The 96,739-nt window shown below is 72.3% G+C and carries 69 protein-coding genes; 45 read left to right on the top strand and 24 right to left on the bottom strand.

What is annotated here, in order from left to right; translation table 11 throughout:
* The coding region (locus ABT340_RS38125; RefSeq protein ID WP_352015789.1) for a beta-ketoacyl synthase N-terminal-like domain-containing protein at positions 1 to 189 on the bottom strand (189 nt) is incomplete at its 3' end.
* Between the two features lie 36 nt (positions 190 to 225).
* On the bottom strand, positions 226 to 7,968 hold the full coding sequence (locus ABT340_RS38120) for a type I polyketide synthase (RefSeq protein ID WP_352015788.1): 7,743 nt from the start codon (positions 7,966 to 7,968) through the stop codon (positions 226 to 228).
* Positions 7,969 to 8,446: 478 nt separating this feature from the next.
* Here ABT340_RS38120 and ABT340_RS38115 point away from each other — a divergent pair, with 478 nt between their 5' ends.
* Entirely contained in the window at positions 8,447 to 9,865 is a 1,419-nt protein-coding gene (locus ABT340_RS38115; protein ID WP_352015787.1) for an acyl-CoA carboxylase subunit beta, read from the top strand.
* Positions 9,866 to 9,875: 10 nt separating this feature from the next.
* Here ABT340_RS38115 and ABT340_RS38110 read toward each other — a convergent pair whose 3' ends face one another.
* The 3 genes from ABT340_RS38110 to ABT340_RS38100 all read right to left on the bottom strand — a co-directional run bounded on the left by ABT340_RS38110 (position 9,876) and on the right by ABT340_RS38100 (position 12,170).
* Entirely contained in the window at positions 9,876 to 10,490 is a 615-nt protein-coding gene (locus ABT340_RS38110) for an FMN reductase (protein WP_352015786.1), read from the bottom strand.
* 31 nt (positions 10,491 to 10,521) lie between these two features.
* A complete protein-coding gene (locus ABT340_RS38105) occupies positions 10,522 to 11,619 on the bottom strand; it encodes an LLM class flavin-dependent oxidoreductase (protein WP_352015785.1) in 1,098 nt (365 codons plus the stop codon).
* A gap of 77 nt (positions 11,620 to 11,696) precedes the next feature.
* Positions 11,697 to 12,170, bottom strand: coding sequence for a hypothetical protein (locus ABT340_RS38100; protein ID WP_352015784.1), 474 nt, complete (start codon positions 12,168 to 12,170; stop codon positions 11,697 to 11,699).
* Positions 12,171 to 12,445: 275 nt separating this feature from the next.
* On the opposite strand from ABT340_RS38100, the gene ABT340_RS38095 reads away from it, so the two are divergent.
* The 3 genes from ABT340_RS38095 to cydB all read left to right on the top strand — a co-directional run bounded on the left by ABT340_RS38095 (position 12,446) and on the right by cydB (position 15,777).
* Positions 12,446 to 13,294 (top strand): universal stress protein, encoded by an 849-nt coding sequence (locus ABT340_RS38095; protein WP_352015783.1) that lies wholly within the window; start codon positions 12,446 to 12,448, stop codon positions 13,292 to 13,294.
* A 100-nt stretch (positions 13,295 to 13,394) separates the two neighbouring features.
* Positions 13,395 to 14,780 (top strand): cytochrome ubiquinol oxidase subunit I, encoded by a 1,386-nt coding sequence (locus ABT340_RS38090; RefSeq protein ID WP_352015782.1) that lies wholly within the window; start codon positions 13,395 to 13,397, stop codon positions 14,778 to 14,780.
* A gap of 13 nt (positions 14,781 to 14,793) precedes the next feature.
* On the top strand, positions 14,794 to 15,777 hold the full coding sequence (cydB, locus tag ABT340_RS38085) for a cytochrome d ubiquinol oxidase subunit II (protein WP_352015781.1): 984 nt from the start codon (positions 14,794 to 14,796) through the stop codon (positions 15,775 to 15,777).
* Between the two features lie 24 nt (positions 15,778 to 15,801).
* Here cydB and ABT340_RS38080 read toward each other — a convergent pair whose 3' ends face one another.
* Complete coding sequence (locus ABT340_RS38080; protein ID WP_352015780.1) at positions 15,802 to 16,443, bottom strand: response regulator; 642 nt, start codon at positions 16,441 to 16,443, stop codon at positions 15,802 to 15,804.
* 180 nt (positions 16,444 to 16,623) lie between these two features.
* Complete coding sequence (locus ABT340_RS38075) at positions 16,624 to 17,106, bottom strand: MarR family transcriptional regulator (protein ID WP_352015779.1); 483 nt, start codon at positions 17,104 to 17,106, stop codon at positions 16,624 to 16,626.
* 70 nt (positions 17,107 to 17,176) lie between these two features.
* Here ABT340_RS38075 and ABT340_RS38070 point away from each other — a divergent pair, with 70 nt between their 5' ends.
* Positions 17,177 to 17,476: an HGxxPAAW family protein gene (locus ABT340_RS38070; protein WP_352015778.1), complete on the top strand. Its 300-nt coding sequence runs from the start codon at positions 17,177 to 17,179 to the stop codon at positions 17,474 to 17,476.
* 13 nt (positions 17,477 to 17,489) lie between these two features.
* Here ABT340_RS38070 and ABT340_RS38065 read toward each other — a convergent pair whose 3' ends face one another.
* The gene (locus tag ABT340_RS38065) at positions 17,490 to 18,485 is read right to left on the bottom strand and encodes a siderophore-interacting protein (protein WP_352015777.1); all 996 of its coding nucleotides are present in this window, start codon (positions 18,483 to 18,485) and stop codon (positions 17,490 to 17,492) included.
* Positions 18,486 to 18,637: 152 nt separating this feature from the next.
* On the opposite strand from ABT340_RS38065, the gene ABT340_RS38060 reads away from it, so the two are divergent.
* Positions 18,638 to 19,036, top strand: a complete 399-nt coding sequence (locus tag ABT340_RS38060) for an SRPBCC family protein (protein ID WP_352015776.1) — start codon at positions 18,638 to 18,640, stop codon at positions 19,034 to 19,036.
* Positions 19,037 to 19,285: 249 nt separating this feature from the next.
* On the opposite strand, the gene ABT340_RS38055 is transcribed toward ABT340_RS38060, so the two are convergent.
* Together ABT340_RS38055 and ABT340_RS38050 are read right to left on the bottom strand one after the other, a co-directional pair.
* Positions 19,286 to 19,567 (bottom strand): alpha-amylase inhibitor, encoded by a 282-nt coding sequence (locus tag ABT340_RS38055; RefSeq protein ID WP_352015775.1) that lies wholly within the window; start codon positions 19,565 to 19,567, stop codon positions 19,286 to 19,288.
* A gap of 282 nt (positions 19,568 to 19,849) precedes the next feature.
* Positions 19,850 to 20,512 carry a GOLPH3/VPS74 family protein gene (locus tag ABT340_RS38050; protein WP_352015774.1) on the bottom strand — a complete coding sequence of 221 codons (663 nt, stop codon included), beginning with the start codon at positions 20,510 to 20,512 and terminating at the stop codon, positions 19,850 to 19,852.
* Positions 20,513 to 20,624: 112 nt separating this feature from the next.
* Here ABT340_RS38050 and ABT340_RS38045 point away from each other — a divergent pair, with 112 nt between their 5' ends.
* From ABT340_RS38045 to ABT340_RS38015, 7 genes are all read left to right on the top strand, one after another.
* Positions 20,625 to 21,353 (top strand): GNAT family N-acetyltransferase, encoded by a 729-nt coding sequence (locus ABT340_RS38045; RefSeq protein WP_352015773.1) that lies wholly within the window; start codon positions 20,625 to 20,627, stop codon positions 21,351 to 21,353.
* Between the two features lie 487 nt (positions 21,354 to 21,840).
* On the top strand, positions 21,841 to 22,035 hold the full coding sequence (locus ABT340_RS38040; RefSeq protein WP_352015772.1) for a hypothetical protein: 195 nt from the start codon (positions 21,841 to 21,843) through the stop codon (positions 22,033 to 22,035).
* A 202-nt stretch (positions 22,036 to 22,237) separates the two neighbouring features.
* A complete protein-coding gene (locus ABT340_RS38035; protein ID WP_352015771.1) occupies positions 22,238 to 23,104 on the top strand; it encodes a DUF4132 domain-containing protein in 867 nt (288 codons plus the stop codon).
* Between the two features lie 8 nt (positions 23,105 to 23,112).
* Positions 23,113 to 28,053 (top strand): DNA-binding protein, encoded by a 4,941-nt coding sequence (locus ABT340_RS38030; protein ID WP_352015770.1) that lies wholly within the window; start codon positions 23,113 to 23,115, stop codon positions 28,051 to 28,053.
* A 163-nt stretch (positions 28,054 to 28,216) separates the two neighbouring features.
* Entirely contained in the window at positions 28,217 to 29,434 is a 1,218-nt protein-coding gene (locus ABT340_RS38025; protein WP_352015769.1) for an ATP-binding protein, read from the top strand.
* Entirely contained in the window at positions 29,431 to 33,207 is a 3,777-nt protein-coding gene (locus ABT340_RS38020; RefSeq protein WP_352015768.1) for a vWA domain-containing protein, read from the top strand. The genes ABT340_RS38025 and ABT340_RS38020 overlap by 4 nt, the downstream gene beginning before the upstream one ends.
* Positions 33,204 to 35,072, top strand: coding sequence for a hypothetical protein (locus ABT340_RS38015; RefSeq protein ID WP_352015767.1), 1,869 nt, complete (start codon positions 33,204 to 33,206; stop codon positions 35,070 to 35,072). The genes ABT340_RS38020 and ABT340_RS38015 overlap by 4 nt, the downstream gene beginning before the upstream one ends.
* A gap of 8 nt (positions 35,073 to 35,080) precedes the next feature.
* Here ABT340_RS38015 and ABT340_RS38010 read toward each other — a convergent pair whose 3' ends face one another.
* The 5 genes from ABT340_RS38010 to ABT340_RS37990 all read right to left on the bottom strand — a co-directional run bounded on the left by ABT340_RS38010 (position 35,081) and on the right by ABT340_RS37990 (position 45,138).
* Entirely contained in the window at positions 35,081 to 36,100 is a 1,020-nt protein-coding gene (locus ABT340_RS38010; RefSeq protein WP_352015766.1) for a hypothetical protein, read from the bottom strand.
* Positions 36,097 to 40,821: a hypothetical protein gene (locus ABT340_RS38005; protein WP_352015765.1), complete on the bottom strand. Its 4,725-nt coding sequence runs from the start codon at positions 40,819 to 40,821 to the stop codon at positions 36,097 to 36,099. The genes ABT340_RS38010 and ABT340_RS38005 overlap by 4 nt, the downstream gene beginning before the upstream one ends.
* Entirely contained in the window at positions 40,818 to 42,926 is a 2,109-nt protein-coding gene (locus ABT340_RS38000; RefSeq protein WP_352015764.1) for a CHAT domain-containing protein, read from the bottom strand. Before ABT340_RS38000 ends, ABT340_RS38005 begins: the two co-directional genes overlap by 4 nt.
* Positions 42,923 to 44,179 (bottom strand): hypothetical protein, encoded by a 1,257-nt coding sequence (locus ABT340_RS37995; RefSeq protein WP_352015763.1) that lies wholly within the window; start codon positions 44,177 to 44,179, stop codon positions 42,923 to 42,925. The genes ABT340_RS38000 and ABT340_RS37995 overlap by 4 nt, the downstream gene beginning before the upstream one ends.
* A gap of 230 nt (positions 44,180 to 44,409) precedes the next feature.
* On the bottom strand, positions 44,410 to 45,138 hold the full coding sequence (locus tag ABT340_RS37990; protein WP_352015762.1) for a lytic polysaccharide monooxygenase: 729 nt from the start codon (positions 45,136 to 45,138) through the stop codon (positions 44,410 to 44,412).
* Between the two features lie 508 nt (positions 45,139 to 45,646).
* On the opposite strand from ABT340_RS37990, the gene ABT340_RS37985 reads away from it, so the two are divergent.
* The 4 genes from ABT340_RS37985 (at position 45,647) to ABT340_RS37970 (ending at position 48,464) form a co-directional block, all read left to right on the top strand.
* On the top strand, positions 45,647 to 45,922 hold the full coding sequence (locus tag ABT340_RS37985) for an SseB family protein (RefSeq protein ID WP_352015761.1): 276 nt from the start codon (positions 45,647 to 45,649) through the stop codon (positions 45,920 to 45,922).
* A 329-nt stretch (positions 45,923 to 46,251) separates the two neighbouring features.
* Positions 46,252 to 46,704 carry a VOC family protein gene (locus ABT340_RS37980; protein WP_352015760.1) on the top strand — a complete coding sequence of 151 codons (453 nt, stop codon included), beginning with the start codon at positions 46,252 to 46,254 and terminating at the stop codon, positions 46,702 to 46,704.
* Positions 46,705 to 46,800: 96 nt separating this feature from the next.
* Positions 46,801 to 48,039 (top strand): MFS transporter, encoded by a 1,239-nt coding sequence (locus tag ABT340_RS37975; protein ID WP_352015759.1) that lies wholly within the window; start codon positions 46,801 to 46,803, stop codon positions 48,037 to 48,039.
* Between the two features lie 209 nt (positions 48,040 to 48,248).
* Complete coding sequence (locus ABT340_RS37970) at positions 48,249 to 48,464, top strand: hypothetical protein (protein WP_352015758.1); 216 nt, start codon at positions 48,249 to 48,251, stop codon at positions 48,462 to 48,464.
* 2 nt (positions 48,465 to 48,466) lie between these two features.
* Here the strand turns inward: ABT340_RS37970 and ABT340_RS37965 are convergent, their stop codons facing one another.
* The 3 genes from ABT340_RS37965 to ABT340_RS37955 form a co-directional block, all read right to left on the bottom strand.
* Positions 48,467 to 49,594, bottom strand: a complete 1,128-nt coding sequence (locus ABT340_RS37965; protein WP_352015757.1) for a right-handed parallel beta-helix repeat-containing protein — start codon at positions 49,592 to 49,594, stop codon at positions 48,467 to 48,469.
* A gap of 147 nt (positions 49,595 to 49,741) precedes the next feature.
* A complete protein-coding gene (locus ABT340_RS37960; protein ID WP_352015756.1) occupies positions 49,742 to 50,539 on the bottom strand; it encodes a GNAT family N-acetyltransferase in 798 nt (265 codons plus the stop codon).
* Positions 50,540 to 50,588: 49 nt separating this feature from the next.
* Entirely contained in the window at positions 50,589 to 51,284 is a 696-nt protein-coding gene (locus ABT340_RS37955) for a FadR/GntR family transcriptional regulator (protein WP_352015755.1), read from the bottom strand.
* 199 nt (positions 51,285 to 51,483) lie between these two features.
* Here ABT340_RS37955 and leuA point away from each other — a divergent pair, with 199 nt between their 5' ends.
* Positions 51,484 to 53,226 carry a 2-isopropylmalate synthase gene (gene leuA / locus ABT340_RS37950; protein ID WP_502992589.1) on the top strand — a complete coding sequence of 581 codons (1,743 nt, stop codon included), beginning with the start codon at positions 51,484 to 51,486 and terminating at the stop codon, positions 53,224 to 53,226.
* Here the strand turns inward: leuA and ABT340_RS37945 are convergent.
* A complete protein-coding gene (locus ABT340_RS37945; protein ID WP_352015754.1) occupies positions 53,223 to 54,002 on the bottom strand; it encodes an IclR family transcriptional regulator in 780 nt (259 codons plus the stop codon). The two genes, leuA and ABT340_RS37945, sit on opposite strands and share 4 nt — an antisense overlap.
* Before the next feature lie 432 nt (positions 54,003 to 54,434).
* Between ABT340_RS37945 and ABT340_RS37940 the strand changes: the two genes are divergently transcribed.
* Complete coding sequence (locus tag ABT340_RS37940; RefSeq protein WP_352015753.1) at positions 54,435 to 56,819, top strand: M4 family metallopeptidase; 2,385 nt, start codon at positions 54,435 to 54,437, stop codon at positions 56,817 to 56,819.
* 123 nt (positions 56,820 to 56,942) lie between these two features.
* Here the strand turns inward: ABT340_RS37940 and ABT340_RS37935 are convergent, their stop codons facing one another.
* Together ABT340_RS37935 and ABT340_RS37930 are read right to left on the bottom strand one after the other, a co-directional pair.
* Positions 56,943 to 57,968: a zinc-binding alcohol dehydrogenase family protein gene (locus ABT340_RS37935; RefSeq protein ID WP_352015752.1), complete on the bottom strand. Its 1,026-nt coding sequence runs from the start codon at positions 57,966 to 57,968 to the stop codon at positions 56,943 to 56,945.
* Complete coding sequence (locus tag ABT340_RS37930; RefSeq protein WP_352015751.1) at positions 57,965 to 58,636, bottom strand: helix-turn-helix domain-containing protein; 672 nt, start codon at positions 58,634 to 58,636, stop codon at positions 57,965 to 57,967. Before ABT340_RS37930 ends, ABT340_RS37935 begins: the two co-directional genes overlap by 4 nt.
* Before the next feature lie 652 nt (positions 58,637 to 59,288).
* Between ABT340_RS37930 and ABT340_RS37925 the strand changes: the two genes are divergently transcribed.
* The 25 genes from ABT340_RS37925 (at position 59,289) to ABT340_RS37805 (ending at position 90,961) form a co-directional block, all read left to right on the top strand.
* Positions 59,289 to 61,109, top strand: a complete 1,821-nt coding sequence (locus tag ABT340_RS37925; protein ID WP_352015750.1) for a DUF4407 domain-containing protein — start codon at positions 59,289 to 59,291, stop codon at positions 61,107 to 61,109.
* A gap of 17 nt (positions 61,110 to 61,126) precedes the next feature.
* Complete coding sequence (locus tag ABT340_RS37920) at positions 61,127 to 63,778, top strand: hypothetical protein (protein ID WP_352015749.1); 2,652 nt, start codon at positions 61,127 to 61,129, stop codon at positions 63,776 to 63,778.
* Positions 63,775 to 67,194: a hypothetical protein gene (locus ABT340_RS37915; protein ID WP_352015748.1), complete on the top strand. Its 3,420-nt coding sequence runs from the start codon at positions 63,775 to 63,777 to the stop codon at positions 67,192 to 67,194. The genes ABT340_RS37920 and ABT340_RS37915 overlap by 4 nt, the downstream gene beginning before the upstream one ends.
* A 19-nt stretch (positions 67,195 to 67,213) precedes the next feature.
* Entirely contained in the window at positions 67,214 to 68,560 is a 1,347-nt protein-coding gene (locus ABT340_RS37910; RefSeq protein WP_352015747.1) for a hypothetical protein, read from the top strand.
* Between the two features lie 52 nt (positions 68,561 to 68,612).
* Complete coding sequence (fdh, locus tag ABT340_RS37905) at positions 68,613 to 71,804, top strand: formate dehydrogenase (RefSeq protein WP_352015746.1); 3,192 nt, start codon at positions 68,613 to 68,615, stop codon at positions 71,802 to 71,804.
* Positions 71,805 to 71,986: 182 nt separating this feature from the next.
* On the top strand, positions 71,987 to 72,256 hold the full coding sequence (locus ABT340_RS37900; RefSeq protein ID WP_352015745.1) for an acyl carrier protein: 270 nt from the start codon (positions 71,987 to 71,989) through the stop codon (positions 72,254 to 72,256).
* Between the two features lie 33 nt (positions 72,257 to 72,289).
* Positions 72,290 to 73,531: a beta-ketoacyl-[acyl-carrier-protein] synthase family protein gene (locus ABT340_RS37895; protein WP_352015744.1), complete on the top strand. Its 1,242-nt coding sequence runs from the start codon at positions 72,290 to 72,292 to the stop codon at positions 73,529 to 73,531.
* Positions 73,531 to 74,673: a beta-ketoacyl synthase N-terminal-like domain-containing protein gene (locus ABT340_RS37890; RefSeq protein ID WP_352015743.1), complete on the top strand. Its 1,143-nt coding sequence runs from the start codon at positions 73,531 to 73,533 to the stop codon at positions 74,671 to 74,673. Before ABT340_RS37895 ends, ABT340_RS37890 begins: the two co-directional genes overlap by 1 nt.
* Positions 74,670 to 75,602: a beta-ketoacyl synthase N-terminal-like domain-containing protein gene (locus ABT340_RS37885; protein ID WP_352015742.1), complete on the top strand. Its 933-nt coding sequence runs from the start codon at positions 74,670 to 74,672 to the stop codon at positions 75,600 to 75,602. The genes ABT340_RS37890 and ABT340_RS37885 overlap by 4 nt, the downstream gene beginning before the upstream one ends.
* Positions 75,599 to 76,354, top strand: coding sequence for an alpha/beta fold hydrolase (locus tag ABT340_RS37880; RefSeq protein ID WP_352015741.1), 756 nt, complete (start codon positions 75,599 to 75,601; stop codon positions 76,352 to 76,354). The genes ABT340_RS37885 and ABT340_RS37880 overlap by 4 nt, the downstream gene beginning before the upstream one ends.
* Positions 76,351 to 77,256 carry a thioesterase family protein gene (locus tag ABT340_RS37875; RefSeq protein ID WP_352015740.1) on the top strand — a complete coding sequence of 302 codons (906 nt, stop codon included), beginning with the start codon at positions 76,351 to 76,353 and terminating at the stop codon, positions 77,254 to 77,256. Before ABT340_RS37880 ends, ABT340_RS37875 begins: the two co-directional genes overlap by 4 nt.
* On the top strand, positions 77,253 to 78,392 hold the full coding sequence (locus ABT340_RS37870) for a beta-ketoacyl-[acyl-carrier-protein] synthase family protein (RefSeq protein ID WP_352015739.1): 1,140 nt from the start codon (positions 77,253 to 77,255) through the stop codon (positions 78,390 to 78,392). Before ABT340_RS37875 ends, ABT340_RS37870 begins: the two co-directional genes overlap by 4 nt.
* On the top strand, positions 78,389 to 79,375 hold the full coding sequence (locus tag ABT340_RS37865) for a beta-ketoacyl synthase N-terminal-like domain-containing protein (protein ID WP_352015738.1): 987 nt from the start codon (positions 78,389 to 78,391) through the stop codon (positions 79,373 to 79,375). Before ABT340_RS37870 ends, ABT340_RS37865 begins: the two co-directional genes overlap by 4 nt.
* Complete coding sequence (locus ABT340_RS37860; protein WP_352015737.1) at positions 79,369 to 80,199, top strand: SDR family oxidoreductase; 831 nt, start codon at positions 79,369 to 79,371, stop codon at positions 80,197 to 80,199. Before ABT340_RS37865 ends, ABT340_RS37860 begins: the two co-directional genes overlap by 7 nt.
* A 9-nt stretch (positions 80,200 to 80,208) precedes the next feature.
* Entirely contained in the window at positions 80,209 to 81,273 is a 1,065-nt protein-coding gene (locus tag ABT340_RS37855) for a beta-ketoacyl synthase N-terminal-like domain-containing protein (protein ID WP_352015736.1), read from the top strand.
* A 66-nt stretch (positions 81,274 to 81,339) separates the two neighbouring features.
* Complete coding sequence (locus ABT340_RS37850) at positions 81,340 to 81,606, top strand: acyl carrier protein (protein ID WP_352015735.1); 267 nt, start codon at positions 81,340 to 81,342, stop codon at positions 81,604 to 81,606.
* Positions 81,603 to 81,959: a 3-hydroxyacyl-ACP dehydratase FabZ family protein gene (locus ABT340_RS37845; RefSeq protein WP_352015734.1), complete on the top strand. Its 357-nt coding sequence runs from the start codon at positions 81,603 to 81,605 to the stop codon at positions 81,957 to 81,959. The genes ABT340_RS37850 and ABT340_RS37845 overlap by 4 nt, the downstream gene beginning before the upstream one ends.
* Complete coding sequence (locus ABT340_RS37840; RefSeq protein WP_352015733.1) at positions 81,956 to 82,447, top strand: 3-hydroxyacyl-ACP dehydratase FabZ family protein; 492 nt, start codon at positions 81,956 to 81,958, stop codon at positions 82,445 to 82,447. Before ABT340_RS37845 ends, ABT340_RS37840 begins: the two co-directional genes overlap by 4 nt.
* Complete coding sequence (fabG, locus tag ABT340_RS37835) at positions 82,444 to 83,184, top strand: 3-oxoacyl-[acyl-carrier-protein] reductase (protein WP_352015732.1); 741 nt, start codon at positions 82,444 to 82,446, stop codon at positions 83,182 to 83,184. The genes ABT340_RS37840 and fabG overlap by 4 nt, the downstream gene beginning before the upstream one ends.
* Before the next feature lie 22 nt (positions 83,185 to 83,206).
* Complete coding sequence (locus ABT340_RS37830) at positions 83,207 to 83,854, top strand: 2-hydroxychromene-2-carboxylate isomerase (protein ID WP_352015731.1); 648 nt, start codon at positions 83,207 to 83,209, stop codon at positions 83,852 to 83,854.
* Positions 83,855 to 83,908: 54 nt separating this feature from the next.
* Entirely contained in the window at positions 83,909 to 85,633 is a 1,725-nt protein-coding gene (locus ABT340_RS37825; protein ID WP_352015730.1) for a fatty acyl-AMP ligase, read from the top strand.
* Positions 85,630 to 87,267, top strand: coding sequence for an acyl-CoA dehydrogenase family protein (locus ABT340_RS37820; protein WP_352015729.1), 1,638 nt, complete (start codon positions 85,630 to 85,632; stop codon positions 87,265 to 87,267). The genes ABT340_RS37825 and ABT340_RS37820 overlap by 4 nt, the downstream gene beginning before the upstream one ends.
* Positions 87,268 to 87,279: 12 nt before the next feature.
* Complete coding sequence (locus ABT340_RS37815) at positions 87,280 to 87,525, top strand: acyl carrier protein (RefSeq protein ID WP_352015728.1); 246 nt, start codon at positions 87,280 to 87,282, stop codon at positions 87,523 to 87,525.
* Positions 87,525 to 88,886, top strand: a complete 1,362-nt coding sequence (locus ABT340_RS37810) for a condensation domain-containing protein (RefSeq protein WP_352015727.1) — start codon at positions 87,525 to 87,527, stop codon at positions 88,884 to 88,886. The genes ABT340_RS37815 and ABT340_RS37810 overlap by 1 nt, the downstream gene beginning before the upstream one ends.
* 305 nt (positions 88,887 to 89,191) lie before the next feature.
* Entirely contained in the window at positions 89,192 to 90,961 is a 1,770-nt protein-coding gene (locus ABT340_RS37805; protein ID WP_352015726.1) for an AMP-binding protein, read from the top strand.
* A 124-nt stretch (positions 90,962 to 91,085) separates the two neighbouring features.
* Here ABT340_RS37805 and ABT340_RS37800 read toward each other — a convergent pair whose 3' ends face one another.
* From ABT340_RS37800 to ABT340_RS37790, 3 genes are all read right to left on the bottom strand, one after another.
* Positions 91,086 to 91,814 (bottom strand): ABC transporter ATP-binding protein, encoded by a 729-nt coding sequence (locus ABT340_RS37800; RefSeq protein ID WP_352015725.1) that lies wholly within the window; start codon positions 91,812 to 91,814, stop codon positions 91,086 to 91,088.
* A gap of 20 nt (positions 91,815 to 91,834) precedes the next feature.
* A complete protein-coding gene (locus ABT340_RS37795) occupies positions 91,835 to 93,625 on the bottom strand; it encodes an ABC transporter permease (RefSeq protein WP_352015790.1) in 1,791 nt (596 codons plus the stop codon).
* Positions 93,626 to 93,774: 149 nt separating this feature from the next.
* Positions 93,775 to 94,752 carry a hypothetical protein gene (locus ABT340_RS37790; protein WP_352015724.1) on the bottom strand — a complete coding sequence of 326 codons (978 nt, stop codon included), beginning with the start codon at positions 94,750 to 94,752 and terminating at the stop codon, positions 93,775 to 93,777.
* A 246-nt stretch (positions 94,753 to 94,998) separates the two neighbouring features.
* Here ABT340_RS37790 and ABT340_RS37785 point away from each other — a divergent pair.
* Positions 94,999 to 96,739 (top strand): condensation domain-containing protein (locus ABT340_RS37785; RefSeq protein ID WP_352015723.1); only part of this gene is annotated, 1,741 nt, incomplete at its 3' end.

Genomic DNA, 96,739 nt, shown 5'->3' with positions numbered 1-96,739 from the left:
GTCCCGGCCGCCTGAGACGAGGTCCCAGAGCTGTTCGGGGGTGTCGGTGCCGCCGGGCAGGCGGCAGGCCATGCCCACGATCGCGATCGGCTCCCGCTGTCCGTCCCGTACGTCGCGCAGCTCTTCACGTGTCTTGTGCAGTTCCTCGGTCACACGCCGGAGGAGATGCCGGATCTGGTCGTCACTCACAGGTCTTGCCTTCCGCACGGGCTGAACAGGGGAGCTTCAGGAGATGCCGAGCTCGTTGCTGATGAAGCTGATGAGCTCGTCGTCGGAGACGGCGGAGAGATCGCCGGAACCGGCCGTCGTTTCCTCGGGACGCGGACCCTCAAGGAGCCGCAGCAGCCTGGAGACGGCGGCCTGCCGGTCCGGCTCAGGGACCGCGCCCTCGGCCAGCAGGTCCTCCAACTCGTCGAGCTTGGCCAGCGCCACGGCCAACGGCGGCTCAGGCTCGGGGACCAGGAGGTCGTGCAGATGCTCGATGAGCGCCTCGGGGGTCGGGTGGTCGAACACCAGGCTGCTCGGCAGCGCCGTACCGGTCAGCCGGCTGAGGCGGTTGCGCAGCTCGACCGCCGACAGCGAGCTGAACCCCTGGTCGCGGAAGCCGCGATGGTCCTCGACCTCGGACGCCGACTCGTACCCCAGCACGGCGGCGACCTCGCCACGGACGAGCCTGCGAACCGTCTGCCTCCGCTCAGACTCGGGCATCGCGGCCAGTCTGACGGCCAGATCCTCCTCCGGCTCCTGGGCCACGGCGTCGGCCGCGTTCAGCGCGGCCTCGGGAAGCTCACCCAGCAGCGGGTACGGCCTGGCCGAGAGCACCGAGGCCCAGTCGGCACGGCTGACGACAAGTCTGGTCTCCCCGTGCCCGACCGCCTCCTCAAGCGCGGTGACGGCGAGGCCGGGCGCCATCGGCGGGAAGCCGTCACGCACCAGCTGCCTCTTCGCGGCGGGATCGGCGATGCCCTCGCCGTCCCAGTGCCCCCACGCGATCGACGTGGCGGGCAGGCCCGCCGCGCGGCGGTACTCGGCGAAGGCGTCCAGGAAGGCGTTGCCCGGCGCGTAGTTGCCCTGCCCCGCCGACCCGAGCGTGCCGGTGACCGAGGAGAACAGCACGAACGCCGACAGCTCCAGCTCCCGGGTCAGCTCGTGCAGGTTCAGCGCGCCCGTGACCTTCACCCGCAGCACCCGGTCCATCCGCTCGGCCGTCAGGGAGCCGACGAGTGAGTCGTCCAGCACGGCCGCGGTGTGGACGACCGCGGTCAGCGGGTGTTCCGCGGGGATCGCGGCGAGTACGGCGGCCAGCGCCTTCCGGTCGGCCACATCGCAGGCGGCCACGGTGACCTGGGCGCCGAGGGAGGTCAGCTCGGCCTCCAGCTCGGCGGCCCCGGGCGCGTCGAGCCCCCGGCGCCCGACCAGCAGCAGCCGCCGGGTGCCGTTGGCGGCCAGACGGCGCGCGACATGGCCGCCCAACGCCCCCGTGCCGCCGGTGATCAGTACGGTTCCCTCCGCCGTCCACGGCACCGGGGCACCACCCCCGGGAAGCGGCGCGGGTACCAGCCGCCGTACGAGGAGGCCGTTCGCGCGGGCCGCGAACTCCGACTCACCGTGCTGCCCGGTCAGGGCGGTGACGGCGTGCGCGGCGGCACGCGGGTCCGGCGTCACGGGCAGGTCGATCAGACCGCCCCACCGCTCGGGCTTCTCCGTGGCCACGACCGGGCCGAGGCCCCACCCGAGCGCCCCGGCCGGACGGCTGACCGGGTCCGAGGGGCCCGTCGAGACCGCCCCGGCGGTCGCCGTCCACAACCGTCCGCCGATCCCCGCCAGGTCGAGGGCCTGGATCAGCGCGACCTCGGCGGCGGCCCCGCTGGGCACCGCCGGATGTCCGGGACACGGGGAGTCGTCCAGGGAGAGCAGGGACAACACCCCGGACGGCGCGGAGGGCAGGTGCTCCAGGGCGTTGACCAGCGCCGTACCGATGCTCTCGGCGTCGGCCGTACCCGTCTGGACGACCACCGGCGCCACCCGCGTCCCACGCCCGGTGAGAGTGCGGGCGAGCACGTCGGCCCATGCCGCCCCGGCCACCCCGGCCGGTCGGACGAGCAACCAGCTCCCCTCGGTACGGCTCCGCGCCGGGGTCACCGTGTCGAGGGGACGCCACACGACGCGGTGACGCCACGAGTCGACGGTCGAACGGACACCGTCGGCGGCGTGCCAGGACGCCAGGGCGGGCAGAACCGTGCCCAGGGCGTCCCGCACCCGTTCCCCCTCGGTGCCCAGGGCGGAGACCAGGGAGTCGAGATCCCCCCTGCCGACCGTGTCCCAGAAACGGGCGTGCCGTGAGCCGTCACCTCCGGAGGAGACGCCCCGCTCCAGCCAGTGCCTACGTCGCTGGAAGGCGTAGGTGGGCAGGTCGACGGTCCTGGGCTGTCCGGTGAGGGTGGCGGTCCAGTCGACGTCCACGCCATCGACGTGCAGGCGGGCGGCCGCGGTGAGAAGGGTGGTGGATTCCGGCCGGTCACGGCGCAACGTCGTGAAGGCCGGGATGTCGGGTGTCGTCTCGGTGGCGAAGGTGGTGAGGACGGGGTCGGGGCCGAGTTCGAGGAAGAGGTCGGTGGTGGGTGCGGCGGTGGTGAGGGCGTCGTGGAAGCGGACGGGGTGGCGTAGGTGGTTGGTCCAGTAGGTGGGGTCGGTGTGGGTGAGGGGTTCGCCGGTGTGGTCGGAGATGACGGGCAGGGTCGGGGGGTTGAAGGTCAGGCCGCTGATGGCGTCGCGGAACTCGTTGAGGATGGGGTCGAGGTGGTGGGAGTGGAAGGCGTGGCTGACGGTGAGGTGCTTGGTTTTGCGGCCGAGTTCGGTGAAGTGGTCGGTGAGTTTCCGGACGGCTTCCACGTCGCCGGTGATGACGGTTGAGGTGGGGGTGTTGAGGGCGGCGATGGTGACTGCGGGGTCGAGTAGGGGGGTGATGTCTGTTTCTGGGGCGTTGATGGCGGCCATGGCGCCTGGGGGGAGGTCGTTCATGAGGCGGGCGCGAACCGCGACCAGGTGGACGGCGTCCGCCAGGCTGAGCACGCCGGCGAGGTGGGCGGCGGTGATGCCGCCGATGGAGTGGCCTGCCAGAGCGGTGGGGTGGATGTTCCAGGAGGCGAGCAGGTGGTGCAGGGCGGTGTGGAGGGTGAACAGGGCGGGTTGGGTGTAGAGGGTGTGGTTGAGCAGGTCTTCGTGGGCGGGGTCGAAGATGACGTCCTTCAACGCAACAGGGAGGTGCCGGTCGAACAGTGCGGTGACCTGGTCGAAGGCATGGGCGAAGGCGGGGTAGGTCTTATACAGGGTGTGGCCCATGCCGGTGCGTTGGCTGCCCTGGCCGGTGAACAGGAAGGTCACCCGGGGTGTGCCTTTGACGGGGTGGGAGTCGGTGAGCGCCCGTAGCTTTCCGGCCAGGTCCGCACTCGTGTCGCCGAGGACGACCGCGCGGTGTTCGAACACGCTTCGGGTGGTGACCAGCGAATGTGCCACATCCTCGGGGCGCAGCTCGGGGTGGGTTTCCAGGTGGTCGGCCAGGCGGGTGGCCTGGGCGGTCAGCGCTGCCACCGAGCGGGCTGACAGGGGGAGCGCGACGGGGGAGTTCCGCTTTTCGTCGCGGGGTTGTGGGGGTGTTTCCGGGGCCTGTTCGATGATGACGTGGGCGTTGGTGCCGCTGATCCCGAACGACGAGACACCCACGCGGCGGGGCCGTCCGTTCCGGGGCAACGGAACGTTCTCGGTCAGCAGCCGGACCCCGCCCCCGGCCCAGTCGACGTGCTCGGACGGCTGGTCGGCGTGCAGCGTCCTGGGCAGGATCCCCTCCCGCAGGGCCTGCACGACCTTGATGACACCGGAGACTCCCGCGGCGGCCTGGGTGTGGCCGATGTTGGACTTCAGCGACCCCAGCCACAGGGGCCGGTCTTCGGGCCGTTCCTTGCCGTAGACCGCGATGAGCGCCTGCGCCTCGATCGGGTCACCCAGAGTCGTGCCGGTGCCGTGGGCCTCGACGGCGTCGACGTCGGTGGGGACCAGCGCGGCGTCCCTGAGCGCCTGCCGGATCACCCGCTGCTGCGCGAGGCCGTTGGGGGCGGTGAGGCCGTTGGAGGCGCCGTCCTGGTTGATCGCGGTGCCCCGGATCACGGCCAGCACCCGGTGCCCGTTGCGCCGGGCGTCCGACAGCCGCTCGACCAGCAGGAGGCCGACGCCCTCCGCCCAGCCGGTGCCGTCCGCGGCGCCGGAGAAGGCCTTGCACCGGCCGTCAGGAGCGAGCCCGCCCTGCCGGGAGAACTCGGTGAACATTCCGGGGGCCGACATGACGGTCACCCCGCCCGCCAGCGCCAGGTCCGACTCCCCGGAACGCAGCGAACGGACCGCCAGGTGCAGCGCGACCAGCGACGACGAGCAGGCGGTGTCCACGGTCACCGCGGGCCCCTCAAGGCCCAGAACATAGGAGATCCGGCCGGAGGCGACGCTCGCGGTGGTGCCGGTCAGCGCGTACCCCTCGGCCCCCTCTCCGGTCTCGTGCAGGCGCGGGCCGTAGTCCTGTGGCGTCAGCCCGACGAACACTCCGGTGCGGCTGCCCCGCAACGTCTCGGGCACGATGCCGGCGCGTTCGAGGGCCTCCCACGCCGTCTCAAGCAGCAGCCGCTGCTGCGGGTCCATCGCGGCGGCCTCCCTGGGGCCGATGCCGAAGAACTCGGCGTCGAACCGGTCGGCGTCGTGCAGGAAACCGCCCTCCCGGGTGGTCGAGGTGCCGGGCCGTACGCCTTCGGGGTCGTGGAGCGCGTCCACGTCCCAGCCCCGGTTGGCGGGGAAGACACCGATCGCGTCGGTGCCGTCGAGCACCAGTTCCCAGAGGGCCTCGGGGGTGTCGGCGCCGCCCGGCCACCGTCCCGCCATCGAGACCAGCGCGATCGGCTCGTTCTCCTGGCCCCGCCGGTCGTCCTCGGCGGAGGGAACGTCCGCCGTACGGCCCTCGGCCGTCGCCTCCAGATGCCTGGCCAGGGCGAGCGGGGTCGGGTGGTCGTAGGTGACGGTCGTGGGGATCGTCAGGCCGGTCGCCGAGGACAGGCTGTCGCGCAGCTCGACGGCGCCGAGCGAGTCGAGCCCCAGATCCCTGAAGGTACGGCCCGCCTCGACGGCCCCCGGGTCCTCGTGGCCGAGGACTTCCGCGGTGGCCGAGACGACCAGGCCGAGCAGCTCCCGGGCCTGCCCGGACGCCCTGGCGACAGGATCCGGGACAGGTGGTCCGCCGAGCGGCGGCGGTACGGGCTCGGTGGCGGCGATCCAGTGGCGGTCACGCTGGAAGGCGTAGAGGGGCAGGGGAACGCGGCGCGCACTGGGACGCAGCGCGGCCGTCCAGTCGACGGGGGCGCCGTGCGTGTACAGGTGGGCGAGCGCCAGCAGGAACCGGTCCAGGCCGCCGTCGCCACGCCGCAGCGTCCCCGTCACCACCCCGTCGGAGGAGCCGGGCGCGGCGCTCTCCAGGATTCGCTCAATCCCGGTGGACAGGATCGGGTGCGGGCTGACCTCGACGAACACCGTGTGGCCGTCGGCCAGGGCGCCACGTACGGCCCGGTCGAACTCGACCGTCTGCCTGAGGTTGCGGTACCAGTAGTCGGCGTCGAGCGTGGCGGTGTCGAGCGGACCTCCGGTGACGCTGGAGTAGAACGCGACGCCGGTGCCGCGCGCGCCGTACCGGGGGAGGAATTCCAGCAGCCGGTCCCGCACCGCCTCGGCGTGCGCGGAGTGCGAGGCGTAGTCGATCCGCACCCGCCGTACGGGGACGTCCTCGGCCTCGTAGTGGGCGACGAGTTCGTCGAGCGCGTCGGCGTCACCGGAGACCACGGTCGTGTCGGGGCCGTTGACGGCGCCGATGTTCAGCCGTCCCTCCCAGCGGGCGAGCGTGGCGCGGACCCGCTCGACGGGCAGCGGGAGCGAGGCCATCCCGCCCCGCCCGGAGATGGCGGCGAGCGCCTGGCTGCGCAGCACCACGATCGCGGCGGCGTCGTCCAGGGACAGCGCCCCGGCCACGGCGGCGGCGGCGAGTTCCCCCTGCGAGTGGCCGATCACGGCGTCGGGGCGGACGCCGAACGACTCCCACAGCCGGGCCAGCGCGACCATGACCGCGAACAACGCGGGCTGGACGACGTCCACCCGCTCCAGGGAGGGCGCTCCCGGCTTCTGCCACAGCACGTCGGTCAGGGACCAGTCCACGTGCCGTTCGAGGGCCTCGGCGACGGTCCGCAGGTGCCCGGCGAACACCGGGGAGGACTCGGCCAGCCGCCTGCCCATGCCCGCCCACTGCCCGCCCTGGCCGGGGAAGACGAACACGGTTCCGCCGGGTTCACGGGCCGTGCCCCGCACGGAGCCCCTGACCGGCTCGCCCGCGCCGAACGCCCTGAGCCGCTCGCGCAGCTCCCCGCCCTCGGCCCCCACGAACACCGCCCGGTGGCCGAACGCCGTCCGGGTGGTGGCCAGTGAGAACGCGACGTCCGGCACGTCCCCGTCGAGCGCGGGGGAGGCGGCCAGCCTCGCGGCCTGCGCGCGCAGCGCGGCGGGCGTCCCGGCGGACAGGACCAGCGGTACGGCGACGGCCTCCGCGGCCGGTTCCGTGGTGACCTCCTCCCGGGTGCCGGAGGGCGCCTCGCCCAGGACGACGTGGCAGTTCACGCCGCCGACCCCGAAGGAGCTGACCCCGGCCACAAGCGGGGCGTCGGGGCGGGGCCAGGGCCGTGCCGTACCGGAGGCGACCCGCAGGTTCAGCGCCTCGAAGTCGATCAGCGGGCTGGGGGTCTCGAAGTTGAGGCTGGGCGGCACCTCCCGGTTGCGGATGCTCAGCACGGCCTTCAGCAGCCCGGCGATGCCCGCGGCCCCCTCCAGGTGGCCGATGTTCGTCTTGACCGAGCCGACGAGCAGCGGCTGCCCGGCGGGGCGGCCGGCGCCGAGGGCCGCCCCGAGCGCGGCGGCCTCTACGGGGTCGCCGACCCTGGTTCCGGTGCCGTGCAGCTCGACCACCTGTACGGCGGAGCCCTCGATCCCGGCCCTGCCCAGCGCCAGGCGTACGACCTCCTCCTGGGCCGTGGCGTCGGGCACGGTCAGGGCGCTGGTCGCGCCGTCGTTGTTGACCGCGCTGCCCAGGATGACGGCGTGCACCTCGTCCCCGTCCGCCAGCGCCTGGTCGAGCGGCTTGAGCACGACCAGGCCGCCGCCCTCCCCGCGCGCGTAGCCGTTGGCGCGCGCGTCGAAGGTGAAGCAGCGTCCGTCGGGGGACAGGCCGCCGAACCGGTCGGCGGTCACCGTGCTCTCCGGCACGAGGTTGAGGTTGACGCCACCCGCCAGCGCGACGGCCGACTCCCCCGAACGCAGGCTCTCACAGGCCAGGTGCACCGCGACCAGCGCCGACGACTGGGCCGTGTCGACCGTCAGGCTCGGGCCGCGCAACCCGAGGAAGTAGGACACGCGGTTGGCGAGGATTCCCCTGGTCAGCCCGGCGAGGGTGTGCCGGGTCACCGCGTTCGCACCGTTCCGGTAAACCAGCGTCGCGTAGTCGGAGGCCATCGCGCCGAGGAACACCCCCGAGGCCGTCCCCGCCAGCGTGGCGGGCGGCAGCCCGGCGTCCTCCAGCGCCTCCCAGGCCAGTTCGAGGACGAGCCGCTGCTGGGGGTCCATGGCCGTGGCCTCACGGGGGGAGACGCCGAAGAACCCGGCGTCGAACAGGTCGACGTGGTCGAGGAAGCCACCCCGCAGCCCCGCGATCCCGGGGTCGGCCCGCAGCCGGCCCTCGGACGGCTCACCGGTCGCGTCGTGTCCCGACCGCAGCAGCTCCCACAGGTCCGCCGGGTTCGGCGCGCCGGGCAGTCTGCAGGCGAGCCCGATGACCGCGATCGCCTCCCCACCGTTCCGCTCCCGCCGCGTGCTCTTCTCCGGCTTATTTCCTGCCATTGTGAAAACCCGCCTCTTGTCGTGCCTTCTTCGATCCGTTCGCGCTCCGGATATCGACTTCCGGGAGTTGTGGCGCGGGTGGTGGCCGCCCAGCGGACGTCGCAATTAAAAGGCGCGTCGGCAAGAATTCGGTGAGATCGCACAGCCGTGGGGGAAAGGATTCTCCCCGTTCGGTCTCTTCCGGCGGGCGGCGGTGTTACGTGGGCGGAACCCGGTGGGACTCAGCGACAGGCCCGGTCGGCCCGCCGTACGTCCCGGCACGGATGGTCGGTCGCGGTTATTTCCCTGTTCACGCTACGAAGGTCGCACGCATTTCCCTACAAAGTCAAGCGGGATTGAGGGTTTTTTGGGCCTCTGACCTGCCATAAGGCTTCCTTTGTCGTTACTCATTAAGAATCGTGATTGGACGTTCCCGTGATGCCGCGCCTAGCGTGCCAATAAGCATCGGCGGTTAAAAGAGAAGACACGGGAGCGCTTCATGACGGTTGTCGCGGCGGCACCGGGGGAGATCGGCCGCGATTCCAGGCACCCGGGGGACAGGCTCGCCCGGCTGCTCGACCCGGGATCGGTCACCCCGCTGCACCCGGAGGACCGCAGCGGCGTCCTCGCGGTCAAGGGGCTGGCCGGCGGGCATCCGGTGGTCGCGTTCTGCACGGACGCCACGGTCATGGGAGGGGCCCTGGGCATCGCCGGGGCACGGCACATCGTGGCGGCGGTCGACGAGGCCGTACGGCTACGCGTCCCGGTCATCGGCCTGTGGCACTGCGGGGGAGCGAGACTGGGCGACGGGGTCGAGTCGCTGCACGGCGCGGGGCTGGTCTTCGCCGCCAACACCCGCGCCTCGGGGCTGGTGCCGCAGATCTCCGTGGTCCTCGGCCCGGCGGCGGGGGCGGCGGCCTACGGGCCCGCGCTCACCGACGTGATCGTCATGTCCGAGCAGGGCCGGGTCTTCGTGACCGGCCCCGACGTGGTCCGCAGCGTGACCGGTGAGGACATCGACATGGAGCGGCTCGGCGGCGCCGACGCCCACGGCCGCCGCTCGGGGGTGGTGCACGTGGTCGCCGCAGGGGAGGAGGACGCCCTCCTGCGCGCCCGGCGGATCGCGCTCGCCCTCGGTGCCCAGGGAGACTACGACCTCGACGACCTCGACGAGGGCCGCGACCCCGCGGCGCTGCTGCCCTCCTCTCCCCGGCAGGCCTACGACGTCCGGCCGCTGGTGCGCGTCCTGCTGGACGAGGGCGAGCGGTTCGAGGAGTTCCAGCCCCGCTGGGCGCCGAACGTCGTCGTCGGGCTCGGCCGTCTCGCCGGGCGCTCCGTCGGTGTGGTGGCCAACAACCCGCTGCGCAAGGGCGGCTGCCTGGACGCCCTCTCCGCGGAGAAGGCCGCCAGGTTCGTGAGGATGTGCGACGCCCTGGGGGTTCCGCTGGTCGTGCTGGCCGACGTCCCCGGTTACCTGCCGGGCGTCGCCCAGGAGTGGGACGGGGTGGTCAGGCGCGGGGCCAAGCTTCTGCACGCCTTCGCCGAGGCCCGGGTCCCCCGGGTGACGGTCGTCCTGCGCAAGTCGTACGGCGGCGCCTACATCGCGATGAACTCCCGCGCGCTCGGCGCGACCCGGGTCTTCGCCTGGCCGGACGCCGAGGTCGCGGTCATGGGCGCGGAGGCCGCCGTCGGGGTCCTGTACCGCAGGCGGCTGGCGGCGGCGCCGCAGGAGGAACGCGCGGAGCTGCGGGCCAGGCTCGTGGAGGAGCACGAGCGGGACGCGGGCGGTGTGCGCAGGGCGATCGACCTCGGCGTGGTGGACGAGGTGATCGACCCGCGCACGACCCGCCGCCGCGTCGCCGAGGCGCTGGCCGGGGCTCCGGGGGAGCGCGGCCACCACGGCAACATCCCGCTGTGAGGGCCTCCCGTCACAGGCGCAGGGCCGCCAGCCGCTCCTCGAACGGCACCGCCTCCCCGGCGCCGGTCGTCGCCTGCCCGTGCCGCATCAGGCCCGCCAGTTCCCCGGCCGCCCTCGTGACGCGGGTGGCCAGATCCTCCCCCTGCGAGCCCGCGCTCGTGCCCCAGTCCTCCGAGGCCGCGTAGACGGCCGTCGGCGCGACGACCGCGCGGAGGTAGGCGAACATCGGGCGCAGGGCGTGCTCAAGGGCCAGGGAGTGCCGTGCCGTACCTCCGGTCGCCCCGACGAGCACCGGCTTGCCCGCGAGCGCGGTGTGGTCGATCACGTCGAAGAAGGACTTGAAGAGCCCGCTGTAGGAGGCCGTGAAGATCGGCGTCACGGCGATGACGCCGTCCGCCCCGGTCACGGCCTCGATCGCCTCGTCCAGCGCGGGGGACGGGAAGCCGGTGACCATGTTGTTGGCGATGTCCCTCGCCAGGTCGCGCAGCTCGATCACGCGCACCTCGACCTGGCGCTCCGGTTCGAGGTGCTTCCTGGTCGCCTCGGTCAGCCGGTCGGCCAGCAGGCGCGTCGAGGACGGCTTGCCGAGACCCGCCGAGACGGCGACGAGCTTCAGGGCTGTCAACGTTCTCTCCTTCTCGTGTTCCGTACGGCTTCTATCGGGCCTCGGCGGTGTCGCGCTCCCGCTCCGCGGCGACGAGGGCGGCGTGGGTCGGACCGTCGGGCACCCCCTCGGGCCGTCCGGCGGCGAACTCCCTGCGCAGCACGGGCACGACCTCCTCGCCCAGGATGTCGAGCTGCTCCAGCACGGTCTTCAGCGGCAGGCCCGCGTGGTCCATCAGGAACAGCTGGCGCTGGTAGTCGCCGAAGCTCTCCCTGAAGGTCAGGGTCCTGTCGATGACCTCCTGCGGGCTGCCGACCGTGAGCGGGGTCTGCTCGGTGAACTCCTCAAGTGAGGGGCCGTGGCCGTACACGGGCGCGTTGTCGAAGTAGGGCCGGAACTCGCGCACCGCGTCCTGGGAGTTGCGGCGCATGAACACCTGGCCGCCGAGCCCGACGATCGCCTGCTCCGGGGTGCCGTGCCCGTAGTGGGCGAAGCGCTCCCGGTACAGCTCGACCAGGCGCTGGAAGTGCTCCTTGGGCCAGAAGATGTTGTTGGCGAAGAAGCCGTCGCCGTAGTAGGCGGCCTGCTCGGCGATCTCGGGGCTGCGGATCGAGCCGTGCCAGACGAACGGCGGCACGCCGTCCAGCGGCCTGGGCGTCGCGGTGAAGGACTGCAGCGGGGTGCGGAAGCGGCCCTGCCAGTCCACGACGTCCTCGTGCCACAGCCGGTGCAGCAGCGCGTAGTTCTCGATGGCCAGCGGGATGCCCTGGCGGATGTCCTTGCCGAACCACGGGTAGACCGGGCCGGTGTTGCCCCGGCCGAGCATCAGGTCGACCCGCCCGTCCGCCAGGTGCTGCAGCGTCGCGAAGTCCTCGGCGATCTTGACCGGGTCGTTCGTGGTGATCAGCGTCGTGGCCGTGGAGAGGATGAGCCTGTCGGTCCTGGCGGCGATGTAACCGAGCAGGGTCGTCGGCGACGACGGCACGAAGGGCGGGTTGTGGTGCTCTCCGGTCGCGAAGACGTCCAGCCCGACCTCCTCGGCCTTGAGCGCGATGGCGACCGTGGCCTTGATCCGCTCGTGCTCGGTGGGCGTCCTGCCCGTGGTCGGGTCGGTCGTGACGTCCCCGACGGTGAAGATTCCGAACTGCATGATCCTCGCCGCCCTCCCTCTTGGTTGAAGTTTCAACTACGGGAACAGGGTGCGGTTCCCGGCTATTCCCGTCCCCGTCAGCGCCTTCCCCGCCGGCGGCCAGGGCGGGTGAGCCGGTCGTAGACCACGGCCGTCGTCAGCCCGTAGGCGAGATGCGGCAGGAGGTCGGAAACCCACGAGGCCGCGTCCCAGCGCCGCGGGTCGGTCACCCCGGCCGCCGCGAGAGGGATGTCGCTCGCGGCCATCGCGGCCAGTGACAACCCGAGCGCGGCCAGCGGCAGCGCCGGGCGCCGCGCGCCGGGGAGCAGGCCGTACAGCACGCCGACCCCGAGACCGGCGGTGTAGCCCAGCAGCGCCCCCAGGCCCGTACGCCTGCTGTCGCCCTCCTCGCCGTGCCCCAGGTCGATCCCGGCCCGTCCCGCCAGCTCGTCCGCGGCCTCGGCCGGGACGTCGCTCGCGGGACGGCCGCGCACGACCATGTCCAGGTAGCCGACGGTGTCCAGGGCGGTGATGCCCGCCGCGGCGGCGGTGACTCCGGCTGTGAGATTCATGCGCGTCCCCCGAATCCGTGTGCGCGGGCCCCCGGTCTCCACGGTTCGTCTCCCCGCGGAAACCCCGGCGGGCGATCCCCTGAATATGCCCAGCCGGGGCGGGCCGTACCCGCCGTGCCCGCCGTATCGGTCGTGCCCGCTGTGTCCTCTACGGGCGCCCGGATGGTTCGTCCCGCCCGGGGAAGGGACACAGGTCCCGGCCGAAGGGGACCTTCGGCCGGTGAGTCCCGGGCGGGACGGTGATCGGATGAGGACAGACGTGACAGGAGGCCGGGATGACGGCACATGTGGTGGTGGGGACCGACGGTTCACCCTCGGCGGAGGCCGCGGTCGGGTGGGCGGCAGAGGACGCGGTACGGCGCGGCGGCGCGCTGCGGATCGTCCACGTGCGCGAGGACTGGCGGCGCGGGACCCCGAGGGAGCTTGAGGAGTCCCTGACGGAGGAGGCGAGGGGAGTGCTGGAGACCGCCGCGAGCCTCGCGCGCGGGCGCGCCCCCGGCGTCGACGTCACCACCTCCCTTGAGACGGGCAGGCCCGTCGAGGTCCTGCGGCGGGAGGCGGAGGACGCCGAGCAGATCGTGATCGGCAGCCGGGGCCGGGGCGGGTTCGCCGGGCTGCTGCTCGGCTCCGTCTCACTCTCGCTGGCCGGGCACGTGGCGGTCCCCGTCGTGGTCGTCAGGGGCGAGGAGCACGGAGGGCACGGCGGAGTCGTCGTCGGGTTCGACGGCTCGCCCGAGTCCGAGGCCGCACTGGAGTACGCCTTCGGGGAGGCCGCCCGCCGCGGCGTCGGGCTGCGTGCCCTGCACGCCTGGCAGCTGCCCGTCATGGCGGTCGGCTCCGTCGCCTACACACCGCTGATCGAGGACATCTCCGGCACCGAGGAACGGCTCGCCACCGAGATCCTGGCGCCGTGGCGGGAGCGGCACCCGGAGGTCGAGGTCGAGCAGACGGTGCTGTTCGAGCACCCCGTGTTCGCCCTCGGCGAGGCCTCCAAGGCCGCCGGCCTGGTGGTCGTCGGGTCACGGGGGCTGGGCGGGTTCGGCTCGGCCGTACTGGGATCGGTCAGCCACGGGGTCCTGCACCATGCCTCCTGCCCGGTGGCCGTGGTACGGGCCAAGGCCTGAGGGGTAATGGTCAGGACATAAGTCCTTTTAAGGGAGGCCCGCGGTTCCGCGGCGGGTCTCCCGGGTTCCGGGACGGCATCTGTGAGACGGAGCACCACCCATGGACGTCTTGGACCTGTCGCGCTGGCAGTTCGGGATAACGACGGTCTACCACTTCTTCTTCGTCCCGCTGACGATCGGCCTGTCCGCCGTCGTGGCCGGTCTGCAGACGGCGTGGTACCGCACGAGGAAGCCCGCCTACCTGCGGCTGACGAAGTTCTTCGGGAAGCTCTTCCTGATCAACTTCGCGATGGGAGTGGTGACCGGCATCGTGCAGGAGTTCCAGTTCGGAATGAACTGGAGTGACTACTCCCGTTTCGTCGGTGACGTGTTCGGCGCCCCGCTGGCGATGGAGGGCCTGATCGCCTTCTTCCTCGAATCCACCTTCCTGGGCCTGTGGATCTTCGGATGGGACAGGCTGTCCCCCGGACTGCACCTGGCGACGATCTGGGCGGCGGCGATCGGCACCACCATTTCCGGATATTTCATCCTTGCTGCGAATTCGTGGATGCAGCACCCGGTCGGCTTCAGGCTCAACCCGAAGTCCGGCCGCGCCGAACTCGTCGACATCTGGGCGGTGCTCACCAACTCCACGAACCTGATCACCTTTCCGCACGTCATCTTCGGAGCGTTCGTCTCGGCCGGGATGTTCGTCGTCGGGGTGAGCGCCTGGCAGCTCCTCAAGAAGAGGCACGTGGACCTGTTCCGCCCCGCCGCCCGCCTCGGGATGGTCGTCACCCTGGCCGCGGCGCTGGGCGTCGTGATCAGCGGCCACCTGCAGGCGCAGATCATGACCAGGCAGCAGCCGATGAAGATGGCCGCGGCCGAGGCGCTGTGGGACGACGAGACCTCCGCGGGCTTCTCGATCTTCGCCGTCGGTGACGTCCGCAACGGCCGGAACCACATCAACATCCAGATCCCGTACGGCCTGAGCCTGCTGGCGACCGACACCCTGCACGGACGGGTCGAGGGCATCAACGACATCCAGGCCCGCTACCAGCTGAAGTACGGCCCCGGTGACTACCGGCCCATCATCGGCCTCACCTACTGGTCCTTCCGCCTGATGATCGGGTTCGGCGTGCTGGCCGCCCTGGTCGCGCTGGCCGGTCTGTGGCTCATCAGGGGGAACCGGCTGCCCGGGAGCCGCTGGCCGTACTGGGTCGCGGTCTGGGGTATCGGCCTGCCGCTGCTCGCCAACTCGCTGGGGTGGATCTTCACGGAGATGGGCCGCCAGCCGTGGACCGTCTTCGGGCGGATGCGCACCGCCGACTCGGTCTCACCTGGTGTCGGCGTCGCCGAGGCCGCGATCACCCTCAGCGGGTTCACCCTGCTCTACGGGGTGCTCGCGGTGATCGAGGTCGCGCTGCTGATGAAGTTCGTCCGGCGCGGCCCGGAGGACGAACCGGAACCGGAGAGCACGGGCGAGGCGCCCGTCCTGTCCTACTGACCAAGGAACGTTCATGGAGCTCACGACCGTCTGGTTCCTGCTCATCGCCCTGCTGTGGACCGGTTACTTCGTCCTGGAGGGCTTTGACTTCGGGGTCGGTGTCCTGCTGCCGGTCCTCGGCGGGGACGACGACGACCGCAGGTCGATCCTGGCCACGATCGGGCCGGTCTGGGACGGCAACGAGGTCTGGCTGATCGTCGCGGGAGGCGCGACCTTCGCCGCCTTCCCCGAGTGGTACGCCACCCTGTTCTCCGGCTTCTACCTGCCGCTCTTCCTCATCCTGGTCGCGCTGATCCTGCGTGGCGTGGCCATCGAGTACCGCGGCAAGAGCGACAGTCCGCGGAGCTGGGACCGGGCCATGTTCCTCGGCTCCCTGCTGCCGGCCTTCCTGTGGGGAGTGGCGTTCGCCAACATCGTCAGGGGCGTCCCGCTGGACGCCGACCACGAGTACACCGGTTCGCTGCTCACCCTGCTCAACCCGTACGCCCTGCTGGGCGGCCTGGCGACGCTCACCCTGTTCACCCTGCACGGCGCCGTGTTCCTGACCCTGCGCACCGGCGGCGACCTACGGGCCCGCTCGGCCGCCCTGGCCGGGAGACTGGCCGTCGGCGCGCTCCTGGTGGGCGGCGCCTTCCTGCTGGCCACCCAGCTCACCGTGGGCAAGGCCGCCACCTGGGTCACCGTCGCGGTGGCCGCCGCGGCGATCGCGGGCGCGCTCCTGGCGACGCTGCGCGGCCGGGACGGCTGGGCGTTCACGGCCAGCGCGGTGGCGATCATCGCGGTCACCGTCACGCTGTTCGGCAGCCTGTGGCCCAACGTGATGCCCGCGCTCGACCCGGCCAACAGCCTGAACGTGCGCGACGCGGCCTCGACGCCCTACACGCTGACGGTGATGACCTGGGTCGCGGTGATCTTCACCCCACTTGTCCTGTTCTACCAGGGGTGGACCTACTGGGTCTTCCGCCGCCGGGTCACCGGCGCCCGCGTGGGGGCGTGAGGCCAGGAGAGCGCAGGAGCGCTCTCACCGGTCGCGGTCCGTCTTCATCCGCGCCGCCAGCGCGGCCACCTGGGTACGGCGCTGCATGTTGAGCTTGGACAGCAGGTTGGACACGTAGTTCTTCACCGTCTTCTCGGCCAGGAACATCCGTTCGCCGATCTGCCGGTTCGTCAGGCCCTCGCCGATCAGCTCCAGGATGTGGCGCTCCTGCTCCGACAGCGCCTCGACCGGGTCCTTGCGGGTCGCCTGGTCGCGCAGCCGGGCGAGCATGCTGGCGGTGGTCTGCGGGTCGAGCAGCGACTGGCCGGAGGCCACCGTCCGCACCGCGCCGATCAGGTCGGAGCCGTGGATCTGCTTGAGCACGTATCCGGACGCCCCCGCCATCACCGCCGTGAACAGGGCGTCGTCGTCGGCGAAGGAGGTCAGCATCAGGCAGGCCACCCCCGGCGTCGCCGAGCGGACCTCCCGGCACACGTCGATGCCGCTGCCGTCGGGGAGCCGCACGTCCAGCACCGCGACGTCCGGCCGCAACGCCGGGATGCGGGCGATCGCGGACTCCGCGGTTCCTGCCTCCCCGACGACCTCGATGTCGTCCTCGGACTCCAGCAGGGCCGCGACGCCCCGCCGTACCACCTCGTGATCGTCCACGAGAAACACGCGAATCATGCTCCGAAGCTAGTCGCTTGTGGCCGTGCGGGGTAGGGACCTTGGTCCCCGATGACCTCCTCAAGGCCCTCGCGGCTCAGGCCGGGCGGGAGGTTCCCCTGGCCGGTGGTCCTCGACGACGGCCGTGACACGGGGGCCGCCGGTGCGAAGGGCATGCCGGGGCCTCTCGGGGTCACGGGCTCAGGGGGACGGCTCCCGTCCGATCTCCTCAAGGGAGGTCCGCATGAGGGCCGTCGCGCGGGTGAACCAGTCGGCCAGTACGCCGATCTCGTCGGGCGTGTAGTCGGCGAACAGGTCGGAGAGCCGCCGGTAGAAGGGCTCGTAGACGGCGGCGACACGGGCGGCGGCCGAGGTGTCGGCGACGACCAGCACCCGGCGCCGGTCGGCGGGATCGGCCTGCCTGCGGGCGTATCCGGCCTGTTCGAGGCGGTTCAGCACGCCGGTGACGGCACCGGTGGTGAGGCCGGCCCGCTCGGCCAGCTCGCCCGCGCTGATCGGCTGTCGCCCGGCCCCCATGATGTGGCCCAGGCAGGTCAGGTCCGTCGTGTTCAGCCCGAGACGCTGGGCGATGTGCTGCTGGCCGACGAGGCTGAGCGCGATGAGGCCGTCCATCCCGGCCAGGGCCCGCTCCGCCGTCGCCTCGGGCCGCGGCTTGCCCTCCACAGGCATTCTCCTTAGCATCTAAGATAATTATTACGTGAGATAAGTATTCTACGTTCGCCGAGGAGAGGCAATGAGCGGTGTGCACGGTGACGTCGATCTGGGACACACCGTCGCGGGATGGACCGGATGCCTCATCGGCCTGGCCGGCTTCTCCGCGGTGGGCCTGGCCATGTGCGCCGGATGGGCGCCCGGCCTCTGGCTCGGCGCCGGAGTGATCCTCTGTGCCGGCCTGGTCACCTGGGCGTTGCACCTGGCGGGCTGGGGCAAGCCGAGCGGCCCCCGGCCCGCCGGGCGGCGGGACTGGCGGGTGAAGGACCCCATGACCGGCCATCGCGACTGTCTCGCGTGCCGGTTGGCGGGGAGGGCCTGATCGAGACCGGCGCTCAGGCGGACTCGGCGCGGCCCGCCCGCCAGTAGCCCATGAAGGCGACCGAGCGCCGGTCGAGGCCGCGCTCGGCGACCAGGTGGCGGCGGAGCGTCCTGATCACAGCCGCCTCACCGGCCAGCCACGCGTACACCGAACCGGCCTCCCGCCCCTCCGGCGGCACCTCCCACAGGATCTCGCTGTCCACGTCGACCTCGGGAAGACCCTGCGGGGCGGCCGGTCGGCCAGGGGTGGGCAGCAGCCGGTCGGCGGCGGCCCGTACGGCGGGCACCAGCAGGTCGCCGTGCCCGGCGCCGTCGCGCGGCAGCCACGTGACGGCCACCCCCTCCGGCGCGTCGAGGTCGAGGACGTCCGCCGCGCACGGCACCTCGAGCAGGACCTCGCCGCGCCGGTCGCGGGGCAGGCGTTCGAGGATCGAGGCGACGGCGGGAACGGCGGTCTCGTCACCGGCCAGGAGTATCGGCCCGTCCCCCTCGGGCAGGCGGAACTCGATCCCCGTCGGCTCGCCCCCGTGCCGGGCGTCCGGCCCGAGCAGCACGGCCTCGTCACCGGGCCGTACGGCACGGGCCCAGCGGGCGACGGGGCCGGGGGCACAGGTCGGGGTGAGCCTCCCGGTTCCATGCGTGGCCTCGCGCGCGGCCGCGTGCGCCGTCGCGTGCGCGGCCTCGTGCATGACGATGTCGAGGTCGACCTCGCGGAGGCCGTGCCGTACGGCTCTGACGGTGTAGGTGCGGAAGGGGTTGCGCAGCCCGGCGGGCAGGGCGCGCCAGCGGGCGTACCAGTCGGAGCCGGTCGGCAGATGGGCGAAGCGGTGCTCTCCACGGGCCTTCTCGCGAGGCCCTTCGTGGGGGAGGACGAGTTTGATGCGCTGGTCGAACCCGTTGTCCGCGAACAGGTCGAGGTCGTCGCCGGTGAAGGTGACCCGCAGGAAGGAGGGGCTGAGCCGCCGCAGCCCGCTCACCTGTACGTGGAAGAAGCGGAACGGGTCGATCATCGGCTGTGCCTTCCTCTGCGTGTGCCGCCGGAGACGGTCCCGGGGCGAAACAAAGGTAAGGCTAACCTACTCTCTTTTCGGGTGCGGTTGGGCGGTTAGAACCCGACATTCGGGACACGGATCAGGTGTCGGCAGAGAGGAAGGTGAACACGATGAGTGAGCATGAGCGCTCCCGCAGGATCTCCGCCTCCGCGGAACAGGTCTTCGACCGGGCGAGCGACCTGGACAGTATCGACCGCTGGCTGCCCAGGGACCTGCACGTACGGCCGGACGACCTGCCCGCCGTCACGGTGCACGAGGACGAGACGGGGCGCGACGCCCGAGGCCTGTTCCAGGCGGAGCGTGACCAGCTCCGGATGGAGTGGGGCACCCGCGACGACGACAGCTACGCGGGCTGGCTGCAGGTGGCCGGCATCTCCCCCCAGGAGAGCGAGGTGACCGTACACCTGTCGTTCTTCGAGGAGGAGCACCCGCCACCCGGCGAGTACGTCGAGCGCGCGCTCGACGAGAGCCTGGCCAGGCTCGCCGAGCAGGTACGGCAGCCGGCCTGAGAGCGGGTCGCCGGAGGCTGTGACGCCGGGGTGACGCCGGGGTGACGCCGGGACCCGTCCCGGCGTCGCGGCCCTTCCATCCTTTGGTGAGGTGCGAAACGGCCGAACGGAAACCGGCGAGTCGCGTAGGTCGCCTTGCGGAACAGATGAATGAGGGTTCCGGGCCCACGCCAGGCCGGTCATCGCCCGGCGGCCCGGCGTCCAGCACGGCGGCAGGATGCGCGGCAGGCCCGCGCGGGGAGGCCATGGCTAGCAGGTCACGGTGCGGTCATAGGAGCCCAGGTTCCAGCGGAAGGTAAGAGCCTGGCCGTTTTTCAGGGAGTAACAGGAGTTGTCGGGGCCATTGTCGATGGTGATCCTCACCCTCATCGTTCCGCCACAGCCGTTTGCGACCCGGGCCACTTTGATGTTCTCGTGCACCTCCCGGCCGACACAGGCCGGTGCCGTACCTCCGGCGACGGCTGCGGACGCCGGAGTGATCCGCTCCCGGGCGGCGGTCGCGTTCGCCTGAACAGCGGCGACGCCGGTCACCAGCGCCGCCGTGGACAAGGCGATTCCGATCTTGCGATTAGGCCGAAACATGAGAGCCCCCCTTTTCTCGCCGGCGCGGAGAATCGCAAGGAGGTAATTCCACGGCCCGCGCTTTCCCCGTCTGGCACGTTGAACGTCCGGGGCAATTCACTCATGTTCCGCGCTGATGCGTCATTGGCTGCGGGCGCACCGGTCTATGCGTAGGGCGCACTGTCGCCTTCCGGTCTGGAAGAGAGGCTTTCTTTACGGCGGCCGACCGGCCTCGCCGCCGCCGTCACCGCCTCAACCGCCGCCTCCGCTGCGCGGGCTCGGTATGGCGCCGCCCAGCACGGTGCTGGTGTCACGCAGGTCCTCGGGGAAGGCCAGCACGGCCCCGACGCCGCGGGCGCGGTCCTTGCGTTGCTGCCAGCTCAGTCTGAGGCCGAGTTCCCCGGCGAGCCCCGCGCCGTCCACGAGGTCGCTCAGGAACAGCAGACGCTCGTCAAGCGGGGCCCGCTGGTCGTAGACGGCGCGTAATCGGGCGATGAGCGAGCCGCGGGCCGACGGATCAGGATGGTGACGTTCTCCGGCCAGGAACCTGCCGGGCCGGTGACGTAGCAGGCCCAACTCGATCAGCGCGTCGCGGTGCAGGGTGAGAGCCGCGCGGCGGCGATGGCGCAGCCACTTGTGCATCCCCGAGCCGGACTGCAGCGCGTCCAGCAGGTCGTCGGCCCAGCCGAGACCGGTGCGGCCGGTGTCCAGCAGCTCGATCGTGCCGCTGAGGCGGTAGACCTCGAAACCGAACAGTTCGGACTTGCGGACGCGTACCCGCAGCCTGCGGCGCAGCGCGAGTTCGCCGAGCTCAGCGGCGGCGCAGCCGTAGGCCACCTGCTCGGAGTCACGCACCCTGCCGGACTCCTGGTGCGCGAGGAGCAGGAACTCCCCGGGCAGGGACAAGTGCCACATGGGCTCATTATGTGCCGTGGAAGATCGCCGCGAGGCTCAGTGCGCGGGCGGGGCACGCGACGGTGAGGGCGGAGGTTGCGAACGCGCCGAGTACCAGGGCTCTCCTGGCCGGATGCCTGCCGTGTTCCGCCCACGGCGTCCTGTGACATCGAACACCGCGCGTTGCCACCGGAGGACGGCGATCAGTAGGTTCACGCCACCGGGGATTGGGCGGGAAGGGGTTGCTGAGGTGCTCACATTGGCGGCGGTCGCCGAAGACCCGCTTGTCCTGACGCGTCGCCTGAACCTGAACGACGGTTCGGAGGTCGTCTTCCGGCCCCTCGTGCACGCCGACGCGGAGCGTCTTGCAGGCCTCCTTGAGGAACTGTCCGCCGAATCGAGGCGACTGAGTCCCTTCGACGGGTACGACCTCGGGGCTGCCCGGAAGCTGTGTGACGCGATCGCGCGTTACGACAAGCTCAGGCTGGTGCTTGAGGACGTGTCGTCCGGCAGGATCGTCGGCCTCGTCGAATTCAGTCTCGATCTCCATCCGGCGGACATCGCCCGCTACCGGGAGGCCGGCATCCACCTGGAGGCGACGGACTGTCGCTTCGGCCTCAGCCTGGCCGACGACTACCAGGGGAGGGGGGTGGGGACGCGGATCTTCCCCCTCGTCGTGGATGTCGCACAGCGTTTCGGCAGGAAGAGAATCATCCTGTTCGGCGGCGTTCTCGCCGACAACCCACGTGCCATCCGTTACTACGAGAAGCACGGCTTCCGGCTGGTCGGCTCCTTCACCGGGAGGGACGGCGCGCGGTCGTTCGACATGATCCTGGACCTTCGTCCGCCGCCAGGCCGGTGACGTCTTCGCCCAAGCTTCGCCGGCGCGAGCGGTGGCTTCGCCCGAACCGGCTCGCCGTCGCCGTCGGCCGTTCGGATGTCGCTCAAGGGCGGAGTTTCACAGAGCGGTTTCGCCACCCCGCCATCGGTGACGGTCACGGGTTTTGACCGGCTCCTCACCGTCCGCCATATCGGAAAGTCAGGGCGGTGTTCATCGGGCGCCGACGATTTCCGGTCAAAGGTAATTGGGCACGCTTTCGGCCGGTGGCGACCGTATGTGAATGTGTTTCGCCTGGCGGTAGTGGCCGTGGTCGCCCGGGGCCGGCCGGATACCGGCCGTGACGGCGCCCGAGAGGTAGGGCTCCGTGTCGCTTCGGGTAAGCGCGTGAAACAAACTATGTATGACAGAAATGTCTTTTATTTACTAAGTCTCGATAAATGGTTATTTTAGGTGTTGAGCCGGTTTGTGGTGGACGGAAACAGGGAGACGGGGCGCATGGGGGAGTCCGGTGACCAGGACGATCCGGTTGGTTTCGATGTTCGGCACCTCGGGGGACGACGGCGCGGGAAACCGGGCCGTCCGGCCGGACGCCGCCTCCCGCACGCCGGTGACGGGCGGCTTCGGCAGCGGTGACCCCCTGAACCGCGACCGCCCCCGGCCCTTCGTGCCCGGGGGCCGGAGGCCGGACGCCCGGCACTCCTGACAGGGGACGGACAAGGACCCCGCGCGGCGCACGCGCGGGCACGGGCCCCGGCGCGTTCCACACCGGAAACCGGGGCGTACGGCCGACGTGGCAGACCGTCGAGTACGGGATTGTCGGTGCGGGGCATTAGCGTTCCGCGCATCACCGTCACAGGTACCGATCCCTGAGGGCGGATTCGTGTCGTGTCGAGAGGTGGGGAGCGTTGGGCTGGCTGTCGGCGGGCGACGGGTACGAGGTCGCCCTCGTGGAGGGCCGGGTGGTGGCGAGGTCCACCTCCGGAAAGGCTGCGGGAAGGCAGCTGAAGTCGCTGCCGAAGCAGGTGCGCGAGCACCCCGAGGCGGAACGGCTGCGCCGTCTCACCGAGTGGCTCGACCGGCACGCCGCCGCCTGCCTGGCACAGGCCGACACCTGGATGGTCTCCTCCCTTCCCGTCCCCACCGGACTGGTGGCCGCGGTCTGGCCCGACGAGGCCTGGCAGTCGGTGCTGCGCGACCTCGTGGTGGTCGGCGACGACCCGGAGGAGGCGGGCTTCCTGCGCGACGTCACCGCCACGGGCGAGCTGCGGGTGGTCAACCTCGACGGCGAGACCGTACGGCTGTCGCCGCTGACGGTCACCCTGCCGCACCCCGTCCTGCTGCCCGACCTCGACGAGCTGAGGGAGTTCGCCGCGGAGCTGGGCATCGTCCAGCGCGTCGAGCAGATCCACCGGGCGACCTGGTCCAGGCCCGCCGAGCCCGCCGACCGGGTCGCCGAGGTGACGGAGTTCTCCGGCGGCGGCTTCGACTCCCGGTTCGGCCTCGCGGCCAGGGCGGCCTCGCTGGGCTACCGGGTCTCCGGCGGCTACGTCACCTGCGCGGCGCGCGACGCCGGGGGCGTCACCGAGGCGTCGGTGTGGATCGGCGAACCCTACTGGGACGGCGAGACGGAGACGGGCGGCCTGACCTGGCAGGGCCACGACGGCAGGAGACTGTCGGAGCGCGAGGTCGGCCCGGTCGCCTGGTCGGAGGGGATGCGGATGGCGGCGGCCCTCTACGCGGGGCGGACGGTCGAGGAAGGAAGAGACGTGTGAACGGGGACATGCCGACTGAGGGCGCCGCGACGGCGACGGGAGACGGGGCACACGAGCTGCTCGACGCCGGAGCCGTCCTCCTCCCGGGGGCCGACGGCGGCGACGAACGGGCGGTCGCGCTCACCGCGCGCCCCTACCGGCACCCGGGGCTCGACGGCCGGGTGGTCGTCCGCCTGGTCACCGAGGACCTGGGGGTCGCGGAGGACGCCGCTGCGGGCTTCCTCGGGCTTGAGGCCGCGGGTGAGCCGGTCGTGGTCGGGGTCGGCCTGCGGCGCTCACTCGGCTTCCCCGAGTGGGTGCTGGTGCACCACCCCCGCGACGGCCACCACGCGCTCGCCGTCGTGCCCGAGCTCGAACGAACCGCCAGACAGGCAAGGACGAAGCCGAAGGCCGCCCTCGACGCCTACCTGCGTCTGGCCGCACAGCTCGCCGGATCGGTCCCGCACTTCCTGCCCACCTTCTTCGAGGAGGCGGGCCGGGCCTTCCTCGCCGCGGAGAGCGTCACCTACGCGGCGCAGATGTTCGGCCAGGCGCGCAGAGCCGAGGCCGAGCACGGCCTGCCGGTCGACGAGGAACGCCTCGACGCGGTCTTCCTGGAGTTCGCGCTCGCCGGGGCGCTGCCGGTCAAGGCGCTGTCCGGATACGCCAAGGAGCTGGCAGCCAGGGTGCCCGCCCAGGAGGCGCTGCGCAGGTTCCGCGGCCTGTGCGTGCGCCGTACGGCGGGCGGTTTGGCACCGTCGACCCAGATGGCGGGCGACCTGCGGCGCCTGGCCAAGGCGGCGGGCAGGGACGCCGAGGCCGAGGAGCAGGACTACCTCGCCGAACTGCTCGGCCTGCCCGCGACCGCCGGGGCTCCGCTCGGCTGGTGGAAGGCGCACCGCTCCGCCCTGGTCGCCCTCGGTGCTCGGGACGCCTCCGTGCGCGGGGCGCTGCTCAACCTCATGCCCCGTGGTGACGAGCGGCAGCTGCCCGCCCTCTGGCTTGAGATCCTCAAGGAGTCGGGGGCCGACGCCGGCCTCGGCGAGGGGGAGGTGACCCCGCAGGAACGGCCCAGCGACGGCGCCGCGGGCTGGCTCAGGCGCTTCCAGCGGCTCTGGAGCCCGGGCTGGCAGGCGGAGCCGCGCCTGATGGGCCTGTACGACCTGGTGGAACAGATCGCGGGACGGCTGCGCGCCGAGCTGGCCGAGACGGGCGAGAGCCTCACGATCAAACTCGACGTCGACCTGCTCGACCTGCTGCTGGCCCAGCGGGTGCCGGTCGCCGCCCCCGGAGACGACGCCGCCCTGCTGCTCGAACCGTGGGCGCGGGGCGAAGGGCAGCGCGACCTGCTCGCCCTGGCCGCGGACCCTCGCTTCACCGCGGCCTTCGACCAGGCCGCCGACCGGTTCCGCGACGACGAGGACGGCAGGCGGGCCGTGCGTGTGCTCGCGGCCTCCCCGGGCGGCAGGCCGATGCTGGCCCGCTGGATGCGGGCGGTCGCGGGCCGCTCGTTCACCATGGGCCTGCCGCAGCTGCCCGACGCCCTCAGAAGGCTCACCTGGCTGCCCGCCGAAGGCCTCGTCCTGGCCGCGGAGGAGGTCGCCGCGGTCGCGCGGGCGGACCTCGCCGCCGAACTGGCCAGGACCCTGCGCGGCGGTCTCGTCGACGAACTCGGCTGGCCCGCCTGGGAGGAGGCGATCGCCGCGCTCGTCAGCCCGAAGGACCTCGACGAGATCGAGGTCGCCGACGCCTGGCCCCACCTGGTCGTCTCCGGCCCCTCCCAGGCCAGGGTCATCGGCACCGAGGGCACCGTGCTCGTCCACGACCTGCGCAGGCCTCCCGCCGACGTCTACGGCGACCCCGGCTTCCACTACGTGGACGGCGAACTGCTGGTCTACTGGAACGCCTACGGCGCGGGCGACCAGCTACGCGGATACTGGCACTCCTCGGCCGGGTCACTGCGCACCCTCCAGGGACGGGCCGGGATATGGGCGCTGCGCAACGACCTGGTGACCCTGCCGTTGCCCGGCGGCGGCCGGACGACGGGCGCGGGCGTCATCCACCAGGGAGACACCGTCGTGCCTGCCAGGAGCAACCTGATCAGCGACGGCGCCTCCTTCTGGGTGCCCGACCAGCAGGGCGACGGCTGGCGTGAGTACGACCCGGTCAGTGGGACGTACGGCAGGCCCGGGCTTCCCGGCTTCCTCGCCGACGCCGTGCGCTCGGCCCCGCCCGGCAGTGTGTTCGACGGCGGCTGGCTGCTGCCCCTCCCCTCGGCCGAGGCGACCCCGGTCGCCGTCCCGGTCGGCGGGCTGCTCGGCTGGCGGGTGGTCCGTCTGCCCGGCGGAGGACTGCGCGGAGAGGACCTCGCGGGACGCGTCGTCACCCTGCCCGGCGACCGGGAGACCCTCTCGGGCGCCGTGACCTTCCCCGGGGACGACCGGCCGCGCGCCCTCGTCGAGAGCTACCCCAGGATCAAGCTCGTCGATCCCGAAGGGGTCGTCGTCGCGGCCGTGACCGTGGGCCGGGAGCCCGGCATGTTCGCCGAGGGCACCGCGATGCTGCCGCCGCCGCGCTACTGGCGCTGCCTGCGCCCCCGCGACCCCGAGGGCTCCCTCGCGCTGCGCCGGATCGACACCGAGACCGCGGTCGCCCTGCTGAAGGCCGCCGTCTGCGCCGAGTGCGAACGGCAGGGACAGCCGGCCCAGGCCGTGCGGGAGGAACTGCACGCGCAGGTCCGCGCACTGCTGCCCCAGGTCAGGGACGAGGCGCTGATCGCGGGAATCGCCGGGGTCGCCCGGTTCGCCGCCACCCAGCAGATCACCCTGGACGCCGTGGCGACCAGGCTCGACCGCGCACTGGCGGGCGGCCACGAGGACCGGGCACCGTCCGGCCCCCCCGACCAGGTGCTCGCCCGCGCCCTCAACGGCCTGGGAGTCTCCGGCCCCTGGTGGTACGGCAACGCCTCCCACGACTCCTTCCATCAGCTGAGGACGATCGGCGGGGTCCTGCGTTCCGCCTCGGCCGACACGGTCCCCGAGGAGGGCCCGGCCGCGGTCCAGGGCGTCGCCCTCCACTTCGACGGGCCGCGGCTGCCGGAGACCTCCCTCAGATGGGAGCCCCTGCTCGACCGCTGCGCCGCCGTCGCCTACCGCGCCGTCTCCGCCGCCTTCGAACCCGGGCACACCGAGGCGACGCACGACCTGCTCCGTGAGATCGGCGCGCTCGGCCTCGGCTCCGCCGCCGAACCCGCCGTCTGGCGCCGCATGTCACTGCACCTCGACGACAAGTGGCTCGTCGACGAGGGCGGGAACCGGCGCGAGGGCACCTGGTGCGGAGTGCTGCCCCTGCCGGACGGGGCCTTCATCGCCTTCCAGAACAACTCCCTCGACAACGGCGGCTGCGACTTCACCGCGCTCTTCCACGACCCGTCCGGCCGCTTCGACGTCCCGCCGCCCTACACCGCGCGCCTCTCGGCACCGGTCGGTGAGGACCGCGAGGACGGCTGGATCGACGGGCTGCTCGCCCTGTGGGCCGAACACGGCCCCGCCCCCTGGCGGCCGGAGGCCGCGGAGGAGTTCGCCCGCCTCACCGGTGTCACCCTGACGACGGCCAGACTGGTCGTCGCCGGCCTGCCGTACGTCGACAGCCACGACCGGGGCTTCCTGCCGTCGGCGGTGAGGACCGGGCTCGGGCTGAAGGCCGCCGACGCCGTCGTCGCCAGGGACGAGTTGCGCGAGCTGGACGCCACCGTCCGCAGGCAGGTCGTCGCGGCGCTGCTGCCCGCCGACCTCGCGACGCTGTGGACGGACGGCCCGGACGTCGCGGCGGCGGCGCGGGTGTGGAACGAAAAGGTCGGCAGGCGGGTGGCCGTCCCCGAGTGGATCGTCTCCGAGGCCTCCCGCGCGGTGCGGACCCCCTGGGAGCCGAGCCGCGCGCTTCCCGCGCTGCTCGACCCCGTCTCCGCGCCCGAGCTGAGCGGAGACCTGCGCTGGCGGGTGTACCGCGACCGGGTCTCCCCGATCGAGGAGGGGACCGTGGGCTTCACCGAGTCCACGCTCGTCAGCGTGGTCGCCGTGATGGCCTGGCTCGCCCACCGGCTGCCCGCGGGAGACCCGGTGCGGGCCGTGCTGCCCGCCGCGCTTGCCACGGTCAGGGAACGGCTGGCCAACCCCGACCTGATGCTCAGCCTGGGCCGCTACGTCAACCTGCCCGGCTTCAGGAAGGTCGCGGGGACCCCCAGCGAGGTCGCGGACGGGTGGGAGCGCTACGGCGCCGTGATCATGGCCACCCACGACAACCAGCCCGCTCCGGGCATCAGGATGGCCCTGCTCGACGCCTCGGGGGAGGACCCCTACCTGCCCGCCCTGCGGGCCCTCGCCGGGGAGGCCGGGGCGCCGTTCCCGGTCGAGCTGGCGCTGCGCGCCGCCAGGGACACACGTTTCGAGGCGCTCCTGGCCGACCCGGGCGACCCGGCCGCGGGGGAGCGGGCGGCCGACGGCACCTGGTGGCCGCAGGACCCCTCCCGTTCGGCGCCCGAGCTGGTCTCCGAGGCCGTCGCCGAGTACGGCATCGGCGCGGACGCGGCCACGCTCTACCTGATCCTGCTGGCGATGCCGGACCCCACCGACAGGAACGTCGCCCGGTGGACCGGCTGGAAGCCCGCCCGGCTGAAGGCGGCCCGCGCCGAGCTGGCCGCGACGGAGCTGGTGGTCGAGGCCAGCCGGGTCAGGGCGGGGCGTTCACTCTTCCTGCCGGGCGCCTGGACCGACCTCAGGACGCCGCGCCTGCCGTTCGAGCAGTGGAAGGCCCCGCTGTACGACCTGATCAGCGGAGAGAGCGCGCAGCTCGGGGTGGTCGTGCCCATCGAGCCTGCGGCCGCCCTCCACGCCAGGGCGTGGCGGCGCGTCCGCGACGGGGACGTCCCCCGTTTCGAGGAGCTCCGCATCCGGCGCGGCAGGCGCCGCTGAACCCCATGACGTCACGGCCCGAGCCTCTCGCCTGAGTCCCGGCCGGGATCGACGGCGGGGGCGCGGAACGACCCCGGGACGGATGTCGAAACCGCCCCCGCCACCGCACCATCCACACGACACGTCCCTCCCGAGGGGCGCGAGACCCGAAGGACCTCCCTCCATGACCACGACGCGACAGGCGGCGCCCGCCGCGACCTCGGACGGGGCTCCCCCGGCCAGGCAGGCACAGCCGGCCGAGGAACGCCACGCCACCGAACTCGCCTTCCTCGCGGCGTACGACGACGGCCCCCGCCCGCCGGGCTGGGCGCTGACCCCGCGGGCGGTGGTCACGTTCATCTGCGGCAGCGGCGGCGAAGCCCTGGAACTGCCGAAGGGGCGCCGCTCCGGCGTCGGCGTCACCACCCCGGGCGACGGCCAGGCGCCGCCGTCCCGGCTCGTGATCGAAGCCAAGTTCGTCGGTGAGCGCGCCCTGGTCGAGCGCTGCGTGGTCACCCTCGCGGGCGAGCGCGGGCTGCTGCTCGTCGGCGAACCGGGCACCGCCAAGTCGATGCTCTCCGAACTGCTCGCCGCCGCCGTCTGCGGCACGAGCGCCCTCACCGTGCAGGGCACGGCGGGCACGACGGAGGACGCCTTCCGCTACGGCTGGAACTATGCCCTGCTGCTCGCCCAGGGGCCGAGCCCCCAGGCGCTGGTCGCCTCCCCGGTGCTGACCGCCATGCGTTCCGGGCGCGTCGCCAGGGTCGAGGAGATCACCCGCTGCCTGCCCGAGGTGCAGGACGCCCTGGTGTCGATCCTGTCCGACCGCCGTGTCAGCGTGCCCGAACTGGCGGGCACCCCGGACGCCCAGGTCGCGGCGGCCCCCGGCTTCACCGTGATCGCCACGGCGAACCTGCGTGACCGGGGTGTCTCCGAGATGTCGGCGGCGCTCAAACGCCGGTTCAACTTCGAGACCGTCAACCCCATCGCCGACCCCGAGGCCGAGGCCGCCCTGGTGCGCGGCCAGGCCACGGCCGTGGTCGGGCGGGCGGGCGCCGCCTTCCGGGTGGACGACGCGGTGCTGGACGCCCTGGTCACGGTCTTCCGCGACCTGCGTTCCGGCCGTTCCGCCGAGGGCTGGGACGTCGAGCGGCCGGGAACGGTGATGTCGACCGCCGAGGCGGTGCAGGTCGCGGCCTCCCTGGGGGTCGCGGCCGCCTACCTGCCCTCGGGGGACGTCCTCGACCTGGTGCCCGGTCACCTGCTCGGCGTGGTCCGCAAGGACGACCCCGCCGACCATTCGAGGCTGCTCGGCTACTGGGACGGCCCGGTACGGCGCCGCGCCGAGGAGGGCTCCGCGATGTGGCGCCGCCTGTGGGACCTGCGGGAGAACCTGCGTTGACCACCGGAGAAGGCCGGGGGAACGGGGCCCCCGAGGACACGACGGACGCCTCCCGGGAGCCGGAGAGCGCTTCCCGGGCGGCGGGAGGCTTTGGAAGGGCGGCCGACGGCCCCCGGCGGGCCGTCGACACGCTGGCCGCCTGCGCCCGGCCGTACCTCCTGGGGGTCCGCCACCACAGCCCCGCGCTGGCGGCGGCCGTGCCGGCGCTGCTCGCGGAGGCCGGGGCCGAGGTGGTCTGCGTCGAGCTGCCCGCCGACTTCCAGCCGTGGCTGGTCCACCTGGCCGATCCGGCGACCGTCGCGCCGGTGGCCCTGGCCGGAACCGGGCAGGACGGCAGACTCGGGTTCTACCCCTTCGCCGACTTCTCCCCGGAGCTGGCCGCCGTCCGCTGGGCCAGGCAGCACGGGGCCGAGGTGCTCTGCTGCGACCTTCCGCTGTCCGCCCCGGCCGCGGCGCGGGACGGGGCGCGAGTCCCGTCCTCCCGCGCCCAGGCGGGCCGGGCCGGGGTCGCCGCCAGGCCGGGTTCCGAGGAGCCCGAGACCTCCGAGCCCCCCGGAACCCCCACGGACCACGGGGACGCCCGGGACACGGCCCTCCCGATGGGGAACGCGTTCGCTGACGGGCTCGCCGCCTCCTGCACCGGCAGGCAGGGCGACGACATGTGGGACCGCTCTGTCGAGGTGCTCGCCCCCGGCTGCTCCCCCGAGGAGGTGCGCCGGGCCGCGCTCGGCGTCGGCTGGGCACTGCGTCAGGACGCCGAGTCCGCCGGAGGCGTGCCCCCGGCCGACCTGGCCCGTGAGGCGCACATGCGCGAGGTGATCGCCGGGGCCCTGGCCCGTGGGGCGCGGGTCGCCGCGGTCGTCGGCGCCTTCCACGCCCCCGCGCTGCTCCTCGCGGATGAGGAACCCGGCGCCGTGGCCTCCGCACAGGGGCAGGCCACCGCACGGGCGGAAGAGCACGCCCGCGCCGCCGCACGGGTCCCCGCCCCGGAGGCCGTCCCGGCCGCGACGTCGCTGGTGCCGTACGCCTTCGACCTGCTCGACTCCCGCTCCGGCTACCCGGCGGGCATCCGGGACCCGCGCTGGCAGCAGGAGGTCTTCGCGGCCGGCGGAGACCCGGACAGGGTCAGGGACGCCGCGGCCCGCGCGATCACCGGCGTGTGCAGGAGACTGCGCGAGGCCGGGCACACCGCGGGCACCGGAGAGGCCGTGGAGACGCTGCGGGTCGCCTGCGACCTGGCGCGCCTGCGCGGGCTGCCCGCGCCGGGCCGGGGAGAGATCGTCGAGGCGGTGACCATGGTGCTCGGCCAGGGCGAACCCCTGGGCCGGGGCAGGGCGCTCGCCCGCGCCCTGGAGGCCGTCCTCGTCGGCGCCGAACGCGGCAGGACCGCCCCGGGCACGCCCCGTTCCGGGCTCGGCCCCGCCGTCGAGGCCGAACTGGCGGCGCTGAAACTGCCCTGCCCGGACAACCCCGACGCCAGGGAGGTCCGGCTCGACCCGCTCCGCTCCGACCTGGACGGCCGCCGCGAGGTCCTGCTGCAACGCCTCCTGGTGTGCGGGGTCGGGTACGGCAAGCAGATCGAGGTCACCGGGACGGGGGACGCCTCCGCGCTCACCACCCGCTGGCGGCTCTCATGGACCCCCTCCGTCGCGGCCCTGCTCGACCTGGCGGGCATCCGCGGTGTCACCGCGGAGCTGGCGGCGGCGGGCACCCTGCGTGAGAACTTCCGCCGGGAGTCGGCGGAGGGCGGTCCGACCTGCGAGCTGATCCTGACGGGACTGCGCGCCGCGGCCGTCTGCGACCTGCCCGGCCTCGTCACGGACCGGCTTGAGGACGCCGCGGCCGTGCTCCCCGCGACCGCCGGACTCCCCGACCTGCTGCGGGCGCTCGACCTGCTGGAGGCGCTGCGGAGACGGCACCTGCCGGGCACCACCCCGCACAGCAGACAGCAGGCGGCCGAACTGGCCGCGACCCTGCTGGACGCCGCAGTCCGCGCGCTGCCCGGCCTGGTCGGCAGCGACCGGCACGAGGACGCCGCCGCCCTGGTCGCGCTCGTGACCCGGGCGGGCGAGCATCGCCTCAGCATGCGCATGGACGACGTGCTCGCCACCCTGGCGAAGGAGGGGTCCCCGCTCATGCAGGGGGCGGCGCTCGCCGCCAGGGTCCTGCTCGACCTGGACGAACCGCACACCCTCGGCACCCGCGCCGCGGGGTGGATCGACACCGCGACCGGTCCCGAGGGGCGTCACCGCCTGTCCCGCCTGGTCACCGGACTGCTCACCGCGGCCGGGCCGCTGCTGCAGTCGGCGACGCCGGTGTTCGAACCGCTGCTCGACCGCGTCGACGGCCTCGCCGACCGTGAGTTCCTCGACCGGCTGCCCGCCCTGCGCGGAGGATTCGACACGCTCACCCCGGCCGCCCGTGACCGGCTGCTGCTGGCGGTGACCGACCGGCTCGGCGACCGCATCGACCTGGCGCTGGGCGCGCCACCGGCGCTGCTCGCGCTGTGGACGGCGGCGGACGCCGCCGGGCTGGCCGCCCTCGGCGCCCTCGGGGTCCCCCTGCCGTCTCCGGGCCCCGAGGAAACGGACACCGGAGACGACGAGGGGCCGCCGACCGCCCGCGACCCCGGCACGCCGTCACGGGCGGCCCGGAGGCTCACCCCGGCCGACAGGTGGCGTCTGCTGCTCGGCAGGGAGACCGGACGGCTCCCCGAGGACGCCCGCCGTTACGCCCACGCGCTCGACGAGCTGTACGGCGGAGGCCGGGGAGAGGGGGCGGACGACCTGACGGCCGGGCAGGGCGGACAGGCCGGTGGCCAGGGGGCCTCCTTCCCCGGGGCCCGTGAGTGGGCCGCCGAGCTGGACGCCCTGTTCGGGCCCGAGGTCCGTGAGGAGGTGCTGGCCAGGGCCGCGGACGAGGGCAGGACCGACGTGTTGTCCGTGCTCGACCCGGACGCGGTGCGCCCCTCGGTGGAGCTGCTGACCTCGGTCCTGTCCCTGGCGGGCGGCCTGCCGGAGCAGCAGCTGGCCAAGCTGAGGCCGCTGGTGCGGCGCCTGGTCGCCGAACTGTCGCGCGAGCTCGCCACCCGCCTGCGCCCCGCGCTGACCGGCCTGTCGACGCCCCGGCAGAGCCGCCGCAACGGCAGGCTCAACCTGCCCGCCACTCTGAGGGCCAACCTGGCGCACACCCGCAGGAACGCCGACGGCGGGTTCGTCGTCGTCCCCGAACGGCCGATCTTCGACACCTCGGTCCGCAAGGAGGCCGACTGGCGGTTGATCTTCGTGGTCGACGTGTCCGGTTCGATGGAGGCCTCGGTCGTCTGGTCCGCGCTGACCGCCGCCGTCCTCGGGGGCGTGCCGACGCTCTCGACCCACTTCCTCGCCTTCTCCACGCAGGTGATCGACCTGACCGGCCAGGTGGCCGACCCGCTGTCCCTGCTGCTGGAGGTCCAGGTCGGCGGGGGCACCCACATCGCCGCCGGGCTCGCCCACGCGCGGTCCCTGGTCACCGTGCCCAGCCGGACGCTCGTCGTCGTGGTCAGCGACTTCGAGGAGGGCTACCCGATCGGGGGCCTGCTCGGAGAGGTCCGCTCCCTCGTCTCGTCGGGAGTGCACCTGCTGGGGTGCGCCGCGCTCGACGACACGGGGGCACCCCGTTACTCGGTGCCCGTCGCCCAGCAACTGGTCGCCGCGGGCATGCCCGTCGCCGCGCTCAGCCCGCTCGCCCTCGCCCGCTGGGTCGGCGACCGCCTCAGAGGAGAGAACCGTTGACCCCGCCCGCCGTACGGCTGCCGCAGGTCGAGCCGCACGTGGCCGCGACCGCGGTCGAGAACCTCACCCCCCGGCTGCGCAGGAGACTGGAGGAGGCGGTCGGACGTTGCGCGGGCCTGCCCATGACCCAGGAGCAGGGCCGCGTCTCGGTCAGCTGGGGGGAGGACGCGGTGGTCACCCTCAGCCCGGCCGGGACGGGCGTCGTCACCGACCCGGCGGCGGCGCTGTGCAGCTGCCTGCTGGCGCCGCGCTGTCTGCACCTGGCGGCCGTCCTCAGCGCCTGCCCGGTCGCGGAGGGAGGCTCCGACGGCGACCCGGTCGCGGCGGCGGCCGAGCCCGTCCTCGCGGAGACACCCCAGGCCGAGACAGCCCCGGCTGAGACACCGCAGGCCAGGAGACCCGTTCAGGGACAGGTCGCGGCGGCGGCCGAGCTGTGGGCCGCGGGCACGGCCGTGCTGGCGGCCGGGGTGCCGGGAGCGGGGGCGCTGCTCCAGGCCGAGCTGCTCAGGGCCGCGCACACCGCCAGGCTCGCCGGGCTGCCCAGGGCGGAGGCCGCGGCGCTGCGCGTCGTCCGCGGCGTGCGCGCCGCCCGCGAACGCCAGGACGGCCACCGCCTGTCCGACCTGGTCTCCGCGCTCGGCGACCTGCTGCTGACCTCCGGCAGGCTCGCGGCCTCCGACCCCGACCCGGCTCTGGTCGGCACCGCCCGCCGCGCCTACCGTCAGGGTGAGGGACTGCGCGTCTACGGGGTCTGCCGGGAACCGGTGATCAGCGCGACCGGCTACGGCGGGGTGGTCACGCACCTCGTCACCGAGGACGGCCGCTGGTTCTCCGTCGCCGACGTCAGGCCGGGAGGACCGGCCCGCGCGAAGGGGGCGGGCACGGCGGCCGTCGCGCTCGGCTCCGCGGCCCTGAACCACGCGCAACTGGCCAGGGGAGGCCTGCTGATCTCCGGCGCGACGGTCTCCCCCGAAGGGCGTCTCGGTTCGGGCAAGGGCGTCAGGGCCACCTCCGTCACGAGGCCGTCCTGGTCGCAGGGGCCGCTGGCGGCGCTGTTCTCCCGGCCCCTGGCCCAGGCGGCGGACCTGAGGCTCGCCGAGGAGGCCTGGCGTGAACCACGGGAGACGGACGAGACGAACCGGCCGGTCGGCTGCGACCTGATGGTCGTCGGAGCCGTCGGGGAACTGCTGCTCGCCCGCGAGCTGTCCCCCGGGGGAGCGGCGCAGGACGGGCCGCTGATCCGCCTGATGGCCGCGAGCTCCGACCCCGGCCTCGCCCACGTCGCCAACCTGCGGCAGCTGGCCTCCCGGCCGGGGCTGCGGGTCAGGGTGCTCGGACGGCTCGACCCCGACAGGGCGGCGACCATGCGCCCGCTGGCGGCCGGGCCGGTCCCGGGGGAGGGTCCGACACTTCGCCTGCCCGCCGAGTGGCACGGCCACGCCGATCTCGGTTACGACCGGCTGAGCGGTTCCCACCTGCCCCCTCGCGAGGCCTGCGCGCAGGACGGGCCGGCCGGGGACGAGGCGCCGGGCCCCGACCCGGTGACCGGCTCACCGCTGTGGCGGGTGCGCCGCCTGGTCGAGCTGGCCGTGACCGGCGGCAGACGGGCGCTCGCCGAGTCCGCCAGGGGCGGCGACTGCCTCGCCCAGCGGGCCTCGCTCCGCCGGGCCGGCTTCGGCACCGCGGCGGAGCTGGTCGGCGCGCTCGGCGCCGAGGCCGACCGCCGTGCCCGCGACGTGTTCGGCCGCCTGACGGACACCGGGGGCGACCGGTACGCCTGGGCGTGGCTGGCCGCCGCGCTCCACCTCGCCGCCACCGAACGGGCGCTGGTCAGGGCCTCCTGGCAGCCGGAGCGTCCCGGCTGAGAAGGAGGTCAGGCGAGCAGGTCGGCCAGGCGCAGGCCGTCCAGCTCCGGGGCGTCCCGTGACGGCAGCCGCAGTGCGACGGCCTCCTCAAGCGAGCGTTCCCCGCCGGGAACCACCCCGAGCCGCCTGACCTCGTCGATCTCCCCGGCGACCAGCGTGGCCACCCGCTTCCTGTCCAGCGGCGTCAGGTCGGGCGAACACCAGGCCCGCACCACGGCATCGGAGCGCAGGTCCCGGAACGTCTGGGTCTCCCCGCGCCGGAGATACTCCTCCCCGGCGCGGTCGATCAGCTGGGCCAGCTCGGGAAAACGCCAGTCGTCCCGCTCGGTCCTGCACTCGATCCGCAGCACCAGGAAGTCGGCCCCGACGGGGGGCCTGCCGTCCACGAGCAGCCTGCCGTCCTCGATCGACAGCGTCCCCGGCGGCTCGGGAGAGTCGATCACCACCAGGTGCCCGGCGCGCACGGTCCTGACGCCGGAGCCGGAGACGCCGGGCACGGGCGCGACCATGGTCCAGTGCACGCCGAGAACCGGCTGTTCGCCCAGGTCGCCCAGGATTCTGTCGATTCCCTCGGACACCTTGGTCGCGATGGTCGCGGCGGCGGCCAGCGGCGGCGCCACCAGCCCGGCCAGCCCCCCGGCGATCTGTACGGCGGTGCCGAGCGGCCCCCTTCCCGAGACGCGGTACAGGCCCGCCTGCACCGTCACCGTGCCCCCGCCGTACGGCAGCAGCGGCGTGATCGGCTCGCCGAGCGTGACGCCGGGGGCCATCCAGGAGGACTGCCCGGCCATCGTGGTGAACGCCAGCGGCTCCCCGCCGAGGAAGGACAGCGAGACCCCGCCGTGCAGCGCCGGATACTGGTCGGCGGCCCAGCTGCGCCGGTCGGCGAGAAACCCCTCGGCGACGAACAGCCGGACGTATCCCTCGTACGGCGCCGGCACCGCCGCGCCCTCCTCGGGGACGAATCCGACGGTGATGTGCTCCGAGGCGGCGTGGAACCAGGATTCGATCCGCTGCCACATGGTCATCCGGGGGTGTCCTCTCCTGTGAAGGTGGTCGGCAGGAAGAGCAGCACGTCGCAGACGGCCTCCCGTTCGCCGCCCGCCTTCCCGACGAGGGCCCGCAGGTCGCGCTGGAGCCGCAGCAGGTGCCGGGGAAGAAGCGAGGCTCCGTGCCCGGAGGCCCTCGACCGCACCAGGGACACGGCCTGGTCGGCGACGGTGTCGGGCAGCGGAGGGACGACGAGCACGGCGCGGGTGCCCATGGCGAGGAGTTCCCTCGCCATGGCGGCGAAACGGCCACGCTGCTCGGCGAGCGGCGCCGGGGGCCCGTCGACCGGGTCGGCCTGCAGGGCGACCAGGGTTCTCGTCCCGGCCTCCATCGACATCGGGCCGAGCAGTTCGGACCGTCTGCCCTGGAGGTCGCCGTTGAGGCGGATCCGCGGTCCCGCCGCCGTCGTCACGGCCGTGCCGACGACGTGCAGCAGGGAGAAGGACGTCCGGCGCACCACCTGCCCGTCCGCGTTCCGCTCAGGGGCGGGCGGTTGCGCGGGCGGCGCGGCGGCGCCCCGGAAGACCCGGGCGTGGGGCGGAAGGCGTGACTCCCAAGGCTCGTCGTCGAGAGAGGAGGGAAGTTCGAGCCGGACGAGGGGCCGGAGACGATCGGCGAAATAGGGGCGCTGGAACTTCCACATGGCGAACTCCCCACCGTCGGGGGGCCCGCTCCAGGCCACGTCCGCCCAGTCCGGCCTCCGGTTCCGCAGGGACCGGCGGCCGACGACGCGGATCACCGCGCGACGGTGCCCGACGCCCATGACCGTGACGACGAGCATTCGGGGGATCAGCCGGTCCAGGAGACCGATCGTGCCCACCGGCACGCGTCGTTCCCAGCCGGAGGGCAGCACCAGGACGACCGCCGCGGTGAACGGGACCAGGGCGGACAGGAATCGCAGGACGGACGGCAGACGGTCCGCGACGGGAAGCAGCCCCGCCGCGAAGGCCAGCGCGAGCAGCGCCACGACGGCCGCCCCTCGTACGGCGCCGCCGAACCCGCCGACGGCGAAGGCGGAGGAGGCCCCGGGGGACAGGGGAGCCGAGGCGGCGAGGTCCAGGGCCAGCTCCGGCAGGTCGGAGCCGGTGGCGGCGGGGTCCTCAAGCAGGCCGCGCAGGTAGGCGATCCGTTCCGGCCAGCCGGAGCCGGGCGGGAGGTCCACCTCCCCGAGGGGAAGCGCGTCCAGGACCGCGACGGGAGGACGTTCGCGCGGGTCGCCGACACGCACCCGGGCCAGCAACGCCAGGATCCGGGCCTGAAGCGCGCCACGCCGGTCGTACGCCCTGTCGAGCAGCGCCGCCGCCTCGTCGAGCATCGGCCCGGCCAGGTCAGGGGAGCGCAGGGCGAGCGTCTCGGCCTTCTCCAGCAGCCGTCTGCCCTCGCCTCCCGGTCCCGGGGGCGGCACCGGGGGACGAACGGCCGGGGTCTCAGGGTTCCCGGCGTACTCCTCGCGGGCGGCCAGCGTCAGCTCCCAGGGGATGCCGGGCTCGGCCGTGGACGGCGGGCCCCAGGGCCGGCCACCGGCCAGGGAACGCCTGTCCTGGCACTGCCACCAGCCGTACCAGCTGCCCGCCTCCTCGGGCGAGGCGGGCCGCGTCCCGGTCACCAGAGTGAGGGTCATCCAGGCCTCCGCGCGCACCAGGGGCGTCCCCGAGGCGGCGAGTGAGGCCAGTTCCGGACAGAGGGCGAGCGACCTGACGCGGCGGCAGGCCCGGATCAGGGCGAGCTGGCACTGCTCGACGGTGTCCGGGTCGTCCCCGGCGGCGACCGCCGCCTCGACGCGCCCGCGCAGCAGTTCCGCGGCCCTGGCGGGCTCACCGAGGGTCAGCCAGGCCTCGGCCACCTCGGCCACCAGCGGCCGTACCCGGTGGTGCTGCCACACCGACGCGCGTCTGGCCGGGGAGTAGGCGTCCAGGACGGTCAGCGACTCCAGGACGTGCGGGTCGAGCGGCCGTCTCCCGTTGTGGACGCGCACCCGCCAGGAGAGCAGCCGTTCCACGTCGATGTCGTCGATCGGGGCAGAGAAGGCGTGCCACGGGGTCTGGAGGTCGTCGTGCTCCTCAAGCCCCGCCGTGACCAGCCGCCACACGAGCAGGCAGCGCGCGTCCAGACGCCGGGGGACGCGCCAGTCGGCCCAGGCGGGGGCGGGCGCGTCGCCGGGGGAGGCGGCCGCGACCAGCGCCAGGGACAGGGCGGTGGCGTTCCCCTCAGGGGCGTCCGGCAGGGGTCTCCGCACGGCGGGCAGGGCGGCGGCGAACGCGTGGGCCGCCAGCCGGCCGGCGGTCTCGCGATCACCGTGGTGCAGGGCGAGCAGGGCACGCTGGGCGGTGACCGCGGCGGCGATCCCCGTCCGCGCGGCGGCGTCCGGACGCCCCTCCTCGGCGCGGTCGAGGCCCTCGCCGATCCGCCGCAGGTCCGCGTCCCGCAGGACGGACCAGTCGCCGTGCCGCATCCAACCGTCGAGCGCGGCGACGAAGGAACCCTCGGGGGCCGCGCGCCGGGCGACCACGCCGGGCAGGACGTCGCCGAGCGGGACATCGGCCCCGGACGCGGCCAGGCCGAGAAGGGCGCGATCGGCGAGCACGACGGCCTGGGCCGGATCGGGATGCCCGGGCGCGTGCTCGGCGACCCGCCGCCACAGCTCGCCGGTGCCCCCGGTCCCGGTGTGCGTCCTGGCCGCCGCCTGGGTGGCGAGGATCGCGGCCAGGATCGACGGCCCCGGCTCCCCGGCCCGCGGCGCCTCCTCGGCGGCGGCACGCACCGTGACCTGCTCGGCCCACGGCCAGGCCTCCTGCGTCGCGGCCCTGTTCTCGACCCTTCGCCAGAAATCCGCCGCCTCCCCGGCGGGCAGCAGGCGGACGGCGGCCAGCACGGTCGCCGCCGAGACCTCGGACAGGACGGGGGCGGTGTCGGCGACGGCGGCGGCGTCCCGGCCGAGCAGGTCCCTCCTGAGCGGGAACCTGCCCGGGTCCGCGGTCGTCACGCGGCGCAGGCGGATCCTGACCTGCTCATCAAGCTCGACCACCCGGGGGCGGCCGTCCCGTCCCGTCTCGGTGACGCGTGCCCACTCCTGGGCGGCCAGGCCGTCGAAGACCGCGTCGGGGTCCAGGCCAAGGCGCAGCAGGGCCGGGCGGACCTGTGCCCGGTCGAACCTGCCCAGCTCGGCGGCGACCGCCAGCGCCCGGGTCACCCCCTGGTCGGCGAGACGGCCGATGATCCGGTGCTCGACGTACGGATCACCCTCGGCGTCGCGCAGCCGCAGAGGGTCGAGCTCGGGTTCGCTCAGCGCCCACTCGGTGTAGGCGGCCAGGTCGAAGGGGTTGAAGACGTCCCCGTTCGCCGACCGGGTGAGCACGGCGGACCTGAGCGGCGGCGGCACCTCACGGGCCGCGAGGTAGTCGTCCGCCTCGGCGCGGGTGAAGCCGTGCGTCCTGACCACCCGCAGGTACGGCCTGGGCCGCAGCAGGGGCCCCGCGGACGTCCCGGTCTCCCCGGTCTCCCCGGTGGCGTCGTACGGCGTGGCGAGCCACCGGCGCCCGGCCAGCAGGACCCGGATCGAGGGCGCCCGTTCGCGCAGCCGTTCCAGCAGGCCGAAGGTCATGTCGATCGCCGGTGCGGGCGCCCCCGGCGGGTACAGCTTGGCCAGCTCCTCGCAGGTGTCCAGCACCAGCACCACCGGAACCGGAAGTTCCCCGACGAACCGGGCGAAGGCCCTCACCATGTGGTCGAGCATCGGGGCCGCCCTGCCGGACAGGCGCCTGCCGCGCGCCAGCTCCTCGTGCAGGCCGGTGACGGAGTCGACGAACCTGCGGTGGGCGTTCTCGGCGTCCCTTCCGATGCCGAACCCCAGCAGTTCCTCGCCGAGGGCGAGCAGGATCTCCCCGGGACGGTCCTGCGGATAGCGGGGATCGAGGTGGTCGAAGTCGACCCTGGCCACCGGAACGGGCGCCGGCCCCCGGTCCCGGGCGTAACGGCCGGAGGCCAGGTGGCGCACGACCATCGTCTTGCCCGTCCCGCCCGCGCCCAGCAGGTGCAGCGCCCAGTACGGCGGGTCGTCGCCGAGCAGGTCGGCGAGGGCGGCCTCGATACCCGCGCGGGGCAGGTAGTGGCGCAGGAAACGGGCGTCCTCGGCCTCGCGGGCCGCGCGGTCGACCCGGCGCCGCGCCCGCCGCGCGGCGCCGGCGAGCGGCTCGCCGAGGACCTCACCGAGCATCCGGGCGGTCGCGACGAGCTGGGCGGCCTCGCTCACCGCGCCCGACTCGACGAGGCCGGAGACGTCCGCCATGAGCGTGGCGCCCGAGCGGTCCCCGCGGTAGACGGTCGCGGCGCGCCGCCAGTCGCCCAGCTCGGCGACGCGGTACGTCAGCTGGAGCAGCTCTCCGGTGACCTCGTCGAGCAGCCGCCCGTGCGCCTGGCGCAGGTGGGAGCCGAGTTCCGGCCGCCTGCTCGCGCGCACCCAGAACGCCTCCCGCCCGGTCGGCAGGGTCCGTGACTCGACCAGCCCCAGGTCGTCGAGGTCGTCGAGGAACCCGGGCAGTTCCTCCTCGGGGGCCAGCGAGAGCCGTACGGCCAGCTCCGTGGTCCACTCGGGCAGCAGCGCGAGCCTGGCCAGCCGGGCCGGGTCGAAACGGCCGAACTGCTCGGCCCGCCACGCGGCGGCGTGCCGTTCCAGCTCGGCGCCCAGGTCGGCCGGGTTCACGGCTCGTACCTCAGGCCGTGGGTTCGGGCGTAGACGCTCCAGCCCTCGGTGTCGTCGTGGGTGAGGAACACCTTGTGCAGGGCCAGGAGCTGCGCCATCCGGTACAGCTCGGTCTTGATCAAACCGGGACGCCCTTCGAGGTGGAGCCTGAAGCTCTCCCTGAGCACCGCCGGATCACTGCCCGGCGCGGCGTAGTAGGTCAGGCGGAAGCGCTCCCTCGGGTGCCACGGCTGCAGCAGAACCCACTGGAAGCCGAGCGAGGCCTCCTCGTCGGACAGCGGTTCGAGGTCGTGGAAGGCGCACCACGGCATTCCGGCCTTCTCCTCGCGGAAGCTGCGCAACGGCGGGCACTCACCGAGGGCGGCGGTCGCGACCACGGGGACCGGCCTGGCGGCGGTGCCGAGACCGTCCGGGGTCAGCAGGTCGAGCAGCCCCTGCGAGGGCTCCGTCCAGCCCAGGGCCCCGACCCACAGGTGCAGCGCCTCCGCCAGGACGACCACGCGGGTGTGGGCGCCGAACGGCGGACCGAGCGTCTCCGCCGCACCGGCCAGGTCGGCCAGGTCGGCGGCGAGCAGCGTGTCGACCGCGCTGGGCACGAGCGGCGCCGCCGACGTGGCGAACCGGGCGACCGCCGACTTCACCCGCTGCCGTGCCACCGCCTCGTCCTCGTCCGCGTCAGGACCGTGCCGTCCTCCGCTCCGCGGCGGTCCGGACCACAGGGACCGCAGCCGTGGCACCGGGAGCGAGAGACGCTCGCCCGTCCGCACGACCTGCGCGAGGACCTCCCCGACGACCTGGCGCAGGCTGTGCGGCGCGGACTGGACGTCGTTGAACGGCGCCAGCAGCAGGGGAAGGTGACCCGCCTGCAGCAGCCGGAACCCGATCTCCCTGAGCAGCCGGGTGCCGCCCATGCCGCCGAAGGCGCCGCCGCTGGTGACGCCGAGGAAGGTCCGCTCGCTTCCCGGCGCGATCAGCCCGTCGAGGGTGTCGAAGATGGGTCCCCTGCCGACGTAGGCGGGTCCTTCGAGGAGTTCGAGCCTTCCCGCCATGCTCCTGGTGCGGTTGACCTCCCCGGGATCGACGGCCCTGAAGTCCGCGGGCAGCGTCTCGGCGAGGAACAGGGTCGGCATCGCCCAGTCGAGACGGTCGTCGGGGTTCGGCTCGCCGAGAAGGGCGGCCCTGCGCCCGTGCGCGGCGGCCTCGGCGACCGCGTCCCCGTGCAGAAGCGCCTGGACGAACCGCCGGGAGAACAACCGGCACGCGTACTCGGTCACCTCCCCGGCGACGGCGACCACGATGGGTACCCCGCCGCGCACCAGGGTCTCCACCAGCCCCGAGGTGCGGTCGAGGCCGCCGTGCGCGCCGCTGTGGCAGACGCTGAGGACGACGGCCAGCGGCGGGGGAGCGTCTCCCGAGACCAGCGCCGAGGCAAGGCCGCCGCCCCTGGTCCACTCACCCGCCAGCTCGACCCAGGTCTCCCCGTCCACCGGGTCGGGCCTGCCGTGGGCGACCAGGTGCACCAGGTCGGGCCGGAGGGACGCGCAGCGCCGCCGCAGCCGGTCCGCGGTCGTCTCCTCGGAGATCCTGGTCATCGCGAGCCCCTGCGACTCGCACTCCCTGACCAGGCCGAGGAACATCGCTCCCGGGCGGATCACCGGGTCGGTCAGCTTCGCGCCGGAGGCGAACAGGATCCTGGGCGTTCCCCGCACGGTGCGGTGCCCGCCGGGCCCCGGGGCGGGGATGAGCCGGGTGACGGCCACGAGCAGGCGGGGGTGGGCGGCCAGCGGGCCGTCCTCGGTGTACATCGCCTCCCAGATCAGGGGTTGCAGTTCCATCGGCAGCCGCAACGCCAGCTCGATCCCCCGGCCGTTCCCGGTCAGGCCGGTGACCGCCCGCCAGACGGGACGCAGCAGGGCCTCGAACAGCGCGGTGCCGTACGAGCGGGCGTCGGGGCAGGCGGCGGCCCTGGCCGTCAGCGACGGCCCGGCCCCGCGTTCCAGCGGATAGGAGAAGGCCCCGTCGTCGCAGGGCAACGGCCTGCCCTCGTGCAGGACCGTCACCGTGTTCTCCGGACCGGTCACGCTGACGAGCAGCCGGGCGCTCATCGCGTGCTCCCGAGCAGTCGTCCCGTCAGTTCCTCGGCCAGCCGGGCGACCGGCGGCCCGGCGGGGGAGACGCCGAGCCTGCCCGGCGGGCCGCACCGGGGCAGGTGTCGCAGCAGGTTGGCGTGGAGCGCGGACGGAGCGGCCGGGCCCGCGTCAACGACCGTCGCCGCCGCCGCGAGGAGCAGCCGCGCCGAGTACGGCTCCGCCAGGCGGGGCAGGAACGGATCGGATCCGGCCAGCGAGCGCGCCTGCGCCCGCACCGTGCCCCGTTCGGCGAACCACCCGGGGGACAGGCCGCTGAGCTCGACGAGCGTACGGCCACCGGCCCGCAGGCCGAGCAGCGCTCCGGCGGCCCCGGCCAGCTCGGGGGCTCCCGCGCCGCCGAGGCCCGCCTGCCTGGCGACCTCGGCCATCAGCGCCAGCCGTACCGGGAGAGGCGGGTAGCCGCCGTGGGCCCGTGTCAGGGACTCGGGAGGGCCGTGGCCCAGTTCCTCGACGATCCACGCGGCGGCGGGGCCGAGCATCAGGACCGAGTAGGCGTCGGCGAAGGACTCCAGCGCCCAGCGGCGCCACCTCTCGTCACCCGTCGCCTCGGCGAGGGCGTCCCTGCTGGCGTTCTCAAGCCCGGGGTCCAGGTCCTTGTGCACGTGGTGGCCGACCTCGTGGGCGGCCAGCGTCAGCCACCACGCCTGGACGGCCGTCCACTCGGGCAGGCAGACCACCGGGACGGGCAGCCGTCCGACGAACTCGGCGACCAGGGAGTCGGCGGGCAGGCGCAGGTCGGGCGGCACGGAGACGCGCGGAGTCGCGAAGGCGTCGAAACGCGGCTCGACGTAGGCGAGCGGCCCGGTCGGCGGCTCACGCCCGAGATCCTCGAACGGCTGCCGCCAGCAGCTGAGCACGACCTCGTCGGCGCAGGCCAGGATCCCGGCCAGGACGGGGTCGCGGCGCTGGTCGTACTTGGCGGCGTACCAGTCGAACAGGCGCCGGATCGTGAACACGGCCCCGTCGAGCTCGCCGCAGCGCCGGTAGGCCTCCCCCGAGGCCGCGCGGGGGTCGATCGCCTCGATCTCGCGGACGACGGCGCCGAGCATCCGCGACAGGACCCCGTCGAGCACGTCGAGGTGGCCGGTGAAACGGTGGAGCCGCCGGTCGTCGTGGCCGCGCCGCATCCAGCCGCCGATCTCGTGGCCGAGGCGCAGGGCCGTGGTCGCAGACCGGTCCAGCCTGGCCCGGACCCGCTCGGGATGCACAGCAGCAAAATATGCCGGGGGAACGCGTTCCCGGGGCCGGATGGAAATTCGTGACCGGGTCGTTGCGGGTGCCCTCGCCCGCCCGTTCTCACCCGCCGGGAAAAACCCATTTTGTGCCGTTATTTCGGCTTTTGGGTGCGTAAATGGCCTTACTTACGGGGCTCTGGAGAAAGGGAACGGACCCGCGTCCTGGTGAGACGCGGGTCCGTCCGAAGAAACGACCAGAGGGGTCAGATCTTCTGCCAGAGGCTCGGCACGTTCGCCGGCTCCCAGCCGGGCAGGGCGGTGTGGCCCTGCAGGCAGCGGTAGGTGGAGCCGCCGTAGGTGACCTGGTCACCCGCGCGGTAGGCGGTGCCCGCGGCCCAGGTGCCGCCGGGGTTGGAGGTCGGGGTCACCGTCGGCGTCACCGTGGGGGTAACGGTGGGCGTGGCGGTGGGGGTGGGGTCGGGGTTACCGCCGCCCACCTGTACGTCGACACACGCGTAGAAGGCGTTGCCCGTGTCGGCGATGTTCCAGATGGCGAGGACCTTCTGGCGTCCGGTCCTGCCACCCAGGCTGACGCTGTGGGAGACGGTCGAGCCCGGCTGCCTGCCGCCGTCGTTGAACGAGGCGATCTTGGAGCCGCCGATGAAGTACTCCCACGTGCTGGTGGCGTGACGCGCGGTCAGCGTCCAGGTGAAGTTCACCGTGTTGCCGACGCTGGTGACCGGCCACGCCCTGCTGTCGTCGTCGAGCTCGGTGAAGCGGGAACCGCCGCTGCACTGCCTCGAGCCCTTAGGGGCCTCGACGCTCTGCGGCTCGTACTTGACCTGCCCGCAGGAGATCTTGCCCTGGGCGCAGAACGCCTGACGGCTCGGCGGGGAGGAGATGTAACCGTGTGCCTCGGCAGGAGTCGCCATGAAGACGGTGGTCACCATGGCCAGTATCGAGGCCGATGCGAGGGTTGTCGTTCTCCGCATGTGGTGCTCCTTTGCTGGGGGGTGACTCCGAATATAAAGGAAAGTTTCCTAACAGTAAATCCTCGTGTGGAGTGAGGCCCGGGACGAGGCCGTGACGGGGAGCCGTCACGCGGGGGGTGCTCGCCCCGGGCCGGGGGAGTGTCACGAGGACAGGAGTCCCGCCTGGGAGAAGCCTCCGCCTTTCTCGCGTATGTGCAAGGGGTGTTGAACGCTCGTTGAGTGCCGGTTAAGGGATCGTTAAGGGAATCGGGGAACGTTTCGGGGATCACCGGGAAACCCCTGGGTGGCGCCGGTCGCTCCCGCCGTCCGGTGTGCCCCGGGCGCGAGCCGTACGGTCCGGTGAAGTCAGGCATCCATGGCCATCTCGGGATCTTCCCTGTCAAAGGGTTGTCAGAGATGGCTCTGCGGGCGTAAGAATCCCGTTTGGATCACTTTTTCCGATCGATGGCCGCCATAGCGTGCTTCTCGCGCGGCCACCGCGCCTCGCTACCTGAAGGAGAAGGAGTCCATGGAGATCTCGCGCCGGAACGACCCCCCGCTGCTGGTGCCCGTACGCGCTGGCCGGGGGAGCCTGGCCCTGCGCCTGTTCCGGACGGCGACCGGGGAGAGGACGGCGGTCGCGTTCACCTCGCGGGACCGGCTCGTCCGGGCACTCGGCGACGGCCACGCCTGGATGTGGCTCACCGAGCGCGCGTTGCGGAGGATGCTGGAGGACCTCGGCGTCAGCGGCATCGTGATCGACCCTGCGGGAACCGAGGGAGACCCCAGCCTGCAGGCGGCGTGAGACGGGCCCCGCCCGGAGGTTCCGGGCGTTCCCCCGTCGCTCTCCGCCGGGCCGACACGGGAACAACGGGGAGGGCGGCCGAACGGCCGCCCTCCCTCACGGATCGGACCGCCGGGTCCCGGAGACGTCAGGGCCTCGTCCTCCCGGATCCCGCGGAGGCGAACGGGGACGCGGAAAGAGCGCACGGGCGGGCCGCTCCCACGGCGCAGGCCGGACTCTTCCGCCGCGCGGGGGTGAGGTGAGCCCTACCCCAGGCGTTCCGGCGTGTGGCCGGGGAAGGACCACCCACATCGGCTGTACGGCGCGAGGGAGGGTCCAGGGAGGGGCGGATGCCGGAGAAGAGACTCACCAGAGCACGCTGGACGCACGTCGCCCTGCCCAGCGGCGATCTGGACGAGGCGATCGAGTTCTACACCACGATGACCCCGCTGGTCGTCGTCTCCCGGCACGAGGACGACCAGGGACGCAACGCCTGGCTGTCCAACGAGGGGCAGGTCGAGACGCCCTTCGTGCTCGTGCTGGTGGAGTTCGCCGCCGACCGGGGCAGGCGGCAGCCACAGTTGTTCCCGTTCGCGCACCTCGGCATGGAGGTGCCCGAACGTGAGGACGTCGACCGCGCGGCGACCGAGGGGAGAAGGCGGGGCTGCCTGCACTGGGAGCCCATGGACCTGCCCCCGCCGGTCGGTTACGTCTGCGCGTTGCGCGACCCGGACGGCAACGTCGTGGAGATCTCCCACGACCAGCGCGTCTTCGAGGAGGTCCGCACCGTCTGGGGGGACTGACCCTCTCCGCCGGTGTCACCGGTCTGGCATGGTGGCACCGGACAACCCGGGCGAATCAGCGGGAACGCCGGAGCCCGGCGGGGGAGAAGGGGAGCCATGACAGGCGGCGTGGAGGAGACGACGGCTCAGGAGGGGGTCCACGGAACGGCCCGGGGGAGGGGCCGGGCGGAGATCGTGACGACGGTGGTCGCGGTGACCGCCGTCGTCGCGCTGTCCCTGAACCTGCGCCCCGCCCTGGCCGGGTTCTCCCCGCTCGCCGGGGAGGCCGGGACCGAGCTGGGGCTGGGCGCGGGCGCGATCTCCCTGGTGACCACGCTGCCGCTGGTGTGCTTCGGGGTCTTCGCCCTGTTCGCCCCCGCGCTCAGCCGAAGGTTCGGCGCCGAGCGGGCGCTCATGGCGACGATGCCCCTGCTCGCGGCGGGCATCCTGCTGCGCGGCGCGGGCGCGACCACGGCCCTTCTCCTCGGGACCGTCCTGGTCGGGATCGCCATCGCCATCGGCAACGTGCTGCTTCCCGGCGTGGTCAAGAGGCGCTTCCCCACGGCGACCGGGGCGATGACCGGCCTGTACGCCTCCGCGATCGGCGGCGGCGCGATGCTCGCCGCCGCCCTGGCCAAACCGCTGGACGACCTGACACACGGCTGGCGCCCGGCCCTGGCGGTGTGGGCGCTGCCCGCCCTGGCCGCCGCGGTGCCCCTGGCGCTTCTGGCCCGCGCCACCCCGCGCGGCGCCGTGACCGTACCGGGCTCCCAGGCCACGCAGAAGGCGGACGCCGGTCGGCGGCCGGTGCGGCGGCTGACCACGGCGGCGCTGGCGGTCTTCTTCGGGCTGCAGTCGGTCGTCTTCTACGTCGTGCTCGCCTGGCTGCCCCGCGTCCTCACCGAGGCGGGGACCGCCCCGGCCGACGCGGGGTTGCCGCTGTCGTTCGTCCAGCTCGTCAGCCTGCCCACGGGCCTGACGGTGTCGATCCTGGCGCGTACCTCCCGGAGCCAGGCGTGGTACGCCGCGGCCTGCGGGGTCGCGGGCGCCGCCGGGTTCACGGGGCTGCTGGTCGCGCCGGGGGCGGCGCCGTACGCGTGGGCGCTCCTGCTGGGGCTCAGCGTCGCCTCGTTCCCGCTGGCCCTGGCCATGATCACAGCCAAGGCGGGCGGGCCCTCGCACGCCGACCGGCTGTCGAGTGTGGTGCAGGGCTGCGGTTATCTCATGGCCGCCGCCGGTCCGCTGGCCGCGGGACTGCTGCGGGACGCGACCGGCACGTGGACGGCGTCGCTGGCCTTCCTGCTCGTCATGGCCGTTCTCCTGGCGCCTGTCGGCTGGTTCGCCGCCAGGCTCTGACCCGCCGCCGGGCCGGCGTTCCTGCGTCCAGCGGGCGGTGAACACACGACCGTCATCGTGGCCGCGTGTTCAGGCCTCCGCTGGAATTCCCGCGGAGGCCGTTTCACGGAAGACACGCTCTAATCGAATGACAAAAGGTTATGGTCACGGCCCCCTCCGGGCCCGGAGAACACTCCCTTCCTCTCACACGCGCGCATTATCATGCGGCAATGACAGACATGAGAAACGGCGTCTGCGCGGTCTGCGGAGGCGAGGAGATCTACACCGCGTCGACCCGTCTGGAGACTCCGACCGCTCTGTTCGGGATGCTCCACACCGAGAAGGTGGATCTCTATGCCTGTGTCTCCTGCGGATTCCTCCAGACCTTCCTCGACCGTACGGACGACCAGGCCCGGTGGATGCGCAACTCCTGGAAACGGGTCTGAGGTCAGGAGCAGTTCAGGCCGGGGTCGTTCCTGGGGCCGCACGGGCCGTGGTTGCCTCCGCCGTCGGTCACCTCGCCCGCCCGTCCCCAGATGACGAACCCGCCGTTGTCCGTGCCGTCGTTGCGGGCCAGTTCGACCGGCGCCTGTTCGGTGCCGGAGACGTGGACACCGTCCTTGATGGGGTCGCCGTCCCTGTCGACGGCGCCGAGCGGTGCCAGGCCGTTGTGCACGAAGGTGTTCCCGCTGACCGGGTAGGGGGTGACCCCGGTGAAGCGGATGGGGTCGATGAGGATTCCGGCCACCCGGTTGCCCTCGAACTTGTTGCCGCTCACCGACACGTTGGAGAAGCTGACCCAGAAGGTCATGCCGTAGCGGTTGGCCTTGAAGACGTTGTTCTCGACCCTGTTCGGGGCGCCGGTCGAGTGCTCGGCACGGAAGCCGACCTGGGCGTTGGTGAAGACGTTGTCGGTGTAGACGTTGTCGTTGCTCCGCTCGGTCAGGTTCACCGGGAAGCCGTCGAAGAGGTTGCCGCTGAAGACGTTGGAGCCGCTCTCGGCGAGTTCAAGGTAGCCGTTGCTCAGCACGCTGCCCTTGACCGTCCACCCGTGCCCGTTCGTCCCCTGGAGCCGTCCGTGCACGGTGCACCGGTCGATCGTCAGGACGGAGGAGCCGGTCACGTCGATCCCCTCGGCCAGGCAGGCGGAACGCGGGCCGACCAGGGTCAGGGAGGCGGCCTGGTCCGCGCTCAGCGCGTTGCCTGCGAACCTCACCCGGGAGAAGACGGCCGCGCCGCCGACGACCTCGGCCCCCAGGCGGAACCCGCTGATCACGCCGTCGTGTACGGCGACGCCCTTCCTGTCGCCGACGGCGACACCCCTGCCGGTACCGTCTCCGGCGATGCTGTGGCCCGCGAGGTCGACGGTCACGCCGTCCGCGCCGATCGTCAGCCCGTCACCGGCGCAGTTCAGGTCCCGGGTGAGGGTCACGTCCGAGGTCAGTACGGCGCCGCAGCCGACCTCCTCGTCGGCCGCGGCCGAAGGCGAGGGCACGGCCAGCGCGGCCGTCAGGGCCAGGGTGAAGGCGGCCGTTTTTAAAACGTGCCTTTTCCCCGGTTCTTTTCCATAATTCACGGTGGTCTCTTCTCTGTTTTGGGCGGATCGTCCGGGCGTTTTGGCCGGGCCGATGCGAATTCCTTGACCGAAGAACGCGCAAGGCCAAAGACTGCATGATCCGCGCTGATTCGAGAAGTCAGAAAACCTGTGCCGCCAATGCCGTCGTTAAAGCTTTTCCGCTACTGGATCGGAAACGCCGGACGCCTTCTCCCGGCGGGCGGCGCGGTAGTGGTAGGCGCACACCTCCTCGAAGCCCGCCCTTCCGTACAGTCGCAGGGCCGGGGCGTTGCCCGGCTCGACCTGTAGGTACATGCGGGCCGTTCCGCGTTCTGCGGCCCAGCGGGCCAGCGCGGCGAGTACCCCGCGGGCCGCGCCCCTTCCCCTGGCCCCGGGGAGGGTGGCCATCCCGAACACCCCGGTCCAGCCGGTGTCGGCGACAGCCCTGCCGACCGCGACGACCCCGCCGTCGGCCACCGCGCAGGCGTAGGCGCACGGCAGGTCCAGACGGGTGAGCATGTCCCACTCGGCACGGGAACCGCCCCGGCCGTTCACGGCCTGCCAGGTTCGGAACCACTCCGCTGTCGGGCGCTCGCCCAGCCGTATCCGAAGCGGGGCGTCCCCGAGGCGCTCCAGCACCCGTGTGGTGGGCGCGGCCTGTAACGACACCGCGTTCACCCTGAGGTAGCCGCGCTCGGCCAGGAGGGGGTCGAGGCCTCCGGGACACGCCGGGCTGATCTGGAAGCGCGATCTCGTACGGTGACCGGCGTAGAACGCCTCCGCCTCGACGATTCCCCGTGCGAGGTCACCGGGACCGGGGTCGCCGTGGGGCAGCACCGTTCCCGCCCACCAGGAGGGGCCACGGGTGTGGCGCAGCGACCACTCTCCGAGGGGTCTGACGTGCTCGACGGGCAGGGCGCGGGCCGCTCTCTCCTGCAGCTCCCTCACCGGCCTCTCACCGTCCACGGCGACGCACCTCCTCGCCGCGACACCTTAGCCGGGACCGTCCTGGTGATCAGTCGTTCGCGTCTCTCAGCAGGGTCAGGTTGTGTTCGACCTCCTGCCGCATGATCTCGCTCGCCCGTCCGGCCTCGCCTCGCCGTACGGCGTCGACCAGGGCGGTGTGGCTGTCGGCGCCGGGGTCGGGGCGGTCGTGGCGCAGGGGGAGCAGCCTGACCAGGTCGACCAGGCCGTCGCGCAGCGCGGGCTCGAAGGCGGAGAACAGCTCGGTCAGCACCGGGTTGTGCGCGGCGGCCACGACCGCGGCGTGCAGCGCGACGTCGGCGGCGACGAACTCCTCGTCGCCGCCGAGGGCCGCGGCGTGCCGGGCGGCCAGCGCGTGGTCCAGGGCGGTGAGGTCGTCGTCGTCCCTGCGCAGCGCGGCCAGCCCCGCCGCCTCGACCTCCAGCAGCGCGCGGACCTCGAAGAGGTGGACGGCCGAGGCGCGGCGCAGTGTGGTCCGCAGATCCTCGACCGGCCGGACGGCGACGACGAACACCCCGGACCCCTGCCGGGTCTGCAGCATCCCGGCCCCGGCCAGCGCGCGGATGGCCTCACGCACGGTCGAGCGGCCGACGCCGAGCTGTTTGGCCAGCTCGTTCTCTCCGGGGAGTCTGGTGCCGACCGGCCAGCGCCCCGAGGCGACCTGTTCGCGCAGCGTCCGCGCCGCCTGGTCGGCCAGCGGGCTGCGGGTCAGGGGGTTCAGTGTCACCTGTCCAAACCTCTCAGGTTGTCTGAGGAGTTGTTTCGGGGTTAGTCTACCTGGCATGACACCGCGTGCTCTCCTTCTCGGCCGCCGCGGCGGGGCCTGACCTGACCGGCACCCCGTCGCGGAGTGCCGCTGTGCCGCCGGTCACCACGACGGCCCAAAGGAAACCCCCGTGATCTGGAACACCCAGCGCCCCAGCGCGATGCCCTCCTTCCGTTACCGCCCGGCGCACGAGCGCGTCCCGCTGCCGCCGGTCGAACGCGCCTGGCCTCTGCGCCGGATCGAGCACGCCCCCCTGTGGGTGCCGGTCGACCTGCGCGACGGCAACCAGGCCCTCGCCGAGCCGATGGACCCCGCCCGCAAGCGCCGCATGTTCGACCTCTTCCTCGCCATGGGGTTCAAGGAGATAGAGGTCGGCTACCCCTCCGCCAGCCAGACGGACTTCGACTTCGTCCGCCACCTGGCCGAGGAGGACCTGGTGCCCGACGACGTCACCGTGGTCGTCTTCACGGCCGCCCGCGCCGACCTGATCCGGCGGACCTACGAGTCCGTCGCGGGCCTGCGCCGCGTGGTCGTGCACATGTACACCGCGACCGCGCCGACCTGGCGCCGGGTCGTCCTCGGCCGGGAGCGCGACGAGCTGCGCGACCTCATCCTGGCGGCGGGCCGGGACGTCGCCAGGGGCGCGGACGCGATGCCGGAGGGCTCGGTGCGCTTCGAGTTCTCCCCCGAGGTCTTCAACCTCACCGAACCCGACTACGCGCTGGAGGTCTGCAACGCCATGTCGGAGCTGTGGGACGCCTGCCCGGACCGGCCGGTGATCCACAACCTCCCGGCGACCGTCGAGATCGCCACCCCCAACGTCTACGCCGACCAGATCGAGTACATGGACCGCAACCTGGCGCGCCGTGACGGCGTCATCCTGTCGGTCCACCCCCACAACGACCGGGGCACCGGCGTCGCGTGCGCGGAACTGGCCCTGCTCGCCGGGGCGCAGCGCGTCGAGGGATGCCTGTTCGGCAACGGGGAGCGCACCGGCAACGTCGACCTGGTCACCCTGGCGCTCAACCTCCACGCCCAGGGGATCGACCCGATGATCGACCTGTCCGACATCGACGGCGTCCGCCGTACCGTCGAGCACTGCAACCGCATCCGGGTCCACGAACGCCACCCGTACGGCGGGGACCTCGTCTACACGGCCTTCTCGGGAACCCACCAGGACGCCATCGGCAAGGGGCTGGCCCATCACGCCAGGCGGGCCGCCGAGCTGGGCGTCCCCGTGGAACGGGCCCCCTGGGACGTGCCGTACCTGCCGATCGACCCCGCGGACGTGGGCCGCGACTACGAGGCGGTCATCCGGGTCAACAGCCAGTCGGGCAAGGGCGGCGTCGCCTACGTGCTGCGGACGGCCCACGGCCTGGACCTGCCGCGCCGCCTGCGGATCGAGTTCTCCGGGGCGGTGCAGCGCGCGGCCGACCGCGACGGTGGCGAGATCGGCGCGGAGGGACTGTGGGACCTCTTCCGGGCCGAGTATCTCGACCGGCGGGGACCGGTGACCCTCGGCTCCTGGCGGGTGAGCGAGCCCGAGCCGGGCACGCACCTCTTCACCGGGGAGTTCCGCGTCGGCGGGGAACGGGCCGAGCACACGGGGACGGGGCAGGGGCCGCTGTCGGCCCTGACCCGGGCCCTGGCGGAGGTGGGGATCGAGATCGACGTCCTCGACTTCGCCGAGCACGCGCTGGGACAGGGCCGTGACAGCCACGCAGCCGCCTACGCGGAGTGCCGGATCGGCGGGGTGACCCGCTGGGGGGTCGGACTCGACGCCTCGGTGCTCACCGCGTCCGTGCTCGCCGTGCTCTCCGCCGTCAACGCCGTGCTCTCTCCCGAGGGCGCCCGGGACGGGGCGGGCGCTTTCGGCTCCGGCCGCTCCCCGGAAACGGGTTAGAAGTCGGTGATTCTGCGTTCCTCCGGCGGCAGCAGGAGCACTTCGAGCGCCCTGGCGCAGGCCCGCGCGTGCATGGCGAACCAGCCGATCCGCGTGTCGGTGATGACCTCGGGCGTCGAGCGCACGGCCAGCGCGTACCTGACCTGCTCCGCCCGGTCCAGGACCGGGACCGCGAGGGTCCTGATCCCGTGGGAGGACTCGCCGTCGTTGAGGGCGTATCCGGCCTTGCGCACCCGCTCTATCTCGGCGCGCAGTTCCTCCGGGTCGACGATGGTGCGTTCGGTCTGCGGCCGCAGCGGGCCGAGCGCGGCGACGTCGTCCTCTCCCGGCGGGGCCCAGGCGAGCAGGACCTTCCCGAGCGCGGTCGAGTGCAGCGGCCTGCGCAGGCCCGTTCCGTCATCCGGGTCGACCGAGCCGCCGATCAGGATCACGGCGTGGGGGCCGTTGCGGATCGCCAGGTCGACGGTGGCGGAGGTGGCGTGGGCGAGCTGGCCGAGCTCCGGCGCGACCCGGTGCAGACCCCGCTGGTGGAAGGAGAGACGGCCGAGCTCCGTCATCGAGGGGCCGAGACGGTACCTGGAGGTCCGCGCGTCCTGTTCGAGGAAGCCGGTCGACACCAGCGCGCGGGCCAGCCGGTGCGCGGTCGAGGTGGACAGCCTTGTCCTGCGGGCGAGGTCGGAGGCACTCAGCGTGGGACCTCCGTCCCTGAAGCAGGCCAGCACGCTCATGGCCCGCTGTACGGCCTGCGTGCCGGACGGGACCCCGCTCTTCTCCATATTCCCACGATATAGGAAATATCCGCATGTCACCGGGTTGAGGTCCGGACTTATCGCCTGCTTTGCGTGGTTTTGTTCCCACATTATGGGATAAAGCGCATTTCCTGCTACTTTAGTGGTGAAAAACGGGAGGGTTGGTCCCCTCCTCCCGGGCATGTCCCAGGGCGGCCTGCGCGTGAGGGTGTCTGCCGCGGCAGGATGCTCAAGAAGGTATGGCGTAATGAGATGGCCCGCCGGTGGCGACCGGAATCGGACGGGGCGTCCGACCCCATCAGCCATGTTTCAATGCCCCGTCGTTCTATATCGCGAAGTTATGGAAATTCGTGGGGTACTCCGCCATACCTCCTCGGTGTCAGCTTTGGTCCAGCCCAACTGTCAGGGCTCCTTGCATCCCTCTAACCCCCCAAGGGACACCGAGAGGAGTCACCCCGCGTGAATCCCAAGGTCAAACTGGGCGCGGTGGCCATGCTGGCGGCCGCAGCCATGACCACTACGTCGATCGTGAGCGCCACGAGCGCCACCGCGGCACCGGCGAACACCGCGGCCCGCACTATAACGGCGGAGGCACCCGGCTTCACCAAGCCGACCCCCCAGGGGCAGAAGAACGCCATCGCCCTCGCGGGCAAGGCCATCGCCGCCCAGGAGAAGAGCCTCGCCAAGAGTGAGGACGATGTCTTCACCCTGGAGAAGGCGACCTCGGTCGGCGGTGCGCAGTACCTCGCCTACAACCGCACCTACAAGGGGCTGCCGGTCTACGGCGGTGGCGTCGTCGTCGCCACCGACGGCGCGGGCCTGACGGTCTCGACCCTTGAGACCGCGCAGAAGACCGAGCTGAACCTGGACGTCAAGCCCTCGCTCTCGGCGCGCAAGGCCGCGAACAAGGCGCGCACCCTGGTGGCCAAGGTCGAAAGCGTCACCACGCCCAAGCTGGTCGTGCACGCCCTGGCTGAGACGGGCGCTCCCCGCCTGGCCTGGGAAGTCGTCGTCAGCGGCAGCTCCAAGACCGCCCCGAGCGTCCAGCACGTCTACGTCGACGCGCTGAACGGCTCGATCCTGAGCAACTGGGACGCGGTCAAGATGGGAACCGGTAACGGTTTCTACAACGGCCAGGTCACCATCGCCACCACCCCCTCCTACACGATGCGGGACAACACCCGCAGCGGTCTGGCGTGTGGTGGCCAGGGCGGCACGCCGTACACCAAGAGCACCGACAGCTGGGGCAACGGTCAGGGAACCAACCTTGAGACCGCCTGCGTGGACGCCTACTGGGCCGCGCAGAAGGAATGGGACATGCTCAAGGACTGGTTCAACTACAACGGCTTCAACGGCCGTGGTGGTGGCTTCCCGGCGCGGGTCGGCCTGAACCAGGTCAACGCGTTCTGGAACGGCTCCTACACCAACTTCGGCCACAACCAGGCCAACACCCAGCAGGCGACCCCGATGGACGTCGTCGGCCACGAGTACGGTCACGCCATCTACCAGTTCGCCGGTTCCGGCGGCGGTGGCGGCGGCGGCAACGAGGACGGCGGCCTCAACGAGTCCACCGGTGACATCTTCGGCGCCCTGCTCGAGCACTACGCCAACAACCCCAACGACCCCGGTGACTACACCGTCGGTGAGGAAGTCAACCTCGTCGGCCAGGGGCCGATCCGCTACATGTACAAGCCGAGCACCAACGGTGACCCGGACTGCTACAGCTCCTCGATCCCGAACACCGAGGTGCACGCCGCGGCCGGCCCGCAGAACCACTGGTTCTACCTGCTGGCTGAGGGCACCAACCCCGGTGGCGGCAAGCCGAACAGCCCTGTCTGCTCCGGCCCGTCCAGCCTGACCGGCATCGGCATCCAGAAGGCCGGCCAGATCTACCTGGCCTCGCTGCAGCTGCGGACCACCTCCAGCCTGACCCACGCCCGGGCTCGCTCGGCGACGCTGTCCGCGGCCAAGCAGCAGTTCCCCAACAGCTGCACCGAGTTCAACGCCGTCAAGGCCGCCTGGACCGCCGTCAACGTCCCGGCTGTCTCCGGTGAGGCCACCTGCACCATCCAGAACCCGAACGACTTCTCGATCGCGGTGAACCCGGCCACGGTGAGCGTCCAGGCCGGCGCGTCCGGCTCGGCGACCGTCAACACCGCGGTCACCGCCGGTAGCGCGCAGAACGTCGCGCTGACCGCGACCGGTGCCCCCGCCGGGACCACCGTGAGCTTCAGCCCGGCCAGCGTCACCGCCGGTCAGTCGTCCTCGGTCAGCATCGCCACCTCGGCGAGCACCCCGACGGGCAACTACACCATCACCGTCAACGGTGCGGGCAGCTCGGTCAGCCACTCCACCACCTTCAAGCTGTCCGTCACCGGCCAGCCCGGCCAGGACGACTTCTCGGTGGCGGTGAACCCGGCCTCCGCGACGGTCAAGCCCGGTGGCTCGACGAGCGCCACGCTGTCCACCGCGGTCACCTCCGGTAACGCGCAGAACGTCTCGCTGAGCGCCAGCGGCGCCCCCTCCGGGGTCACCGTGAGCTTCAGCCCGGCCAGCGTCACCGCCGGTGGGTCCTCCACGGTCAACATCTCCGCCTCCTCCAGCGTCCCGGCTGGTAACTACACCATCACCCTCACGGGCACGGGTGCCTCCGCCGCTCACGGCACCAGCTTCGCGCTGACCGTCAGCAGCGACCCGGGCGGCACCACCTGGCAGGAGTGGAAGCAGTACAACGCCGGTGACATCGTCACCTACAACGGCGCCAGCTACCGCTGCCTCCAGGGTCACACCTCCCTGCCCGGCTGGGAGCCGCCGAACGTCCCGGCTCTGTGGCAGCCGGTCTGATCGCTGACTGATCGATCGCACAACTGAAGACCGGGTACGGCGGGCGGGCATGGCCGCCCGCCGTACCTCTTTTCCAGGAACGGTCACACGCCCCAGGGCGGGTGACCGTTTCGCGTGCGCGGGTCAGCGCAGCAGTACGGCGGCACCCTCGACGCGGTCGGCGGCCAGGTCGGCGAGCGCCCGGTCGGCGGCCTCGAAGGGATAGGCGACGGTCGTCACCTCGGGGGGATGTCCGGTGGCGAGCTCCAGATAGGCCCGCGCGTCGGCGCGGGTGTTGGCGGTGACGCTGCGCAGCGTCCGCTCCTGGAACAGGTGGCGCCGGTAGTCCAGCACGGGGATGTCGCTGAGGTGGATGCCCGCGACGGCGAGGGTGCCGCCCCGGTCCAGGGCTTCGAGCGCGACCGGCACCAGCTCTCCGGCGGGCGCGAACAGGATCGCCGCGTCCAGCGGCTCCGGCGGGGCCTGCGCCGCCCCGGCCGCGGAGGCCGCCCCCAGCCGCAGCGCCAGCTCGCGGGCCCGCGCCGAGCGGGTCATGACGTGCACGGTCGCGCCCTGCGCCACGGCCAGTTGCGCGGTCAGGTGCGCCGAGGCGCCGAAACCGTAGACGCCGAGCCTGCCGCCGGGGGGCAGGTCGCTGCGGAGCAGGGCACGGTAGCCGATGATCCCGGCGCACAGCAGCGGGGCGAGTTTCTCCGCGGACGGCCCCTGCGGCAGCGGGTGGACGTAGTCCTCCGGGGCGGTGAGGTATCCGGCGTAGCCGCCGTCGGCGTCCCAGCCCGTGTAGGTGGACGACGGGCAGAGGTTCTCCGCCCCCCTGAGGCAGTGGCGGCAGCGCCCGCAGGTCGAGCGGAGCCAGGCCACGCCGACCCGGGTGCCGCGTGGCAGCCGGGAGGCCCCCTGGCCGTGCCCGGCCACCCGGCCGACGACCTCGTGGCCGGGCACGGTCCCCGGCCGCCTGGGGGGCAGGTCCCCCTCCGCCAGGTGCAGGTCGGTACGGCAGACGGCACACGCCTCGACCTCGACCAGCACCTCCCCGGGACCCGGTTCCGGGACGGGCAGCCGGACCCGCTCCAGGGGGCGCGTGGCCATCGGCCCAGGGCGGGAGACGACCCAGGCGTCCATCTCGGCCGGGCTCCCGCCCAGGGTCACGGGGTGTTCCTGATCCGCCGCCCGGTGATCTCCACTGGGACGATCTTGATGTACAGGTCGCGCTCTCCGCCGGCCCAGGGGGCGACCCCGGATCCGGCCGCCGCCTCCCGTTCCTCGCCGGTGACGTGGTGGGCGCCGCCGCGCGCCAGCACGCTCCAGCCCTCGCGGTTGACGTCGTCGATCCGGTCGACCTCGAACGCGATCTTGAACTCGACGCCCCGGACACCCGTGCGCAGGCTCTCGTCCAGGGTGCCGCCCAGGGAGGTACGGAAAATCACCGCACCCTCGCGCAGCACGTAGTTGACCGGCAGGATCGCGGGACCGCCCGCCTCCTCGAAGGCCACCCTGCCGACGCCCCCCGGGGCGATGAGCCGCAGGCACTCCTCGGTCCCCAGGGGTTCGAGACGGGCGTGGGGGCCGGGAGCCCCGTGGCCGGGCGGCAGGTCGACGGTGCCGCCGAGCAGTTCCTCCGGGCTCGTGTCCAGGGCGGCGGCCAGCCGTCTGACGGTCTCCGCGGTCGGGGAGGCGGTCGTCTCCTCCAGATAGCCGAGGTATCCGGAGTCGATCCCGGCCAGCGCGGCCAGCCGTTCGCGGGTCATGCCGAGCTCCTCGCGTCTGCCGGTCACCCGTCGGCCCAGGTCGCCGGGTGCCGTCGCACGTTCGGTCATCGCAGTCTCCAATGGCAGGTGAGGGGCGTCCGGGGCTCCGGCGCGCTCTTTCTGCCTGCCTCCCCTCGGTGGGCCGCCCTAATCCGGCCCCGGCTCCGTGGCAGGGGGCATGGGGGATCTCGCAAAATCTACATTGTAAAGCGAGAGGGTCCTGTCGATTGGAGAAAGGCCGCCGGGGTCGCGCCCGGAACGCGACGGCCGGGTATCCTGTAATGCCACTTTTGGTAATTATGGTGATGTACGTTCTTTTTGAGCGGCTTCGTAGTGCCAGGCATGCGGTGTGACCTGCGCCGCGAGACTTCTCCGCGCGTCCCGGCCCTCTGGGGGGTAGGGTCCGGAGAAGTGGTGATTTGCGGCTTTTGGTGAGCAAGGTTCTGGGCCACGCCCCGGAACTCTTCCCGGGGGTCCCTCGTTTGGGGTAAATGTGGGCCGTACTATAAACCCTCATATATATGCATTAGATCGGTGGGCATATTGCATTGTTCCGGCATGGGCCCCGGGGCGGCCGCACGGAGCGGTGACCGGGACCGGCAGGTGCCTGGGCAGGGCGAGGGGCGCCCTCCGGCGAGGACGGCCGGGGGCCGGACGCCGGGAAGCACGAGGCCGGGCCCCACGATGGATTCGACACCGGACCTGAGGTGCTGCTGAGCCGATGACGGAAGACAACCGGTTCCGTGACTACGCCGCGCCGGGGGGCGACTTCACCTGGTCGCCGCCCGCGCGCAACGGTCAGAGCCCCCCGAACCCCCCGGCCTCTCAGGAAGACGAGACCCAGCCCGTGCGGGTGGGCACCGTGCTCACCGGCGGCGACTCCGGCGTCGAGCCCGCGGACGGGAACGGGAACGGGCCAGAGAGCGGTCCTGAGCATCCCCAGCCCGGCGGTCCCAACGGGACACGCGCCTACCGGAGCCCGGCAGGTCGCCGGGCCGTCTCCGGCGTGGGCGAGCCGGACGACGCGGTGCCGGGCGCGGCGCAGGCCCCGACGACCCCGGAGCCGAGCCCGGGCTCCTACTACAGCGAGTGGACCGCCAACGACCCGACGGACGTGTTCTCCGCGATCCGCGGCGCAGACCGCGATGCCGGCCGTGACCGTCCCGGCACGCGTGAGCCCGTCCACGAGGACGAGGAGGAACGCCCCCGGGGACTCGGCGCCGCCTACGAACGCCTGTCGGGATCGCTCTCCGGGAGGCTGTCCGGGCTGAGACGGCGACGGGAGTCCCCGCCGCCCACAACGCCGCAGCCGGCGCCGGTGCGTGCCCCGTCCCGGCTCGACACCGACTTCACCGGCATCACCGCCTACCGGGTCCCCCGCCTGTCGCGCCCCTTCCTGTGGTGCGCGGGCGCCGACCCCGCCCTCATCCCGAACCGCAGCGAGCTGTACCGGTACTCGACGATCGGCGTCTTCGTCTGCCTGGTCTCCTTCGTCGCCGCCACGATGTTCGCGGTCTTCGCCTCGGTCATCGGCGGTGGCTTCTCCCCGGCCGTCCTGCCGTTCGCGGCCATCTGGGGCATCCTCATCTTCTGGGTCGACCGGTCGATCGTCGCCGAGCCGAGCTACGGCAAGGTGCTGTCCGGCACCGACGCCACCGGTCTGCTCGACCCGGTCGGCAAGGTCAGGAAGCCCGGCTGGCTGACCTACGTGATGCGTGGAGTCCTCGCCCTGGGCGTCTCCTTCGTCATCGCCGAGGCCGTGACCCTGCTCATCTTCCACTCCGAGGTCCGTGACCAGCTCGCCTTCAACCAGAACGCGCGCGCCGACCGGCTCGACGCCACGTTCAAGGCGGCCGACCAGGACAAACGCAAACAGCTCGATGCCAAGTACGACCGGGTCGAACTGTGCGCGACCGCCAGGAGCAAGGAGAAGGTGCGCGACGCCGCGCTGAAGAAGAAGCAGGACGAGTCGCTCGGCAGGAGGGGCGAGGGGCTCAGCGGCACCGTCGGGTTCGGCCCGATCGCCACCAAGCTGGAGGCCGACTACAACAAGGCCCAGCGGGAGTACGTCACGGCCCAGGGCAGGTGCGACCTGGCCCGCGACTCGGTCAGCAGGGAGTTCAAGGTCTACGAGGGCCAGGAACGCGCGAACCGGGAGGCCGAACGCGCCGACGTGCGCAGGAACGTCGGCTGGGTCGCCCAGGAGCAGGCCCTGCACGACTTCATCGACAACAGCGGCAGCGCCGTCGTCGTCGCCCTGCCGTGGGTGCTGCGGGTCACCATCCTGCTGCTCGACCTGCTGCCGCTCAGCGTCAAGCTCTTCGGCGGCCCGACCGTCTACGAAAGGCGGCTGCGCGAACTGGCCTACAGCCAGGCCTACGAGACGCAGCGCCTGCGCGACTCGCACATCGCCAAGATCGACATGAGGTACGACCTCGACCGGTTGAACACACGGGACAGCTACGACCGGGGACGCGAGGACATCCGCGGCCCTGGCCGGAGCGTCTCGGGGACCCGGATCGACCGCAATCCATCTCCTTGAGAACCTGAGGAGTCTCGTTGACCGATTTCCACGCCGGGCAGGGCGGATCGGCCTCCTCATCCGCCACCGGCCACCGTACGGCGATCGCCCGCTACCGCGAGCTGGCCGACCGGGCGATGACCGCGCTCGGCCAGGAGGACGTCCCGCAGGCGGCGGCCTTACGCCAGGCCCACGACCGGGCCGCGGGACTGGCCGTGAAACTGAGGGAGCGCTGCGCGAAACCCGTCTCGGTGGGGATCGTCGGAGAGTACAGCGCGGGCAAGTCCATGCTGCTCGGCACGTTGCTCGGCGCCCCCGGGCTGCTGCCGGTCTCCGGTTCGCCCACCACGGGGAACGTGACGGTGCTGCGCGTCGAGCCCGCCCCGCCGGGCGAGCCGACCCGGGTGCGCGCGGCCAGGATCGAGTACCTCACCCGTGACGAGCTGGCCGAGACGGTCGGCTACATCATGGACGAACTGGTCAGGACCGTGCAGCGGGCCGGAGGCGGCAGGGACGTCTCCGCGCTGGGCGGCTACAACCCCGTCAGGGACGGCTGGGACGTCCTGAACCGGTGGGCGGAGAACACGCTGGACTGGGCGGCGATGGAGAACTCCAGGCTGCTGGGCATCACGCTCGAACTGACGAGGATCCGTGACGCGCTCAGACTCGCCGGGGAATTCGTGCTCGACGGCCACACGGGGCTGACCCTGCCGGTCGAGCCGGACATGCTCCGCCAGGCGCTCGACATCGAGGACATCAGGGACCTGCCGCGCGCCTTTCCCAGGACCGCGCAGGGCTTCCCCCTCTCGCCCCGCGACCCGCTGACCGCCCAGACCCTGCGGACCACCTTCACCCTGATCCGCAGGGTGGTCTGCCAGGTCTCGGTGGCCCAGGGGGACTGGGCGGGGCCGCTGCCCGGGGACGGCACCGCGGCGGAGCTGTGCGACCTTCCCGGGCTGGGCGCGACCGCGGTCCGCGACGAGTACCTCAGCGTCAGGGAACTGGACGAGATCGACGCCATCGTGATCGTGCTGCCCTCGCACCGGGCCGAGCGTGACGACGCGCGGCAGTTCTACTCGCTGCTCGAACGCAACCGCAGGGGCAAGGGCGCCCTCAGCGAGTCGATCCTGGTCGCGGCCAACTGCTTCGACCTGCTGCAGCCGCCGGACGTCCCGTTCGCGGGCGTGGCCGACCTGGTGGCCTCCTCCCGTGACCTGTCCTCCCTGCACCGGATGGCCACCACGCTCAACGGACGCAGGGAGGACCGGGTGGCCTTCACCTCCTCGCTCGTCGCGATCGCCGCGCAGGGCCTGCCGTACGAGACCGGCGGTGAGGAGGGGGAGAAGATCACCGCGTCGCTCGGCGCCGCCGGGGCGCAGGCGGAGCGGTGGAAGCGGATCGCCGCGGACCTGGCCCTGACCGATCCGGGCCACCCGTACACCGCGGCGTTCGGCGGGTTCGGGCGGGACGGAGGCGTCGCGGGGCTGCGGGACATGCTGGACCGGCACGTGCGGACCTACGGCGTGTTCCTCAAGCACGAGGCGGTCGTGCCGATCGCCACCGACCTGCTGGCGGCGCTGCGGGCGCTGGACCGGATGCTGCGCCCGGCGCTCGGCGGCGCCCAGGCGGGGGTGCGTGACACGGGCTCGCTGACCGCGCTGTTCCGGATGATCGAGGAGGAGACCTCCCACACGGTCAGGTCGCTGGGGCTGCTGGCCGACCCGGAACGCCTCGCGGCCGACGGCACGCAGGTCGTCCCCGGCGGCTCCGCGGTCCTCGACCTGGCGCGGGCGGGCGCCACCTACGACGTGTTCACCTGGCGGGAATGGCAGCAGTACCGGGACCGGGTCGGTGACGACGGCCGGATCGGGCCGCCGCTCGGCGGGGGGAGGGCGGCGGGCGGCCGGGGCTTCGGCGTGGCACGGCGCATGCCGACCGAGGCCGACGCGACCGCCCCCGACACCACGGAACGGCTCTTCGCCAGGTTCGAGCCCACCTGCGTCAGGGCCGTCGGCGAGGCCAGGGAGATCTACCTGGAGGCCGTCGCCGCCTGGGCGGAACGGCGCCACCGGGAGCTGGCCCACGTGCGCGAACGGCTGCGCGCCCCGGACACGGCGGAGTCCGTCGGGCGGCTGCTGGCCGCGCTCGACCCGGAGGACGACGGCCAGGCGCGCGGGCACAACCTGCTCAGCCTGGTCTCGATGGACTGGCTGCCCGACGCGGCGGCGGGCCTGCTGCCGGTGCCCGTCCCGCCGTCCAACGGGGACCGCTCCCACGGGGACCCCCATGGAGGCTCCTATGGGGACTCCTACGAGGACAGGGAACGGATCGCCGAGCGGTTCCCGCTGCGGACCGCGCAGGCGCTGCCCTGGAACGGCGGACGCCGCAACATCGCCGGGGACGCGGGGGCCAGGATCGTCACCCACCAGATGAACATCTTCCGGGTGCGCGGCGACATCGTCGCGGCGGTCGGCCACCACGTACGGCGTCATCTGCTGGCCGACGCGGTCCGGCTGGGCCGGGAACTGCGCGTGGAGCTGCAGGAGCTGCGTGAGGCCGTACCGGCTGAGGAGAGCGTGCGGCGCCTCACCCGGCGGGGGACGCACGAGGGCGGACGGGCCCCGGCGGGCGGCCCGGTCCGTGACCTGCTCGACGAATGGGACGCAAAGCCCGGAGGTAACGCCCGATGACCGTGCGCCTGCTGTTCGCGGGACCCAACGACGGCGAGGGGGACGACGAGACCTCAGCCGGTGTGTTCACGATCTTCGAGGTGAACGGGGAGTACCGCCTGCCCGACGTGTTCGCCGAACCGGACGGGGTGGCGAACGCCGTGGACGTCCACGGGCCGGGGCCGCAGCCACCGGGCGACGAACTGGCCGCGCGGATCGCCGAGCTGTACACGCTTCCCGGCTGGCGCCCGCGCCCGATGCCGGGACGCTACCTGCTCGTCCAGGGGCCCGCCGTCCCGGCCGCCGACCTCGGGCTCGGCGGTGAGCGGACCGTCAGGATCGCCTGGTGGATCGGCGAGGCGGGATCGGCGCCCAGGGAGTTCACGCTCGAACTGCGGCTGATGCCGCCGGGGGCGCGTCCCTCCAGGAGCGGCGTCAACCGGGACGCCACCCGGCGGGTCGCCCCGATCGGTGAGCCCCGGCGGCACGTGAGCTTCTTCGGGCACGCGGCGGTCGACTTCGGCACCTCCTCCTCGACCGTCACGCTGTACGACAGGACGGGCGGCAAACGCGTCGAGATGGACGAGCAGCAGTTCGAGGTGCTGCTCGCCGGGTTCGACCGGCTGCTGCTCGACGGCCCCGCCGGGACGCACGAGGCCGACTGGGCGCAGGCGCGCGAGGACATCGTGCGCGGCCTGACCACCCGGCTGAACTCGCTGCTCGGCCTGTCGGGCACCGGCGACTCCGTCCGGGTCACCGTCACCAGGGAGGGCCTTGAGGTGCTCCAGCCGGGCTTCCAGCACCTGCCGGTGCCGAAGGTCCGCTACCGGGACGTGCTCTGCAAGGAGCTCGACGTGGCGATCTCCCGGATGGACGAGAAGCTGGGCACGGCCTACGCCATGAGCCTCGACGGCTGCTACGCCGACGCCTTCGGCACGCCCGCGCTCGGCTCGCTGTACCTGCACCAGGTCGTCTTCGACGGTGACTCGCCGGAGATCTCCAGCGAGATCAAGGTGCTTGAGGGCTCCCCGCTGCGGGCGGTGCTCGGCGACCGGGCCGACCGGGTGACACGCGCCTACCCGGGGCTGAAGCGCGCCTTCTCCAGGCCCCGTGAGCTGCCCGAACTGCGCAGCGAGGGCGGGGCTCCGGTGACGACGGACACGTTGCTGATGCACGCCTACAACGACCTGGTCGACAAGACCATCGAGTACGGTAACGAGAAACGTTCCGCGGAGTGGGGCATCCGCGGGCTGAACCACCTCGTGCTGACCTACCCGACCACACTTCCGCCGTCGGGGCGTCGCGCGCTGGAGAAACTGGCGCAGTCCAGTCTCAGGATGGCCAGGGTGACCACGACGTTCGACGAGGCCGTCGCCGCCGCGCTGTTCTTCGTGATGCGCGACTTCGGCGGCGAGTCCGACACCGGTGTCGAACCGTTCCGCGCCAGGTCACGGCGGGTACGGCCGGGGCGCCCCGCCTGGCGGCAGAACATGCTGGTCATCGACATCGGCGGGGGCACGACGGACGTCGCGCTGTTCGCGCTGCACCTGCTCGACCGGCAGGTGCCCGCCGAGGACGTCCCCGAGGAGTTCTTCGGCCGCCACTACGTGATCCGCCCCGAGGTGCGTGGCTCGACCGGGCACCCGCAGCTCGGCGGCGACCTGCTGACCCTGCGGGTGTTCCACTGGCTGAAGGCGGAGATCGCCGACGCCCTGATGGCCCTGACCACCCGCAGCGGCGGGGACACCGCCGCCGGGAGCGCCGAGGAGGAGGCGTGGCTGGGGCACTGGCCGTCCTCCCACGTCGGCGCCGACGGTGTGCCGCGCCCCATCGCCCCGGCCTTCATCGCCAACCCCGATCCGGGGCCGAGACCCGAGCGGGTCTGGACGGCGCTGCGGGAGCTGCTGCCCACGCACAGCCCGGCGCTGGCGGCGGGCGGGCGCGCCGCGCCGGGGCGGGCGTTCTTCCGGCTGTGGCAGGAGGCCGAACAGGCCAAACGGCTGCTGGGCGCGGGCCGGGAGTACACCCTGCCGAAGAACAAGCTGCAGGAGGTGCTCAACAACGTCGACGGCCGGTCGAGGCCGCCCGCGGCGCTGGTCGAACGGCTCGGGCACACCGTGGTCACCCTGCTGCCCGAGCAGTTCGAGCACCTGGCGACACCCGTGATCACCGCGGCCGTCGACATCGCGCTCACCACCTTCAGCGCGCAGCGCCGCCGGGAGCCCGAGGAGCCCATCGACATCGTCGCGCTGTCCGGCAAGACCAGCACCATGCCCCTGGTCGAACGCATCGTGGCCAGACGGCTGCGCGAGCTGACCCTGAACGCCACGGACGGGACGGACGCCGTCCCGGTTCCCCGCCTGGTCGTCGAGCGCCGCTACGCCAAGCAGGCCACCTCGATCGGCGCGTGCTGGGCGCACAGCTTCAGCCGCTACGCCGACATCGAGAGCGAGGACACGGGCGGACCCTCGGGTGAGGCCGAACGCCACGTGGACGGCCGCGAACGGCTGCGGGCGGGCCAGAACGTCGTCGGCATCGCCGTGGACAACCTGTTCCAGAGCCTGCCGTGCGACTTCTCCCTGCAGAACGCCGACACGCGGGTCGGCATGCTGCTCAACGCGGGCGACCAGCTCGACGTCGCCGACCGCACCGGCAGACTGTCGGTCCGTACGGCCTGGCGCCCGATGAAGGAGGACATCCACATCCACCGCGAGCTGGGCGGCGACCGGGGCGAGTCCATCGAGTGGGGCAGGTTCACCTTCGACAGCAGGCAGGACAGGCTCACCAGGGCCAACGTCGACTGGGGCAGGATCCGCTTCCAGATCGAGATCAACCAGGAGCTGGAACCGGTCATCCACCTGTGCCACGGCGGCAACCCCGTCTACCTCGTCGACGGCGACCACGGCGAGGTCGCGACGGCGCTGAACGGCGGACGCCGGGGCGTCCCGCTGGAGGCCACGGGGCTGCCCGCCGCCATCCACGTCAGGAGGACCCCGGACGCGCTCGACGACAGGGCGACCGTCGAGCTGTTCCCGATCCTGGCGCCGGGCGAGGAGACCCGGCGGCACCTGCGCTCCTACCTGCTGGAGAGCGGAGGCGACGGCCGGGTGTTCAGCGGGGCGATCTCCCCGGCCTGGCTGCCCCCGCCCGCCCAGGCGTACGGCGCGGCGACCTGGGAGTTCCTCTGGGTGGACGGGCGCGGCAACCTCTCCCCGCTGTTCCGGATGTCCGCGCCCCGCAGGGACGCGCACGTGCGCTACCACGTCACCCTCGACCACCTGGGGAGGCTGCGGATCCACGTCGGATACCCCCGCTACCTGGCCGCCCGCAGTCTCACCGACCTGGCCGACTACCCCGGCGCGGTGTTCACCTCCCCGATGGAGCCGGGGGAACCGTTCGGCAAACCGGAGTGGGAGCCCTTCACCGGTGACCACTGACCTTCGACAGGACGACTCCATGCGAACGCTCGACGATCTGCTCGAACCCCTGCTCGGCCTGGACGGGCGGCCGGCGCCGTTCGCCGGGCCGTTGCGTGACCTGCTGCGCGACGTCGTCACCCGCCTGGACACCCACCTCGACCAGCGGGCCGCGCAGGTGCCGACCGACCTCTACCTGCGGGGACAGGACCTGATCGGCCGGCTGCGCACCGTCTGCCGGGTGCCGGGCAGGCAGGTGCACCGGGCGGTGCAGGCCGAACTGGACGACGCGGCCAGCCCGCTGCGGGTGCCGCTGTGGAGCGCGCTCGGCGACCTGGCCGGACGGCTGATCATCCTGCTGCACAGGGACGGTCCCCGGCAGCGGGAGGAGGCGGACGGAGACCTGGTGCTCGGCCTGGTCGGCGTGCTGCTCGGCCTGACGCACCCCGCCCCGCACCAGGAGTCCCGCAGGGAACCCCCGGCCGCTGTGGAGCCGGCCGAGCCCGTGGAGTCCGTGGAACCCACGGCCCCCGTCGCGGCGCCCGTCGAGGAGACGGGCAGGAGGGGGCCCGGCGACCTGACCGTACGGCTGCGCGACGAGTACGACCGCCTCTACCAGGACAGTGTCGTCTACCTGGGCGAACCCGACGAGGCCCCGGAGACGGCCGAGGAGCTGTGGATCGGCCTGCACGTGGCCTGCCTGCGGCTGCCCGAGGCCATCGCCAGGTTCCAGCGCGAGCACTTCGCGCGGACCTTCGGCGGCGAGCCGGGCGAGGCCGTCGTCCCGGCGCTGCCGGCGATCGGCTTCCCCGGGCTCGGTGATCCCAAGGGGCCCGGCGGCGACCACTGGCGTTCGGCGAGGACCGAGAGGATGTACGACATCCTGGTGGAGATGTTCGCCGTCGCCGAGCTCGACCCGGGCGTCTACCACGGCCTCGACGAGATGGCGCGCGACGCCCAGGCCCCGATCAGGCTGGACGCCGAGACCCGGCGTCAGTACCGGGAGCGGGCGTGGACCAGGCTGCGGGAGCTCGACGAGCTGCAGCCGGGCAGCGACCTGGAGATCAGATACCTGGCCTGGGTCGACGAGGTCGTCTCCTCGTTCTTCCCGCTGCCGCTGCCCGTGCCGGACAGCTGGTGGGCCGAACGGTACCGGCGCTCCCGCGCCCTGGTGCTCGACGCGGTCAGGGCCGCGGGCGGCAAGGCCGACGTCCTGGACGGCAGGCCGTACGACAGGGCGTTGCGCGGCAGGCTCAGCGGAACCCAGATGATCATGCCGGTCGAGGAGGCCGACGCCGACCGGGTGCTGTGGACGTTGCGGCTGCCGTGGGAGTTCGGCGGCAGCGGCGAGCCCGGCCGGGTCGTCCACGGGGTACGGCGTCGCTGACGTGATGGCCGTTATGGCGGTTAGTGACCGTATCGGCGGGTAGGACCGCCACGTGGCACAGGGGGGATGGATCTCCCGCTGGCCGGTTGTCCGGCAGCTCAGGGGAGAAGACGGCAGGTCGCGCGCCGCCCGTTCGGCGCGCACCGACGCGCTGCGCCCCAGGACCGAGCTGGCCGACAGCGTCACCAGGTCCGTCTGCCCCTACTGCGCGGTCGGATGCGGCCAGCTCATCTACGTCAAGGACGGCCGCGTCACCCAGATCGAGGGCGACCCCGACTCGCCCATCTCGCGCGGCAGGCTCTGCCCGAAGGGCTCGGCGAGCAAACAGCTCGTCACCCACCCCGGCAGGCAGCGGCACGTGCTCTACCGGCGCCCCCACGGCACCGAATGGGAGCCGCTCGACCTCGAAACCGCGATGGACATGATCGCCGAGCGGGTGCTCCGTACCCGCCGGGAGACCTGGCAGCAGCAGGAGGAGGGCAGGACGGTCCGGCGCACCATGGGCATCGCCAGCCTGGGCGGGGCGACGCTGGACAACGAAGAGAACTACCTGATGAAGAAGCTCTACACCGCCCTCGGCGCGATCCAGGTCGAGAACCAGGCCCGTATTTGACACTCCTCGACCGTCCCCGGTCTGGGGACCAGCTTCGGGCGCGGCGGCGCGACGAATTTCCAGCAGGACCTCGTCAACGCCGACTGCATCGTCATCCAGGGCTCGAACATGGCCGAGTGCCATCCGGTCGGGTTCCAGTGGGTGGTCGAGGCCAAGGCGCGGGGCGCGAAGGTGTTCCACGTCGATCCGCGCTTCACCCGCACCAGCGCGCTGGCCGACCGGCACCTGCCGATCCGCGCGGGCGCCGACATCGTGTTGCTCGGCGCGCTGATCAACCACGTGCTGGTCAACGAGCTGGACTTCCGCGAGTACGTGCTGGCCTACACCAACGCCTCGGCGATCGTCTCCGAGGACTTCAGGGACACCGAGGACCTCGACGGGCTGTTCTCCGGCTTCGACCCCGACAGCCGTAAGTACGACCCGTCGAGCTGGGCCTACGAGGGAACCGAGGAGGAACCCGCCGCCGGGCTGCGCGGCGAGCAGCTCGAAGGCGGGGCCTACCACGCAGAGGTGGCCGGTCCCGACCAGTACGGCTCCGGTGGCGCGCGGGAACAGGCCAGGCCGCCCGCCGATCCGACGCTGCGCCACCCGCGCTGCGTCTACCAGATCCTCCGGCGCCACTTCGCCCGCTACACCCCGGAGCTGGTCGAACAGGTCTGCGGTGTCTCCAGGGAGGACTTCGCCGAACTGGCCGGGGCGATCACCGAGAACTCCGGCAGGGAACGCACCACCGCCTGGGTGTACGCGGTCGGCTGGACCCAGCACACCGTGGGCGCGCAGTACATCCGCACCGCCTCGATCCTGCAGCTGCTGCTGGGCAACATGGGACGGCCGGGCGGCGGCATCATGGCTCTGCGCGGCCACGCGAGCATCCAGGGCTCGACGGACATCCCGACGCTGTTCAACATCCTGCCCGGCTACCTGCCGATGCCGAACGCCCACGGGCACGACACCCTCGACGACTACCTGCGGGGGGCCGGAGCGGAGACGGGCTTCTGGGGCAGGAAACGCTCCTACATGGTGAGCCTGCTCAAGGCGTGGTGGGGGGAGCACGCCAGCCCGGACAACGACTTCTGCTTCGGTTACCTGCCCCGCCTGACCGGCGACCACGGCCACTACACGACCGTGATGGGGCAGATCGACGGCACCGTCAAGGGCTACTTCGTGGTGGGGGAGAACCCGGCCATCGGTTCCTCGGGAGGCAGGGCGCAGCGGCTCGGGCTGGCCAACCTCGACTGGCTGGTCGTGCGGGACCTGACCCTCGTCGAGACCGCCACGTTCTGGAAGGACGGCCCGGAACTGGCCACCGGGGAGATGCGCACCGAGGACATCGCGACCGAGGTGTTCTTCCTGCCCGCCGCCAGCCACGTCGAGAAGGAGGGCACCTTCACCAACACCCAGCGGCTGCTGCAGTGGCGGCACAAGGCACTCGACGCGCCGGAGGACTGCCGCAGCGAGCTGTGGTTCTACTACCACCTCGGCAAGCGGATCAAGGCCGCGCTGACCGGCGACGAGATCGACCGCCCGCTGCGCGAGCTGACCTGGGACTACCCGGAGGAGGGCGAGCGCGCCGAGCCGTCCGCGCCCGCCGTGCTGCGGGAGATCAACGGCACCGGCCCCGACGGGCGGACGCTGTCGGCCTACACCGAACTCAAGGCGGACGGCTCGACCCGGTGCGGCTGCTGGATCTACTGCGGCGTCTACGCCGACGAGGTCAACCAGGCCGCCCGGCGCAGACCGGGCGACGAGCAGAGCTGGGTGGCGCCCGAGTGGGGCTGGGCCTGGCCCGCCAACCGGCGCGTGCTCTACAACCGGGCCTCCGCCGACCCCGAGGGCCGCCCGTGGAGCGAACGCAAGGCCTACGTCTGGTGGGACGCCGAAAAGGGCGAGTGGACCGGCCACGACGTGCCCGACTTCGAGCCGGCCAAGCCGCCCGGCTACCTGCCGCCACAGGGCGCGCAGGCCGAGGACGCCCTGGCCGGGACCGACCCGTTCATCATGCAGGCCGACGGCAAGGGCTGGCTGTTCGCCCCCGCCGGCCTGGCCGACGGGCCGCTGCCCACCCACTACGAGCCGCACGAGTCACCGCTGCCCAACCCCCTGTACGGCCGGCGGGCCAACCCCGCCCGCCGCGTCTACGACCGCCCGGAGAGCCCGTACAACCCGCCTGAGTCACCACGTTTCCCCTACGTCCTGACGACCTACCGGCTGACCGAGCACCACACGGCGGGCGCCATGAGCAGGCCGCTGCCCTACCTGGCCGAGTTGCAGCCGGCGCTGTTCTGCGAGGTCTCACCGGAACTGGCCGAACTGACCGGGCTGGTCAACGGCGGCTGGGCGACGATCGTGACGACCCGCACCGCGATCGAGGCCCGGGTCCTGGTCACCCGACGCGTCCGGCCGCTGCGGCTGCAGGGCCGTACGGTCCACCAGGTCGGCCTGCCGTACCACTGGGGATGGGGCGGGGGTGGGCTGGTGACCGGCGACGCCGCCAACGACCTGCTGCCCCTCGTGCTCGACCCGAACGTCTACATCCAGGAGGGCAAGGCCGTCACCTGCGACCTGAGGCCGGGCAGGCGCCCGACCGGCCCGGCGCTGCTCGAACTGATCAGGGAGTACCGCGACCGCTGAGCGGACGGGCGGCCTGACGACCCGGAGTGTGTTCCAGTGGCCCTGGACGCGTGACGGCATTCTCGATGATTTCCCGCAGCCGAGGTTGTATAGGAAAAGTATAGCGGTCCGCAGAATATTTCTTCCACTTAACCGGTTCGATGTGCCCGCGGCGGCGAGCTCATGCCATTAATGGAGGAACAATGACCGAACTCAACGTGCCCGCCGGTCTGGCTCCTGCGCAACGCGCCCAGATCAAGAGCCTCATTTGCGAGATCCTCGAGATCGACCCGGACGGGGTCACCGAAACCAGCCTGTTCAGCGAGGACCACGGCGCGGACTCCCTGCGGGCCATCGAGATCCTCGCGGCCCTTGAGCGCACCCTCAAGGTCAGCATCGACCAGGAGGAACTGGTCAGGATGACCAACCTTGAGGGCGTCTACACCGTCGTCACGGAGGCGTCCGCCCGATAACACCTCTGACGGCGACTGGACAGGAGGGCGTTGATGAGCGGACCGCGAACGGATAAACATTTCAGAAGACGGGTGGTCGTCACCGGTATCGGTGCGATCACCAGTATCGGCATCGGCGTGCAGGAATTCCTTTCTGGATTACGAGAAGGGCGTAGCGGGGTCAAACCCATCACCGCGTTCGACACGACCGGGTTCGAATACGCCAACGCATGCGAGGTCACCGATTTCGATCCGGCCGCGTCGATCGACCGTCTCGACCCGGCCGAGCTCGGCCGGGCCAGTCAGCTGTCGGTGGCGGCGGCGGGGATGGCCGTGCGGGACGCCGGCCTGCAGCCGCGGGAACTGCGCGCGCGACGCGCGCTGGTGTCGGTCGGCACCACCAACGGTGAGGGGCGGGACTTCGACAACCTGGCCGGACAGGGAATCGACCGCGGCCTCGACCGGCTCGATCCCGCGCTGAGCGGGCGCGTCGGTGCCGGCAGGCTCTCGTCGAGCATCGCGCGTGAGCTCGGCATGACCGACGTCGAGGCCGTCACTCTGCCCACCGCGTGCGCGGCGGGCAACTACGCGATCGGCCACGGCTTCGACGCCGTGCAGAGCGGCGACGTCGACGTCGCCTTGTGCGGCGGCGCGGACGCGCTGTGCCGCAAGACCTTCGCGGGCTTCTACCGCCTGGGGACGATCGCCCCCCAGGTCTGCCAGCCGTTCGACCGAGGCCGCAAGGGCATCCTGACCGGCGAGGGAGCGGGAATCCTCCTGCTGGAGAGCATGGAGTCGGCGCTGGCCCGCGGCGCGCGCATCTACGCGGAGATCCTCGGGTTCGGGCTGAACTGCGACGCCCACCACCCGGTCGCGCCCGACCGGGACAGCATCGCCGACTGCATGCGCCTGGCCCACCGGGACGCAGGAGTGAAGCCGGAGGAGATCGACTTCATCTCGGCGCACGGTACCGGGACGAAGGCCAACGACATCACCGAGGCGCGCGCCATCCACCAGGTGTTCGGCACCAGGCCGCCCGCCACCGTCTCGATCAAGTCGATGATCGGGCACTCGATGGGCGCGGCCAGCGCCCTCGCCGCGGCGGCGTGCGCGCTGGCCATCACCGAGGGCTTCATCCCGCCGACGATCAACCACGTCGAAACGGACCCGGAGTGCGCGCTGGACTGCGTGCCCAACCAGGCGCGCCCGGCGGAGCTGAACGTGGTGCAGAACAACGCGCTCGCCTTCGGGGGCAACAACGCCGTGCTCATCCTCGGCAAGTACCGGGGGGCGTGATGGTCGCCGTCTGCGGTGTCGGCGCGGTCGCCAGTGCCGGCGTCGACGTGGAGGAGATCTTTGCCTCGCTGTGCGGGGGCTGGGGAACGGCGGCCGAGCCGCGCGGATTCGATCTGAGCAAGTACCGGACCAAGCTCGCCTTCGAGATCGACGACCGGCCCGAAGAGGGCGGTGACGTGCCGCTGCGCTCGTCCAGGTGGCTGGAGCACGTGGTGGGGGTCGCGGCCCGCGACGCGGGTCTGGGCGAGGACCTGCGTGACGTGCCGATCCTCGTGGGAACCACCCTGCGCGAGCTGCGCTCGGTCGAGTTGAGCTGGCGCGACGGCGTCGCCTTCGACACCGACGAGCTGCACTTCGGCACCGCGCTGCGCCGCCGCTTCAACGCCTCCCAGACCTTCACGGTCGCCAACGCCTGCGCGGCCTCGCTCTACGCGCTCGCGCTCGGCACCGATCTGCTGAACGCCGGCGCCGCCGACGCGGTGATCGTGGCGGGCGTCGACAACATCTCGGAGAGCACCTACGGCCTGCTCGACCGCTGCTATTCCGACCCGCCCGACGCCCTGCGCCCCTTCGACAAGGGACGCAGGGGCATGCTCCAGGGCGAGGGGGCGGCCGCGGTCGTCCTGCGCCGGGCATCGCAGGCCACCTCCGGGAAGGTGTACGGGCTGGTGCGCTCGGTCGCGGTGAACTGCGACGCCTACCACCCCTCCGCGCCCGACGCCAAGAGCATCGCCCTGGCGGTACGGCAGGCGCACGAGCGCGCGGGCCTGACCCCGGGCGACATCGACCTGCTGCTGCTCCACGGTACGGGGACGCCGCTGAACGACGAGGCCGAGGCGCGCAGCCTCGGCGAGGTCTTCGGCGAGGTCCGTCCTTCGCCCTGGATGACGGCGATCAAGTCGATGACCGGGCACACCGCGGGGGCCTCCGGCCTGCACAGCCTGCTCGTCGCGCTGGAGTCCATGCGGACCGGGGTCGTGCCGCCGGTGGTCGGCGTCACGGACGTCATGGACGAGATGGCGGGACTGCGCCTGGTCCGCGACCGGGCGGTGCGCGCCGCGGTGCGATTCGCCCAGGTGAACGCGTTCGGGTTCGGCGGCCTGAACGCGGTGGCCGTTGTGGAGAAGGCGGCGGACCGATGACGGTGATCACCGGTGTGGGAACCGCGATCGGCGGGGTGGCCCGGCCGGCGGACCTGTTGCTGACGACCACGACGCCGGGTGGAGAGGATCCGATCACCGGGCTGAGCGGGCGTGGCCTGCGGTACAAGGACCGGGCGACCAAGCTGGCGCTGTGCGCGGGCAGGGACGCCCTCACCGACGCCGGCCTGCTGCTCGATCCGGGCCTCGCGGTGCCGGGCGAGAGCATCGGCGTGGTGGTCAGCTCCAACTTCGGCAACGTGGACACGGTGTGCGCCACGGTGTCCACCATCGCCGAGCACGGTTACGGCGCCACCAGCCCCATGATGCTGCCCGCCACCGCGAGCAACGTGACGGCCTCGTGGCTGGCGATCTCGTTCGGACTGCGCGGGGTGAACCTGACCCTGTGCAACGGGCCCACCTCCGGCCTGGACGCGGTGTACTGGGCCGGGATGATGATCGACGCCGGGCGGGCGCGGCGGATGCTCGTGGTCGGCGTCGAACCGGTCAACGAGGTGGTGACCCACCTGGTCGGGCCGCTGTTCGACGGCGCCGCCGCGCTGGTGCTGGAGTCGGAGGAGGCCGCGCGCGAACGCGGAGCCGGGTCGCTGGCCCGGCTGGGCCGCTACGCCAGGCGGGAGACGCACGACGAGGCGGTCGGTCACGTACTGGAGCAGGCCGGACCCGTCGGTCTGTGGTGCCTGCCCGAACAGCCGCCCACGACGGAGGAGACGGCCGGAGCCGCGACCCATGACCTGACCGCGCTGCTCGGGCGCTGCTCGGGCGCGCTCGGCGTCGTGCAGTGCGTCGCCGGGGCCTCCTGGTTGAGCGCGGGTGGCGACGGCGCCGTACTGGCGAGCGTGAACGCCTCCGACGCCGCGGCGGCCACCGTGCTCACTCCGGCGCCCACCGCGGCCGGGGCCGGTCGATGACCCCCCGGGTCAGGTGCCGCCGCCCCGCCACCGTCGAACGACCGGTGCGTGTGCTGATGCTGTACGGGCTCGGCGGTGGCCCCTCGACGTGGAACCGGTTCACGGAGCTGGCAGGCCCGGACCTGGAGCTGTGGGAGGCCGCCCTGCCGTGGTCGGCGGGCGACACCGGAGAGTGGAGCAGGCGGGGCGACGCCACCTCGTGGGTCAGGGCGGCCATCGACGAGGCCGGCGCCGTCGACCTGGTCGTCGCGCACTCCTTCGCGGCCAACGTGCTGCTGGAGGTGCTCGCACGCGACGGCGGACCGGCCGCCGTGCTCGTGTCGCCGTTCTACCGGGCCAGCCCGGCCGAGTTCGACTGGGCGACCATCGAGAGCTACCTCCATGGTTTCCACGGCATCCTCGACGACGGTCTGCGGGTCAGCTCGGAGGGCCGGCTGGCCGCCGGCGTCCGCCACGACATGGCGCTGAAACTGCGCGAGCGGCTCGGCCCGTACGGGTGGATGCGGTTCTTCGACGCCTACCTGCGCTCACCCATGCTGGACACCGCCGCCGTCACCGTACCCTGCCTGGTGATCAGCGGCGCCGACGACCCCGCGGCCCCGCCGCGGGACGGGCGGACGCTGGCCGAGGCGCTGCCACACGCCCGCTTCGAGATCCTGCCCGCAGGGCACCTGCCGATGATCGAACAGGCGCACCGATTCGCCGAGCTGATCGGTGAGTTCGCCGCGACACACCATCTGGAGAGCACGTGACCGTCACCCGCCTGGAGATCCGGCCCCGGTACGAAGGTGCGAACGTCGGCACCTGGATCGGCTTCAAGCACCTGAACTACCTGGTCGAGGAGGCGGTGCTCGAACACCTGCGCCGGTCGGGGATAAGAGCCACCGATCTCTACCACGATCACGGGCTGTGCGTCGACCTGGTCGACATCGACACCAGGATCCTGAGCGCGCTGCGCATCGACGACCTGGCGACCGCCGAGGTCACCGTGGCCGAGCCCGGGACGCTCACCTTCACCGTCGTCATCCGGCCCAACGCGGACCCCGGCGCGCCGAAGGCCGTCAGCGCCAAGGTCAAGGTGTCGCTACGGCACGACCCTCGCGGCGGCGCGGGCGAGATCCCGGCCGAACTGCGCCCGTACACGGTGGCTCGGCTCGGGGAGCAGGACAAGAGTGTGCAGGTGCCCGACGGCGCCGACCCGCTCGACGTCCTGACCGGCGGCCGCAACGCCTTCGCCTGGAAATGGCGGATTCCCTACTTCTATTGCCACTTCACCGAGCGCATGCAGATGTCCGGATATTTGCGGATTATGGAGGAGGTTGTGGACCTCTTCCTCGCCGACCGCGGTGTGTCGGTCAAACGACTGCTCGACGAGCAGGGATGGATCCCCGCCGTGCCGCACTCCAGGATCACGCTGCTGGACGAGGCGCTGATGGAGGAGGAGCTCTACACGGTCCTGACCGTCGAGGACGTCTTCAAACGGTTGACCTACACCTCGCGGATGGACTGCTACGTGCTCCGCGACGGCCTGCTCGTCCCCACCGCCACCGGCCGGATCACCCACGGATACGCCGAGCTCTCCGGCCGGTCCGAATGGGGCCTGGTGTCCTTCGACGACCGCCTCTCGGCCGCGCTCTCCGGCGCGTCGCGATGACGGACGTCCTGGTCACCGGCGTCGGCGCGGTCACCTGCCAGGGGTACGGTGCCGCGGTGCTGCGGGCGGCGATGGCCGGAGCCCTGCCCCCGGTTCCCGAGCGCATCCCCGACCCGGGGGCGAACCTGCGCCACCCGCTGATGCATCGGGTGCCCGACGCGGCGTTCGGCGACGGGCGGGCCGGCCGGCTGCTGAACTCGGCGGTGAGCGAGGCGCTCAGGGACGCGGGCCTGGAACGGCGCGACTGGCCCATGCGGATCGGCGTGGTCATCGGCTCGTGCATGGGCGAGGCCATGCTGCACGAGAGCGGCAGGAGCCGGGAGCCGGGCACCGGCTGGAACCCGACGTTCAGGCTCGCCTCGGAGGTGGGCGAGCGGCTCGGCGCGTTCGGTGTCAACGTGAGCATCAGCAACGCCTGCGCCGCGGGCGGGTTCGCGCTGAGCGTCGCCGCCGACATGGTTCGCGGCGGTGAGGCGGACGTGGTGATCGCGGGCGGGGTGGACGCCTACTCCAGGGTCGGCTGGGCGTCGTTCGACCGCCTCGGCGCGATCGATCCGGTCCGGTGCCGTCCCTTCGACCGGGACCGCCGGGGGACCGTGCTCGCCGAGGGCGCGGGAATCCTGGTCCTCGAATCGGCCGAGCACGCCTACGGGCGCGGGGCGGCCGTGTACGGCAGGGTGGCCGGGGCCGGCTGGAGCTGCGACGCGCACCACCTCACCGCGCCGGAACCCAGCGGGGAGCAGATCGTCCGCGCGATGCGGGAGGCGCTGGGCGAGTCAGGACGCCTGGGATGCGTCATCCCGCACGGCACCGGCACGCGGCTCAACGACCTGGTCGAGAGCCGCGCGCTGCGGACCGTCCTGGGCGAGCGGGCCGACAAGGTCCCCCTGTACAGCATCAAGGCGCTCCTCGGGCACACCGGCGGGGCGGCGGCCGCGCTCGGCGCGGTGGCGGCCGCCCTCATCCTCCGCTCCGGCACGGTGCCGCCGAACGTCGCGATCGGGGAGCAGGACCCGGAGTGCGAGGTGTACCTGCCGGTCGACGGCCCGGTCCGCCTCAGGACGCCGCGGATCATGGTCAACGCGTACGCCTTCGGCGGCAACAACGCCTCCTTCGTCCTGGAGGAGGCGGCATGACCGGGGAGATCAGGGACATCAGGGGCATAGGGGACGTGGGGGACATCGTCGTCACCGGTGTCGGGACGGTCGTGCCCGAGCGTCACGGCCCCTGGTTCGACGTGACCACGGAGCTCGGGCCGCGCGGGTACAAATACCTGCCGCCGGCCTCGCAGTACCTGCTCGCCGCCGCGCGCCGCGCCGTGACCGGCGGAGGCGGCCTCGAACACGTGCCCGCGCACCGGCGCGGCGCGGCGGTCGGCACGAACGGCGCACTGCGCGCCTACTTCGACGACGTCGACCGCGTGGTCACCACGGGACACTCCGACGACCTCAGCCCGGCGGGAGCCCCCTACTTCGCGATCAACGTGCTCAGCGGCCGCCTGGCCAGCGACCACCAGATCAAGGCGTTCAGCCTGACGCTCACCTCGCCGCGGGTGGCCGGGTTCGAGGCCGTCGAGATCGGGTTGAGGGCGCTGGCTGCGGGCCGGGCCGACGTGCTGATCGCCGCCGCCATGGAACACGGCCTGCCGCACCACGCGCCGGGACTGGCGGCCGAGCAGGGAGCGGTGGCCATGACCATGGAACCGCGCGCGCTGGCCGAGGAACGCGGCGCGCCCATCCTCGGATCCTGCTTCGCCAGGACCGCGTTCGCGCCCCCCGCTCTGATGACCACCTCCGCCGGGCGGCGCCAGCTGGCCGCGCAGATCGAGACCGCGGTGTCCCGGCTGGGCACCGGCGACGTCGTGGTCCGCCCGGTCCTCGACGACTCGGCGGTGAGCCGGGCCCTGGCCGGTGTCCTCGCCGCCACCGGCCTGACGGTGCGTCCCGCGCTCACCGCCGACGGCGGCTGCCTCGCCCCCCTTCTGCTGCTCGCCCGGCTGTTCGGCGCGGCCGAGAGGCGGCCCAGCCTGGTGATCACCGCGACCGCCGAGGGCAACTTCGCCTTCGGCGGGATGCGTCCCGTCCATTCGGCCCAGCCAACCGGGAGTCGGCAATGTTGACGTCACTCGACAAGAGCTGGGGCCTGGTCCTCGGCGTCTCCAGCGGAATCGGCCGGGCCTGCGCGCTGGCCATGGCCCAGCAGGGCATGAACGTCGTCGGGGTGCACTTCGACACCGCCGCGATGGACGAGTCCGTCACCCAGCTGAGGGAGAAGCTGTCCTCCTACGGGGTGCGGGTCCACTTCCACAACGCCAACGCGGCCCGTAAGACCGTGCGGCAGGAGATCGTCGCCGGGCTCGCGGAGCTGACCGACGGCGCCGGGCTGAGAGTCCTGCTGCACTCGCTGGCCTTCGGCACGCTGGTGCGTTACCTGCCCGCCGAGGAGGGCGCGGCCGGGATCAGCGGACCGCAGCTTGAGATGACCATGGACGTGATGGCGAACAGCCTCGTGTACTGGGTCCAGGACCTGGCCGCCGCCGATCTGCTTCCCCCCGGCGCCAAGGTGTTCGCGATGACCAGCGCCGGGGCGGTCCAGCACCTGCCCAGCTACGGCGCGGTTTCGGCGGCCAAGTGCGCGCTGGAGGCGCACGTGCGTCAGCTGGCCTGCGAACTGGCGCCGAGAGGCGTCGCGGTGAACGCGCTGCGCGCCGGCGTCACGCTGACGCCCGCGCTCCGGCGGATCCCGGAACACCACGAGTTCAGCCGGAACAGCGCGCGGAACAACCCGCACCACCGGCTGACCGTCCCGGAGGACGTCGCCGAGGCGGTGGTGTTGCTGTCGAGCACCACCACCTCGTGGATCACCGGCAACACCATCGGCGTTGACGGGGCCGAACTGCTGGCTGCGGGCAGTTCGTGGGCCGGCGGCGAATCCGGGAGCTGAGGAGAGAACATGGATGAGTTGGTCATGTCGGGGTGGTCCGTGGCCTCGCCGTTCGGACTCGGGGCCGGTCCGTTCGCGGCCGGAATCGGCACGGGACGGCAGCCGTCGCCCGTCACGGACGGCGGGCCGTTCGACCGGGCGTATGTCATCCCCGGCTTTGACATTCCCCCCAAACTCGGCGGAAAGAGCACCCGGGGGATGGACCGGGCGACCGGCATCGCGGTGACAGGTGTCGGCATGCTGTTGGAGGAGTACGGCGGCGGGCCCGGCGACCACCCCGAGCGCGTCGGGCTCGTGCTCGGCACCGGGTCGGGGAGCGTCCAGAGCATCGTCGACTTCACCAGGGACTCGATGGTCGGTGAGCGGCCGTACGACGTCGACCCGGCCCGCTTCCCCAACACGGTGATGAACCGTGCCGCCGGGCAGAGCGCCATCTGGTACGGGCTGAAGGGGCCGAACGCCACCGTCGCCGGTGGAGCCGTCACCGGCCTGCTCGCCCTCAACTACGCCTCCAGACTGCTGCGGCGGGGCCGATGCGAGACGATCCTGTGCGGCGCGGTCGAGGAGTTCTCCGAACACCGGGGCTGGCTGGCGTGGCACTCCGGTCAGCGGAGCGAGCCGCTGGGCGAGGGCTGCGCGATCTTCCTGCTGGAGTCCCGGGAGAACGCCGTCCGATCCGGGCGGACCCCGCTGGCCACCGTGCTCGGGTCGCGGTTCGCCGCGTTCGGCCACCAGGAGGAGGCGGGGCGGCGGCTGTCGGAGTGCGTCACGGGACTGCTGACGCGTTGCGATCTCGACCCCGCCGACGTGCGCCTGGTGGCCACCTCGGAGACGACGGGAACGCTCGGCGAGCAGGAGAGCGCGGGCGTCACCGACGCGATCGGGGGCGCCGCCGTACGGCTGCGCTGCCGGGAGGCACTCGGCGACACGGCCGCCGCGTCCGCGGCGTTCCAGCTCGCCGCCACGCTGGCCGCCGGGCGGGACGAGCCGGCCGGGAGCCTCGCCCTGGTGACGTCCGTTGACTGTGGCGGCGTTGTCGGTTGCACGGCGCTGCGCCTGGAACCCTGCCCGTGACCCTGCCCGTGACCTGCGGCTCCGGTTCGGAACCGCCTAATCCCGTGCTTATGAGAGGGACGGAACATGACCGAACAGATCATCACCGCGGTGGACAAGGAAGAGCTGCGCACGCTGATCGCGGCGACGCTCGACGTCGACGTGGCCGAGGTCACCGACGAGGCGCACTTCGTCGAGGATCTCGGGGTGGACTCGCTGATGGCGCTGGAGATCACGGTCAACCTGGAGAAGAAGTACCAGGTGAGGATCGACGAATCCGAGGTCGCCGGAGTGACCACCTTGGAGAGCACGTACGCCCTGCTGGGAGAGCTGCTGCGGAAGGCCGCCGGATGAGCCGGCCCGCCGCGCTCACGACGTCGGCCGTACGGGTCGGTGCCGACGGGGACACGATCACCGCCACGGTGGTCGTCGATCCGGACGAGCCGATGTTCGCCGGCCACTATCCCGGCTTCCCCGTGTTCCCGGCCGTCGGCATGCTGGAGTTCGTCGACCGCGCCCTGCGCGCGTCGTTCGGCGCGGACCTGACGCTGAGCGAGATCGTGAGCGCCCGCTTCCTCAGCCCGGTGCTTCCAGGGGACGAGCTCACCGTGCGGGCCACGCCACGCGACGGCGACTACACCGTGGTGGTCGGCACCGAGCGCGGCGAGTCCGCCCGGCTCCGGCTGCGGTACCGGGAGGGGGCGTGATCGGGGTAGACGAGATCAAACGGTTCATTCCGCACCGGTACCCGATCCTGCTGCTCGACCGGGTCACCGAGGTCTCACCGGGCCGGAGCCTGACCGCGATCAAGGCGGTCACCTGCAACGAGCCGTACTACCGGCACGTCGACGCCGACGCGGGCCCCAGGGGCCACCACTACCCGTCGTTGCTGCTCCTGGAGTCGTGGGCGCAGGCCGCCTCGCTGCTCGTCCTGTGGGAGCAGCCCAACCCGGACGTGCTGTCCGGCAAGGTCGTGCTCGGCGGGGTGATGAAGAACGTGCGCTTCCTGCGCCCCGTACTGCCCGGCGAGGTGCTCTCACACCGGGTGCGCCTGGTCCGCCAGGTCGAGGACAGCTCGATCGTGGAGGGGGAGACCCTGGTCGGCTCCGAGGTGGTGCACGAGGCCGGCGCGGTGGTGTCGCTGCGGCCGGCCGAGGTCCTGCGTCAGGCGGCACCGGTGGGAGGCGCGTCGTGACCGGCCGTCCGGTCGCGCTGGTCACCGGCGGATCGCGGGGCATCGGCAGGGCCGTGGTGACCAGGCTCGCCGCCGACGGCTACGACGTGGCTTTCTGCTACCAGTCCAACGCCGAGGCCGCGGACGAGGTGGCGAAGGAGGCGGTCGAGGCGGGAGCGGGGGTGCTGGCCCGTCAGGTGGACGTGACCGACCGCTCCCAGGTGCGCGCGTTCGTCGGTGACGTCGAGGAGGAGTTCGGCCCGGTGCACGCCGTGGTCACCTCCGCGGGGATCACCAGGGACAGGCCGCTGGCGCTGCTGACGGATGAGGACTGGGACCGGGTGCTCACCGTCAACCTCGGCGGTACGCACAACGTGGTGCGGGCCGCGATCTTCCGGATGATGAAACGCAAGCGGGGCTCGGTCGTCACGCTGTCGTCGGTGGCCGGCGTCGCGGGGAACTCCGGCCAGACCAACTACTCCGCCTCCAAGGCGGGCATCATCGGCTTCACCAAGGCGCTGGCCAAGGAGGTCGGCCGTTACGGGATCACCGCGAACGTGGTGGCGCCCGGATTCGTCGAGACCGACATGACCGCCGGCCTGTCCGAGAAGGTCGTCCAGCAGATGGGCGAACGGATCTCCCTGGCCCGTTTCGGCACGCCCGGCGAGGTCGCCGACCTGGTCTCCTTCCTCGCCTCCGGCCGTGCCGCCTACATCACCGGCCAGGTGATCCGCGTCGACGGAGGCATCGCCCTGTGAGGGGTTCGGGAAGGGAGCGAGGGTGAGGTTCTACTTCAGCCTGCGGAGTCCGTACTCCTGGCTGGCACTGCACGACCTGCTGAACGACTACCCCGGCTTGGCCGAACGGCTCGAATGGATTCCGTTCTGGGACCCGGAGGAGTCCATGCTCAGGGAACTGACCGAGGCCGGTGGTGAGTTCGGCTACGCGACCATGCCCAAGGCCAAGCACCTGTACATCCTGCAGGACGTGCGCAGGCTCGCCCGTGACAGGGGACTGCGGACGCGCTGGCCGCTGGACCGGGAGCCGCGCTGGGAGGTGCCGCACCTGGCCTACCTGGTGGCCGCGGACAAGGGCCGGGGCCGGGAGTTCGTCATGCTGGCCTCGGAGATGCGCTGGGAGCGGGGGCTCGACATCTGCGCCCCCGAGGTGGTAACGGAGATCGCCACCGCGCTCGACCTGCCGGCCGGCGAACTGGCGGGGGCCGCGGACCGGCTCCCGGTTCGCGAGCAGGCCGTACAGGCGCTGCTGTCCGCCTACCGCGACGGCGTGTTCGGAGTCCCGTTCTTCGTCCGTCGCTACGACAAGTACTGGGGAGTCGACAGGCTGGACGCCTTCGCGGGCTCGCTCGGGCTGCGGCCCGCCGCCTCCCTCAACCCGGCCGAGGAACACGCCGGCGGCTGTGGCTGAACAGTATGGCCGGAGTATAGGGCTCCGGCGGAGCATGCAGGAGAGGTGAGCGGGATGAACGGGGTGACGGGATTCGAGGGCTTCATGGCCCGGCTGGGCGACAACGCCGAGCGCTTTCCCGACCGGCGCGCGCTGGTGTTCTGCCGCGACGGCGGCGAGGAGGAGGTGCACACGTACCGGAGCCTCGATCTGGCCGCGCGGTCCGTGGGCGCCTGGTTGGCCACGAAGGTCACACCGGGAGAGCGGGTGCTGCTGTCCTACCCCTCCGGCCTGGGCTTCGTCACGGCGTTCCTGGGATGCCTGCACGCGGGCGCGGTCGCCGTACCCGTCCCCGTACCCGACACCTACCGGCGGCAGTACGACCGCGTCACGGCGGTCTGCCGTGACGCGGAACCGGCTCTCGTGCTGACCGACGCCGACCGTGCCGAGGCGGTGTCCGCCTGGATCAGCCACAGCGGGCTGGGCGTCGAGGTCGCCGTCGTGGGGCGCGGTGAGCCGGGGCGGCGAGCCGAGCTCTCCCGGGACGCGCTGGCGTTCCTGCAGTACACCTCAGGCTCGACCAGCGAGGCCAAGGGCGTGATGGTCAGGCACGGCGACCTCGTGGACAACATCCTGGTGGGCAGCCGGCTGCTCGACCTCACCGAGGGCCCGCGCTTTTGCAGCTGGCTGCCCGTCTACCACGACATGGGCCTGGTGGCGATGATCCTGCTCCCGCTGTACCTCGGCGGGACCACGGTGCTCATGTCGCCCACCGACTTCCTGCGCCGTCCGTGGGTCTGGCTCGACCTGATCGGCAAGTACGGCGCGGAGGTGAGCGCCGCCCCCAACTTCGCCTACGACCTGTGCGCCCGCCGGGTCACCGACCAGCAGGTGCGCGGCATGGACCTGTCGAGCTGGCGGCACGCGTGCAACGGCGCGGAACCCATCGACGCCGGCACCCTGGCCAGGTTCGCCGACCGCTTCGCGGTGGCCGGTCTGAAACCGGAGGCCCTGACGGCCGGGTACGGCATGGCCGAGGCCACGCTGTTCATCTCCGGCACCGCTTCCGGGCGCCCACCGGTCGTGACCAGGGCCGACCCCGGCGCGCTCGCCCGCGACACGCTGCTGCCCGACGACGCGGGCAGGCCGCTGGTCAGCTGCGGCCGCCCGGGGGTGATGGATGTGCGCATCGTGGATCCGGACACCCACGCGGAGCTTCCAGACGGGCGGGTCGGCGAGATCTGGGTCCGCGGTGACGGCGTCGCGTCCGGGTACTGGCGCAAGGAGGAGGAGACGCGGCACTGTTTCGGCGCGACGACCGGATCCGGGGAGAGCGGCTTCCTGCGCACCGGTGACCTGGGCGTGCTCGCCGACGGCGAGCTGTACGTCACCGGCCGGATCAAGGACATGGTCATCGTCAACGGGCGCAACCTCTATCCGCACGACATCGAGCGGGCGGTGGCCGGCCTGGTCCCGGCCATGGAGAACCTGCCGTCCTGCGTGTTCTCCGTCACCGTGCCACACGAGGAGATCGTGATCGTGCAGGAGATCAGGACCCGCGCCGTGACGGAGGAGACGCTGACCCGGCTGGCCGGCGAGATCAGGTCGGCGCTGGGCCGGCGGCTCGGGGTGACGGTGGCCAACGTCTCGTTCGTCCGCCCGGGCGCCATCCCCAAGACCACCAGCGGCAAGATCCGGCGGGGTACGACGCGCGAGCTGTTCGTCTCGGGGAGGCTCGACGCGCGCCACGAGGACCTGTCCGCGGGAGTGATCGGCCACCACCGCGGTGGCGTGTCATGACCTACCGGCCGTTCGCGCTGGCCGAGCGCATCGAGGACGCGCTCGGCGACCCCGCCGACGAGGGGAACGTCTTCTCCGTCTCCCGCTGCCTGGAGCTGGACGGGCGCGAGGAGTTCCCCGAGGACATCTGCGCGCACCTGGACAAGCTGGGCCTGCCACGGTTCTACGTGCCCGTCGAACACGGCGGTGACCTGGACACCTACGAGAACCTGCTCCAGGTGATCCGGACGCTGTCCCGGCGTGACTTCACCGTCGCCCTGGCCCACTGCAAGACCTACCTCGGCTCGGTCGCCACCTGGGTCGCGGGCACGCCCGGCCAGGCGGAGGGCCTGGCCCGGCGGGTACTGCGCGGCGAGGTGGTCTCCCTGGCGCTCACCGAGCGCGACCACGGCAGCGACGTGCTGGCGGGGCGGGTCTCGGCCACCCCGAGCGGCGCCGGGTACCGGATCGACGGCGAGAAGTGGCTGATCAACAACGCCACCCGCGGCGATCTGGTCTGCGTGCTGGCCAGGACCAGTCCCCGGAGCGAGGCACGCTGCCACAGCCTCTTCCTCGTCGACAAGCACCGTCTGCCCTCCGGCGGCTACCACCACCTGCCCAAGGTCAGGACCCACGGGGTACGGGGCGCCGACATCAGCGGCATCCACTTCACCGGGGCGGAGGTCCCCGCGGACGCGATGATCGGAGAACCGGGCGCCGGGCTGGAGATCCTGCTGAAGGGACTGCAGATCACCCGCACGCTGTGCGGGGGGATGTCGCTGGGGATGGGCGAGCACGCGCTACGTTTCGTCGCCGGTTTCGCCGAGCGGCACCGGATGTTCGGCCGCCCGCTGATCGAGCTGCCGCAGACCGCGCGTGTGCTGGCGGAGTCCTACGCGGACCTGATGGTCGCCGAGGCGATGACCCTGGTGTCGACGCGGGCGATCCACACGCTGACCGCGGAGCAGAGTGTGATCTCCGCGGTCGTCAAGTACTACGTGCCCACGATCGTCGACCGTGCCGTCAACCGGCTGGCCAAGGTGCTCGGCGCGCGAGCCCTGCTGACCGACGGACCCTTCCAGAAGCTTCAGCGGGACCACCGGATCGTCGGCATCTTCGACGGCAACACGCTCGTCAACCTCAACGCGGTGGTCAACCAGTTCTCCGGCCTGGTGCGGGGATACCGGCGGGAACGGGTCGACCACGACGGCCTGGACGTCGCGGCCGGGCTCGACCTGGCGGTGCCCGCGTTCGAGCCGGACAGGCTGAGCCTGCTGTCTCGCGGCGGCTGCAGCCTGGTGCAGGACCTGCCCGCGCGCACCGGCGCCGCGATGGACGCGGCCCCGGAACACCTGGGCAGGCTGCGCCGCTACGCGGACGGGCTGCACGCCGAGCTCGCCCGCTGCCGTCCGGTCGCCCGGGACGTCCCGCCGGAGATGTTCGACCTGGCCAGGAGATACGCGGCGGGTTACGCCGCGGCGGCCTGCCTGCGGATGTGGGCCGACAACGGCCTGGACACGCTGTGGCTGCGGGTGTGCCTGGCCCGCGTGCTGGGCGGGAGGGACGAGGCCGTGGACCGGCTGCTGCCCGTCCTGCGGGAACGGCTCGACGACAGGCGGCCGCTCTCGCTGCTGGCGTACCGATCGACTCATTAGGAGCTGCCATCTATGTCGCCTGACACCATTCGCATGTGGTTACGCGAGCGCGTCGCCTTCTACGTGGAGCGCGATCCCGAGGAGATCGACCCCGATGTCGAGCTCGTCGAGATCGGGCTCGACTCGGTCTTCGCGATGAGCCTCAGCGGTGACATCGAGGACGAGTTCGGGGTCTTCGTCGAGCCGACGGTCGCCTGGGACCATCCCACGGTCAACGCGCTGACCGGTTACCTGCACGATGTGGTCGTGACCATCTGATGGACGGCCTCCGCGAGCTTTCGGTCGGCCAGCAGGCGATGTGGTTCCTGCAGCGGCTCGCCCCCGGCAGCACCGCCTACACGATGATGGTGGCGGTCCGCGTCCGCGGCCCGCTGGACGTGGCGCGCCTGCGCCGTGCGACGGACGCCGTCGTGGCCAGGCACGAGATGCTTCGCTCGGTGTTCGCCGAGGTCGACGGGGTGCCGTACCGGGAGGTCGCGGACCTGCCGTCGCCGCTGACGGTGATCGACGTGGGCCCGGTGGAGGAGGAGGTGCTCCACGAGCGGGTGACGCGGGCCGGCAAGGCCCCGTTCGACCTGGGCCGGACCGGGGCCTTCCGCGTCACGCTGGTGCGCCGGACCCCGGACGACGCCGTGCTGATGCTCGTGGCGCACCACATCGTGAGCGACGCGATGTCCCAGTGGCTGGTCCTGCGTGACCTGCTGTGGGCCTACGAGGAAGGGGACGCCCCCGGCTGGCCGGAGCTCACCCGCACGTTCGACGACTACGTGCGCGCCGAACAGGACCTGCTGGCCTCTCCCAGAAGACCGCGTCTGGAGCGTCACTGGCGTGAGGTGTGCGCAGGGGCGACCGCGGCGCGGCTGCCCACCGACCGCCCGCGCCCGGCCAGGCCGTCGTTGCGGGGGGCGGCGACCGTCGTGTCGTTCTCCGAACGGACGGGCGCGCGGCTGATCGAGGACTCGCGCGCGGCGGGGGTCACGCCGTTCGCCACGGTGTTCGCGGCGCTGCAGGCGGTGCTCCACCGGTACGTCGGAACCGGCGACTTCCTCGTCGGCTGCCCCGCCAGCACACGTTTCGGCGGCGGCATGCGCAACGTGGTCGGTTACTTCGCCAACACGCTCCCGATCCGGGCGAACCTCACCCCGGAGACGACGTTCGGCCAGGCGGCGGTCGCGGCGCACCAGGGGATGGTCCGCGCCATGGCGAACGCCGCGCTGCCCTCCGCGCTCATCGGCGACCTGTCGCCGAACCGGGCGCCGTTGTTCCACGTCGCGGTCAACCTGCTGTCGATGGACGCGATGGACCCCGCGCTCCCGCTGGCCGTCGACGGTTCGGTCGAGGGGCCGGAGACGACCTTCCGCGGCCTGCGGCTGGCCGCCTACGACGTATCCCAGATGGAAGGTCAGTTCGATCTGACGGTGGATGTTCGTAAGGCGGCCTCCGTTTTCACGGCGGTCGTCAAATACGACACCGACCTGTTCGATGTCCCGACGGTCGAACGATTCGCCGCGCACTTCCGCCGGGCGGTGGAATCAAACGTTCCAAACCTTCCCGTCGGCCGTCTCTCGCTGGTGGACGAAAGTGAGGCGCGGCTTCTGCTCGCGCTGGGCACGGCATAAGACCCCCCGGAGGCAGGCCGTCATTAATGAATTCAACTGCCTCCCCGGCCTGGTGGCGGCCGGGTGGGCGATCGGTGGACTTTAACGGATGCCCATTTCCAGTCACGCTGCACAATGGTAATATAAGGGCCCTGACTTATTACCGGAATATAGTTCGGGAAAATCTGAGCCCGGCTCATATGTGATTGCGTTAAGTTTCGGAAACATGTGTCTGCTTGACGTTTGACTTCGGCGTCCAAGATTCCAGGTCATGACCGAAATATATTACCTGCTGGTATGTCTGGAAGGTAGCCGGAGGAGTCCGCGTGCGAAATGAATCGATTTTCGACGCCATCGTGGAGCAGGTGGAAGAAAGGCCCTGTCAGAACGCCGTTGTCCTGGAGGACGGAGACGGCCGCGAGCACCACATCGGCTACCTCGAACTGCATCTGCTGGCCACGTCACTGGCGGCCTGGTTACAGAGCGTGTGCCGGCCCGGGGACCGGGTCCTGCTGTGCTATCCGACGGGGATCGAGTTCACCAGGAGCCTGCTGGCGTGCCTCTACGCGGACGTCGTCCCCGTGCCCGTACCGCTTCCCGGCCGGACCGACCACCACCTCAGCACGATCACCGGGATCGCGCTCGACGCCGAGGCGTGCCTGGTCCTGACCGACGCCGCGCACTCCGACGAGGTGTACGTCTGGCTGACCCACGACGATCTCGGCATCCACGAGTGCGTCGCCACCGACGTCATCGAGTTCGAGGACGCCTCGGACTGGGTGGAGCCGCTCAGGAAGGGCGAGGACCAGGCGCTGCTGCAGTACACCGTCGGCCCCGGAGGCGGCCCGATCGGCATCACGGTCTCGCACGCCAACGTCCTGCACAACTGCGCCCTGATCGCCGCGGCCTACGGGCTCGGCTCCGGTGTGCGCTCCGGCGGCTGGCTGCCCCTGCATCACTCGATGGGCCTGATCGCCCTGCTCCTGGCACCGCTGATCAGCGGCGGCACCGCGGTGCTGATGCCCCCCGAGACCTTCTGCGCCGACCCGATCAGGTGGTTGCGGCTGATCGACCGGCACGACGTGAGGTTCAGCGTCTCACCCACCTTCGGCTACGGACTGTGCGTCAGCGAGATCACCGACGACCAGCTCGCGGGGCTGGACCTGTCACGGTGGCGGCACGCGCTGCTGGTGGAGATGACGGGTGCCTCCCCGGCCGAGGCGCGCACCGTCGAGCTCTTCGCCGAGCGCCTGCGCACCGCGGGCCTGCGTGCCGAGGCGCTGCGAACCTCGTACGGCCTGGCGGAGGCCACCCTGCTGACCGCCGTCGGCGCCCCCGGAGGGGCGGTCGAGGCCAGGTGCTTCGACTCCCGGGCGCTCGACAGGAATCTCCTCATCCCCACCTCGGACACGCAGGGACCGCGGCTGCTGGGCCTCGGCGTGGTCCCCGAGCCCGACCTGCGGATCGTCGACCCGGTCACCGCCGGCGCGCTTCCCGAAGGCAGGATCGGCGAGATCTGGGTGCGCGGACCGCGCGTCGTGCCAGGTTACTGGCGCAAGGAACGTCTCACCGGGGAACGGTTCGACCAGGTCACCGCGGACGGGGAGAAAGGCTTCGTGCGGAGCGGGAACCTGGGGGCGATCGTCCGCGGCGAGCTGTACGTGACGGGGCTGATGCGGGATGTGTCGAGGTACGGCGGCCGCTACCTCGACCTCGGCAGGGTGGAGCGCGCGATCGTCGGCGGCGGCTCCATCGTGGCCTGCAGCGCCTTCCCGGCGCCGGCGGACCGCGACGAGATCATCGTGGTCGCGCAACCGGCCCGCGCGGAAACGGACGAGGGCTCGTCGCCGCTGATCCGCGAGGTGCGGGACATTCTCGCGCTGCGTTTCGGTGTCCACCGCACAAAGGTGGTGCTCGTCAAACCGGGGCAGGTGCAGGTGATGCCGGACGGGGAGGTCAACCGGCAGCTGACGAGGGAGCTGTTCGTCGCCAACGCGCTGGACATCGTCTACGCCGATGTCGCCAGGGAGTTCTTCTTCGAGGAGGTCGCGGCCCTTCCCGGGACCCGCGAGGCGGAGGGCTCGGCTCTGACCTGACCGCGCGGACGGCTCCGGACAACCGGACAGCCGGCGAGCGGGGGCAGGAGGGCCGACGGGCCGAGGCGCCGTCGCCCGCCGCCGGAGAGCGGCCGATCCATCCGCCGCCCTCCGTGGCGGGACGTCACCGGCGCTCCAGATTGGTCATGCGGGTGGCGATCCGGTCGGCGGCGGGATCACGCATCACGTCGACCACCCGCCCGTCGGCCAGGAACATCACGACGTCGGCGTAGGAGGCGGCGACGGGGTCGTGCGTCACCATGATCACCGTGCGGTGGTGCTGGTCCACCACGCCACGCAGCAGTTCGAGCACCTCCCGGCCGCTGCTGGTGTCCAGCGCGCCGGTGGGTTCGTCGGCGAACAGCACGTCGGGCTTGGTGATCAGCGCGCGGGCGATCGCGACCCGTTGCTGCTGGCCGCCGGACAACTCCCCGGGCCGGTGTGCGGCGCGCTCGGCGAGTCCGACCGAGGTCAGGGCCCAGTCGACCTCCGCGTCGCTGGGGGTGCGCCCGCCGAGCAGCAGCGGAAGCCGTACGTTCTGCGCCGCGGTCAGCGCGCTGATCAGGTTGAAGGCCTGGAACACGAAGCCGATCCGCTCCCTGCGCAGCAGGGTGAGCTGGTCCTCGTTCAGCGTGGCCAGATCGACGTCGGTGAGCATGACCTGCCCCGAGTCCGGCCGGTCCAGTCCCGCGGCGCACTGCAGCAGCGTGGACTTACCCGACCCCGACGGGCCCATCACGGCGGTGAAGCTCCCGGCGGGGAAGGAGAAGCTCAGATCGGCCAGCGCGGTCACCCGGGCCGCGCCGGAACCGTACACCTTGGTCACGGACCGCAGATCGACGGCCAGATCCATGGCAATCACCTTTCTCGTGGTCACTCGGCTGCCACGGCGCGGCCGATGGCGGAGGTTTTCAGGGTCGCCCTGGCCGTCAGGGTGGTGGCGGCCACCGCGAGCAGGGCGCTGGTGGCGGTGAGCGCACCCACCGGCGCCCACGGGATCGCCAGCGAGGCGGCGGGCTCCAGCTGGGTCAGCGCGCTGAGCAGCCCGGCGAAGTTGAGCGAGGAGGCCGCCACGGCCAGCACCGTCCCGACCGCCACCACCAGGACCGACTCGGCCAGCAGCGAGAGCACCGCCTGCCGCGAGGTGGCCCCGGCCAGGCGCAGCATGACCAGATCCCGTCTACGGCCGGACGCCGCCATCACCATCGTGTTGACGATCGAGATGCAGCTGTAGACCACGGAGATGCCGAGCGTCACCATCATGCCGATCACGCTGGTGCCCTGGTCGCTGTTCCGGGAGACGGCGACCCATTCGGCCCTGGTCAGCACCTGCACGCCCTGCCCGGCGGTCTTCTCGCGCAACGGTCCGGCTCCACCGGGGGAGGTCTTCACGTAGGCCACCTCCGGCGTGCTCCGTCCGGCGTGGGAGGCGTCCAGGTAGAAGTCGGCGCCGCCGATCCCGCTCCTCAGCACCGCGGCGACCTTCAGCCGGACCGGCTTCCCGCCGGTCGGCGTGATCTCGACGCGCTGGCCGACGCGGCGCTCCCAGTCCTCGGTCACCACGATGGTGTCCTGGCCCAGGTTCTTCAGCGATCCGGCGACCACCGGGAGGCCCGTCGTCGCGGCGAGCATGGCGGGAGCGGCGGCGTAGCCCGACAACTCCTCGACGGTGCCGAACTCGTCTGCCGCGCTGACGGTCACCGGCGTGAGCGCGGCGATCTGGGCACCCGCGACGGAGCGCGCCCGCTCCAGCGCCTCCGGGCGGATACCGGTGGAGCCGTCGGGAACGAGCACGTGGTCGGCGCGGAGCTGGGCGGCCGTCTCGGCCGACCGGGCCTGGCCGATCGTCTCAAGCGCGCCGAGCAGGGTGATCGACAGCCCGACGGTGAGGAGGATCGGGATGGCCGTCGCGGCCGTGCGCCGGACCATGGTGAGGGCGTTCTCCCGCACCAGGAGGCCGACCGCGCTGCCGCCGCGAGCCCACGGCCAGGTCAACAGCCGGATCACCGGAGGGATGAGGGCCGGGGCCAGCAGGGCGGCCGCCGCGATCGGCATCAGCAGCACCCAGAGGTACACCACGGGAACACCGGATATGCCCGGCATGGCGACCGTGATGACGGCCATCCCCAGGATCGCGATGGCCAGGAAGCCCAGGCCGAACAGCGTGCGCGGCGAGCGGAGGCCGCGTGAGAGCGGCGTGTCCATGGCGGACTCGCGCAGAGTCTCGGTCGGCCGTACGGTGGCCGCGCGGCGGGAGGCGGCCGAGACGCCCAGCGTCGCGACCCCGAGACCCATCAGGCACGAGAGCAGGAGCGGCACGGGCGAGACGGCGACCTGGAACCAGGACGGCGCGATGCCCCCCGCCACCAGCGTGGCGGCCAGCGCCGGGGCACCGGCCAGGCTGAGCAGGCAGCCGACGACGCAGGCGACCGTGCCGAGCAGCAGCGCCTCGGCCAGGATCATCCGGCGAACCTGGCGCGGGGTGGCCCCGACCAGGCGTAGCAGGGCCAGCTCGCGCGTGCGCTGGATCACCGCGAAGGCGAACGTGGAGGCCACCACGAAGACGGTGACGAACCCCGCCACGCCCGCCGAGACGCTCAGGAGCACCACGGTCCCCGTCAGGACGGCGCGCGCCCGCTCGTAATTCGCGAGGGCGGAACTCATCACCAACGCGATGGTGGCGATGATCCCGACGCCGAGAGAAAGCGAGAGAAAGGTTCCCGAGAATGTGATCCATCGTGCACGAAGCGTGCTCAGTGCGACGCTTATCACTCGCGAACCTCCATTGTCGACGCCAGGGGGTGGCGGATCCGTCAGGTGATGATTCTGGATCGTGCACCACTGCCGGCGTATATGCGCCGCACGTCGCGAATCAGATTGAGCCTCTTGAGCCAACGATCGTTTCCATCGTATCTGGCGGAGAACGGCTCGCGGCCGTGAACGATCCGGTAGTTGTCGACGAATATCGCCTCCCCCGGTCGCAGCACGATTCTCTCCACCGCCTCGCAGAGCAGGCCGTGCATCACCGTGATCGCCTCCGCCGCCCGCCCGGCCTCCTGGTCGGCCGTCATGAAGTCCCTGTCGAAGCGCAGGTAGGAACGCTCGGCCGGACCGAAGACCACCGGGCCGACGGTGCTGCGGCGGCCGGCGAGCCCGCCGCCGTCGACCACGTTGAGGATCTCCCCGGTGTGGGAGTCGTCCGGATAGAACCTGAAGGACTCCTCGGACAGCGCCTCGCGCAGCTCACCGGGGAAGTCCAGCGCGTCGAACCGGGTGATGGTGGTGCCCACCTCGTCGGGGTTGCGCAGGCAGAACAGCGACACGTAGTCGCAGCGGAAGGGGTGGAAGACGTCCTCTGTGTGCAGCGTCAGGGGCTCCGTGCTGCTGGCGCTGGTCAGCGACCGCTCCATGCCCGGAGTGGGGACCACGTCGTGCACCAGGCGCCCGTCCTGCTGGTTGGCCCAGCCGAACGGCTCGCCGAGCACGGCTCCGACCAGCAGCAGCACGAGCTCCTCCCGCCGCCCCGCGCCGTTCTTGGCGGCCATGTCCCAGCCCGCCGGGGTCGGCGCGAGAGCGGGGTCGACCGGCAGGCCGGACACGAGCGCCACGTCCGCCTCCGCCGCGCGCACGTCGGCCAGGAACCGGCGCAGCCGCAGCGGCAGGCCGTGCGCGACGGAGCCCGCCTGCTCGGCGAACCGCAGGGGGTCCCACGACGTCCAGTCCGCCAGCACGTCGTCGACGAGCCTGTCGACCTGCGCCCGTTCCTGCGCCGTCAAAAGGAAATTCTCCACGCTGGTCCTCCCGATGGGTCGCCGTATGGCCGCGCCCGGGCTGTTGCCTTTCAACGGGCGATATGCGAGTGAATGCTGCCCGCGGGAGGATCCAATTTCAATGTTTCCGCTGAATATAGAAGAACTATAGTCGCGCACGGAACGCTCGTCGGTGGAATCGGCCGCCGTGCCGGTGTCCGGTGCTTCATTTCCGGGCGGACGGCACTGATTCTCCGTGACCCCTGTATTCCGGTGGAGGAGAGCGACATGAGCACGGAAGCGTCGGACTTCAGCGCGCGACGGGACGAGCTCATCCGGTTGCGTCTGGCCGAGAAGAAGGGGACGCGGGGAGGCCGCATCCCCCGGGCCGACCGAGAGGGGCCGATCGGGCTCTCCTCCGGGCAGCAGCAGATGTGGTTCCTCAACCGCCTCGACCCGGGCAGCCCGGAGTACCTGGTTCCGCTGGCGTTGCGGCTGCGCGGCCGGCTCGACCACGGCTCGCTGGAGCGTGCCTGGCGGGAGGTCATCGCCAGGCACGAGAGCCTGCGTACCCGTTACGTGCTCGTCGGGGAGGACCCGACCCAGGTGATCGACGAGCCGTACGCCGTGCGCCTGCCCGTCGACGACCTGCACGGCGTGGACGGGGAGGGGATGCTGGATGCCGTCGGGGCCGTGGTGGCGACCTCGTTCGACCTGGCCGCGGAGTGGCCCGCGCGGGCCCGCCTGCTCCGGCTGGCCGACGACGACCACGTGCTCGTCCTGGTGTTCCACCACATCGCCTGTGACGCGTGGTCCCTCGCCGTCGTCGTCGGGGAACTGGCCGAGCTCTACAGCGCCTTCACCGAGGGGTCGCCCTCCCCGCTCGCACCGCTTGAGACGCAGTACGCCGACTACGCCGCCTGGGAGAGCGGTCGTTCCTTCGACCGTTCGCTCGCCTACTGGCGCGAGCGGCTCGCCGACCTGCGCCCGCTCGACCTGCCCACCGACCGCCCCCGGCCCGCCACCAGGGTCTGGACCGGCGACGTCGACATGTTCGAGATTCCGGCCCCGCTCGCCGAGCGGCTGCGGGAGGTGGCCCGGCGGCACGGCTCGACTCTCTTCACCGTGCTGCTGACCGCCTTCAAGCTGCTGCTGTCGCGTCACACCGGCCTGAACGACATCCCCGTCGGCACCATGGTCTCCGGCCGCACCCGGCCCGAGCTGCAGGGGCTCGTCGGATACTGCATCAACAGCCTCGTCGTGCGCTCCCGCTGGGAGGGGGACCCGGCCTTCGCCGACCTGCTCGCCAAGGTCAGGAACACGGTGCTGGAGGCGTTCGACCACCAGGACGTGCCCTTCGCCCAGCTGGTGGACGAACTGCAGCCGGAGCGCGACCTGTCCCGCACGCCGCTGTTCCAGGTCGCCTTCACCTTCGAGCCGGCCTCGGACGGACCGGCCTGGGCCGGGCTTGAGGTCGCCCCGCTGCCCGGCCGCTCCCGTGTGTCGCGCTTCGACCTCACCCTCCTCGTCAAGGAGGCGCCGGACGGCTCGCTGAGCGCGACGATCGAGTACGTGCCCGACCTGTTCGACCGGGCCCGGGTGACCCGGATGGGTGGCCACCTCCTCCGCCTGCTCGACGGCGTGGCCGACGACCCCGGTGCGCGGGTCTCACACCTGGAACTGCTCGGCGCCGACGAACTCGCCGTCGTGCTGCCCACCGCTGAGGTGGGGGGTGTTTCGCGGTGTGTGCATGAGGTGTTTGAGGAGCGGGTGGTGGTGTGTCCGGATGCGGTGGCGGTGGTGTGTGGTGAGGTGCGGTTGTCGTATGGGGAGGTGAATGCGCGGGCGAATCGGTTGGCGCATTGTTTGCTGGGGTTGGGTGTGGGGTCGTTGGTGGGGGTGTGTTTGGGGCGTGGGGTGGATTTGGTTCCGGCGTTGTTGGGGGTGTTGAAGGCGGGGGCGGGTTATGTGCCGTTGGATCCGGCGGTGCCGGCTGAGCGGTTGGGGGGGATGTTGGCCGACAGTGGGG

The organism is Streptosporangium sp. NPDC000239 (assembly GCF_040300765.1).
Taxonomy (GTDB): domain Bacteria; phylum Actinomycetota; class Actinomycetes; order Streptosporangiales; family Streptosporangiaceae; genus Streptosporangium.
This window is presented reverse-complemented; position numbering and strand designations above follow the sequence as displayed.

Coding starts and splice junctions, on each gene's coding strand:
- ABT340_RS38120 (WP_352015788.1), bottom strand. CDS start 7,968: ATGGCAGGAAATAAGCCGGAGAAGAGCACGCGGCGGGAGCGGAACGGT.
- ABT340_RS38115 (WP_352015787.1), top strand. CDS start 8,447: ATGACGGTTGTCGCGGCGGCACCGGGGGAGATCGGCCGCGATTCCAGG.
- ABT340_RS38105 (WP_352015785.1), bottom strand. CDS start 11,619: ATGCAGTTCGGAATCTTCACCGTCGGGGACGTCACGACCGACCCGACC.
- ABT340_RS38100 (WP_352015784.1), bottom strand. CDS start 12,170: ATGAATCTCACAGCCGGAGTCACCGCCGCCGCGGCGGGCATCACCGCC.
- ABT340_RS38095 (WP_352015783.1), top strand. CDS start 12,446: ATGACGGCACATGTGGTGGTGGGGACCGACGGTTCACCCTCGGCGGAG.
- ABT340_RS38090 (WP_352015782.1), top strand. CDS start 13,395: ATGGACGTCTTGGACCTGTCGCGCTGGCAGTTCGGGATAACGACGGTC.
- cydB (WP_352015781.1), top strand. CDS start 14,794: ATGGAGCTCACGACCGTCTGGTTCCTGCTCATCGCCCTGCTGTGGACC.
- ABT340_RS38080 (WP_352015780.1), bottom strand. CDS start 16,443: ATGATTCGCGTGTTTCTCGTGGACGATCACGAGGTGGTACGGCGGGGC.
- ABT340_RS38070 (WP_352015778.1), top strand. CDS start 17,177: ATGAGCGGTGTGCACGGTGACGTCGATCTGGGACACACCGTCGCGGGA.
- ABT340_RS38065 (WP_352015777.1), bottom strand. CDS start 18,485: ATGATCGACCCGTTCCGCTTCTTCCACGTACAGGTGAGCGGGCTGCGG.
- ABT340_RS38060 (WP_352015776.1), top strand. CDS start 18,638: ATGAGTGAGCATGAGCGCTCCCGCAGGATCTCCGCCTCCGCGGAACAG.
- ABT340_RS38050 (WP_352015774.1), bottom strand. CDS start 20,512: ATGTGGCACTTGTCCCTGCCCGGGGAGTTCCTGCTCCTCGCGCACCAG.
- ABT340_RS38045 (WP_352015773.1), top strand. CDS start 20,625: ATGCCTGCCGTGTTCCGCCCACGGCGTCCTGTGACATCGAACACCGCG.
- ABT340_RS38030 (WP_352015770.1), top strand. CDS start 23,113: ATGCCGACTGAGGGCGCCGCGACGGCGACGGGAGACGGGGCACACGAG.
- ABT340_RS38025 (WP_352015769.1), top strand. CDS start 28,217: ATGACCACGACGCGACAGGCGGCGCCCGCCGCGACCTCGGACGGGGCT.
- ABT340_RS38010 (WP_352015766.1), bottom strand. CDS start 36,100: ATGACCATGTGGCAGCGGATCGAATCCTGGTTCCACGCCGCCTCGGAG.
- ABT340_RS38000 (WP_352015764.1), bottom strand. CDS start 42,926: ATGAGCGCCCGGCTGCTCGTCAGCGTGACCGGTCCGGAGAACACGGTG.
- ABT340_RS37990 (WP_352015762.1), bottom strand. CDS start 45,138: ATGCGGAGAACGACAACCCTCGCATCGGCCTCGATACTGGCCATGGTG.
- ABT340_RS37985 (WP_352015761.1), top strand. CDS start 45,647: ATGGAGATCTCGCGCCGGAACGACCCCCCGCTGCTGGTGCCCGTACGC.
- ABT340_RS37980 (WP_352015760.1), top strand. CDS start 46,252: ATGCCGGAGAAGAGACTCACCAGAGCACGCTGGACGCACGTCGCCCTG.
- ABT340_RS37975 (WP_352015759.1), top strand. CDS start 46,801: ATGACAGGCGGCGTGGAGGAGACGACGGCTCAGGAGGGGGTCCACGGA.
- ABT340_RS37970 (WP_352015758.1), top strand. CDS start 48,249: ATGACAGACATGAGAAACGGCGTCTGCGCGGTCTGCGGAGGCGAGGAG.
- leuA (WP_502992589.1), top strand. CDS start 51,484: ATGCCCTCCTTCCGTTACCGCCCGGCGCACGAGCGCGTCCCGCTGCCG.
- ABT340_RS37945 (WP_352015754.1), bottom strand. CDS start 54,002: ATGGAGAAGAGCGGGGTCCCGTCCGGCACGCAGGCCGTACAGCGGGCC.
- ABT340_RS37930 (WP_352015751.1), bottom strand. CDS start 58,636: ATGACCGAACGTGCGACGGCACCCGGCGACCTGGGCCGACGGGTGACC.
- ABT340_RS37925 (WP_352015750.1), top strand. CDS start 59,289: ATGACGGAAGACAACCGGTTCCGTGACTACGCCGCGCCGGGGGGCGAC.
- ABT340_RS37915 (WP_352015748.1), top strand. CDS start 63,775: ATGACCGTGCGCCTGCTGTTCGCGGGACCCAACGACGGCGAGGGGGAC.
- ABT340_RS37910 (WP_352015747.1), top strand. CDS start 67,214: ATGCGAACGCTCGACGATCTGCTCGAACCCCTGCTCGGCCTGGACGGG.
- ABT340_RS37900 (WP_352015745.1), top strand. CDS start 71,987: ATGACCGAACTCAACGTGCCCGCCGGTCTGGCTCCTGCGCAACGCGCC.
- ABT340_RS37895 (WP_352015744.1), top strand. CDS start 72,290: ATGAGCGGACCGCGAACGGATAAACATTTCAGAAGACGGGTGGTCGTC.
- ABT340_RS37890 (WP_352015743.1), top strand. CDS start 73,531: ATGGTCGCCGTCTGCGGTGTCGGCGCGGTCGCCAGTGCCGGCGTCGAC.
- ABT340_RS37885 (WP_352015742.1), top strand. CDS start 74,670: ATGACGGTGATCACCGGTGTGGGAACCGCGATCGGCGGGGTGGCCCGG.
- ABT340_RS37880 (WP_352015741.1), top strand. CDS start 75,599: ATGACCCCCCGGGTCAGGTGCCGCCGCCCCGCCACCGTCGAACGACCG.
- ABT340_RS37870 (WP_352015739.1), top strand. CDS start 77,253: ATGACGGACGTCCTGGTCACCGGCGTCGGCGCGGTCACCTGCCAGGGG.
- ABT340_RS37865 (WP_352015738.1), top strand. CDS start 78,389: ATGACCGGGGAGATCAGGGACATCAGGGGCATAGGGGACGTGGGGGAC.
- ABT340_RS37860 (WP_352015737.1), top strand. CDS start 79,369: ATGTTGACGTCACTCGACAAGAGCTGGGGCCTGGTCCTCGGCGTCTCC.
- ABT340_RS37855 (WP_352015736.1), top strand. CDS start 80,209: ATGGATGAGTTGGTCATGTCGGGGTGGTCCGTGGCCTCGCCGTTCGGA.
- ABT340_RS37850 (WP_352015735.1), top strand. CDS start 81,340: ATGACCGAACAGATCATCACCGCGGTGGACAAGGAAGAGCTGCGCACG.
- ABT340_RS37845 (WP_352015734.1), top strand. CDS start 81,603: ATGAGCCGGCCCGCCGCGCTCACGACGTCGGCCGTACGGGTCGGTGCC.
- ABT340_RS37825 (WP_352015730.1), top strand. CDS start 83,909: ATGAACGGGGTGACGGGATTCGAGGGCTTCATGGCCCGGCTGGGCGAC.
- ABT340_RS37820 (WP_352015729.1), top strand. CDS start 85,630: ATGACCTACCGGCCGTTCGCGCTGGCCGAGCGCATCGAGGACGCGCTC.
- ABT340_RS37815 (WP_352015728.1), top strand. CDS start 87,280: ATGTCGCCTGACACCATTCGCATGTGGTTACGCGAGCGCGTCGCCTTC.
- ABT340_RS37810 (WP_352015727.1), top strand. CDS start 87,525: ATGGACGGCCTCCGCGAGCTTTCGGTCGGCCAGCAGGCGATGTGGTTC.
- ABT340_RS37800 (WP_352015725.1), bottom strand. CDS start 91,814: ATGGATCTGGCCGTCGATCTGCGGTCCGTGACCAAGGTGTACGGTTCC.
- ABT340_RS37795 (WP_352015790.1), bottom strand. CDS start 93,625: ATGAGTTCCGCCCTCGCGAATTACGAGCGGGCGCGCGCCGTCCTGACG.